General features: G+C 60.8%; 94 protein-coding genes, 3 tRNA genes and 2 riboswitches (1 of these 99 running past the window's edge). Of the genes, 34 read left to right on the top strand and 63 right to left on the bottom strand.

Going from position 1 to position 115,343, the window contains the following annotated elements:
• Nucleotides 1-220, top strand: partial view of a TrmH family RNA methyltransferase gene (locus ACGG9J_RS00485; protein ID WP_390132627.1) — the final stretch only. The gene continues 647 nt to the left of window position 1, outside the view; 220 of the gene's 867 nt are visible here — the last part of the coding sequence; its start codon lies off the left edge, out of view; it ends in the stop codon at nucleotides 218-220.
• 202 nt (nucleotides 221-422) lie between these two features.
• On the opposite strand, the gene ACGG9J_RS00480 is transcribed toward ACGG9J_RS00485, so the two are convergent.
• The 12 genes from ACGG9J_RS00480 to aroC form a co-directional block, all read right to left on the bottom strand.
• Nucleotides 423-1,739: a uracil-xanthine permease family protein gene (locus tag ACGG9J_RS00480; protein WP_390132625.1), complete on the bottom strand. Its 1,317-nt coding sequence runs from the start codon at nucleotides 1,737-1,739 to the stop codon at nucleotides 423-425.
• A 103-nt stretch (nucleotides 1,740-1,842) separates the two neighbouring features.
• Complete coding sequence (locus ACGG9J_RS00475; protein ID WP_390132623.1) at nucleotides 1,843-2,565, bottom strand: metal-sulfur cluster assembly factor; 723 nt, start codon at nucleotides 2,563-2,565, stop codon at nucleotides 1,843-1,845.
• The gene (sufU, locus tag ACGG9J_RS00470) at nucleotides 2,562-3,149 is read right to left on the bottom strand and encodes a Fe-S cluster assembly sulfur transfer protein SufU (protein ID WP_390132621.1); all 588 of its coding nucleotides are present in this window, start codon (nucleotides 3,147-3,149) and stop codon (nucleotides 2,562-2,564) included. Before sufU ends, ACGG9J_RS00475 begins: the two co-directional genes overlap by 4 nt.
• A gap of 60 nt (nucleotides 3,150-3,209) precedes the next feature.
• Nucleotides 3,210-4,484 carry a SufS family cysteine desulfurase gene (locus ACGG9J_RS00465; protein WP_390132619.1) on the bottom strand — a complete coding sequence of 425 codons (1,275 nt, stop codon included), beginning with the start codon at nucleotides 4,482-4,484 and terminating at the stop codon, nucleotides 3,210-3,212.
• Nucleotides 4,485-4,505: 21 nt separating this feature from the next.
• Entirely contained in the window at nucleotides 4,506-5,285 is a 780-nt protein-coding gene (gene sufC, locus ACGG9J_RS00460) for a Fe-S cluster assembly ATPase SufC (RefSeq protein WP_390132617.1), read from the bottom strand.
• Between the two features lies 1 nt (nucleotide 5,286).
• Complete coding sequence (gene sufD / locus ACGG9J_RS00455) at nucleotides 5,287-6,513, bottom strand: Fe-S cluster assembly protein SufD (protein ID WP_390132615.1); 1,227 nt, start codon at nucleotides 6,511-6,513, stop codon at nucleotides 5,287-5,289.
• Complete coding sequence (gene sufB, locus ACGG9J_RS00450) at nucleotides 6,513-7,967, bottom strand: Fe-S cluster assembly protein SufB (protein WP_181414468.1); 1,455 nt, start codon at nucleotides 7,965-7,967, stop codon at nucleotides 6,513-6,515. The genes sufD and sufB overlap by 1 nt, the downstream gene beginning before the upstream one ends.
• Nucleotides 7,968-8,228: 261 nt before the next feature.
• Entirely contained in the window at nucleotides 8,229-9,893 is a 1,665-nt protein-coding gene (locus tag ACGG9J_RS00445; protein WP_390132613.1) for a CTP synthase, read from the bottom strand.
• Between the two features lie 65 nt (nucleotides 9,894-9,958).
• Nucleotides 9,959-12,502: an excinuclease ABC subunit UvrA gene (locus tag ACGG9J_RS00440; protein WP_390132611.1), complete on the bottom strand. Its 2,544-nt coding sequence runs from the start codon at nucleotides 12,500-12,502 to the stop codon at nucleotides 9,959-9,961.
• Entirely contained in the window at nucleotides 12,499-12,969 is a 471-nt protein-coding gene (aroQ, locus tag ACGG9J_RS00435) for a type II 3-dehydroquinate dehydratase (RefSeq protein WP_390132609.1), read from the bottom strand. The genes ACGG9J_RS00440 and aroQ overlap by 4 nt, the downstream gene beginning before the upstream one ends.
• 3 nt (nucleotides 12,970-12,972) lie before the next feature.
• A complete protein-coding gene (locus tag ACGG9J_RS00430; RefSeq protein ID WP_390132607.1) occupies nucleotides 12,973-14,604 on the bottom strand; it encodes a bifunctional shikimate kinase/3-dehydroquinate synthase in 1,632 nt (543 codons plus the stop codon).
• Between the two features lie 12 nt (nucleotides 14,605-14,616).
• The gene (gene aroC / locus ACGG9J_RS00425; protein WP_390132605.1) at nucleotides 14,617-15,810 is read right to left on the bottom strand and encodes a chorismate synthase; all 1,194 of its coding nucleotides are present in this window, start codon (nucleotides 15,808-15,810) and stop codon (nucleotides 14,617-14,619) included.
• A gap of 62 nt (nucleotides 15,811-15,872) precedes the next feature.
• Between aroC and ACGG9J_RS00420 the strand changes: the two genes are divergently transcribed.
• Nucleotides 15,873-16,346, top strand: coding sequence for a hypothetical protein (locus ACGG9J_RS00420; protein ID WP_390132603.1), 474 nt, complete (start codon nucleotides 15,873-15,875; stop codon nucleotides 16,344-16,346).
• A gap of 43 nt (nucleotides 16,347-16,389) precedes the next feature.
• Here ACGG9J_RS00420 and mltG read toward each other — a convergent pair whose 3' ends face one another.
• The 7 genes from mltG to rpsD form a co-directional block, all read right to left on the bottom strand.
• Entirely contained in the window at nucleotides 16,390-17,586 is a 1,197-nt protein-coding gene (mltG, locus tag ACGG9J_RS00415) for an endolytic transglycosylase MltG (RefSeq protein ID WP_390132601.1), read from the bottom strand.
• Nucleotides 17,587-18,069, bottom strand: a complete 483-nt coding sequence (gene ruvX / locus ACGG9J_RS00410; protein ID WP_390132599.1) for a Holliday junction resolvase RuvX — start codon at nucleotides 18,067-18,069, stop codon at nucleotides 17,587-17,589. It lies immediately after the preceding gene.
• 7 nt (nucleotides 18,070-18,076) lie between these two features.
• Nucleotides 18,077-20,758 (bottom strand): alanine--tRNA ligase, encoded by a 2,682-nt coding sequence (gene alaS, locus ACGG9J_RS00405; protein ID WP_390132597.1) that lies wholly within the window; start codon nucleotides 20,756-20,758, stop codon nucleotides 18,077-18,079.
• 166 nt (nucleotides 20,759-20,924) lie between these two features.
• Nucleotides 20,925-21,164 (bottom strand): hypothetical protein, encoded by a 240-nt coding sequence (locus ACGG9J_RS00400; protein ID WP_024627396.1) that lies wholly within the window; start codon nucleotides 21,162-21,164, stop codon nucleotides 20,925-20,927.
• Nucleotides 21,164-21,610, bottom strand: a complete 447-nt coding sequence (locus tag ACGG9J_RS00395) for a DUF948 domain-containing protein (protein WP_390132595.1) — start codon at nucleotides 21,608-21,610, stop codon at nucleotides 21,164-21,166. The genes ACGG9J_RS00400 and ACGG9J_RS00395 overlap by 1 nt, the downstream gene beginning before the upstream one ends.
• 92 nt (nucleotides 21,611-21,702) lie before the next feature.
• On the bottom strand, nucleotides 21,703-22,371 hold the full coding sequence (locus ACGG9J_RS00390; protein WP_390132593.1) for a histidine phosphatase family protein: 669 nt from the start codon (nucleotides 22,369-22,371) through the stop codon (nucleotides 21,703-21,705).
• A 92-nt stretch (nucleotides 22,372-22,463) separates the two neighbouring features.
• The gene (gene rpsD, locus ACGG9J_RS00385) at nucleotides 22,464-23,090 is read right to left on the bottom strand and encodes a 30S ribosomal protein S4 (RefSeq protein WP_015021916.1); all 627 of its coding nucleotides are present in this window, start codon (nucleotides 23,088-23,090) and stop codon (nucleotides 22,464-22,466) included.
• A 315-nt stretch (nucleotides 23,091-23,405) separates the two neighbouring features.
• Between rpsD and ACGG9J_RS00380 the strand changes: the two genes are divergently transcribed.
• Nucleotides 23,406-24,092 (top strand): TetR/AcrR family transcriptional regulator, encoded by a 687-nt coding sequence (locus ACGG9J_RS00380; RefSeq protein ID WP_390132590.1) that lies wholly within the window; start codon nucleotides 23,406-23,408, stop codon nucleotides 24,090-24,092.
• A gap of 29 nt (nucleotides 24,093-24,121) precedes the next feature.
• Entirely contained in the window at nucleotides 24,122-25,366 is a 1,245-nt protein-coding gene (locus tag ACGG9J_RS00375) for an MFS transporter (RefSeq protein WP_390132589.1), read from the top strand.
• Between the two features lie 42 nt (nucleotides 25,367-25,408).
• Here the strand turns inward: ACGG9J_RS00375 and ACGG9J_RS00370 are convergent, their stop codons facing one another.
• Genes ACGG9J_RS00370 through ACGG9J_RS00360 form a run of 3 tightly spaced genes read right to left on the bottom strand, consistent with a single transcriptional unit; the run spans nucleotide 25,409 to nucleotide 28,924 of the window.
• Complete coding sequence (locus ACGG9J_RS00370; protein WP_390132587.1) at nucleotides 25,409-26,746, bottom strand: ABC transporter permease; 1,338 nt, start codon at nucleotides 26,744-26,746, stop codon at nucleotides 25,409-25,411.
• Complete coding sequence (locus tag ACGG9J_RS00365) at nucleotides 26,733-27,926, bottom strand: ABC transporter permease (RefSeq protein ID WP_390132585.1); 1,194 nt, start codon at nucleotides 27,924-27,926, stop codon at nucleotides 26,733-26,735. The genes ACGG9J_RS00370 and ACGG9J_RS00365 overlap by 14 nt, the downstream gene beginning before the upstream one ends.
• Nucleotides 27,927-27,967: 41 nt before the next feature.
• The gene (locus ACGG9J_RS00360) at nucleotides 27,968-28,924 is read right to left on the bottom strand and encodes an ABC transporter ATP-binding protein (protein WP_390132583.1); all 957 of its coding nucleotides are present in this window, start codon (nucleotides 28,922-28,924) and stop codon (nucleotides 27,968-27,970) included.
• A 181-nt stretch (nucleotides 28,925-29,105) separates the two neighbouring features.
• Here ACGG9J_RS00360 and ACGG9J_RS00355 point away from each other — a divergent pair, with 181 nt between their 5' ends.
• Nucleotides 29,106-30,368: a sensor histidine kinase gene (locus tag ACGG9J_RS00355; protein WP_390132581.1), complete on the top strand. Its 1,263-nt coding sequence runs from the start codon at nucleotides 29,106-29,108 to the stop codon at nucleotides 30,366-30,368.
• Nucleotides 30,365-31,018, top strand: coding sequence for a response regulator transcription factor (locus tag ACGG9J_RS00350; RefSeq protein WP_390132579.1), 654 nt, complete (start codon nucleotides 30,365-30,367; stop codon nucleotides 31,016-31,018). The genes ACGG9J_RS00355 and ACGG9J_RS00350 overlap by 4 nt, the downstream gene beginning before the upstream one ends.
• 27 nt (nucleotides 31,019-31,045) lie before the next feature.
• On the opposite strand, the gene ACGG9J_RS00345 is transcribed toward ACGG9J_RS00350, so the two are convergent.
• A complete protein-coding gene (locus ACGG9J_RS00345) occupies nucleotides 31,046-33,574 on the bottom strand; it encodes a UvrD-helicase domain-containing protein (protein WP_390132577.1) in 2,529 nt (842 codons plus the stop codon).
• Between the two features lie 190 nt (nucleotides 33,575-33,764).
• Entirely contained in the window at nucleotides 33,765-34,058 is a 294-nt protein-coding gene (locus ACGG9J_RS00340) for a hypothetical protein (RefSeq protein ID WP_390132575.1), read from the bottom strand.
• A 247-nt stretch (nucleotides 34,059-34,305) separates the two neighbouring features.
• Here ACGG9J_RS00340 and ACGG9J_RS00335 point away from each other — a divergent pair, with 247 nt between their 5' ends.
• Nucleotides 34,306-34,896 carry a xanthine phosphoribosyltransferase gene (locus ACGG9J_RS00335; RefSeq protein ID WP_390132573.1) on the top strand — a complete coding sequence of 197 codons (591 nt, stop codon included), beginning with the start codon at nucleotides 34,306-34,308 and terminating at the stop codon, nucleotides 34,894-34,896.
• Between the two features lie 43 nt (nucleotides 34,897-34,939).
• Here the strand turns inward: ACGG9J_RS00335 and ACGG9J_RS00330 are convergent, their stop codons facing one another.
• The 3 genes from ACGG9J_RS00330 to ACGG9J_RS00320 all read right to left on the bottom strand — a co-directional run bounded on the left by ACGG9J_RS00330 (nucleotide 34,940) and on the right by ACGG9J_RS00320 (nucleotide 38,487).
• Complete coding sequence (locus tag ACGG9J_RS00330) at nucleotides 34,940-35,932, bottom strand: D-2-hydroxyacid dehydrogenase (RefSeq protein WP_390132571.1); 993 nt, start codon at nucleotides 35,930-35,932, stop codon at nucleotides 34,940-34,942.
• A 71-nt stretch (nucleotides 35,933-36,003) separates the two neighbouring features.
• On the bottom strand, nucleotides 36,004-37,173 hold the full coding sequence (locus tag ACGG9J_RS00325) for an aminotransferase class I/II-fold pyridoxal phosphate-dependent enzyme (RefSeq protein ID WP_390132569.1): 1,170 nt from the start codon (nucleotides 37,171-37,173) through the stop codon (nucleotides 36,004-36,006).
• A gap of 369 nt (nucleotides 37,174-37,542) precedes the next feature.
• Complete coding sequence (locus ACGG9J_RS00320) at nucleotides 37,543-38,487, bottom strand: sugar-binding transcriptional regulator (RefSeq protein WP_390132567.1); 945 nt, start codon at nucleotides 38,485-38,487, stop codon at nucleotides 37,543-37,545.
• 155 nt (nucleotides 38,488-38,642) lie between these two features.
• Between ACGG9J_RS00320 and deoC the strand changes: the two genes are divergently transcribed.
• From deoC to ACGG9J_RS00295, 5 genes are all read left to right on the top strand, one after another.
• Nucleotides 38,643-39,293 carry a deoxyribose-phosphate aldolase gene (gene deoC / locus ACGG9J_RS00315; RefSeq protein WP_267430489.1) on the top strand — a complete coding sequence of 217 codons (651 nt, stop codon included), beginning with the start codon at nucleotides 38,643-38,645 and terminating at the stop codon, nucleotides 39,291-39,293.
• 93 nt (nucleotides 39,294-39,386) lie between these two features.
• The gene (fucP, locus tag ACGG9J_RS00310) at nucleotides 39,387-40,757 is read left to right on the top strand and encodes an L-fucose:H+ symporter permease (RefSeq protein WP_390132565.1); all 1,371 of its coding nucleotides are present in this window, start codon (nucleotides 39,387-39,389) and stop codon (nucleotides 40,755-40,757) included.
• Between the two features lie 14 nt (nucleotides 40,758-40,771).
• The gene (locus tag ACGG9J_RS00305) at nucleotides 40,772-41,788 is read left to right on the top strand and encodes an aldose 1-epimerase family protein (RefSeq protein WP_390132563.1); all 1,017 of its coding nucleotides are present in this window, start codon (nucleotides 40,772-40,774) and stop codon (nucleotides 41,786-41,788) included.
• Between the two features lie 8 nt (nucleotides 41,789-41,796).
• Nucleotides 41,797-42,723: a ribokinase gene (rbsK, locus tag ACGG9J_RS00300; protein WP_390132561.1), complete on the top strand. Its 927-nt coding sequence runs from the start codon at nucleotides 41,797-41,799 to the stop codon at nucleotides 42,721-42,723.
• A gap of 154 nt (nucleotides 42,724-42,877) precedes the next feature.
• Nucleotides 42,878-43,702 (top strand): oxidoreductase, encoded by an 825-nt coding sequence (locus tag ACGG9J_RS00295; protein ID WP_390132559.1) that lies wholly within the window; start codon nucleotides 42,878-42,880, stop codon nucleotides 43,700-43,702.
• Nucleotides 43,703-44,652: 950 nt separating this feature from the next.
• On the opposite strand, the gene guaA is transcribed toward ACGG9J_RS00295, so the two are convergent.
• Nucleotides 44,653-46,215, bottom strand: coding sequence for a glutamine-hydrolyzing GMP synthase (gene guaA / locus ACGG9J_RS00290; protein ID WP_390132557.1), 1,563 nt, complete (start codon nucleotides 46,213-46,215; stop codon nucleotides 44,653-44,655).
• A 338-nt stretch (nucleotides 46,216-46,553) separates the two neighbouring features.
• Between guaA and ACGG9J_RS00285 the strand changes: the two genes are divergently transcribed.
• From ACGG9J_RS00285 to ACGG9J_RS00275, 3 genes are all read left to right on the top strand, one after another.
• Nucleotides 46,554-49,028: a phosphoketolase gene (locus ACGG9J_RS00285; protein ID WP_390132555.1), complete on the top strand. Its 2,475-nt coding sequence runs from the start codon at nucleotides 46,554-46,556 to the stop codon at nucleotides 49,026-49,028.
• A 156-nt stretch (nucleotides 49,029-49,184) separates the two neighbouring features.
• Nucleotides 49,185-50,873: a phosphate acetyltransferase gene (pta, locus tag ACGG9J_RS00280; RefSeq protein ID WP_390132553.1), complete on the top strand. Its 1,689-nt coding sequence runs from the start codon at nucleotides 49,185-49,187 to the stop codon at nucleotides 50,871-50,873.
• Nucleotides 50,874-51,053: 180 nt separating this feature from the next.
• On the top strand, nucleotides 51,054-52,280 hold the full coding sequence (locus ACGG9J_RS00275; protein ID WP_390132551.1) for an acetate/propionate family kinase: 1,227 nt from the start codon (nucleotides 51,054-51,056) through the stop codon (nucleotides 52,278-52,280).
• Nucleotides 52,281-52,438: 158 nt separating this feature from the next.
• On the opposite strand, the gene hisN is transcribed toward ACGG9J_RS00275, so the two are convergent.
• Nucleotides 52,439-53,239 (bottom strand): histidinol-phosphatase, encoded by an 801-nt coding sequence (gene hisN, locus ACGG9J_RS00270; protein WP_390132549.1) that lies wholly within the window; start codon nucleotides 53,237-53,239, stop codon nucleotides 52,439-52,441.
• 32 nt (nucleotides 53,240-53,271) lie between these two features.
• On the bottom strand, nucleotides 53,272-54,627 hold the full coding sequence (aroA, locus tag ACGG9J_RS00265; RefSeq protein WP_390135267.1) for a 3-phosphoshikimate 1-carboxyvinyltransferase: 1,356 nt from the start codon (nucleotides 54,625-54,627) through the stop codon (nucleotides 53,272-53,274).
• 117 nt (nucleotides 54,628-54,744) lie between these two features.
• On the opposite strand from aroA, the gene ACGG9J_RS00260 reads away from it, so the two are divergent.
• Nucleotides 54,745-54,818 (top strand) — tRNA-Pro (locus tag ACGG9J_RS00260).
• A 2-nt stretch (nucleotides 54,819-54,820) separates the two neighbouring features.
• Here the strand turns inward: ACGG9J_RS00260 and ACGG9J_RS00255 are convergent.
• From ACGG9J_RS00255 to ACGG9J_RS00235, 5 genes are all read right to left on the bottom strand, one after another.
• Entirely contained in the window at nucleotides 54,821-55,504 is a 684-nt protein-coding gene (locus ACGG9J_RS00255; RefSeq protein WP_390132547.1) for an NUDIX hydrolase, read from the bottom strand.
• Between the two features lie 35 nt (nucleotides 55,505-55,539).
• Nucleotides 55,540-56,457: a Nif3-like dinuclear metal center hexameric protein gene (locus ACGG9J_RS00250; RefSeq protein WP_390132545.1), complete on the bottom strand. Its 918-nt coding sequence runs from the start codon at nucleotides 56,455-56,457 to the stop codon at nucleotides 55,540-55,542.
• A 48-nt stretch (nucleotides 56,458-56,505) separates the two neighbouring features.
• Nucleotides 56,506-59,400, bottom strand: coding sequence for a DNA polymerase I (gene polA, locus ACGG9J_RS00245; protein WP_390132543.1), 2,895 nt, complete (start codon nucleotides 59,398-59,400; stop codon nucleotides 56,506-56,508).
• Between the two features lie 7 nt (nucleotides 59,401-59,407).
• Nucleotides 59,408-60,055, bottom strand: a complete 648-nt coding sequence (locus ACGG9J_RS00240; protein WP_110452193.1) for an ANTAR domain-containing response regulator — start codon at nucleotides 60,053-60,055, stop codon at nucleotides 59,408-59,410.
• 50 nt (nucleotides 60,056-60,105) lie between these two features.
• A tRNA-Leu gene (locus tag ACGG9J_RS00235) sits at nucleotides 60,106-60,179 on the bottom strand.
• A 121-nt stretch (nucleotides 60,180-60,300) separates the two neighbouring features.
• Between ACGG9J_RS00235 and ACGG9J_RS00230 the strand changes: the two genes are divergently transcribed.
• Nucleotides 60,301-60,894 (top strand): NUDIX domain-containing protein, encoded by a 594-nt coding sequence (locus tag ACGG9J_RS00230; RefSeq protein ID WP_390135266.1) that lies wholly within the window; start codon nucleotides 60,301-60,303, stop codon nucleotides 60,892-60,894.
• Between the two features lie 231 nt (nucleotides 60,895-61,125).
• Here ACGG9J_RS00230 and pyk read toward each other — a convergent pair whose 3' ends face one another.
• From pyk to ACGG9J_RS00200, 6 genes are all read right to left on the bottom strand, one after another.
• Complete coding sequence (gene pyk / locus ACGG9J_RS00225; RefSeq protein WP_390132541.1) at nucleotides 61,126-62,568, bottom strand: pyruvate kinase; 1,443 nt, start codon at nucleotides 62,566-62,568, stop codon at nucleotides 61,126-61,128.
• 111 nt (nucleotides 62,569-62,679) lie between these two features.
• Complete coding sequence (locus tag ACGG9J_RS00220; protein ID WP_390132539.1) at nucleotides 62,680-63,681, bottom strand: TerC family protein; 1,002 nt, start codon at nucleotides 63,679-63,681, stop codon at nucleotides 62,680-62,682.
• A gap of 170 nt (nucleotides 63,682-63,851) precedes the next feature.
• Nucleotides 63,852-65,963 carry an excinuclease ABC subunit UvrB gene (gene uvrB, locus ACGG9J_RS00215; RefSeq protein ID WP_390132537.1) on the bottom strand — a complete coding sequence of 704 codons (2,112 nt, stop codon included), beginning with the start codon at nucleotides 65,961-65,963 and terminating at the stop codon, nucleotides 63,852-63,854.
• Nucleotides 65,964-66,013: 50 nt separating this feature from the next.
• A complete protein-coding gene (gene coaE / locus ACGG9J_RS00210) occupies nucleotides 66,014-66,646 on the bottom strand; it encodes a dephospho-CoA kinase (RefSeq protein ID WP_390132535.1) in 633 nt (210 codons plus the stop codon).
• Nucleotides 66,647-66,732: 86 nt separating this feature from the next.
• Entirely contained in the window at nucleotides 66,733-68,238 is a 1,506-nt protein-coding gene (gene rpsA / locus ACGG9J_RS00205) for a 30S ribosomal protein S1 (protein WP_390132534.1), read from the bottom strand.
• Between the two features lie 103 nt (nucleotides 68,239-68,341).
• Nucleotides 68,342-69,307 carry a bifunctional methylenetetrahydrofolate dehydrogenase/methenyltetrahydrofolate cyclohydrolase gene (locus ACGG9J_RS00200; RefSeq protein ID WP_390132532.1) on the bottom strand — a complete coding sequence of 322 codons (966 nt, stop codon included), beginning with the start codon at nucleotides 69,305-69,307 and terminating at the stop codon, nucleotides 68,342-68,344.
• 304 nt (nucleotides 69,308-69,611) lie between these two features.
• Between ACGG9J_RS00200 and ACGG9J_RS00195 the strand changes: the two genes are divergently transcribed.
• Nucleotides 69,612-70,487, top strand: coding sequence for an ABC transporter ATP-binding protein (locus tag ACGG9J_RS00195; RefSeq protein WP_390132529.1), 876 nt, complete (start codon nucleotides 69,612-69,614; stop codon nucleotides 70,485-70,487).
• Entirely contained in the window at nucleotides 70,484-71,311 is an 828-nt protein-coding gene (locus ACGG9J_RS00190) for a metal ABC transporter permease (protein WP_390132527.1), read from the top strand. Before ACGG9J_RS00195 ends, ACGG9J_RS00190 begins: the two co-directional genes overlap by 4 nt.
• Before the next feature lie 6 nt (nucleotides 71,312-71,317).
• On the opposite strand, the gene ACGG9J_RS00185 is transcribed toward ACGG9J_RS00190, so the two are convergent.
• Entirely contained in the window at nucleotides 71,318-71,797 is a 480-nt protein-coding gene (locus ACGG9J_RS00185) for a 2-C-methyl-D-erythritol 2,4-cyclodiphosphate synthase (RefSeq protein WP_390132525.1), read from the bottom strand.
• Between the two features lie 14 nt (nucleotides 71,798-71,811).
• Nucleotides 71,812-72,432 carry a CarD family transcriptional regulator gene (locus ACGG9J_RS00180; RefSeq protein ID WP_390132523.1) on the bottom strand — a complete coding sequence of 207 codons (621 nt, stop codon included), beginning with the start codon at nucleotides 72,430-72,432 and terminating at the stop codon, nucleotides 71,812-71,814.
• A 223-nt stretch (nucleotides 72,433-72,655) separates the two neighbouring features.
• On the opposite strand from ACGG9J_RS00180, the gene ACGG9J_RS00175 reads away from it, so the two are divergent.
• The 4 genes from ACGG9J_RS00175 (at nucleotide 72,656) to ACGG9J_RS00160 (ending at nucleotide 76,585) form a co-directional block, all read left to right on the top strand.
• Nucleotides 72,656-73,399: a response regulator transcription factor gene (locus ACGG9J_RS00175; protein ID WP_390132521.1), complete on the top strand. Its 744-nt coding sequence runs from the start codon at nucleotides 72,656-72,658 to the stop codon at nucleotides 73,397-73,399.
• An 18-nt stretch (nucleotides 73,400-73,417) separates the two neighbouring features.
• Nucleotides 73,418-74,548 carry a sensor histidine kinase gene (locus tag ACGG9J_RS00170; RefSeq protein WP_390132519.1) on the top strand — a complete coding sequence of 377 codons (1,131 nt, stop codon included), beginning with the start codon at nucleotides 73,418-73,420 and terminating at the stop codon, nucleotides 74,546-74,548.
• A 70-nt stretch (nucleotides 74,549-74,618) separates the two neighbouring features.
• Nucleotides 74,619-75,236 (top strand): LexA family protein, encoded by a 618-nt coding sequence (locus ACGG9J_RS00165; RefSeq protein ID WP_390132517.1) that lies wholly within the window; start codon nucleotides 74,619-74,621, stop codon nucleotides 75,234-75,236.
• Nucleotides 75,233-76,585 (top strand): Y-family DNA polymerase, encoded by a 1,353-nt coding sequence (locus ACGG9J_RS00160; RefSeq protein WP_390132515.1) that lies wholly within the window; start codon nucleotides 75,233-75,235, stop codon nucleotides 76,583-76,585. The genes ACGG9J_RS00165 and ACGG9J_RS00160 overlap by 4 nt, the downstream gene beginning before the upstream one ends.
• Here the strand turns inward: ACGG9J_RS00160 and ACGG9J_RS00155 are convergent.
• Nucleotides 76,582-77,337, bottom strand: a complete 756-nt coding sequence (locus ACGG9J_RS00155) for a ComF family protein (protein WP_390132513.1) — start codon at nucleotides 77,335-77,337, stop codon at nucleotides 76,582-76,584. The two genes, ACGG9J_RS00160 and ACGG9J_RS00155, sit on opposite strands and share 4 nt — an antisense overlap.
• Nucleotides 77,338-77,410: 73 nt before the next feature.
• The gene (locus ACGG9J_RS00150) at nucleotides 77,411-78,247 is read right to left on the bottom strand and encodes an HAD-IIB family hydrolase (protein WP_390132511.1); all 837 of its coding nucleotides are present in this window, start codon (nucleotides 78,245-78,247) and stop codon (nucleotides 77,411-77,413) included.
• A 92-nt stretch (nucleotides 78,248-78,339) separates the two neighbouring features.
• On the opposite strand from ACGG9J_RS00150, the gene ACGG9J_RS00145 reads away from it, so the two are divergent.
• Nucleotides 78,340-78,774 carry a metallopeptidase family protein gene (locus ACGG9J_RS00145; RefSeq protein ID WP_390132509.1) on the top strand — a complete coding sequence of 145 codons (435 nt, stop codon included), beginning with the start codon at nucleotides 78,340-78,342 and terminating at the stop codon, nucleotides 78,772-78,774.
• A gap of 9 nt (nucleotides 78,775-78,783) precedes the next feature.
• On the opposite strand, the gene ACGG9J_RS00140 is transcribed toward ACGG9J_RS00145, so the two are convergent.
• From ACGG9J_RS00140 to ACGG9J_RS00130, 3 genes are read right to left on the bottom strand one after another with little or no spacing between them, the layout of a single operon-like run.
• Complete coding sequence (locus ACGG9J_RS00140) at nucleotides 78,784-80,307, bottom strand: DUF5719 family protein (RefSeq protein WP_390132507.1); 1,524 nt, start codon at nucleotides 80,305-80,307, stop codon at nucleotides 78,784-78,786.
• Entirely contained in the window at nucleotides 80,304-83,441 is a 3,138-nt protein-coding gene (locus ACGG9J_RS00135) for a glycosyltransferase (RefSeq protein ID WP_390132505.1), read from the bottom strand. Before ACGG9J_RS00135 ends, ACGG9J_RS00140 begins: the two co-directional genes overlap by 4 nt.
• A gap of 58 nt (nucleotides 83,442-83,499) precedes the next feature.
• Nucleotides 83,500-83,757: a WhiB family transcriptional regulator gene (locus tag ACGG9J_RS00130; RefSeq protein ID WP_390132503.1), complete on the bottom strand. Its 258-nt coding sequence runs from the start codon at nucleotides 83,755-83,757 to the stop codon at nucleotides 83,500-83,502.
• 304 nt (nucleotides 83,758-84,061) lie between these two features.
• Between ACGG9J_RS00130 and ACGG9J_RS00125 the strand changes: the two genes are divergently transcribed.
• The 4 genes from ACGG9J_RS00125 to ACGG9J_RS00110 all read left to right on the top strand — a co-directional run bounded on the left by ACGG9J_RS00125 (nucleotide 84,062) and on the right by ACGG9J_RS00110 (nucleotide 89,277).
• Nucleotides 84,062-85,510, top strand: coding sequence for an LCP family protein (locus ACGG9J_RS00125; RefSeq protein ID WP_390132501.1), 1,449 nt, complete (start codon nucleotides 84,062-84,064; stop codon nucleotides 85,508-85,510).
• 235 nt (nucleotides 85,511-85,745) lie between these two features.
• Entirely contained in the window at nucleotides 85,746-86,858 is a 1,113-nt protein-coding gene (locus ACGG9J_RS00120; protein ID WP_390132499.1) for an LCP family protein, read from the top strand.
• 107 nt (nucleotides 86,859-86,965) lie between these two features.
• Nucleotides 86,966-88,921: an FtsK/SpoIIIE domain-containing protein gene (locus ACGG9J_RS00115; protein ID WP_390132497.1), complete on the top strand. Its 1,956-nt coding sequence runs from the start codon at nucleotides 86,966-86,968 to the stop codon at nucleotides 88,919-88,921.
• Nucleotides 88,922-88,998: 77 nt separating this feature from the next.
• Nucleotides 88,999-89,277 carry a WhiB family transcriptional regulator gene (locus tag ACGG9J_RS00110; protein ID WP_015021978.1) on the top strand — a complete coding sequence of 93 codons (279 nt, stop codon included), beginning with the start codon at nucleotides 88,999-89,001 and terminating at the stop codon, nucleotides 89,275-89,277.
• Between the two features lie 111 nt (nucleotides 89,278-89,388).
• Here ACGG9J_RS00110 and ACGG9J_RS00105 read toward each other — a convergent pair whose 3' ends face one another.
• Entirely contained in the window at nucleotides 89,389-90,876 is a 1,488-nt protein-coding gene (locus ACGG9J_RS00105) for a sensor histidine kinase (RefSeq protein WP_390132494.1), read from the bottom strand.
• Nucleotides 90,877-91,044: 168 nt separating this feature from the next.
• Between ACGG9J_RS00105 and trhA the strand changes: the two genes are divergently transcribed.
• On the top strand, nucleotides 91,045-91,965 hold the full coding sequence (gene trhA / locus ACGG9J_RS00100) for a PAQR family membrane homeostasis protein TrhA (protein ID WP_390132492.1): 921 nt from the start codon (nucleotides 91,045-91,047) through the stop codon (nucleotides 91,963-91,965).
• 163 nt (nucleotides 91,966-92,128) lie between these two features.
• Here trhA and ACGG9J_RS00095 read toward each other — a convergent pair whose 3' ends face one another.
• The 13 genes from ACGG9J_RS00095 to ACGG9J_RS00035 all read right to left on the bottom strand — a co-directional run bounded on the left by ACGG9J_RS00095 (nucleotide 92,129) and on the right by ACGG9J_RS00035 (nucleotide 106,842).
• Nucleotides 92,129-92,608: a GreA/GreB family elongation factor gene (locus tag ACGG9J_RS00095; protein WP_390132490.1), complete on the bottom strand. Its 480-nt coding sequence runs from the start codon at nucleotides 92,606-92,608 to the stop codon at nucleotides 92,129-92,131.
• Nucleotides 92,609-92,713: 105 nt separating this feature from the next.
• Nucleotides 92,714-93,121 (bottom strand): FKBP-type peptidyl-prolyl cis-trans isomerase, encoded by a 408-nt coding sequence (locus ACGG9J_RS00090; RefSeq protein WP_390132488.1) that lies wholly within the window; start codon nucleotides 93,119-93,121, stop codon nucleotides 92,714-92,716.
• Between the two features lie 90 nt (nucleotides 93,122-93,211).
• Nucleotides 93,212-93,297, bottom strand: a tRNA-Leu gene (locus tag ACGG9J_RS00085).
• A gap of 24 nt (nucleotides 93,298-93,321) precedes the next feature.
• Nucleotides 93,322-94,323 (bottom strand): Ppx/GppA phosphatase family protein, encoded by a 1,002-nt coding sequence (locus ACGG9J_RS00080; protein ID WP_390132486.1) that lies wholly within the window; start codon nucleotides 94,321-94,323, stop codon nucleotides 93,322-93,324.
• Between the two features lie 11 nt (nucleotides 94,324-94,334).
• Nucleotides 94,335-95,027 (bottom strand): DUF501 domain-containing protein, encoded by a 693-nt coding sequence (locus tag ACGG9J_RS00075; RefSeq protein ID WP_390132484.1) that lies wholly within the window; start codon nucleotides 95,025-95,027, stop codon nucleotides 94,335-94,337.
• Nucleotides 95,028-95,079: 52 nt separating this feature from the next.
• Nucleotides 95,080-95,634 carry an FtsB family cell division protein gene (locus tag ACGG9J_RS00070; protein ID WP_390132482.1) on the bottom strand — a complete coding sequence of 185 codons (555 nt, stop codon included), beginning with the start codon at nucleotides 95,632-95,634 and terminating at the stop codon, nucleotides 95,080-95,082.
• A 101-nt stretch (nucleotides 95,635-95,735) separates the two neighbouring features.
• Nucleotides 95,736-97,031, bottom strand: a complete 1,296-nt coding sequence (gene eno / locus ACGG9J_RS00065; protein WP_144085704.1) for a phosphopyruvate hydratase — start codon at nucleotides 97,029-97,031, stop codon at nucleotides 95,736-95,738.
• A gap of 43 nt (nucleotides 97,032-97,074) precedes the next feature.
• Nucleotides 97,075-100,677 carry a transcription-repair coupling factor gene (gene mfd / locus ACGG9J_RS00060; RefSeq protein WP_390132480.1) on the bottom strand — a complete coding sequence of 1,201 codons (3,603 nt, stop codon included), beginning with the start codon at nucleotides 100,675-100,677 and terminating at the stop codon, nucleotides 97,075-97,077.
• On the bottom strand, nucleotides 100,667-101,266 hold the full coding sequence (pth, locus tag ACGG9J_RS00055) for an aminoacyl-tRNA hydrolase (RefSeq protein ID WP_390132478.1): 600 nt from the start codon (nucleotides 101,264-101,266) through the stop codon (nucleotides 100,667-100,669). The genes mfd and pth overlap by 11 nt, the downstream gene beginning before the upstream one ends.
• Before the next feature lie 40 nt (nucleotides 101,267-101,306).
• On the bottom strand, nucleotides 101,307-101,837 hold the full coding sequence (locus ACGG9J_RS00050) for a GNAT family N-acetyltransferase (RefSeq protein ID WP_390132476.1): 531 nt from the start codon (nucleotides 101,835-101,837) through the stop codon (nucleotides 101,307-101,309).
• On the bottom strand, nucleotides 101,834-105,040 hold the full coding sequence (locus tag ACGG9J_RS00045) for a UPF0182 family membrane protein (protein WP_390132474.1): 3,207 nt from the start codon (nucleotides 105,038-105,040) through the stop codon (nucleotides 101,834-101,836). Before ACGG9J_RS00045 ends, ACGG9J_RS00050 begins: the two co-directional genes overlap by 4 nt.
• Before the next feature lie 9 nt (nucleotides 105,041-105,049).
• Entirely contained in the window at nucleotides 105,050-106,213 is a 1,164-nt protein-coding gene (locus ACGG9J_RS00040; RefSeq protein WP_390132472.1) for a glycosyltransferase family 4 protein, read from the bottom strand.
• The gene (locus ACGG9J_RS00035) at nucleotides 106,210-106,842 is read right to left on the bottom strand and encodes an NAD(P)H-dependent oxidoreductase (protein ID WP_390132470.1); all 633 of its coding nucleotides are present in this window, start codon (nucleotides 106,840-106,842) and stop codon (nucleotides 106,210-106,212) included. Before ACGG9J_RS00035 ends, ACGG9J_RS00040 begins: the two co-directional genes overlap by 4 nt.
• A 142-nt stretch (nucleotides 106,843-106,984) precedes the next feature.
• Nucleotides 106,985-107,143: riboswitch (M-box (ykoK) riboswitch) on the top strand.
• Between the two features lie 97 nt (nucleotides 107,144-107,240).
• Here ACGG9J_RS00035 and ACGG9J_RS00030 point away from each other — a divergent pair.
• From ACGG9J_RS00030 to ACGG9J_RS00015, 4 genes are all read left to right on the top strand, one after another.
• On the top strand, nucleotides 107,241-108,980 hold the full coding sequence (locus ACGG9J_RS00030) for an ABC transporter permease (protein WP_390135265.1): 1,740 nt from the start codon (nucleotides 107,241-107,243) through the stop codon (nucleotides 108,978-108,980).
• 20 nt (nucleotides 108,981-109,000) lie between these two features.
• A complete protein-coding gene (locus ACGG9J_RS00025) occupies nucleotides 109,001-110,353 on the top strand; it encodes an ABC transporter ATP-binding protein (protein WP_390132468.1) in 1,353 nt (450 codons plus the stop codon).
• A gap of 46 nt (nucleotides 110,354-110,399) precedes the next feature.
• Nucleotides 110,400-110,472, top strand: a riboswitch (Fluoride riboswitch).
• 88 nt (nucleotides 110,473-110,560) lie between these two features.
• Nucleotides 110,561-110,998 carry a FluC/FEX family fluoride channel gene (locus tag ACGG9J_RS00020; RefSeq protein ID WP_390132466.1) on the top strand — a complete coding sequence of 146 codons (438 nt, stop codon included), beginning with the start codon at nucleotides 110,561-110,563 and terminating at the stop codon, nucleotides 110,996-110,998.
• Nucleotides 110,995-111,375 (top strand): fluoride efflux transporter FluC, encoded by a 381-nt coding sequence (locus ACGG9J_RS00015; protein ID WP_390132464.1) that lies wholly within the window; start codon nucleotides 110,995-110,997, stop codon nucleotides 111,373-111,375. The genes ACGG9J_RS00020 and ACGG9J_RS00015 overlap by 4 nt, the downstream gene beginning before the upstream one ends.
• Nucleotides 111,376-111,426: 51 nt before the next feature.
• On the opposite strand, the gene ACGG9J_RS00010 is transcribed toward ACGG9J_RS00015, so the two are convergent.
• A complete protein-coding gene (locus ACGG9J_RS00010) occupies nucleotides 111,427-112,434 on the bottom strand; it encodes a bile acid:sodium symporter family protein (RefSeq protein WP_390132461.1) in 1,008 nt (335 codons plus the stop codon).
• A gap of 378 nt (nucleotides 112,435-112,812) precedes the next feature.
• On the opposite strand from ACGG9J_RS00010, the gene ACGG9J_RS00005 reads away from it, so the two are divergent.
• Nucleotides 112,813-115,182 (top strand): KAP family P-loop NTPase fold protein, encoded by a 2,370-nt coding sequence (locus ACGG9J_RS00005; protein WP_390132459.1) that lies wholly within the window; start codon nucleotides 112,813-112,815, stop codon nucleotides 115,180-115,182.
• The last annotated feature ends 161 nt before the right edge of the window (nucleotides 115,183-115,343 follow it).

The following is a 115,343-nucleotide window of genomic DNA, read 5'->3' as shown; positions in this document are numbered from 1 at the left end:
CAGCCTGGATGAGCTGGCGAAGCGTCTAGGACCTGGGCCCAACCATATCGATCGCCTGGCCCTGATATTCGGCACTGAAGGCGACGGGCTGAGCCACAGGACCATCGCCAGGGCGGACCTGACTGTACGCATTCCCATGAGCCACGACGTGGACAGCCTGAATGTGGCCGCCTCAAGCGCCGTGGCCTTCTACGCGACCAGACCCAAACATGCTAGCTGAGCCTTGCCAGCCGGTCCAGCCAGTTAGCTGAACAAGCCTAGCCAACCGACCAAACCAGGCAACTGAGTCCTCTACTCAGTACAAAGTCCGACTGCCCTCCGTCGCCTCATTCCATGGCCGAGTACTTGATATCGGATAACTATTAACATCAGTCAATCCTCAGCATCAGGCAACCACGGAAAGTCGGACGACACCGGGGGAATCATCTCTCTTGGGAAACGGCCTGCGAATCCTCATGAATGTAATCGTCCGGGTCGATGGTCCCCCGCCAGCGGCCGATGGCCTTGAGGCCGTGGTACATGACCAGCGTAGCCACCGAGCCGATGGCGATGCCGTTGAAGCTGACCCCGGCCACAGCGAAGGTGAAGTCCGCGATGCCCACGATCATGACGACGGCGCCCACGGTCATGTTGACGGACTTGCCGAAGTCCACCTTGTTCTCCACCCAGATGCGAATGCCCAGCATGCCTATCATGCCGTAGAGCATGGTGGTGACCCCGCCCAGAACGCCAGTGGGAATGGTGTTGATGATGGCCCCGAACTTGGGGCAGAGGGAAAGCAGGAAAGCGAAGATTGCGGCGCACCAGTAAGCTGCTGTGGAGTAGACCTTGGTGGCGGCCATGACGCCTATGTTCTCTGCGTAGGTGGTAGTGCCCGAGCCTCCGCCCAGACCGGCCAGGGTGGTGCCCAGCCCGTCGGCCATCAGGGCAGTCCCGATCTGATTGTCATAATCGCGGCCGGTCATCAGGGCCACAGACTTGACGTGACCGATGTTCTCTGCCACCAGAACCAGCACCACGGGGATGAACATGGCCAGGACGGAGGAATCGGCCTGAGGAGTGTGGAAGTGAGGCAGACCGAACCAGGCGGCCTTTTCCACAGCAGCGAAGTCGACCTGCCCCTGGGTGACCGCGAAGATATAACCGACGATGACGCCCAAAAGAATGTTGAGACGGCCAATCAGGCCCCTGAAAAGGACAGCTATCAGCATGACGGCCAACAGGGTCACCAAGGCAGTCAGTGGGGCCGATTTGAAGTTCTTCCAGGCCGAGGGAGCCAGATTGAAACCGATGATGGCCACGATAGCGCCGTTGACCACCGGAGGCATGATCATATCGATCCAACGTGAACCAGCGAAGTGGACGATCAGGCCGATCAGGAAGAGCAGAGCACCGGTGACCATGATCCCGAAGGAGGCCACAGCCAAACCCTTGTGGGCAGTGGTCACTGCCAGGACCGGAGCTATGAAACCAAAGGAGCTGCCCAGGTAGGAGGGCAGACGATTGCGGTTGATCAGCAGGAATAGGGCCGTGGACATGGCCGTGAAAAAGAGGGTTGTAGAGGAGTCGAATCCGGTCAGAATAGGGACCAGGAATGTGGAGCCGAACATGGCGATGACATGCTGGGCACCGATACCTGCCGTACGTGGCCATGTGAGTCGCTCATCGGGTTCCACTACTTCGCCCGGAGCCAATGTTTTCCCGTCCCCATGCAGTTTCCAGCCCATGGACAATGCCATTTCACTGTGCTTTCTCTCATGCGCCGTGCCGGTCACGGCGGACCGGAAACATCAGTATATTCGCATGGGAGGACCCGGATCGGTCTACCGGGGGCGGATGCCCTCACTGATAGGTGGGCATGTTCTCGAAGTTGAAGCCGATGGCGGCCAACTGCTCACGACCCCCAGGGGTGATCATATCCAGGGTCCAGCGCGGCGACCAGGTCCAGTCGATGCGGAACTCCTCGACTAAGCCCGCTAAGACGCTGGCGCACTGGTCCTCGATCAGGTCAGTCAGCGGGCAGGCCGGCGTGGTCAGGGTCATGGTGATGATAGCCCTTCCCAGTTCGTCGATTTCGATGCCATAGACCAGCCCCAGATCAACCACGTCAATGCCCAGTTCAGGGTCGATGACCTGGTGAAGGGCCTCCCTGACATCTTCAGCAGTGGCCCGACCGATATCGTCGACAGCTTTCAAAGGAATGGCTTCCTCAGCAGCGGCCTCGGCATCGGCGGCATTCTGGTCCACGGTCTTGGCACTGTTGTCGGCTGGCGCGCTGGCCGAGGATTTGTCGCTCGAGTCCCGGTCCACTGACGCGTCATCAGGGGAAGCTCCTGATGTAGCTTCTTCTGCACTCTGATCATCAGACTGGGTCAAATTGGACTTCTTGTCCGCCTGACTATCGACCTGGCGCATGGAACCACCTTCTGCCGACTTCAAAACCGTTTCGGCACCCAAGGGATTGCTGGCCAGCGCCTGTGCCGTACCGGGATCGCTGATGGCTCTGCCCACCGAGGCCAGGATGGAGTCCTGGGGCTCGGGCACCAGATTCGTATTGCCGCTCATGCCTGCTCCTCCTTCACACTCTCGTCGCCCTCTTGCCTGGCTGACAGGGCTTGGGCCACCGAGGCCTTCATACCCTCCCAGCCCAGCAGGGCGCATTTGATTCGCATGGGGTACTTAGACACGCCCTGGAAAACCATGGCATCGCCAAGGGCATCCTGAGACTTCTCATCCTCAAGTCCAGCTCCGCGAGATTCCATCAGTTTGCGGAAGTCAGCAGCCAGGTCCATGGCATGATCAACGGTCTGCCCCTGGACCAGATCCACCATGATGGACAGGCTGGCCTGGCTGATGGAACAGCCCGAACCCTTCCAGACGATTCGCTGGATGAGATCGGGACCGCCCTGTTCACCGGGTGCGACCTCCACGTGGATGGTGGCCTGATCCCCGCAGGTGGGATTGAACTGATGGGACTCGGCAGCCAGGCAGGCCTCATGCTCAACCCGGATGGTTACGCCGTCTCCATCCGGGTCTTCCCCAGCATCAGCCTGATCCCCTACACGCCCGTGAGGATTTCGGGCCGCGTCCAGGATCACCTCCTGGTACATCTGCTCCAGTTCCTCGTCGTCCATACCGAAATCCGCCATGTCCTTAAACCTACCAGTATGTCTTGGTCAAAACCGTCTATGCGCTGCCGGTGAAGGCCCTCAGGCCACTCGGAAGAAGCTGCGGACCCCGGAGACGGCATCCAGCAGGGCATCCGTGTCGGCAACGGTATTGTAAACGCCGGTTGAAGCCCGGTTGGATGCCATCAGGCCGAAATGGCGGTGCACCGGCTGGGCACAGTGATGTCCGACGCGGATAGCAATACCGCGTGAATCCACATACTGGCCCACGTCGTGGGGATGAACCCCTTGAACGTCGAAAGCAACCGTGCCGATCCGATCCTCTGGTGTGGTCGGCCCCAGAATGCGCACACCATCCAAATCTCCCAATCTCAACAGACCAGCGGTGATGGTCCTCTCGTGTTCAGCCACGTTATCCATGCCCAAATCCATCAGCCAATCGGCGGCTACTCCGGCGCCGATCATCTGTGCCACCGGCTGTGTGCCAGCCTCAAACCGGGCAGGAGGATCCATGTAGCTGGCTGGACGGTCCAGATAGGCCAATTCCACCATGGATCCGCCGAATGATGCCGGAGGCAGGGCCTCCAGGAACTCACGACGGCCGTAGAGGAAGCCTACGCCGGTGGGGCCATACATCTTGTGAGCACTCCAAGCAGCGAAGTCAACATCCATGGCATGCAGATCCACAGGCAGATGAGGCACCGACTGGCAAACGTCAAGCACTACCAGGGCGCCCACCTGGTGGGCACGGCGGACGATGGGCTTGATGTCGGTGATGGCGCCGGTCACATTGCTGACGTGGGTGACCGCGACCACCTTGGTCCGCTCGGTAATGACCTGGTCGGCAGTATCGGCCAGGACGCGGCCCTCCGGATCCAGATCGAAGTACTTGAGGACCGCCCCGGTCCGGTAGCAAAGCTCCTGGAAGGGCAGGAGGACCGAGTGGTGCTCAGCCTTGCTGACTACGACCTCATCCCCCGGTTTGAGAGCGAAACGACGTGCCGCCTTGCCTCCGCGACCTAGGCTGGCGTTGCTGAAGGCGGTGGCCAGCAGGTTCAGAGCGGCCGTGGCACCGGCGGTGACCACAATCTCCTCGCCACCCTCCTGGCCTTCTGCCCCGACCAGGGCGGCCACGCGGGAGCGAGCATGTTCGAAGGCCATGGTGCTGCGGGCGGCCAGCTCATGGGCACCCCGGTGTACCCCGGCGTTGTCCCTCAAGTAGAAATCCCGAACGGCATCGATGACCGCCAGAGGCTTCTGAGCTGTTGCGGCCGAATCCAGATAGACCAAGGGGTGACCATGCACCTGCTGGTCCAGAATCGGAAACTGCTGACGAATACTGTCATCGATGACCATTGCGGGCCTCTTCTCTTATCCTCAGGCCAGGGCCGATTCCGAGTCGGCGCCCTCGGGCAGGTACTGGTCGTACCCGGTATCCTCCAGGGTGTCGGCCAGCTCAGGGCCACCGGTCTTCACAAAACGGCCGTCGGCGAAGACATGGACGATGTCAGGCTTGATGTACTTGAGGATCCTGGTGTAATGGGTAACCATGAGCACACCCATGCCTGTGCTCTCCTTGGCCCTGTTGACTCCTTCGGAAACAATGCGCAGGGCGTCCACGTCCAGACCGGAGTCGGTTTCGTCCAGGACAGCGAACTTGGGTTTGAGCAGCTCCAGCTGCAGAACCTCGGCCCGCTTCTTCTCACCGCCTGAGAAGCCCTCATTGACCGAGCGCTGGGCGAACTTGGGATCCATACGCAGCCTCTTCATGGCATCATTCAGATCCTTGGCCCACTGGCGGATGGCCGGAGCCTTGCCGTCGACCTCGGTCTTGGCAGTACGCAGGAAGTTGGTCATGGATACACCGGGCACCTCGACCGGGTACTGCATGGCCAGGAAGAGACCGGCCTTGGCCCGCTCGTCCGGGGTCATCTTAAGCAAGTCCTGCCCATCCAACAGAGCCTGGCCCGAGTCCACCTCATACTTGGGATGCCCAGCCAAGGTGTAAGCCAGCGTGGACTTGCCCGACCCGTTGGGCCCCATGATGGCATGGGTCTCGCCAGAGTGAACGGTCAGCGTGGCTCCCTTGAGGATCTGCTTGCGACCCTCCTTGGTCTCCACCGAGACGTGCAGATCCTTGATTTCCAATGTGGACATGTCAGTTCTCCTCCAAAACGTGCTGCATCTCTTGATCCTCGCCGGCCGCCAGCCTGCGGTCGATGACCCCCATCAGGTGCCCGGAGACGCTGGGGACGTCAATCTCCTCCACCAGTTCACCGAAGAAGCCTCGAACCACCAGCTTGCGGGCCTCCTGCTCGGGAATGCCGCGAGACTGCAGGTAGAAGAGCTCCTCGTCGTCAAAGCGTCCGACCGAGCTGGCATGGCCGGCCCCGATGATGTCGCCGTTCTCGATCTCCAAGTTGGGCTCGGAATCGGCGATGGCTCCAGGTGTGAGCACCAGATTCCGGTTGAGCTCATAGGAGTCGGTTCCAGGCGCGGTGGGCTGAATGAGCGCGTTGCCCACCCATGTGGTGTGCGCGCCTATTCCGTCAAGGGCCCCCTTGTAGACCACACGGGACTTGCAATTGGGGTGGTTGTGGACCACCATGGTCCGGTGCTCCATGTGCTGGCCGGGATCGACAAAGTAGATGCCCAGCATGTTGAGGTCGCCCTGCTCGCCGCCAAAGTCCTGGTCCATGCGCAGCCGCACGACGTCTCCACCCAAACTGACGACGGAGTGGCGCAGAGAGGCTTCCGCACCCAGGTGAATGCGGTGATTGCCGACATGCTTGCTGCCCTTGTCCCATTCTTGAATAAAGGTGGTCGACACCTGCGAATTGTCGCCAATGTCGATTTCAACCCCTTCTGCAAGACGTGCCTGGCCCTGGTGCTCAACCACCAGATCGGCCTTGGTACCAGCCTCTGCCTTGATGACCAGATGGAAGGCATCAAGCTCAGGACCGCCGCCATCGACACGGACCAGCACTGGCTGATCCAAGGTGCCTTTGAGGGTGACTACAGTCGCCTGCTTGCCGCTGGCCCATTCTACAGCGGCCGCTCGGTCACTGGGCTTGAGGACGGTGCCGCAGGGAGCCTGATCCATAAGAATCTGGCTGGAACTGACCTGATCTGCGGGCGGTTCAGACCCGTCGATCATGGTGACCGAAACCTTGGTCAGACCGCTGGGCTTGAAAACAGTGAAGAACTCCTCCATCCGGTCTATGGGCGTGAACCGCCAGTCATCCTGCTTGCGGGTGGGCATGGGGAAGTCGTCAGGATCGAAGGATCGGGGCTCCTTATCGGCGCTGGACGGCATGGTGGCCGGGAAAGCATAGGGGTCTTTGGGATCCGCATGCGGAATGGTTATTTCGCTTTTCTGTGACATCAGCCTACCGAACCCTCCATCTGCAATTCGACCAAGCGGTTGAGCTCCAACGCGTACTCCATGGGCAGCTGCCTGGAGATGGGCTCCACGAACCCGCGCACGATCATGCCCATGGCCTCCTTCTCCTCCAGGCCGCGGCTCATCAGGTAGAAGAGCTGGTCTTCAGAGACCTTGGAGACCGTGGCCTCGTGGGCCATGGAAACGTCGTCTTCGCGAACGTCCACATGCGGGTAGGTGTCAGAACGGGAGTAGTCGTCCACCAGCAGAGCATCACAGACAACCGAGGAAGAGGACTTCTCGGCCCCCTTGATGATCTTGACCAGACCTCGGTATGCGGCCCTTCCCCCGTTGCGGGAGATGGACTTGGAAACGATGGTGGAGGAGGTATGGGGCGCCAGATGGATCATCTTGGCGCCCGTGTCCTGGTACTGTCCCTTGCCGGCGAAGCCCAGGGAAAGAGTCTCAGCCTTGGCATAGGGCTCGGCCAGAATGCATGCCGGGTACTTCATGGTGGCTTTGGACCCGATGTTGCCGTCAACCCACTCCATAGTGCCGCCCTCGCGTACATAGGCACGCTGGGTGACCAGGTTGTAGACGTTGTTGGACCAGTTCTGGACCGTGGTGTAGCGCACTCGGGCATGGGGCTCGACCACGATCTCCACGTTGGCCGCATGCAGGGAGTCAGTGGAGTAGATGGGAGCCGTGCAGCCCTCCACATAGTGAACGTAGGAGCCCTCGTCGGCGATGATCAGCGTGCGCTCGAACTGGCCCATGTTAGGTGTGTTGATACGGAAGTAGGCCTGCAGCGGGATGTCCACATGGACACCCTTGGGCACATAGACGAAGGAGCCGCCCGACCAGGCCGCAGTGTTCAGGGCGGCAAACTTGTTGTCATCCGGGGGGATGACCGTAGCGAAGTACTTACGGAAGAGGTCCGGGTACTCTTTCAGGGCTGTGTCCGTATCCAGAAAGATGACCCCCTGCTTGCGCAGGTCTTCACGAATGGAGTTGTAAATGACCTCGGACTCATACTGAGCGGCCACGCCGGAGACCAGCCGCTTCTTCTCAGCTTCGGGAATGCCCAACCTGTCATAGGTGGTGCGGATGTCGTCGGGCAGGTCCTTCCAGTCCTTGGCCTGCTCCTTCAAGGGCTTGACGTAGTACTTGAAGTCGTCGGCATCAAACCCGCTGAGATCCACTCCCCACTTGGGCATGGGCTTCTCCATAAAGGCCCTGTAGCCCTTGAGCCGCATCTGCAGCATCCAGTCGGGCTCGCCCTTGTCGGCCGAGATGGCCCGGACCACGTCCTCATCGATGCCCTTGTGAGCATCACGCCCGGCATCGTCGGAATCATGCCATCCATAGGTATAGTCGCCGAATTCGGAAATGATCTGGTCGTCTTGTTTAATTTTTTCTTCGTTGACGCGGGAGCGGTCGGCCACGTACTGGCTCATTTCCACATCCCGCGATGTGTCTGTCCGCTGCGAGGTGCTATCCACGAGCTGAGACCTCCTAACACACGCACGACCGCCATATGCGGCCGATCACACCATTACAGGATAACCGGGACAGTAGTGAACCGCCAGAGCTGGGCTTACGCTCTCTAAGGAATCCGGCCGGCCCTCTTGACAAAGGCCCCAATACGGGCAATCGCCCACTCCCCTATAAGAGGGGAACGGGCGATCACACAAGAAATGTCCGAAAACCTATCGATCTCAGGCCGCCTCCTGGCCTCCGTGCTCCAAACTGGCCTTGACCAGGCCGGCGAAGAGAGGGTGCGGCTTGGTGGGCCGGGACTTGAACTCCGGGTGGGCCTGAGTGCCCACATAGAAGGGGTGCTGGTCCTGGGAGAGTTCCACGAACTCGGTCAGCTGCCCGTCCGGGCTGGTGCCCGAGATATGCAGGCCGGCCTCGTCGAGCCGCTCCTTGTAGGCCACGTTGACCTCATAGCGGTGGCGGTGGCGCTCGGAGATCTCAGTAGAACCGTAGAGCCTGGCCACCAGGGAGTCGGGCTTGAGCACTGCAGGGTAGGCACCCAAGCGCATGGTATGGCCCATATCGCCATGGCCTGCCACAATATCCTTCTGCTCTTCCATAGTGGCAATGACCGGGTTTTCACAGTCAGGCTCGAACTCCGAGGAGTTGGCATCCTCCAGCCCTAGGACGTGGCGGGCGAATTCGATGACCATGGACTGCAGACCCAGGCAGAGTCCCAGGGCAGGCAGGCCGGTCTCACGAGCGTAGCGCAGGGCACCGATCTTGCCTTCGATGCCGCGGATGCCGAAGCCGCCGGGGACCACGATGCCGTCGACACCTTCCAAAGCCTTGCGGGCTCCGTCCATGGTCTCGCAGGTGTCGGCAGCAACCAGCTTGACCTGCACCTGGGACCGATTGGCGAAGCCGCCGGCCTTCAGGGCCTCGATGACCGACAGATAGGCATCGGGCAGGTCGATGTACTTGCCCACAATGGCAATAGCCACCTGGGTGCGGGGATTGTGGACCCTGTCCAGCAGATCCTCCCACTCGTTCCAATCGACATCGTGGAAGGGCAGACCCAGCTTGCGCACCACGTAGGTGTCCAGACCCTCCTTGTAGAGGATCTTTGGCACGTCGTAGATGCTGGGCGCATCCACACAGTTGACCACGCCCTCGGCATCCACATCGCACATGAGTGAGATCTTGTCCTTGATGGCCTGATTGAGCGGCCGATCCGAGCGCAGCACCAGTGCATCGGGGGCAATACCCAGCTGGCGCAGGGCCATGACCGAGTGCTGTGTGGGCTTGGTCTTGAGCTCGTGTGCGGCGGCCACGTAGGGAACCAAGGAGACATGGACGAACATGCAGTTGTCCGGGCCGATGTCCCGACGAACCTCACGGGCAGCCTCCATGAAGGGCTGGGACTCGATGTCGCCCACCGTGCCGCCGATCTCGGTGATGATCACATCCACGTCGTCGCTGGCCTGAGCCCGCATACGGCTCTTGATCTCGTTGGTCACGTGGGGAATGACCTGGACGCACTGGCCCAGGTACTCCCCCGCCCGCTCCTTGCGCAGAACGGACTGGTAGATCTGGCCGGTGGTTACGTTGGCCTTCTGGGAGAGGAAGACGTCAGTGAAACGCTCATAGTGGCCGATGTCCAGATCGGTCTCGGCCCCATCCTCGGTCACGTAGACCTCGCCGTGTTGGAAGGGGTTCATGGTCCCCGGATCGACGTTGATGTAGGGATCGAGCTTCTGTTGAAGAACGCGAATTCCGCGGCTTCTCAGCAGTCGGCCCAGAGAGGATGCGGTCAGCCCCTTGCCCAGTGAAGAGACCACGCCGCCGGTGACGAAAATGTGTTTGGTGATATGCCCTTGCGAATTTCCATGTTCTCTGACCATGGAACTTCAGCCTATCAGGTAGGAGCGACCAGAAACCGGCCAACACACGAGGAGGACAGACCGATTCAGGGACGGCTCAGATGCAGATGGTCGGCCAGGTAGCGGCCGGTCACCGAATCAGGGTTACGGGCCACTGATTCAGGGTCGCCCTGGGCCACGATCCTTCCGCCTCGGTCACCACCCCCCGGCCCCATGTCGACCACATGGTCGGCGTTGGCGATCATGTCCAGATCGTGCTCGATGAAGACCACCGTGGCCCCCTTGCTGACCAGGCGCTCCAGCACCCCGATCAGGACACGCACATCCAAGGGATGCAGGCCGGTGGTGGGTTCGTCCAGGACGAACATGGAGCCATTCTGCCTGCGGCCCAATTCGTTGGATAGCTTCAGCCGCTGGGCCTCCCCGCCAGACAGGGATGGGGTGTCCTCCCCCAGGGTCAGGTAGTCCAGGCCCAGGTCCTTCAAGGTCTGCAGACCTCGGCGGATGGCCGTGTACTCCCGGCCCTGCGCGAAGACCTCCAGGGCACGACCCACCTCCATGGCCAGCAGATCGGGTAGGCTCAGCGGCTCCGGGTCTGCCGGCGTGGACAGGCGGTACTGCTCGGCCTCTGGGCGGTATCGACGACCCTGGCAGCTGGGGCAGGTGATGGGAATGTCGGGCAGGAACTGTACGTCCAAGCTGATCTGCCCGGTGCCGTCGCATTGGGGGCAGCGTAGGGATCCGGTGTTATAGGAGAATGCGGAGATGCCCAGCTTGTCTTTTTTCGCCTGGTCAGTGGCCGCGAAGAGACGGCGCAGCCGGTCCATCAGCCCCGAGTAGGTGGCCACTGTGGAACGCACGTTGATGCCTATGGGCGAGGAGTCCACCAGGCGAACCCTGTCGATGCCCGTCGGGTCCAGACTGTGCACATGCTTGGGCATGGGGTCGCCTTGGATTCGGGCCTGCAGGGCCGGGACCAGGGACTCCAGGATCATGGTGGTCTTTCCCGAGCCGGATACGCCGGTCACCGCCGTCATGCAACCCCGAGGAATGGCCAGATCCAGCGGATGGACCGTGTGAATGGGCCCTGACTGCATGCGGATCCATTCATCCTCTGCAGGCATAGGGTGACGATCTCGTACCAGAACAGGCTCGCGTCCATCGAGAAAACCTGCGATGCGCGAGTCCGGGTCTGCAGCGATCCGCTCAGGGGCTCCCTGGGCCAGAATCCTGCCGCCACGCTCCCCTGCTCCGGGACCCATTTCGATCAGGTAATCAGCTGATTCCAGAACCTTTACGTCGTGGTCGACGAAGACCACGGAATTGCCGTCGGCCAGCAGGTCGCGCATGACCCCTATCAACCCCTCCAGGTTGGCGGGATGCAGACCGGTCGAGGGCTCGTCCAGCACATAGAGCACGCCTGTGGTCTCATTGCGGACAGCCCTGGCCAACTGGGCCCGCTGCCGCTCTCCTGTGGACAGAGAGGCACTGGAACGATCCAGGGTCAGGTAGCTCAGTCCCAGTTGGATCAACCGCCTACCCATTTCGTCCAAAGTCTTGCAGAGGGCCGAGGCCATGGGCTGCATGGGTTCAGGCAGCGTGGGTGGCAGCTTCCGGCCCCAGTCCAGCACCTTATCCAGGGGCCAGGAGGTGACCTCGGCCAGATTGTCCCCGTTGATTCGGGGCAGACGGGCTCGTTGGTTGAGCCGGGTACCCTTGCAGTCCGGGCAGGTCCGCTCGGTCAGGAACTTGGCCACCTTGGCCAGACGCTTGTCGTCGTTGGCCCTCTTGAGCTCCTCGGTCACGGTCAGCCGTGCGTTGCGGAAGGTGAAGTCCAGCTCGTGGACACCCTTGATCGAAGTAATGGTGATGTGCTTCTTCTCGGCAGGCCCCTCGAAGACGATCTTCCGCTCCCGATCGGTCAGATCCCGCCAGGGTACGTCGGTGCGGACTCCGAACTCGCGAGCGATGTCGGGCTGGACGTTAAAGCCGAAGGTCCGCCAGGGCACCACGGCCCCTTGGTCGATGGTCAGGCTGTCATCGGGAACCAGGGTGGCATCGTCCACCTCGCGCACGGTCCCGGTCCCCTGGCAGGCGGGGCAGGCTCCCAGGGAGTTGAAGGCCAGCTCCTCGGCGCTGGGAGGCTCGACTTTAGCACCGCAGATAGGGCAGGTGATGGGCATCTCGGCTGCGACGGCCAGAGTGGGCTCCTGGCGATGGCCATTGGGACAGACATGGCTGGACAGCCTGGAGAACATCAGCCTGAGCACATTGAGCAGCTCAGTGGCAGTGCCGAAAGTAGAGCGCATGCCGCCAACGCCTGGCCGTTGACGCAGAGCCAAGGCTGGCGGCAGGAAGCGTACCGAGTCAACTTGGGGACGCTGGGCCTGGGTCATCCGTCTCCTGGTGTAGGTGGACAGGGATTCCAGGTAACGGCGGGAACCCTCGGCATAGAGGACTCCCAAAGCCAGGGAGGACTTGCCGGAGCCCGAGACTCCAGCGATGCCTACCAAGCGATTGAGAGGAATATCTACATCCAGGCTGCGCAGGTTGTGGACTCTTGCGCCACGGACAAGGATGGCCTTAGGCGGCTCGGAGAGTTTCTTGCTGGTCTCCCCGCTGTCGCTCATGCGTTCTCCAGCAGGTGGGCCACGGCTTCCAAGGCCAGCCGGTATCCGTAGAAGCCCATGCCGGTGATGGTGCCGGTGGCCACCGGCGAGATGACGCTGCGCCGGCGGAAGGCTTCTCTGGCTGAGGGATTGGAAATATGGACCTCCATCAAGGGAAGCCCTGCCTGGCTGACCTGGACAGCAGCATCGGCAAGCCCGTAACTGTAGTGGGTGAAAGCGGCCGGGTTGAGCACCACTGCGCTGCCCTGGTCCACGGCCTGGTGCATCCAACGGATGACCTGGCCCTCGTCGTCCGATTGCAGTACCTTAACAACCAAGCCCAGCTGCTGACCCCAATGTTCGCAGTCCCGGGCGAGAGTCGCCAGATCCTGACGACCATAGACATCAGGATCGCGCACGCCCAGCCGACCCAGGTTGGGCCCGTTGACTACCAGAACCTTCTGCCTGTCCTTATTGGCATCCGCCATCTGTCATTCCTCCTTGCGTATGGCCCGGAAGGCCTCCTTGAGCGCCGAGACCGGCGGGTCGTCCAGGTGGGTGGGTTTGCCCAAGCCATCAAGGATGATAAACCGCAACTTGTTGCCTCGGGCCTTTTTATCCCTATGCATGAGGGCCAGCACCTGGTCGAAATCTCCCCCATCCCACCATGTCCTAAGACCCAGAGAAGAGAGAAGCTGCCGATGATAGTCGACCGCCTCCTGATCCAGATGGCCGGTGATCCTTGCCAGCTCGGCTGCGAAGACCATGCCCACGGATACGGCCTGGCCATGCCGCCAAGTGAAGTGTTCGATCTTCTCGATGGCGTGGCCCAAGGTGTGGCCGTAGTTGAGAAACTCCCGCAAGCCGGACTCCTTGAGGTCCACCGAGACGTGCCGGGCCTTGACCTCGACCGTACGCTCGATCAGATCCTGGACCACCGTGCCCAACCACTGGTCGGACTCCTGTCCGTCGAAGGCACGCAGGGAGACGGCCCGCTCCTCCAGCTCACGCAGGATGCCCCCATCCATGATGAAACCGGACTTGGCCACCTCGCCCAAGCCCTCTACAAAGATATCGTTGGGCAGGGTACGCAGGGTGCGCAGATCTGCGAGGACGCCGACAGGGGTATAGAAGCTGCCGACCAGATTCTTGCCCTGCTCCAGGTTGATGCCGGTTTTGCCTCCGGTGGACGCATCGACCATGGCCAGCAGGGAGGTAGGGCAGTTCACATAGTGAATGCCCCGCATCCAGGTAGCGGCAATGAACCCGGCCTGATCTGTGGCTGCTCCCCCGCCCAGTCCCACGACCGCATCGGAACGGGTAAAACCCTCGGTGGCCAGGCGCTCCCAAATGCTCTGGCTGACCTGAATGGTCTTGCCGGCCTCCGCGTCGGGTATGGTCAGATCCACCACCTGGTAACCAGCCTGGCGAAGCAGAGCCCGGGCATGGTCGGAATGCCGCTGGACCGGCTGGGTATGAATCAGGGCCACCCTCATGGCTTGGTCTCCGAGCAACTCATGCAGTCGCCCGGTCACCCCTGCACCGATCCTCACATCGTATGGGTCAGGCCCGCTGACGTGAACCACCCGCTCGGTCAAGGCGTCGGCCAACCGTCTGGCCAAGGCGCGGGGGGTGGTGTTCCTGGATTTGAGGGTAATGGTTGCCAGATCCTGGTAGACGCTGCGACGTTCACGATAGAGAGCCATCCAGCGTTCTGACGCACCACCGCGAAGAAGGGGACGATGATCCGACCGAGCCGCTCGGCTGACCCCCTCCTCCGGGTCGATCTGCAAGTAGACCACAGCGCCGCCAGCCCGCCGATAATCCTGCAGTGCCTGGAAGACCTCGGTGCTCATGGGAGCGCCTCCTCCCAGGGACAGGATGCCACCGGAAAAGTCCTTCAGTAGCTTCAGAACCGCTCGGGTTTCCATATCTCGAAAAGCCTGTTCGCCCTGAGTGTCGAAAATCTCGCTGACCGACCGGTCTGCCTCCTCCTCGATGCACTGGTCAGTATCCCTGAAAGGCGCCTTGATCAGAGCGGCCGTCTCCTTGCCCAGACGGGTCTTGCCCGCACCGGGCATGCCAATGACGACAGCCTTGGGCATGCTGCTGCTTTCAATCATGCGATTCGCCCCTCACCGAAGATGTTCGGGCCAGGATTGGAGATAAGCCCGGGCGTTGCGCTGAACCTCGTCGAGCGAGTCGCCGCCGAACTTCTCCAAGGCGAATCGCGCCAGAGTCAGGTTCATCATGGCTTCACCAATCACGGCGGCGGCAGGCACGGCAGTCACGTCTGAGCGCTGATGGATGGCCTGGGCAGGCAGTCCGGTGGCGACATCCACTGTGCGCAGGGCCCGAGGCACCGAAGAAATGGGCTTCATGGCGGCCCTTACCCTGATTGGCTGGCCGTTGGACGTGCCGCCCTCCAGACCGCCTGCATGGTTGCTGAGTCTGCGGATGCTGCCGTCAGGACCGGGTTCCATTTCGTCATGGGCCTGTGATCCGGGACGATCAGCCTCGCTGAATCCGTCGCCAATCTCCACGCCCTTGATGGCTTGGATACTCATGAAGGCACTGGCCAGAGCAGCATCCAGACGTCTGTCATCCTCCACATAGGTGCCCAAGCCTGCAGGCACGCCATAAGCGATGACCTCGAAAACCCCTCCGGCAGTGTCGCCGTCCTTCTTGATCTGGTCGATCCTGGCCATCATCCGCTTCTCGGCGTCCTTGTCCAGGGTCCTGACCGGCGAGGCATCCAGAGCCGGTCCGTCCTCAGGACCAGGCGTGACTTCATGCCCCTCCCGGCCGACCCCGGCTATGGAGATGACATGGGAGACGGTTCTTATGCCCAGAGCCTGCTGCAGAAAGTCGGCAGCCACCGATCCCAAGGCCACCCTGGAGGCGGTCTCCCTGGCCGAAGAGCGCTCAAGGACCGGACGCGCATCCGTAAACCCGTATTTACGCATGCCGGTCAGATCAGCATGGCCGGGCCTTGGCCTGGTAAGCGGGGCGTTGCGACCAGTCGTCGGAGGCTCCTGATCAGCAGGCAGCTCGTCAACGCTCATGATTCGCTCCCACTTGGGCCATTCCGTATTGCCGATCTCGATGGCGATCGGCGAACCGAGCGTCCGCCCATGCCTGACCCCAGTCAGCAGCCGCACACGGTCCTGTTCAAAGCCCATCCTGGCCCCGCGGCCATAGCCCAGTCGACGGCGGGCCAGAGCCGATTCAATATCCTTGGTGGACACGGCAACCCCGGCGGGCAGACCCTCCATCATGGCCACCAAAGCCTCTCCGTGGGATTCCCCTGCCGTCTGCCAGCGCAACATATTCAAGCTCCTCGTTCGTTTCTCGTTTGCCAGGTTAGGGCTACCTATGATTATCTTAGAAGATGGTCTACCTCATCCCAGCGCCGGGACTGCTGACGGCCCTCCTCCTGGCCTTGATCGACATCCGCTCCCGGCGAGTCCCTCGCCTTCTGGTGATCTTCGGACTAGTAATACAGGCCGTGACCCTGCTGGTCTTTTCGCTGATTCGGGCTCAACCAATGTTGCTTGCGCAGTGTCTGTTGCTGGCTCTGGCCTCTGCAGGTCTTCAGCTCTTGCTGGCCTTGGTCCGACCTGGCGCCCTGGGACTAGGCGACGTGACGGCCACGAGTCTGGTGGCTTTGAGCTTGGCAGTCTTTGGATGGACGACCATCCTTGTCTGGTGGCTCATGATGGGGTTGATGGGGCTGATTGCCCTCGCTTTGGTCTGGATGACTCGTCGCCACGGACCAGCAAGAACAAACAACCCTCTTTCGCTGGCCTACGTCCCAGTCATCCTCGCCGCAGCTGTAGCGGCCTTGATCATTGATGCCGTATAAGACCGCCTGGCGCCTGACTGACTATGAGGCTCAAGGAGAAGCGCTATTGGCTTTGCTGGTTGTGTTGAGATTCCCAGGCTTTGTACTCCTTGACATCGCGGTTGAACTGATCCGGGTCGTCGCTGAATCTGGTCTCTCCGGTATCCATGTTGACAGTTACGAAATAGAGCCAATCGCCCGACTCAGGGTGCATGACCGCCTGGATGGCTTCATCGCCCGGGCTGCCGATGGGCCCTGGGGGCAGACCTTGGCGGACCCTGGTGTTGTATGGATCATCGGCGTTCTTCAGCATGGCATCAGTCAGCTTTAAGGCAGAGACATTGTTGGAGTATGCCACGGTGCTGTCCATACCTAGGGGCATTCCTCTGGACAATCGATTGTCAATGACCTGGGCAACCTTGCTGTAGTATTCAGACTTGTTGACCTCGGCCTCGACGATGGAGGCCTTATTAAGGGTGGTCTGCCGATCCTGGCCTTTTGGAACGCCGAGCTGATCCAGCCTCTCTATTCGCTTGGACACCAGATTAGTCAATATGGCCTTGGCTGATCCAGCCTTGCGCACGTCGTACTCGCCAGGCTGCAGCCACCCTTCGAAGTTACCCTGGGCCTCCTGGGGAAGGATGCCCTCACCGTTGGCTTGGATCAGGGCATCGAATTCGCTCTGTGGAACCCCGGAAAGCTGGGCTGCACGTGCAGTAACATCGCGGACACGTTCCCCGGCCCGCACCTGCAGGAAGCCTCCGGCCTTGTTTCGGTCGGTCAGAATGGCCACCACGTCAGAGGCTTTCATCCGTAAACGCAGATCGAAGGTGCCGGGCATCAACCTGGATTCAGACTGAGTGCTGGCAATGGCATGCAGGAAAGCCGCAGTGGACTTGACCACTCCAGCCTTGACTAGATTGGCACCCACCTGATCAGCCCCCTGGCCGCTCTCGACCGTAAACTCCAAAGGCTGCCCACCCGGGCCTGGATAGTCAGGGGCCACCTCCTTGGTGGCTACGATCCTAGGGGTGCCATGGCGCAGCCCTCCTACCAGAATCACCATACAGGAGGCAGCCAGCACAACAGCCAAGGCAATGATCACGGTCATGATCCGCTTGTGACGCTTGCGGCTTTCGCGTCGACGGCGCATCTCTCGCCTCGAGCGAGGAGGACGCGGCGGTTTAGCGGAGACCGGGGCTTGCCCATCGGCCACCCACTGAACCTTGTCCCGGAAGAAGTCCTGCATATCGTCGGCCAATTACCACTCCTTGTCGGCACGTTGGTCGTCCAGAGCCGACTGCAGCAGCACGACAGCGGACTGCTGATCGACCACGGGACGATGTCTTCGCCCGTCCACGCGGGCATCATAGAGCTGACGATGGGCGCTGACAGTCGTCAGTCGTTCGTCTCGCAATACTACACTGGGCAGCTGCTCATGGGCAACGTCGGCATTCTCCGCTGCCTCCTGAAGGCGTCCGGTCAGAGCGCGCACCCAACGGGACGCTTTTTTGGCGCTGCGTCCAGCCTGACCGCTCAAGAGCAGAGGATATCCGACCACGACTCGGGACACGCATTTATCCATAATCAGGTCTTCAACCTGGTCCAGGGCCTGAAAGTAGTCGCCCTGAACCCTGATGTTGCCAGCGGGAAAGGCCAGGGTCAGCTCCGGGTCCGACAGGGCCAGACCCACCCTGGCTTCGCCAAGATCAACCCCCAGCCATACGGCCGTATGTGATCGCACGGACAGCTCAGCCCTCTCGGACCTGGTCACTCAGGGCTTTCAAAGCACGATCAATGGCCGATGCATCCTGGCCGCCGCCCTGGGCAAAGTCAGGCTTGCCTCCACCGCCGCCACCCAGAACCTTGGAAGCGGTCCTGACCAGGTCGCCAGCCCTGAGACCACGGTCACGGGCTGCTTGGTTAGTGGCCACGAAGATGACAGGTTTGTCGTCCTCACTGACACCGGCCAGAGCGACCACAACCGGGTATTCCTCGCCCATGCGGGCACGCAGGTCGGTCACCGTCTTGCGCAGTGCATCGACCGAGCCGAAATGCCCCATATTCTGAGAGGCGATCTTGATTTCGCCTGGGGCATGCAGGGCCTGGTTGGCCAGTTCGGGCACAGCCTGTGCCATCTGCTGCTCATAGGTGGCCGCCAGCCTACGGTCGGACTCCTTGAGCTTGGCCAGCAGAGCAGAGATCCTGGATTCAAGCTCGTCAGGACGGGCGTTGAGCTTGTCTGAGAGCTGGGAGACCAGAGCATGCTCACGAGCGTTGTACTCGTAAGCCCCTTGGCCCACCACGGCATCAACTCTACGAACGCCGGTGCCCACCGAGGCCTCGGACATGATGGAGACTGCGCCGATCTTGCCTACGTGGTCCACATGGGTTCCTCCGCAGAGCTCCCGGCTCCAGCCGTCCTCGCCGATGGAGACCACTCGGACCACGTCGCCGTACTTCTCTCCGAACAGATGCATGGCGCCCAGGGCGATGGCATCGTCGTACTTCATCTCCTGCGTGGTCACGGCCAGGTTGTCACGCAGGCGGTCGTTGACACGCGCCTCCACCGCATCCATGGCCTGGCGGCTGGGTGCCTGCGACCACTGGAAGTCAAAGCGCAGCCTGTTGGGCGCATCCTCGGAGCCGCGCTGTGTAGCCTGGGGACCCAGCTCCTCGCGCAGGGCCTTGTGGACCATGTGCGTGGCGGTGTGCGAGCGGGCAATGGCCCCGCGCCGGTTCCTGTCAATGGTGGCCGTGGCCGTGGCCTGCAAGGTCAGCGTCCCCTCGGTCAGCCGGCAGCGGTGGATGGTCAGCCCCTTGATGGGCTTCTGCACGTCGTCCACCTCCAGAACGGCCCCGTCGTCGGTCAATATCTCGCCCTGGTCGGCCAGCTGGCCGCCTGCCTCAGCGTAGAAGGGCGAGCGGTCCAAAATCACCTCAACCTGGGCAGGGGCCTTGACGGCCGGAACCGCACCCTTGCCCTCCTGGATGATGCCCAGGACCGTCGAGCGGCTGGAGAAGTCGGTGTAACCCAGAAAAACCTGAGGCTCGTCCAGGCTCTTGCGCATATCGTCGTAAACGCTCAGATCCACGTTGTGCCGCTTCTTCATGGCATCGGCACGGGCTCTGGACTTCTGCTCGTTCATGAGCTTTCGGAACTCGTCCTGGTCCACCTTGACGCCCTGCTCAGCAGCCATCTCCAGGGTCAGTTCGATGGGGAACCCATAAGTGTCATGCAGGGTGAAGGCATCCTTGCCGGAGACCTCGGGTTCGCCCTTCCCGCTCTTGGCCTTCTTGACGGCCGTATCCAGAATGGTGGTTCCCTTGTCCAGGGTCCGGCGGAAGGCCAGCTCCTCGCCATAGGCCGATTCGGCCACCTCGGAAAAGGTGTCGTTGAGCTCTGGGTAGCTGGGGGCCATGGCTTCCTTGGAGACCGGGAAGAGCTGGGGCAGAACCTCCTGGTCCACGCCCAGCATCTTCATGGAGCGGATGGTCCGGCGCAGCAGACGACGCAGCACATAGCCACGGCCGACGTTGCTGGGACGGACACCATCGCTCATGATCATCAAAGCCGAACGAACGTGGTCGGCTACCACACGGAAGCGCACGTCATCCTGCTCATCGTCGCCGTAATGTCGGCCCGACAGGCCTTCGGCAGCCTGGATGACGGGGTAGACCTCGTCCGTCTCATAGATGTTCTGCTTGCCCTGGAGCAGATAGGCCAGCCGCTCCAGTCCTGCGCCGGTGTCGATGTTTTTATGTTCGAGCTCGCCTACGATGTGCAGGTCGGTCTTGGAACGGACGTTGTCCACCTCATAGTTCTCGAAGACCAGATCCCAGATCTCGATGTACCGGTTCTCGTCTGCCGAAGGGCCGCCCTCCTTGCCATAGGCAGGGCCGCGGTCCACATAGATCTCGGAGCAGGGGCCTCCGGGGCCAGGGCCGCCGGTGGTCCAGAAGTTGTCCTCCATGCCGAGGATCTCCATATGCTCCGGGTCGAAGCCCTCGTCCTTCCACAGGGAGCGTGCCTCGTCATCATCGGTGTAGGTGGTCACCCAGAGAGTATCGGGGTCGAAGCCGTAGCCGCCCTGGTCCTGGGGTTTGGTCAACAGATCCCAGGCATAGTGGATGGCCTCCTCCTTGAAGTAGTCCCCGAAGGAGAAATTGCCCAGCATTTGGAAAAAGGTGCCGTGACGCGTGGTCTTGCCTACTTCGTCGATGTCCAAGGTGCGCACGCACTTCTGATTGCTGGCCATGCGGCTCTTGGGCGGGGTCTGCTCCCCCAGCAGGTAGGGAATGAAAGGAACCATGCCGGCGATGGTGAAGAGCGTGGTTGGATTGGGCGAGATCAGGGAGGCGGAGGGAACCACCAGATGATCCTTGTCCTGGAAATAATCGAGGAAACGCTTGGCGATTTCCGATGTGCGCATGCTGCTTCTGCTCCTTCAGACCCGGTGAACGCCGACGGGATTACGGGTTGTCCAAATGACTCGGTTGTCCGGGGTGCGAACAGGACGCCCGCACTCCGAACTCTTAGCTGAATATGGTGATTTTACACCGGCCAGGCGCATCTGTCCTGGCCTGTCCGCCCCAGGCTCAGCCCTGGAAGCGGTCCAGATAGCGGCGGTCCAGCTCGTCCTGCCGCTGATGCATTGTTTGGGTGAACTGGCGAACCAGGCCGGACAGGGTCCGTGAAGCCACCTGGTCCTGGTCCTCGCCCAGCACGAATTCCCTTGCACGCTTGGGGGTATTGGCCCTCACATAGGCCTCGGCCTTGGTCACCAGGACCACGCCTGCCGTGACGCCCAGCCCCATCCAGAAGATCCGTTTGAACATCAGCGGGTCCTCCCCTCGTTCCCTTGGCCCTCATTGGCCTTTTGTGCGGTGGTCTTTGGTGCGGTGGAGGGCTTGGATTCGGCGCTGTTGCGGCCTCCTGAAAGGAATGACGAGATCGTCTTGCGCAGGGCGTAGAAGAAGGCTGCTGCTTTGATGACCGGCTTGCCAAGCATTGATCCGTACAGATCGGTCAGAGCACCGACGTTGCCTGCCGTGGTCGAAGCCGCTGCAGAGATGCGATTGACATCAGTCAGGGTCTGATTGAGCTGGGTGACCGTGCTGGCGGACTCGTCCAGGGTGGGCACGACATGCTCGCCCGTCTGCTTGATGGTCTGCGCCAGCTGATCGAAGAGCTTCCCCAGACGAATCAGGGGATAGATCAGAAACCCCGCCAGGATAGCGAAGGCAATGGCCGCTATCAAGCCGGCAATCTGTCCTACGTCCATCTGCTACCTCTCTTCCATTGGTACGATACTGGGGACCACGCTAGCACGCGCCGTCTATCAGTCCAGGCCATGACTGGCCTGTTGAAGCCGATTCATTGATTGAAGGACCGGACCTTGAGGGCCCGCTCAAAGGGAGCATCCGTATCGAAGTCGAATGTGGTGACGCTTCCGTTGCTTGGGCGGCTGCTAGTGTCGTAACGCCCGCCGCCGAAGCGGTTGACCAGACTGAGCAGGGTGTTGCCGTGCGAGATCAGCAGGACGCGATCCTCGTTCTTCAGGTGCGGGTCGGCTGCGATCAGGGCAAATCCTCCGGCAATCCGAGTCCAGTACTCGCTGTCGGACTCGGCATCACCAAAGGGGTCGGCCTCCTTGAGGAAGTCCCTGGTGGCGGCCAGACCGAAACGATCCACGATCTGCTGGTAGGTGCCTGCTCCATGGGGCGCGCCTGCAGCCCACCAGGCCATGGCCATGTCCTGCCCCTCGAAGTAGCCGTAGAACTGCTCACGGAAGTGGCTGTCGCTGACCGGTTCAGGCTTGTTCTCTGACTGGTTCTGGGCCAGGATCCTGCGGACTGTCTCCTGTGCCCGTGTGGTGTCCGAGCAGTAGGCTGCCGCAAAGCTCACCTTGCTCAATTTACGACCCGCACGGTCGGCATCTTCCAGCCCCGATGAAGTCAATGGCGAGTTGGACCAGCCCTGGAGACGGTTGTAGCGATTGAAATAGGTCTGCCCATGGCGGACGGCATACAGATGGAGCAACATGTCCCTATTATCCCACCCATACTCCAGCAGGGTCGGCAGATCCTGGCATGCAAAGAGCCCCGGACGAACCGGGGCCCCAAAGTCGCAGGCGATCAGCGAGCGTAGAACTCGACCACGTACTGGATGTTGATCTGAACCGGGATTTCCTCCGGCTCGGGCTTGCGAACCAGGCTGGCCTTCAGAGAGGCCAGGTCCACGTCCAGGTAGCCGGGAACTGCCGGCAGCACATCCCGGTGGACGCCTTCGGCGGCAATCTGGAAGGGCACCATGGTCTGGCTCTTGGGCTTGACCTGGATGGTCTGGCCAGGCTTGACCCTGTAGGAGGGACGATCCACGATGTTGCCGTCGACCAGGATGTGGCGGTGGACCACGTACTGGCGGGCCTGGGCGGTGGTGCGGGCGATGCCTGCGCGCAGGACCAGGTTGTCCAGGCGGCACTCCAGCTCGCGAAGCATGGCGGCACCGGTCTGGCCGGACTCGTGGGTGCCCCGCTCATAGGCGGCGCGCAGCTGCTTCTCGGAGACGCCGTACTGGGCGCGCAGCCTCTGCTTCTCGCGCAGACGGACGGCGTAGTCGGACTCGGTGCGACGGCGGCTGCGGCCGTGCTCACCGGGGCCGTAGGGGCGCTTCTCGAACAGGCGCTGGGCCTTGGGAGTCAGGGCGATGCCCAGAGCGCGGGACAGGCGGACCTGGCGACGCGCACGCTGAATGTTAGTCATTGATGCAATCCTTACTTGCTTCTGTCGTTATCTGAACGAAGACGGCCGAAACCGTCGAGTCAGGCCTCTCCAATGCTTCACCGTGCCAAGCACGAACGACCTTGCGGCCGCCGACCCATTGATGGGCTGAGACTCCAGATAGGTTCGCGCACAAATACGCAAACCAAGTGTTTATTAAACCACACAAGCCCGACCTGCGAGCGCATGAATGTCGTGATATATTCATACCAACGGTCGGTATCATATTGAGCCAAGGCTTAGGCTCCTCGACCGATCAATGAAGATTCAACTCAGCATCCTGAAAGGAGGACGACCATGGCCCGCAACGCACACCCTGAGCTGACTCAGGAGAGAATCATCAAAGCCGCCACTGAGCTCTTCAGCAGCCAAGGCTACGACAAAACCAGCATGCAGGACATCATCGAGGCGACCGGAGGCTTGAGCAAAGGGGCCGTCTACCACCATTTTCGGTCAAAGGAGGACCTCTTCGATTCCGTGACCGACAGGTTGATGAACACCATGAGCGAGACGACCAGCAAGACCCTTGTCCAGGCAAAGCAGGGCACGGCATTGGAGCAGCTGCAGTCGCTCTTCTCTCCTAAGCAAGCGCGCAAAAGGTTGGAGGCTGCGGATCTGATGTTCCATAAATTCAACCCAAAGGCCAATCCCAAGATGATCGGCATGGAATTCACCGCCTTGGTGGATGAGCGGGACGACTTTGTCGACCTATTCAAACAGGGCAATCAGGACGGTTCACTGCATGTAGACCATGTCGAACAAACTGCAGAGACCTTCCGTCTGCTGGCCAACATGTGGCTGCTGCCCTTCTTTCACCGGGGCACGCAGGCGGAACTGCGAACCAGAGCCGCGTGCTTTTTCTCGATCATGCAGGGCCTGGGCATCCCCCTGCAAGATCAGGGATTCTCCGACCTGCTGGCCTACTTCGGCACCGACGCCAAAACCAACAACGAGGAAAAGACTGAAAGCGAAGTAGGTATATGAACCCGCCCGCTCACGATCAAACATCCAACATGGAACGCTCTAAGGGCAAGGGGCTGCTGACACCTCCATTCATTGCTCTTCTGACAACCGAGATTCTCTCCAATCTAGGGCAGACATGCTTGGTCTTCGCCCTTCCGCTTCACCTGCTCAACATCTCAGGATCGGCATCCCTCTATGGCATGGCCTCCGCTATGGCCGTCCTTCCATCCATACTCCTGACACCTCTGGGCGGAGCTCTGGCCGACCGGCTGCACAAGCAGTCCACCATGGCGGTGCTGGACATTCTGTCAGCATTGACCTCCTTCTTGTACATCCTGATCAGCCGCAAGCTCGACCCTGTTTTTTTGACCGTGGCCTGTATGATGCTGGTCAATGCCTACAGGGCCTGCTACAGCCCAACGGTGCAAGCAGCGCTTCACTGCCTGGTAGACAGCAAAGACCTGACACGTGCATCAGCCCTGGTTTCCCAGGCGATCTCCCTCGTTGGAATGATCGGACCAGTATTGGCCGGCATGGTCATGGGATTCTTCGGAATCATGCAGGTAGTCGGGGTTTCAGCCTCGGTCTGCCTTCTGTCGGCTGCCTGGATCAGGATCGCCGTCAGAATTCCCGAACCAGCACAAAGCCACTCCCAAGGCCCAAGAGCACTCGTAAGCCATCTGGTCGCGGACACGAAAACAGCTGCACAATTTCTGGTCAGGAATAGCAACCTCAAAGTGGTCATAGGACTCAGTCTGGCGGCCAACCTGATCTTTGCCTCCTACATCAACGTGGCCCTGCCTTATATGGTCACTCGCACGCTGGGCCTGAGCAACGCCATGCAGGGGCTGGCCGAAGGAATACTGGCCTGCGGGAGCCTGCTTGGAGCCATCTTGGTGTCCATCCGTCCAGCCTGGTTCTATCTGCAGCGGATACCTCTGCTGCTCTCGGGCAGCGCCTTGGTCCTCCTGCCCATTGTCGCAGGACTGCTTCTGCATTCGCCCACTCATGTCCTCTTCGCCCTGGTAACCGGGTGCATGGCTCTGGCTGCAGGCATGGTGCAGACGGTCAACATCACTTCCCTGTCCTATGAACAGATTCACACCCCCGCAAGGCTGATAGGCAAGGTAATAGGACTGACCAACAGCTTGTGCATGTGCGCGATCCCGCTGGGACAGGCCGCCTTTGGCCCGCTGATCGACCACAGCCCTATGACCCTGATCATCACTGGTGTGGTCATGGTGACATTGCTGACATGTCTAATCGCCAGGCTGGCCATGAAACCGGACAAATAACTGGCATGACAGATCTATTTGGGATGGTCCAGGAATCTGGCATTATTCGATCATACTGGGGTCGGAGCTGACAGGAGCGACCAGGGTGGCCCGTGTGCGTGTCAGGCGTGAGACCATAAGGCCGACACAGGCATAAGCCAGCGCGAACAAGGCAACCACGGTCAGCGGAAGGCCCCAAGAGACTAGACCTGCTGCGCTTGAATCCATTATTGATTGGACTGCAGTGTTGTACCACCAGCCCGGAGTCAGTTTGCCGATGGTCTGCATGACCGGCGGCAGGGGGCCGCCGGAACTCGACCCGGATGTGAACATAACCACCAGACCGAAGGTGACCCCGACGGAGTTTATGAGTGAAGAAGAAGGATTGAACTGAGCAAGCATGAATCCAAAGGATGCCGCCGATACAGCGAATATCAGCATGACGAAAAAGCTCAGCAGCACTCTCCCCCAGCCAAGTGAAGCCAAGGACACCCCCGATGCCGCCATACCGAAAGCAACGAGTGCCACGTAGTATGCCCAGGAGATGCCTGCCACAATGAGGGCTGCTGTGATTTCCTGTCCATTCAGGCTGCTTGATCGCATTGGAGAGGCAAGCAGGCGTCGATGTCGGTCAGGAGAACTGAAAGCTCCGAAGAGCGTAGCAACGCAGACTGTCAATGCCGTCATCAAGGGAAAGGCAGCCAAGCCGACTGTCGTAGCAAAGCCTTTCAACAGGGCTCCATGGTCATCGGTCTTCGGGCTGGCATGGATGTCCACATGTGGCTGGTTGCCGGCATAGTGGGCTACTGCGTAGGCAGCCGCATCCTTGACCGCTGCATATGAATGCAGCTCCATCGAACCGTTTTGGCCTAGACCCGTCAGCAAAGCAGTACGAAGAGCATCAAAATAACTATCCACCTGCAATTGTGCCAGACTGCCGCGGCTGGAATTATAGGAGGCAGCAGTTTCAACTTTCGGGAAACCAGGTGTCTGATCACCACTACGAGCTTGAACAGAAGTGTCTTCAAGTGCATCAAGGAACCGTTGGCCATATCCGTCTGGGATGATGACGATCAAATCGCTTTTGCCGGATACATTGGCGTCCTGCAGGGCTTGAGGCTTATCTTCGACTGCCACCAATCGGGCCGATTTGCCCAGATACTTCTTCAGACCCTGGCCCAGCTCGCAACCAACCTGGTTACCGCAGTCCCGGTTGATGACGACTACCTTCGCACGTGCGGGTTCAAAGCGCCCAACCGCGCTTGAGGCATTGGCACGTACCGCGGCCTGCATGTTCGCAGAGCCGACGACAATCATGATCAGGCTCATACCCACTAGATACAGGAGAAAGTAGAACTTATGCGCCCAGATGACGCGCAGCGCTGTTTTACAAGTATTCATACCGTTGTTTCCTTAGGAGCAGGCCACAGATAGTCAGGAAGATGGCGGCCATAATGGCCAGGATGCCGCAGGTGCGGGCGAAGGGTGCCAGGCTGTCGTAGTAGACGATGTCGTAGAAGAGGTTGGAGACCTGCTTGACTGGGTTGAGCAGGTGAAGAATAGGAGCATGCTCCTGAATGGCGTTGTTGAGGTCCATAGTCATGCTGCCGTAGAGGCCGATAAAGGTACTCAGGGTGCAATCGATGCCTATGACCAGACCAACCTTCGTTTCGGTGGGGAGTTTTGGAATCGCGCCCATCATAGAGCCGAAAGCGGTGGCCATAAAGGTGCCCACGGCGATAGCTATGAGTGCTATCGGGTCACGGCCATCGTTTTGCACGCCGCAGACTGTGCGGACAAAGATGTAGGCGACCAGGAGGCTGACTGCGGAAACGAGCCAGGAGGCCAGGAAGGCGCCCGCTGCCTGCCGCCACTTCGGGCTGGGAGAGCTGGCCCGTCGGGCTCCCAGGGCTGAAAGGTTGGGCTGAGTCCTGGCAATCATCTCGGCAGCGGTGCTGGCACCGATAAGGCAGGCCATAGCGAGCACAGCAAAGAAGTAGGGCGCGGTCATAGAAGGGTGGATGTGCGTCAGTCGGATTTGCTTGGTGAAGGTCTGTCCGCCGGATTGCAGCAGAATTTGGTTGCTTGGTGAGGCAATGGCTGCCCTTGCGGAGTTGGCCTGGTTGAAGCTGCCCAGCGAGGCGGACAGAATGGAGACCGCTATGCCTTCGGAGGCGGTTGCATCGGATTGGATGCTGGCGGCTTCGTGGTCGGACAGGACCATGTTGACCCGTCCGCCAGAACCCGCGTACAGGTAGCCGATATCCTTCCGGCTATCCAGACGCGTGTTCGCCTCGTCCCTGGAAGCCACTGCCGTCGGGATAAGCAGCTGAGTGTCATTGGATCCAGCCTTGGGCTTCTTCGATAGTGATGAGACCAATTCGTCAGCACCTGGGCTGGCTTTCCAATTGGCATCTGAGACTATGGCGAAGTGCTGTGCCTCGGCGGTGTAACTGTCTTGCAGATTGCCCATGATCCCCATCACCAGAGCGGCCAGAATGACTGGGAAGGCCAGGACCCAGAAGAGGGAGGAGGTGTTGCGTATCGAGGTCTTGACGTTGATCAGGAATGAGTTCCACATAGATAGGTGCTCCTTACGGCAATTGAGCCTGGGGACCGCGCTCAGTCGCGCAGTTCCTTGCCGGTCAGTTCCAGGAACACGTCGTTCAGGGATGGCGGACGGCTGGTCAGGTGGCCGTAGCTGGTTTGGGTGGACTCCAGAACCGTCAGCACGTCCTGGAGGTTGTGCTCGCCCTGGCGACAATGGATAACCAGTTCCTTTCCGTCATAGTCGACGGATTGGGCCAGGGGCAGGGCACGGATCTGGGCCAGGGTGGAGTCCTGCAGATCCAAAGTCTCGACGGTGACCTGCTCGCCGGCCTGGACCATGCCCTTGAGCTCCTCGGCAGTGCCTAAGGCGATCTGACGACCGTGATCCATGATCATGATCCGTGTACAGATCTGCTCCACCTCCTCCATGTAATGGCTGGTGTAAACCACCGTGGCTCCCTGGGCGTTCAGCCGTTCGATGCCCTCAAGAATGGCGTTGCGGCTCTGAGGATCAACGGCAACGGTGGGTTCATCGAAAAAGATGAGGTCGGGCTGATGAGCGATGCCACAGGCGATGTTGAGCCTGCGCAGCAGACCGCCCGAAAGTTTACCGGGTCGGAACTTGCGGAAGTCACCCAGCCCCACAAAATCGATTGCCTGCTCGACTAAATTCTTACGTTCGGCCTTCTTGGGCACATAGAGGGAGCAAAAATAGTCGATGTTCTCCTGCACGCTCAGTTCGTTGAAGACGGCTACATTCTGTGGAACCACGCCAATATGACTTTTAATGTCGTAGGAGGTCGGGGTCATCTCCTGTCCGAATATCCGAACCGTCCCCGCTTCAAAGCTGAGCAGGGCCAGTATGCAGTTGATGGCGGTTGACTTGCCTGAACCATTGGGGCCAAGCAGTCCGAATACTTCACCTCGGCTGACATCCATGTCGAAGTGGTCCAAGGCCACCATGTCACCGTAGCGCTTCACCAATGCGCTGACCTGCAAGGCCGGCTCTTGCTCAAGTGAACTGTTCATAACTCCATCATCCCAGCTACGGCTGGCCCAACACCATGACAGCCGTCATCAATGTTGTGGATGCTCAAATCACAACTCATGACATTTGTCATAGGCAGTCCTGCCTGCGCTTAGGCTCAGGAACGGGTAGCCTGACAATTACTATTTGAGGCAATAGGACGGACAGGGCGAGGAGACATTCATGGGCAGGATAGCTGGCTGGCTGGTCCTGCTTGGCCTGGGAACCTCATGCGGATCATGGTATGGTTCAGGAGTTTCAGGAATTCTGATTGCCGGCCTCTTAGCATCTGTAGCTGCAGGAGCCCTGTGCGAATGGCTGCTGCCAGCGCCAGGTTCCATCTGGGGCGGCGCTCTGGTATCGCTTTTGGCAACGTTCATTCCCGACTGGCTTTTCTTCTTGCCAGCCCTGGCCTTCGAGGCGGGGGTCGGACTCGGAGCTATGATTACGGCTACCAGATCAGCCGGCAAGAAAGACTACCAGGCCAAGGACTCCGGGCTGGTCCGGCCCAGGCTGATCTTGGCCTTGCTGCCGGCATTTTTTTGGCTGATACCTGCTGTGGCCGACCTCATACTGTTCAGAGGCCTCATCCAACGCCATGCCCTGCTGGCTTTGTTGACCTCAGCACTGGCACAAGGCAGCGGACTGGCATGTGCGCACTTGGCGGTGGCTAAGGAGCATGTCTGGCAGATTGAAGACACCGAGCGCTACCGGATTCGCCAACTGCACGGCCGCATCAATGACCTTGACGAGGAAAGGGCCCAAGCGACCCGAATGGCACACTTATCCGAGCGGACCCGGATCGCCCGAGATATTCATGACAATGTGGGCCACCAGCTCACCCGCGCCATCATGCAGATCCAGGCTGGCAGAGTGGTTGCGCAGGGCAAGGGCGATCAGAGTACCGAGCAGATACTGGATGATGTCGGCAAGACCCTGGATGAGGCCATGACCACAATCCGTCGTTCGGTGCATGACTTGGAGGATAAGGGCACTGACTTCGCCTCCCAGATGGAGAATGCCAGCTCCGAGGCTTCTATGGGGCGGCTAAAGGTCGATCTGAACAACGGCATCGAGACAGCTCCTGCGCCAGTGTGCCGTTGCCTGGCCACCATCGTCCGCGAGGCCCTTACTAATACGGTCCGCCATTCTTCAGCCAGGTCAGCGCAGGTCATTCTGCGCGACCTCCCAGCCTTCTGGCAGATGGTGGTGCAGGATGACGGCGGGATTCAGCAATCGCAGCCTGACAGCTCGCACCTAAAAGAGCCGGAGCTTCAGCGGGGCATGGGACTGGCCGATATGGAAGCCAGGGCCAGAGCCTTGGGCGGCACGGCCAACAGCGGTCCCAACCGACAGGGATGGAAGGTTTTCGTATCCTTGCCCAAAGAGCCCTGGTCCGACCACAGCAAAGCTGAGCGTGCAGAGGATAAGAAGGTCATGGCATGAAAGTCGCTATCGCTGATGACGATCCGATCGTCTGCTCGTCACTATCAACGATTTTGACGGCAACCGGTACTGCAGACGTGCTCTGGACCGCCAATGACGGTCAGTCAGCCCTCGAGAGTTTTCAGGCTGCTGGCGGCAGGCCTGACGTGCTGCTTCTTGATGTGCAGATGCCTGGCATGAATGGCCTGGAGGCGGCGGAGCGCATCATCGCCATGGATTCGACTGCCCGGGTGCTCTTTCTGACTACCTTTGCAGACAAAGAGTATATTTCCCGCGCCTTGGCCTTGGGTGCCAAGGGCTATGTGATCAAGCAGGACGTGGCCTCAGTGGTGCCGGCCCTCCAAGCCGTCATGGCCGGTCAGACGGTTCTTGGCGCCGAGGCAGTGGCTAACCTGTCCCTTGGCAAGCAGGAGGAGCAGGCACGAAAGGATCCAGCCGAGCCTGTTCCCACGCGCTTCCAAACCTTGACCGACCGTGAGCGTGAAATAGCCGCTCTGGTAGCCGATGGCCTCGATAACCAGGCTATCGCCAGGCAGCTCTACCTCAGCGAGGGCACCATCCGCAATCACATCTCAGCCATCCTGGCCAAGACCAACCTGGCCAACCGCACCCAGCTAGCTGTGGAATGGCTGTCCTCACAAGAGTCATGAGCATACAGCTTTTGGAGCCTCGATCGTTCAGAGCTTTTCGATCGGTGCCAAGCGCAGCATCAGCCTTTTGGTCCCTTCGGAACCGAAGTCCACGGTCAGGACTGAGTTATGCCCCTTGTCCTGAATATCGATCACCTTGCCCAGGCCATACTGGTCATGGGCAACCCTGTCACCCAAGGAGAAGTCCTGAATGGAAAGTCCGTTCGACTTGGGCTGGGCTGAGACTCTGCCAGCTTGTGGGGTTGACGACGAGCCTGCTGTGCTGCGCCTGGTCGTAACCCTTCCATTTCTGGAGGAGAAGTTGCGAGAGCCATGCCCGGATGATCCGAACGAGCGCTGCGAGGAAGTCCGCGAGCGCTCGTACCCATTGCGGGAAGAGCCAAAGCTGGAGCCGAACCCGCCAAATGAACGATGACCGAATGCACGGCCGTCGCTTTCATCCTCGAAGCCGCCGAATTCGTCCTCGTCGTCACCTAGGTCCCAGCCTGCGCGCATCCGCTCATTGCCGGCCTGCCGACGCTTCCAGTCGATCAGATCGTCAGGGATGTCGTCAAGGAATTGGCTGGGCAGCATCTCATTGACCTGCCCCCACTGGGAGCGGACGGCCGCCCGGGTCAGATAAAGACGCCTCTTGGCACGGGTCACGCCCACATAGGCCAGTCGGCGCTCCTCCTGCATCTCGTCGGCATCCTCAAGGCAGCGAGAGTGAGGGAAGGTTCCTTGCTCCATGCCGGTCAGGAAGACCACCGGATACTCCAGGCCCTTGGCCGTATGCAGGGTCATCAGCGTCACCTTGCCCGAGTCGTCGCCCAGGCCCGGCAGCTGGTCCGAATCGGCCACCAGTGCCGTGGTCTCCAGGAAACCGGTCAGCGTAGCGTCGGGAGTCTTCTGCTCGAACTCGGCTGCCACGGACTGCAGCTGACCGAGGTTCTCAAGCCGGGAGGCATCCTGCGGATCCACCGACTTGCGAAGCTCGTCCAGCATGCCGGACTCCTCCAGAACCTTTTCAACGATCTGCGATGGCTTGGTGTCGTGCTCTGCGGCAAAGTCGGTCAGGGCGGTAATCAGATCCCTGAAGGCCTTCATCCGCTTGACCATCAGCGTGGAAGCCCCGGGCACCTCCTCGATATGCTGCACCCCCTCCCAGAAGGAGACCTGATGCAGATCCGCATAGGAGGTCGCCGCCGCCTCGGCACGTGCGGCCAGGCCCCGCTTGGGCACGTTGAGTATCCGCCGCATGTTCACGTCGTCCTGGGGATTGGCGATGGCGTGCAGGTAGGCCAGGGCGTCCTTGATTTCCTTGCGCTCGTAGAAGCGGGTTCCGCCCACCAGCTGATAAGGCAGGCCAGCATTGATGAGCCCCTCCTCCAAAGCCCTGGACTGGGCGTTGGCCCGGTACATGATGGCCATGTCGGAGTAGGGAATGCCCTCCTCGCTGCGCAGCCTGGCAATCTCGGTGGCGATCCAAGCAGCCTCCTGCTGGGCATTGTCGGCTGCATAACCCACGATGGGCTCCCCCTTGCCCAATGCAGTCCAGAGCTTCTTGGGCTTGCGGCCCTCGTTCTTGACGATGATGGCGTTGGCTGCGTCAAGTATGGTCTGGGTGGAACGGTAGTTCTGCTCCAGGAGGATGGTCCGGGCTCCGGGGAAGTCCTTCTCAAAGTCTCTGATGTTGCTGATATCGGCCCCTCGGAAGGCATAGATGGACTGGTCTGAATCCCCCACCACGGTAATCCAGGCCTGGTCCTGCTTGCCCGCATCGGCACCAGCCAGCTCACGCATGAGCACATACTGGGCATGGTTGGTGTCCTGGTACTCGTCCACCAGCACGTAACGGAAGCGATGGTGGTAATACTGCGCCACCATCGGGGATTGCTGGAGCAGCTGGACCGTGCGCACGATCAGATCGTCGAAGTCGACCGCGTTGGCCTGAGCCAGCCGGTGCTCGTACTCGGCGTAGATCACGGAGTAGAGCTCCTCCTCGTTGCCGAAGCGGGCGGTGATCTGCTGGCCGCGCTGCCCAGGCCGGTAGTCGGGAGCATACTCCTGAAGCTGTGTGCGCCAATCCTGCAGGTTGTTCTTGTAGTCAGATATGTGGCTCAGAATGTTCCTGGGGGTGTAGCGCTTCAGATCAATGTTGAGATCCTTGCCGATCAGTTTGATCAGACGCTCGGAATCGGCTGCGTCATAGATGGTGAAGCCCGATCGCAGGCCGATCTCTTTGCCGTCCCGCCTCAAAATACGCACGCAGGCCGAGTGGAAGGTAGACACCCACATGCGGTCGGCCACAGGCCCGATCAGCCTGCGCAGACGTTCGCGCATCTCGGATGCCGCCTTGTTGGTGAAGGTGATGGCCAGGATCTGGCTGGGCCAGGCGCCAAACTGGCTGAGGATCCAGGCAATCCTGCGGGTCAGCACCCTAGTCTTGCCTGAGCCCGCGCCTGCCCCTATCAGCAGGGCCGGCCCTTGGTATTGAACTGCCTCGGCTTGCCGATCGTTGAGCCCCTTGAGCAGCTCCTTGGCGCTGCGCTGGATCAAGTCCGGTTCCTCGTTCACAAGCCACCTCTTGCCATCTGGTCTCGGTCACCGTCACAGGCCGGATGGCGCACACCCGGCAAACAATTATTTCTACCACAAAGCGGTGTCATCGGCCCAGACTCAGGGGTTAGCAAGCATATATAAAACCCCCGTCCGCCTGAATATGGAAAGCGAACGGGGTTTAGTCGGGGAAGTCGAGATGACCCAGTCAGTTGCGCATTTGGTCCTTGGCATTGTTGACAGCCTCGGTGGCGCCCTGCTCAGCCTTGGCCTTGCCGACCTTGGCATCGGCCTTGGCCTGGTCCATCTTGTCAGAGGCGGCGTCCTTCGCGTCGCCCATCTTGTCCTGGGCAGCGTCCTTGGCGTCGCCCAGCTTGTCGGCAACGGCGTCCTTGGCATCGGATGCCTTGTCCATAACCGTGTCCTTTACATCGCCTGCGACGTCGGAAATCTTCTCGCCGGCAGACTTCATGGCATCCTTTGCATCATCCAGAATCCCCATATGGTCCTCCTTAGGTCCTTTAACGCACCGCGACGATGCGTGACCATTGCGGTCGATTTTCACTGTAACAGTCAGGACCTTGAATCCGCGGATTGACGGGCTGACACGCCAAGAAGACACTCCAATCCGCTGGAGGTGAAACCTAGCGGATCCAGGCAGCCGGACCACAGTCCCAGAACCGGGTTATCTTGGTGTTTATCCGTCGGGACCATAGGGGCCCCGCTTTCATGACGACAAGGAAGATGACATGCAGGAACTTGAGGAGCGAATCCGCCGCCAGGGCACGGTCAAGCCTGGCAATGTACTCAAGGTGGACGCATTCCTCAACCATCAGTGCGACGTGCGGCTCTTCGACCACATGGGCGCTGAATGGGCCCGCCTGTTCGCTGGGCACCGGGTCGACAAGATTCTGACCATCGAAGCGTCAGGCATCGGCATCGCCTGTATGGCCGCCCGCCACTTCGGCGACGTTCCGGTGGTCTTCGCCAAGAAGACCCAGTCCATCAACCTTGACGGCGACCAGTACACGGCCAGGATCTACTCCTTCACCAAGCAACGGGAGTATCCCGTCATCGTGGCCAAGCGCTTCCTCGATGAGGACGAACACGTGCTTATTCTTGACGACTTCCTTGCCAAGGGAAACGCCCTGCACGGTCTGATCGACATCTGCCACGACGCCAAGGTCGTCATTGAGGGCATCGGCATCGCCGTGGAGAAGGGCTTCCAGGAGGGCGGCCGTACCCTGCGCAAAGAGGGATACAACCTCAAGTCCCTGGCCATCGTGGAAAGCATGGACCCGGATACCGGGACCGTCACCTTTGCTCAGAATCCAGCCTGAGCAGGTCGGCGCCCGGTCCGGGTCGCGAAAACAATAACGTCAGTCAGTCAACCTGATGCTCGCTGGTGCCGCCCTCCAGAATGGTCTTCACGTCGTTCAGGGAGATGTCGACCATAGCAGTCACTGCAGCATCGGTATAAAAGCCAATGTGGGGCGAGACCTCCACATTGGGCATAGCCTTGAGGGTTTCCAGGGCCTGGTTGCCGACCTTGGTCCCACTCAGATCCTTTTCGAAGATGCCCGCCTCACCCTCAATGGTGTCGATGGCGGCACCGGCGATGGACTTGGACTGCAGGGCCTCGATCAGGGCCGGGGTGTCCACAATAGGGCCGCGGGCGGCGTTGATCAGGAAGGCTGAGGGCTTCATGGCATCCAGGGCCTGTGCGTTGATCAGATGGTGGGTGGTTTCGTCCAGCGGCGTATGAACGGTGACGATGTCGGCCCGCTTCAAAAGGGTGGGCAGATCCACATAGTCCAGGGTGTCCGCCAGTTCGGGGCGATGAACCGGGTCGTTGGCGATGACGGTGGAGCCCAGGGCACGGAAGATCCTGGCCACAGCCGATCCGATCTTGCCGGCTCCGATGATCCCCACGGTCAGGTTATGAATCTCGTGAGCCTGGAGCCCATCCCAGGTATAGTCGTCCTTGGCCTCGCGAGCGCTGGCCTCCCCCAGATGCCGAACCAGACGCATGACCTGGGCCAGAACCAGTTCGGAGACCGACCGGGGCGAGTAGGCAGGCACGTTGGTGACGACCAGCCCGTTCTCCCGAGCGGCCTGCAGGTTGACGATGTCATACCCGGTGATCCGCAGGGTCAGCTGCTTGAGGCCATACTCCTTGAGGCGCTGGTAGAGCTCTGGTTCGGGCAGAGCGGCATGCTGCTGGATGACGATGCCGTCGTATCCTTTGATCATGTCCACGGTCTTCATGTCCAGATCGCGCTGGGTGGTATCCACCTGAATGTCATTGGCTTGGGCCCAGGCCCGAATGGCCTCCTGCTCGTCCGGACGTACTGAATACATGAGAATGCTGGTCATTTTCTTGTCCTTGATGACTGTCTTCATTGATGGTTGTTAGATGATAATTGTCGAATGAATAGCCGGAGGAATCAGCCGCGATGTTCACGCATATAGTGGCCGATCCGCTCCACGGCGGTGTGCAGATCCTCCATAGAGGCCGCATAGGAGATGCGGACATAGCCTTCTCCTCCCGGTCCAAAGCTTGCTCCGGGGATCACCGCCACCTTGGCCTTTCGAGCCAGGTCGTAGACGAAGCTCCAGCTGTCGCGCATGCCCTCGGGCAGCCGGGCGAAGATATAGAAAGCGCCCTTGGGATCAATGACGTCCAAACCAACCTCGGGCAGGGCCTTAACCAGATAATCCCGCCGCATGCGGTAGGCCTCGCGCATCGGGTCCGTGTCGTTCATGCCCTTGGTCAGAGCTTCCTGGGCCGCATACTGGGCATTGGTGGTCACTGAAGTGACCGTGAACTCATTGACCTTGCCGATCTGGTCAATGACATCTGCGGGGCCGGCGGCGATGCCGACCCGCCATCCCGTCATGGCATGGGACTTGGAAACCCCGCCCAGAACGACCGTTTGCTCGGGCAGGATGGTGCCCATGGATACATGGGTGCCCTGGTAGGTCAGCTCGGCGTAGATCTCATCACTGAGCACGAAGAAGCCGTGCTTGCGCGCCACTTGGGCCAGAGCCTCCAGATCCTCGCGAGCATAGGTCACGCCGGTGGGATTGGTCGGATAGTTGAGCACCAGGGCCTTGACAGGACCATCACTATTTTCGATGGCAGCCTCCAGCTTGTCAGGTTTGAGAATGAATCCGTCATCAGAGGTGTCGACGAAGACGGTCTTGGCTCCGCTCAGCTGAGCAATAGGAATGTAGAGCGGAAAGATGGGCGTGGGCAGGATGACCGTATCACCCGGGTTGATCATGGCGGTAAGGCCCGAGAAGATGCCCCCAGTAGCCCCGGCCGTAATCACAATCTGCCTGTCAGGGTCGCAGTCCAGCCCATACTTGTCGTGAAGATAGTCCGCCGCCGCCTTACGCAGACTGGGCATGCCACGACTCTCAGTGTAATGACTGTGGTTGTCTTGGATGGCCTGGATGCCCGCTTGCTTGACATGCTCGGGGGTGAAGAAGTCCGGCTCCCCAAGAGTCAGCTTCACGATGCCGTCAATACCAGCGATCTCCCTGTTGAATCCGAGAATGTCGCTCGGCGCCAGAGCTTTAACTCTGGCATTCATATGATCCGCCAATGTCATTGGCTTGTCCTTTCCCATGCGGTTACTGCAACCATTGTCGCTGGTGCTGTCCTACCGACTATGGGGTGACGATGCACGGGAAATGCTGTCGACGACTGCAGGGCCGGTGGATTCCGATCCGTGCAACCGTTCCAGCAAGGCACCCGGCGTCACAGATCGAATCCGTGCCACCAATAGGTAAATCGTGTGCCCTGCATACTGAAACCTCCTGCGGAATCTGCAATCAGCATTGACAATAAGCGTACAGCGAAGTTTCATCAATCCCAAAAGGCGACCATTATTTGACCAAGCACTTGCGCAATTATGGACGCGACAGGCATCTGAAGATCCATACCAGACGGCGTAATTCCCTTGATTGCATAGGCTCGCTCATTCCTCAAGCAGACGCATGGCAGCCTGCGAATCCGTGATCAGCACGTTGGCATAGCCGCCAAGAAGAGCCGCCCGCATGGATGCTATCTTGAAAGGACCTCCCGCCACCAGTATGGAGCAGGGCTTCTTGCGCAGCTGATTCAGCTGTATCCCTACCGTTCTCGCGTCAATGCCGTCATCCGCAATGGAGCCATCGGCAGCGATGAATCGTGAAAGCACATCGCCGACAGCCTTGTGCTGCAGCATGGCAATCTCCCTACGGGAGAGATATCCCAGCTTGAAGAGCATGGCATCGTCACGAACGGTTCCGCAGGTAAACAAGGCGATATCGGTCCGATCGCCCTGACGAACAATCCTGTCTATAAAACGGTCCTTGAGCACAATATCCCGAGTCAATGCGTTGTCGAAGATGACCGGCAGGGGCAGCACTGTAGTGGTGGTGCCGAAGGCCATGCCGAATTTCAAGGCGATATCCGCGGCATAGTTGTTGAAGTCAGATGCGGAGACACTTCCCTTCAGCTGCACCACCGATACATCCTTGTGCTCATTAGGTCGCAGATGATCGGCTACAGCCTTGAGGGTCCTCCCCCAGCTGATCCCCAAACGGTCGTGATCGCCGACAATCTCCGCCAGATAATCCGCTGTAACCGCGCCTAGTCTATCTCTGATGGCCTCTTCGTCACCGGTCGAATCATATGACAGCCTGACATCTCGCAGGCCGAAAGTCACTTTGAGTTTTCTGGCCAGGGATTGCAAATCAGCATGAGGGTCCGCGATGATAACCCGAACAAGCCCTTCTTGCCTGGCGTAGGCCAGAAGACGCGAAACCGTCGGGCGAGAAACGCCCAGTCTGCGGGCGATGGCGTTTTGACCCAAGCCCTCCTCGTAATACCAGTGACAGACTGTGACAGCTTGATTCCTATGCTGTTCATCGTCGATCATGAAACTTCCTCTTCTCCTAGTCGTGCGGAAACAGCAGCCAATGACAGCGTCACGTCATGTGATGTTCGAGCTTCAGTTTTTGAACATATGTTCATTTTAGCATTTTACTTCCGTGCATTGACTGTTACAGTGATGCCCACAAGGAGGTAACAATCATGCAGATCAATCGCCTAATCGATCACACGCTGCTCAAGCCGGAGGCAACACTCGCTCAGATCGACCAGGTCATCGACGAAGCCCTGAACAATCATTTCTATTCGGTCATGGTCAACCCCTACTGGGTTTCCCACGTCCATGAGCGGGTCAAAGGTTCGGATGTCCTGACTGCCTGCGTCATCGGCTTCCCCCTGGGTGCCAACACCACAGCCAGCAAGGTCGCCGAAAGCCGGGAAGCCATCGCAAACGGAGCCGATGAGCTGGATATGGTAATCAACATCGGCGAAATGACGGGCGGTCGAGAGGAGCTCGTTGCCAAGGATATTCGTGCAGTCGTCGAGACCGTGCATCAGGCAGGAAAAGTCATCAAGGTCATCATCGAGACAGCTCTGCTTGACGATAAGCAGATCGCGCGGGCCAGCAGGCTGGTGGCCGACGCAGGCGCTGATTTCGTCAAAACATCCACTGGATTCGCCAGCCGTGGGGCCAGTGTGCACGACATCGAAGTCATCAAACAAGCAGTCGGCGACAGAATTCACATCAAGGCCGCCGGCGGCATCCACACCAGGCAAGAGGCTGAGGCCCTGATCAAGGCAGGTGTGGAACGGCTGGGCACCAGCTCCAGCATGGCCATCATCGGCAAGGCCTGACCTCGGCGTCCGGGGGCCGGCCCCCGGACCGACTCTTATATTCTCGGCATACGCAATGCGGCGGCCACCGAATGCAAACCCAAGGAGGGGTTCATGCAATCAACAACCTTACAGAAGCGTCCAAAAGCATCCTTTCATCCATTCAGACTGCGCGCGCAGGAATTGGATGATGGATACCTGGACAGGACGCCGATGCTCCAGTACATCCTGCTCTCCTGTCTATTCCCCCTTTGGGGAGCGGCCGCCAGTCTCAATGACATACTCATAACCCAGTTCAAGACCATCTTCACCCTGTCCAATGTCGCCAGCGCCTTTGTACAGACAGCCTTTTATCTGGGCTACTTTCTGATCGCCATACCGGCTTCGCTCATCATCAAGAAGACCTCATACAAGGTCGCCATCATGATCGGCCTTTCGCTGTACACCATCGGCTGTTCGATTTTCTTCCCAGCCTCGCGCATGGCCACCTACGGCTTCTTCCTGATCGCCCTGTTCGCCTTGGCCTGCGGCTTAAGCTTCCTGGAGACCTCGGCCAACACCTTCAGCTCCCTCATGGGACCTAAGAAGTATGCCACTCTGCGGCTTAACATCTCTGAGACTTTTTACCCGCTTGGCGCCATAGCAGGCATATTGCTGGGCAAATACCTGATCTTCGGTGCAGGCCAGAGCCTGGAAAAGCAGATGGAAGGGCTTCACGGACAGGCCCGCATCACCTTCGGCGAGCGCGCCCTTCAACATACGCTGTTGCCTTACAAATACATCATCTTCGTCCTGCTGGTCGCCCTAGTGCTTTTCGCATTGACGCAGTTCCCTTCAGGCAAGCCCAGGGTGGATTCCACCAAGCAGCAGCCTCAGGCGCGCATCGGCGAGACACTGGCCTATCTTGCGCACAATCGCCGCTTCCTTTGGGGAATTTTCACCGAATTCATGTATATAGGAATGCAGACGGCTGTATGGTCCTTCACCATCAGATTGGCCATGGAGCTCAATTCCTCGATCAATGAACGTTCGGCATCAACTTTCATGATCTACAGCTATGTCGCCTTCTTCGTAGGCAAGGTTATTGCCAACTTCATGATGAAGTCCATCCAGCCCGCCCGGGTTCTGCAGTGGTTCTCAGCCTTCGGACTAGCAGCCTTGGTCTACGTCATCCTGGTGCGCAACATGAGCGCCGTCTATGCGGCCATCATCGTCTCGGGTTTGTTCGGACCCTGCTGGGCCACCATCTACTCCCAGACCTTGGAGACGGTAACCGATAAGCGCCACACGGAAACAGCGGGCGCCATCATCGTCATGTCCATCATGGGCGGGGCTTTCATCCCTGTTGTGCAGGGATTCCTTGCAGACATCTCGAACATGTCCCTGTCCTTCCTCATTGATGTGGTCTGCTTCGCGGTCGTCGCCGTCTATTCCACGGCGAAGATGCGCGCCTTCAAGGCTGAAGACGCCCGGAAAAGCCAATGAAAGGAAAATCAACTATGCAACAGCTCCATCTCAATCATGACATGTTCGGCTCGGCCGAATTCACCCTCTATCAGGACGATGATTTCAAAGCCGTCACCTTCACCTACCCATCAGGAGTTGAAGCGATCCGTCTGGAGAACTCACGCGGCCAGCTCACCCTCCTGCCCTACATGGGCCTGATCATTTGGGATGCGGTCTTCGACTCCATCAGCCTGAAGATGAAGGACATGTTCTCTCAGCCTCTGCCCGGCACCGGCATCGCTGATACCTACGGCTGCTTCCAGTTCACGTCAGGTCTCCTCGGCGGCGGAACGCCCGCCCCCGAGGATGACTATCAGCTCCACGGCGAAGCTGCGACCAGCCGCATGGACAGCGCCTGGCTGGAATCCGAAGAAGAAGCCATGTCAATACATGGACAATTCGAATATGTCAAAGGGTTCGGCGACCACTACCTGAGTCGGCCATTCGTAACGCTGCACGCGGATTCCGGACTCTTCGACATCGGCCTGGAAGTCACCAACCTCTCCCACTGCCAAACCATGCCTCTGCAATACATGTGCCATATGAACTACGCCTATGTGCATGGCGGGCGCATGGAACAGAACGTGCCTGACGAGGCTTTCCGCCTGCGCCAGACCGTTCCGGCTCACGTCCATCCCACTGCGCAATGGTTGGCCTACAACGAAGAGCTCAAGACAAGCGGCGAGCTGATCAATGACCTGAACGATGAGAGCCATTACGACCCTGAGATCGTCTTCTTCTCCCAGAACCTGACCAAGTTCACGGATATAGCCGAATTCCGACTCCATCTGAATGCCGAGCACAACTTCCTGACACGGTTCAGCACAGAGCAATTCCCCATCGCCACCCGCTGGATCCTGTACAACGCCGATCAGCAGGTGGCGGCCTTTGCTCTGCCCGGCACCAGCACGCCCGAGGGCCGCGCCGCCGCTGAGAAAGCGGGCACCCTGATCCATCTGAAGCCCCAGGAAAAGCGTTCATTCCTGGTAACCACCGGCCTGGAAAGGTAAAGAAGAATATGGCTGACATCACTGTCATCGGTTCCAATATGTATGAGCTGACCACCTTTGTCGATCGCATGCCGGTCGAGGGAGAGACTGTGGAAGCTCCTGAATTCGAGATGGGGTTCGGCGGCAAGGGGGCCAACCAGGCCATCGCTGCCGCCCGTCTGGGTTCAGATGTCAATTTCATCACCATGGTCGGCAAGGACGAATTCGGCAGACAGCAGCTGGAGAACTACCGCAGCAATGGCATCAGAGCCGAGGGAATCGGTATCGCTGGTGGAAGCAGCGGCGTGGCGCCGATCTTTGTGGACACCAGCGGCGATAATCGAATCCTGATCGTCAAAGGCGCCAACAAGCAGCTGACCCCCGCTGCCTTGGATGACAAAAAAGACCTGATCAAGGGGTCGAAACTGATCGTTCTCCAACAAGAGATCGCCCTGGAGACGAACTACCATGCAATCGAACTGGCAGAGAATTACGGCGTCCCGGTCCTGCTGAACCCTGCGCCAGCCAATGACGATCTGAACATCGACTATGTATCCAGAGTGGCCTTCTTTGCGCCGAATGAGACCGAGCTGGCAACGCTCACTGGAATGCCCACAGGGACATTGGACGAGATCAAGGCCGCAGCACGGAACTTGATTAAGCGTGGGGTAGGCAACCTGATTGTCACCATGGGCGGCAAGGGCGCCCTATGGGTCAGCGCCGACCAGGAGCTGCTGGTGCCTGCGGTCACGGTTGAAGCCGTGGATACCACTGGCGCCGGCGATGCCTTCATCGGCTCGTTCGCCCACTACTACACGCAGGGCGAGGATGTGCCAACAGCTCTGGGCCACGCCAACAGATATGCGGCAATCAGCGTCACGCATCGAGGCACCCAGAAAGCTTATCCAACGGCCGCCGAACTGAACAACCTCCTGCTGGAAATGGTGCAGGCATAAGGTCTTCGTTATAGTCGCATTGCCAGACGTGGACGAGCAGACCGCCCTCGTCTGGCTTTTTATGTCTTCACTGCGAAATGCTGTCATATACTGTGCCTCAAAGACAGGCAAGAGACAGAGTTCTTGGAAATGTCGGTCAAAAAGGGGTGAGGAAATGACCAATCGAGTGGCGCTGGTCACTGGAGCCACCAGCGGCATAGGGTATGAAACCGCTCGAATGCTCGCCGATCATGGATACCGCGTATATGCTGCAGGACGACGAGTCGAACGACTGAAGCCACTGGCCGACAAGGGAGTGACAGCCGTGCAGATGGACCTGACCGATTCTGCATCCATTCAAAAGGCTGTGGCCCGAATTCTGCAGAAGGAAAAGCGGGTCGACCTGCTGGTCAACAACGCCGGCTACGGCTCCTATGGCCCGGTCGAGCAGGTCTCCATTGACGAGGTCCGTCGACAATTCGAAGTCAACCTCTTCGGCCTCGCCCGATTGACCCAGCTGGTGCTGCCTGCCATGCGCCAAGCCAGACGCGGCCGCATCGTGAACACCTCATCCATGGCAGGCCGAATGGTCACCTATATGGGTGCCTGGTACCATGCCACCAAGTATGCCCTTGAAGCCTTCAGCGACGCTCTGCGTATGGAAATGCGTCCCTTCGGCATCGACGTAGTCCTGATCGAACCCGGAGCCATTGCCACCAACTGGGGCGCAATAGCCGCCGATCATCTCCAGACAGCCACCCGCAAAAGCGCATATCAACAATCAGGATCCCGAGCTGCTAACGGACTGCGCAAGCTGTACTCCAGCAGGCATCTGACCCAACCATCAACCATTGCCAAAGCCATCGTCCGTGCATCGACGGTACGCCATCCCCGCCCACGCTACCTTTTGGGCTTCGGCGCCAAACCCCTGGTCGCTCTTCATGCCCTCCTCCCCACCCGCGCCTGGGACTATCTGATGATCCATGCCAAGGACCTGTAAGCGATAAGACAAGGTATCCAAACGATTCGCCCACGGAGCCGAATGCTCGCAATAAGGTTAAGATGTTAGGAATCGAGACTCGACTTGCCCGATGTGTCATACCAAGAGTCCGATATGCCCCTGGCTTCCTTTTTCCTCATTGAAATAAGCAATGGAATCGTTAAATTGAATACTGTCATTGAGTAGATAGTCCGTGCGTTGACTGTGAACATCCTAATGATGGACGCATCCTCGTCCTATTAGCTCCGCGAGCTGCAGAACTCAAAAGCTCCCTCTGAAGAGTTACCAAGCTTTGCAAACGGACAGACAAGACGACTAGGGTCTACCCAAAGTCACGAACTATCAGTCACCCTGATCATGAACCGCTCCTAGGCGAATGGACTAGGGACACGGTCAAATCCAGTTCCAAGCTCGAGAGGGTCAGGCAGGCGCTATCGTGGAGACTGTAATTGACAAGATTAAGGCCCACCTTCTATTTACGCCACCGCCGGTTATAGCTTTCCCCAACTGGGAAGGCGAATGGGGATAGAGCCTCTCTATGGACGAAAATGACATAACTGTAGACACCATAACCGGCATCCAGCATGTGTTCCAACTCTTATCAGTAGCATAATCGCTGAGTCAAAGCTATATCAGCGGCTTCCTGATCGACCATGGGCGACTCACGATGCCCAAATCAGTGGTTTGGGAATACGCAACATGCTAACGGATAGGACGAGATAGCAGTGGGGAGCTGGAAAACAAAAGCCGCGACACTGGAGTTCATCGGCTCCTCTTCGGCAAGAACACTAGCGCTCTCTTAAGGCACATATCAAATGACTGTTGCGGCAGTTGCTTCGTTGGCTTTTGGCACTAAAAGAGATCAGAAACCAACCATATGGGCCGAATAATGCCATATGAGTGCATTGCCACATATGTGTGCATTGCCATATGAGCGTCGGCCCAACCGTTCACTCCCACTCGATGGTTGCCGGCGGCTTGGAAGTGCAGTCCAGGACCACGCGGTTGATGCCCGGGCACTCGTTCGTGATGCGTGTGGAGATTGTGGCCAGCACGTCATAAGGCAGCCGTGTCCAGTCAGCAGTCATAGCATCCTCAGAGGAGACTGGACGTAGCACGATCGGCGAGCCATAGGTGCGCTCGTCACCCTGTACGCCTACTGAATGCACATTGGCCAGCAGCACCACCGGGCATTGCCAGATCTGCCGGTCTAGTCCAGCCTTGGAAAGCTCTTCACGGGCGATGGCGTCGGCCTCGCGCAAGGTCTGCAAACGTTCGCGGGTGATCTCGCCGATGATGCGGATGCCCAGACCTGGGCCCGGGAAGGGCTGACGCCAGACGATCTGGTCAGGCAGTCCCAGTTCGGTGCCGATGGCCCGGACCTCATCCTTGAAGAGGGTGCGCAGCGGTTCGATCAGCTGGAACTTGACGTCCTTGGGCAGACCGCCCACATTGTGGTGGGACTTGATATTGGCCGCTCCGTCTCCACCGCCCGACTCGACCACGTCAGGGTAGAGCGTGCCCTGCACCAGGAACTTGACCTCCTTGCCGGTCTTGCCGGCCTCCTCAATCACCTGTCGCTGGGCCTTTTCAAAGGTGCGGATGAACTTCTCGCCGATGATCTTGCGCTTGCGCTCAGGCTCGGAAACGCCCTTGAGGGCGGTCAGGAAGTCCTGCGAGGCATCCACGGCGATCAGCTTGATGCCAGTGGCGGCCACAAAATCATGCTTGACCTGCTCGGCCTCCCCTTTACGCAGCAGACCGTGATCCACAAAGACGCAGGTCAGCTGGTCGCCGACGGCCCTGTGGACCAAGGCAGCTGCCACTGCTGAGTCGACGCCGCCCGACAGGCCGCAGATGACCTGGTCATCACCCACCGTGCGACGGATCTTCTCCACCTGTTGCTCGATGATGCCCGAGGCGTTCCAGTCCGACGGCAGTCCCGCGCACTGGTGCAGGAAGCGATAGATCAGGTCCTGTCCCAGAGGGGTGTTGGTCACCTCGGGATGCCACTGGACCCCGTACAGCCCCCGGGAAGGATCCTGCATGGCCGCAACTGGAGCACCTTCGGTATGCGCCAGAACCTCAAAGCCTTCGGGCGCGCGGTTGACGGCGACGCCATGGCTCATCCACACATCCTGCCGGGCGGGCGAATCCTGCAGTATCCCTTTGGCGCTGTCGATGAAGGCCTCGGTCTTGCCGTACTCCCCCAGGGCCGCCTTGTCCACCTCGCCGCCAAGCTCATGGGCCATGACCTGGAAGCCGTAGCAGATGCCCAATACGGGCACCCCAGCCTCGAAAATCCGCTTGTCGATAGTAGGCGCCCCGTCCACGTAGACAGAGGCTGGACCGCCTGAGAGGATTACCGCCTTGGGATCCTTGGCCAGCATCTGGTCCAGGCTCATCGAATGAGGCACCAGCTCGGAGTAGACCCCCGCCTCCCTGACTCGACGAGCGATCAGCTGGGCGTACTGCGCACCGAAATCGACCACCAGGACGGGACCCTGTGCCATAAGACTCCTTATATATATGTATGCTGTATCTGCCATGAATATCTGTGAGCGGCGATTCCGCGCCTACAGACATGTCTAGTATGGTTGCTGTTTTCGACAATGCTACCGTCGTTGAGCCCTCATTGGCACTCTCGATGGTCATTCATGTCTGCAAAGCAGACAATTCCATCGCATTTTCTCACAAGAGCGAACACACACTGCAAGAAAACGTTCAGAAAAGTCTGCTCGTTCACGTACCATGAAGTCATTGGGTATGGACTCGACGGGTGCCTGAAACGACACTGTGCGAGCCCGTAACCGAGGTAAATAAACAATCGCACTAAAGTGCAGGAGTACACATGACGAATCCTGTTATCGGCACCCCCTGGGCGAAGCTGGAGACCCCAATCGCCGAGGAGACCCTCGAGGCCGTCGACAAGTATTGGCGGGCGGCCAACTATCTTTCCATCGGACAGATTTACCTTCGCAGCAACCCCCTGATGAAGGAGCCCTTCACTCGGGAGGATGTCAAGCATCGTCTGGTCGGCCACTGGGGCACCACCCCCGGCCTGAACTTCCTGCTGGGCCATATCAACCGACTGATCGCCGACCATCAGCAGAACACCGTGATCATTATGGGCCCCGGCCACGGCGGCCCCGCTGGCACCTCGCAGTCCTACCTGGATGGCACCTACAGCGAGTACTACCCCAAGATCACCAATGATGAGGCTGGCCTGCAGAAGTTCTTCCGCCAGTTCTCCTACCCTGGCGGCATTCCCTCCCACTTCGCGCCTGAGACCCCTGGGTCCATTCACGAAGGCGGCGAGCTGGGCTATGCCCTTTCCCACGCCTACGGCGCCATTATGAACAACCCCAGCCTCTTCGTGCCCTGCATCGTTGGCGATGGCGAGGCCGAGACCGGCCCTCTGGCCACCGGCTGGCAGTCCAACAAGCTGGTCAACCCCCGCACCGACGGCATTGTCCTGCCCATCCTGCACCTGAACGGCTACAAGATCGCCAACCCGACCATTCTCTCGCGCATCTCCGACGAAGAGCTGCATGAGTACTTCCATGGCATGGGCTATGAACCATTCGAGTTCGTTGCAGGATTCGACGACGAGGACCATCTGTCCATCCACCGTCGCTTCGCCGACCTGCTGGAGACCGTCTTCGACAAGATCTGCAATATCAAGGCCCGGGCCGAAACCGACGACATGACCCGTCCATTCTACCCCATGATCATCTTCCGCACTCCCAAGGGCTGGACCTGCCCCAAGTTCATTGACGGCAAGAAGACCGAGGGATCCTGGCGCGCCCACCAGGTGCCGCTGACCTCCGCCCGCGACACCGAGGCCCACTTCCAGGTTCTCAAGAACTGGCTGGCCTCTTACAAGCCCGAGGAGCTCTTTGACGAAAAGGGAGCCCTGCGTCCCGAGGTCACCAGCTTCATGCCCAAGGGCGAGCTGCGCATCGGCGAGAACCCTAACGCCAATGGCGGGCGTCTGCTCAAGCCGCTGGAGCTGCCTGACATCCACGACTACGAGATCGATGTCAAGAAGCATGGCCATGGCTGGGGCGCCACCGAGGCCACCCGCGTCCTGGGCTACTACACCCGCGACGTGCTGGCCAAGAACCCCACCGACTTCCGCATCTTCGGGCCTGATGAGACGGCCTCCAACCGTCTGGCTGCCGCCTACGAAGTGACCAACAAGCAGTGGGATGCCGACTACCTGTCGGAACTGACCGACGAGCACATGGCCCACACCGGCCAGGTCATCGAGCAGCTCTCCGAGCACCAGATGGAAGGCTTCCTGGAAGGCTATCTGCTGACCGGGCGCCACGGCATCTGGAGCTCCTATGAGTCCTTCGTGCACGTCATCGACTCCATGATCAACCAGCATGCCAAGTGGCTGGAGGCCACCGTCCGCGAGATCCCGTGGCGCAAGCCCATCGCCGGCCTGAACCTCCTGGTCACCTCACACGTCTGGCGTCAGGACCACAACGGGTTCTCCCACCAGGATCCGGGCTTCGTCGATATCCTGCTGAACAAGAACTTCAACAACGACCACGTGGCCAACATCTACTTCCCCGCTGATGCCAACATGCTGCTGAACGTTGGTGAGCGTTGCTACAAGTCGACCAACTGCATCAACGCCATCTTCGCCGGCAAGCAGCCTGCCGCCACCTACCAGAGCGTGGACGAGGCCGCTGCCGAGCTGGAGAAGGGGGCTGCCCGCTGGGATTGGGCCTCCAACGCCAAGGACGCAGAGGATGCTGATGTCGTCATCGCCACCGCAGGCGACATCCCCACCCAGGAGGCCCTGGCCGCCGACGATATGCTGCAGAAGCTGGGCGTGAAGGTTCAGTTCGTCAACGTGGTCGACCTGCTGAAGATCCAGGATGCCGAGGAGAACGATCAGGCCCTGTCCGACGAGGAGTTCACCGAGCTCTTCAGCAAGGACAAGCCGGTCCTGTTTGCCTTCCATGCCTATCCCGGCTCCATCTACCGCCTGATCCACGGACGCCCCAACCACGACAACTTCTCCGTGCACGGTTACGAGGAGCAGGGCTCCACCACCACACCATTCGACATGGTGCGCGTCAACAACATGGACCGCTGGTGCCTGGCCGCCTCCGCTCTAAAGCTGGTAGATGCCGACAAGTACGCCGACCAGATCGACAAGTGGACCAAGTTCCGCGACGAGGCCTTCCAGTTCGCCGTGGACAAGGGCTACGACCACCCCGATTACACTGATTGGGTCTGGCCCGATGCCAACCGCGCCGGCCAGGAGACCATCTCCGCCACCGCCGCGACCGCCGGAGACAACGAGTAATACGCTGATCCGATTCTGGAACCGCCCGTCATGCGCAGCCCGTATGACGGGCGGTTCCCTTTTTGCGGCCTGGAAAATCGCCAATGGTCTTATACTGGACAAGGTTGTGAACAAAGCAGTCATCGAGACAACCACGTCCGGACAGGAGAAGACACAGTGAGTCTTGCAAGCATCACCATCATCAGCCCAGAAGCCGCCAACGGCCGCAATGTTGTAGCCTACGGCCTGACCAAGGCCTTGAGCGCCAAAGCGCAGACAGCCGTATTCAGGCCAATCGCCTGCAGGAAGCACCCATTGACCCCGGAACTGGTAGCAGCCAGCTCATTCCCCGCCACAGATCCGGAGATCTGCCGTGGCAAGTGCCCGGGGCACGCCACTGAGGACACCATGCAGACCCGGGCCGATGTCCTCAACGCCTACGACGGGCTGGTAGAGGCGACTCATCCTGAACGTGTCCTGATCGTGGGCAGCGATGCCTCAAAGCTCTTCGACCCCGACCTGTTTGCACTGAATGCACAGATCGCCGCCGACCTGAGGTCCCCGGTCATGCTGGCCGTCTGCACCATCGGCAGAGAACCCGACCAGGTCATGAAAACTGTGGCTGCCTGCCGGCGGACCATCGAGGCCCAGGGAGCCGTGCTTGCCGGCATCTTCATCACCGGATGCCGGCCTGAGCAGAAGGCGCCACTTACCCAGATTTTCCAGGAATACGATCTGCCGACCTGGACCGTCTCCAAGATGGACTTCGACACGGATCCGTCCGCCGACCAGGCTCGCCAGGCCACCAGCCAAACGTTCCAGCAGGAGGTGGATGTCGATCAGGTGCTGAAGGCCGCAGACGCAGCCAGCCCCAAGGCCACCACGCCTGTGGCCTTCCAGAACGATCTGCTGGCCAAGGCCAAGGCCAACAAGAAGACCATCGTCCTGCCCGAAGGCGGGGAGGACCGCATCATCAAGGCGGCCGACTACCTGCTGGCCCGCGACATCGTCGATCTGATCATCGTGGGCGACAAGGATTCCATTCTGGCGCGCGGCAAGGAACTTGGCCTCAACAACCTGGACAAGGCCTCCTTCCAGCCCATGGACGACGAGCAGGTGCTGGCTCCCATGGTCGATCGCCTCTGCCAGCTGCGTGCCAAGAAGGGCATGACCCCGGAGCAGGCGCGCAAGCAGCTGGCTGATCCCTCCTACTTCGGCACCATGCTGGTGGTGTTGGGCAAGGCCGATGGCCTGGTGTCCGGCTCGATCAACTCCACTGCCAACACGGTCCGTCCCGCCCTGCAGGTGATCAAGACCAAGCCAGGCGCTTCACTGGTCTCCGGAGCCTTCCTCATGTGCTTCCCCGACCATGTGGCGGTCTTCGCCGACTGTGCCATCAACCTCAACCCATCCTCGGAGCAACTGGCTGACATCGCCATCCAGTCGGCCCAAACCGCTCGCTCCTTCGGCGTGGATCCGCGAGTGGGCATGCTCTCCTACTCCACCCTGGGCTCGGGCAAGGGCCCGGATGTCGACCTGGTTGAAGAGGCCACCCGTCTGGCCAAGGAGAAGGCGCCGGACCTGCCCATCGTGGGCCCCATCCAGTTCGATGCGGCCTGGTCGCCCACTGTGGCAGCGACCAAGGCCAAGGGCGATCCGGTCGCCGGAAAGGTCAACGTCTTCGTCTTCCCCAGCCTCAGCGCCGGCAACATCGGATACAAGGCCGTACAGCGCACCTCTGGCGCCTTGGCCATCGGACCGGTCCTGCAGGGGCTGAACAAGCCGGTCAACGACCTCTCGCGCGGCGCTCTGGTGGCCGACATCATCAACACCGTGGCCCTGACCGCCGTCGAGGCCCAGGACTGATCGATGACTCTATAAACCTCCGGGGCTGTTGCTGGCTCCCATCTCCCAACATGGATCCAGCAACAGCCCCAAAACTATGTCAGCCCGGCAATATACCGCGCCTTGTAAGGGCCGACGAGTAATCTGGAAGACTGATTGAGGAGCGCAGGCTCTATACAAATACATCAGGAGGATGCCCCAATGGCGAAAACCGTCCTAGTCATCAATTCGGGTTCAAGCTCGATCAAGTATCAGCTGGTCGATCTGGAGACCAGCCAGAGCCTGGCCTCGGGCCTGGTCGAGAAGATCGGCGAGCCCACCGACGGCCATTACAAGCACGAGGTCAATGGCGAGAAGCATGAGCTTGAGGAGCCCATCCACGACCATGAGACCGGACTCAAGCGCGTCCTAGGCTTCTTCAAGGAGTATGGACCGGATCTGGACAAGGCCGGCATCATCGCTGTGGGCCACCGTGTCGTCCAGGGCGGAGCCATCTTCCCCAAGCCTGCTCTCCTGACCAAGAAAACTTTGAGCCAGGTCAAGGATCTGGCTGTGCTGGCCCCCCTGCACAACGGGCCCGAGGCTGAAGGCGCCGAGGTTATGAGCCGGTTGATGCCGCAGACCCCGCAGGTCTTCGTCTTCGACTCATCCTTCTTCTTCGAACTGCCCAAGAAGGCCTCCACCTACGCTCTCAATAAGGACATCGCCAAGCAGTACCACATCCGTCGCTACGGCGCCCACGGAACCAGCCATCAGTATGTGGGCCAGCTGGTTCCCGACCTGCTAGGCAAGCCTGCAGAAGGACTGCGGCAGATCGTCCTGCACATTGGCAACGGGGCTTCCGCTTCGGCGCAGGTCTCCGGACATCCCGTCGAGACATCCATGGGCTTGACCCCCCTGGAGGGACTGGTCATGGGCGGCCGCACCGGCGACATCGACCCTGCCGTTGTCTTCCATCTGATCCGCAACGCCCACATGAGCGTGGATGAGCTGGACACCCTCTTCAACAAGCGTTCCGGCATGACCGGCCTGACCGGCCATGGCGATATGCGCGAGGTCCACAAGCTGATAGCCGAGGGCGATGAGGATGCCAAACTGGCCCTGGACATCTATATCCACCGCATCGTCGGCTACATCGGCAACTACACTGCCCAGATGGGCGGCCTGGACGCCATCACCTTCACCGCCGGAGTGGGCGAAAATGACGAGATCGTGCGCCGCCAGGTCGTCGAGCAGCTGGAGCCCTTCGGCGTGAAGCTGGACCAGGAGAAGAACGACCAGCGCTCCAAGGAGGCCCGGATCATCTCCACCCCCGACAGCACGGTCGCCGTCTGTGTCATCCCCACCAACGAGGAGCTCTCCATCGCCCGCCAGGCAGAGGTTGTCGCCAGCCAGGGCGACGCCTATGGCAACAAGTTCCAAGCCTGAGCGCCGAACTGACCTGTCCGCTCAACCCAACTGATGGTTGAATGGTGGATGGTTAAGGTCCAGATTTGGTTCTATGGACTTGGTATTAAGAACCAAATAGGCCGGTGACCACATACATTGCTGTGGTTGCCGGCCTTCTTATATACGCTTATAATATCTCAGTCGCCCAGGGCCTCCAAGGCTTCCTTGTGCAGAAGACCGTTGCTGGCAAGACCATTGCCGCCCCAGGGCCCCGGGTTTCCCGCCAGATCCGTAAAGCTGCCTCCCGCCTCGGTCACGATGGGCACCAGCGCACCCATGTCATAGAGATCAAGTTCCGGCTCGGCTGCCAGGTCGATGGCTCCCTGAGCCAGGAGCATATACTGCCAGAAGTCCCCGAATCCACGCAGGCGCCAGATCCGATCCGTCAGGTCAAGAAGCTGCTCCCGGCGTTCTATAGCTTTCCATCCAGTCAACGATGAAATGGACATGGAGGCATCTTCCATCCGGTCCACTTTTGATACGCGGATCGCCTTGGGTTCTTCTCCCTGGCGTGCCATGTATGCTCCTTGACCTTGCGCGGCATACCAGCGGGTGCCGAGCATGGGAGCCGATACCGCGCCGACCACCATCTCGTGGTCGGCCTCCAAGCCGATAAGAGTCGCCCATATCGGAACTCCGCGCACATAGTTCTTGGTTCCGTCAATCGGATCGATGATCCACCGCCTGCCGTTTGATTCCTGCTTGCCCAGCTCTTCGGCATAAATGGTATCGTCCGGCCGAGCTTGGGCCAGAACGCGACGAATCACCGCTTCTGCCTCCTTGTCAGCCTGGGTAACTGGGGTATTGTCCGCCTTGCATTCCACCTTGAGATCCGATGACATGAAGTAGCCCATCGTAACCTGATCGGCCTTATCGGCCATGGCTATGGCCAGATCCAGGTCCGCCTGCCAGATCCGCCCGCCAGCCTCGACATTCATAACACGGCTCCTTTCGCTCGAATCGCTCTGGTTCAATCTTGACCGCCGCCTGCCAGCATCCGCTTCCACATATTTGGAAAGTCAGGCAAGGTTTTGGCTGTGGTACCGATGTCGCGCACCCGGATGCCAGGTATTCTAAGTCCGATCATGGCGGCAAAGGTGGCCATGCGGTGGTCGGCATAGGTCTTCATGGCAGCCCCGTGCATATTCTGAGACGGCACAGGTTCGATCTCAAGGCCATCGTCCAACTCAGCCGCATGGCCGCCTACTCTGATGATCTCCGTGACAAGCGCCTTCAGCCGGTTGGTCTCATGACCGCGCAGGTGGGCGATGCCGTGCAAACGACTGGGTCCGTCGGCAAAGACCAGCATGGCTGCGATCGAGGGCACAATCTCCCCTGCTGGGGACAGGTCGAAGTCGCCGAGCCCATGTATGGCTTCCCCGCCGGTCACCTTGCAGGCGGCACTCCCCTGCCCATCAGGAGCCATGTCTACCTTCGCGCCCATAGTCTTCAGATACCTGGGCAGCAAGCCACCGGGCTGGGTGGTGTGGTCCGGCCAATTGGGTACGCTGACTTGCCCTCCTCCTATCAGAGCCGCTCCTAGGAAGGGGGCCGCATTCGACAGATCGGGCTCCACCTGGACTTGATCAGGCAACTGCGTTCCAGCAGATCCCCTGCCTTCAACGCTCCACCTGCAGTGGTCGGGATCAGCCTGGACCTGGACTCCGGCCTGATGCAGGTCCTCAACAGTCATGGCTATGTGCGGAAGGCTGGGAAGATGCTGACCAGAGTGGACGATGGTCATAGTGCCACCAGCCCTAGCAGCCAGCAGCAGGAGACCGGAAATGAACTGTGAAGACGCTGAAGAGTCTATGATCACCTCTCTGCCGACCAGGTGAGCCGGCGGCGTCAGCATAAAGGGCAGGAATCCCTCCTCCCCCAGGTACTCGATTTTGGCTCCCAGCTGGGTCAGTCCGTCCAGCAGAGGCCTCATGGGACGACGATAGGCTTGCTCGTCTCCGTCGAAGCGCGTCGGTCCATCAGCCAGCATGGCCAGACCCGGCACGAACCGCATGACGGTCCCGGCCAGCCCGCAGTCAACTAAGGTGCCGCCTTGAAAGCGTCCGCCTGTCGGCGGGACAACCATTACATTCGTAGGATCACTCGGGTCTATTCGACAGACCACTCCAAGGGCTTCCAGGGCGCGAATCATCAGGTCTGTATCACGCGATCTGAGCAGACCGGCCAACCTGACGGGGCGACTTCCCAGAGCCGCCAGAATCAGATACCTGTTTGAGAGGGACTTGCTTCCCGGAATGGTCACCGTTGCATGCAAGGGGCCACTCGCTTGCGGCGCTGCCCATATCTCTTCCACTGTCATGGTCACCATGGTAACCGTAGGCGCAGAGGTGTTCCCGCTGCTTGCTCGTCCTACTGGACCAGCGGAGATCCCACCCTGTGCTATATTGATAAACTGTGCCCATACGGTGATACCGTTGGGCGCCGGGCTATAGCGCAGCTTGGTAGCGCGCCTGCTTTGGGTGCAGGATGTCGCCGGTTCAAATCCGGCTAGCCCGACTTCAATGCTTTTGCAGACGACGAATGGCCTCATGCTGGATGGCCACCACTGCCTTGGCATCTGCGACTCCCGATGCGCAGAGCTCCTGCCAGGAGACCCAGGCCGACTGGATATGCTCGCCCGGGTCAAAGTCGGTGGGTCCCCGATGCCAGCGACACAGATGCAGGACCACAATGTGTCCAAGCTCGTCGCACATACCCAGGGAGGAGTAGACATCGGGAGCAGCATCGATCCAGCCGTCCTCCGGATCCAGGTGGCTTTCTGAGCCCGGCACACCCTCGGGCCCGGGCACCAGACCGGTCTCCTCACGCAGCTCGCGCAGGACGGCCTTGACGGGGCTCTCCCCCGGGTCGATGAAGCCGGCTGGCAGGCCGAAGACATAGGCCTGGGCCCCCACCCGGTATTCGCGGGTCAGCAGATAGGCATCGGCAGCGCAGTCATGCACCAGCATGACCACACAGGGGTCGTGACGGATGAGCTGCCGGTCGATGGTTTCCTTGGAACCGTCACGCCGGAACATGGCCACCTGCTGCTGGTCGATAACGAATATCGGGCCGTGGAAGACCTCCCTGTCATCCATCAGCTCGGGAGCGCGGGTCATATCGATGCCTTTGGGACCCTGGCCGTCCTGACCGGCCAGTCTGGCAGCCAATCGTGCCTGCAGATCCTGTGCTTCATCGCTCATGAAATCACTCCTCCTCAACCATCAATCCTCAGCCGTCAACGCACCACCATGGTCCAGGGATCGGTGACGATGGACGAAACCTCCACCTGCGGGCGAACACCAGTAGCAGTTTCCAGGGCCCTGGCAATGTCTCCCTTGGCGTAGCGGAACCAGAGGCTCTCAATTGCCGAATGCGGGGTGTTGATCAGCATGGGTCTGGGCTGATTGGGCCGACCGGCCATCCTGGCCTCATAGAGGGCCTGTTGGTAGGCGTCCGTGGCAGGGTGATGGCGCAAATCGCTGGTGATGTAGACATCGGCCCCCGTGGATCGAACCAAGTCGAACTCGGAATCCCCCGAGCCGGGCAGCAGGGCGACTGTAGAGACCATGGCCTGGGACGGACCAACCGCCTGAACACCCAAAGCCGTCCTGGGCAAGAGGCCCGCCACGGTACGGACCAAATCCTCAAATGGCGTGGGCTTAGGAAGCCGTCCCCAACGACCCAGGCCCACCTGGATCCCCTGATCCGCGTGCAGATCGCGGTTTGAGACCGGCTGAGGGGCCAGCGGTTGTGCCTCCTGCAGATCAAGAGCATCGGCAGCGGCTTGGGCCACACCACGGTAAGCGGCATCAGCGTTAGTATGCCCCACCCAAAGCCCACAGTGGCCCTCAATCAGTCTGGTTATCATATCCCCGCGGAAGTCCAGGCCGGAAACCTGGTGGACCGATCTGAAGAAAAGCGGATGGTGAGTGATCAGCAGGTCGGCCTTGTGGTCCAGAGCCTCCTGAACCACATCGGGCCGAGGGTCCACAGCACACCAGATTCGTCTGACTGGCCAGGACGAATCCCCCGCCACCAAACCTGGATGGTCCCAGTCCTCCGCGTAGTCCAGAGGGTAAAGCCCCTCCAGCAGATCCACCACTTGGCCCAGGGGCACCGAAGGCCTCTGAACCTCATCCTGTTCATCAGGCATGATGATCCCTCCTCGGATCCTACTAGGCTCGGGCCACCCCATGTCAGGTCAGTGAGCAGCCAGTTCCCAGTCCTGGCCGATGCCGGTGGACACATCCAGGGGCACGGCCAATTCAACGGCATGTTCCATGGAATCCTTGACCAGCTTGGTGGCCTTTTCGGTCTCGCCGGGAGCGATCTCCACCAGCAATTCATCGTGGATCTGCAGGGAGATGCGGCTTTTCAGCCCCTGATCGGACAAGGCACGGCTGGCCTTGATCATGGCGATCTTCATGATGTCGGCAGCCGACCCCTGGATGGGCGCATTCAGGGCGGCCCTCTCGGAGGCCTCGCGGGTGGGACGACGCTTGGAGCGCAGCCCAGGGAAGTAGCGCCGCCGCCCGAACATGGTCTCGGTGTAACCCTTCTCCCGGGCATCGGCCACTAGGGACTCCAGGTACTCATGAACCTTGCCGAAGGTGGCGAAGTACTTGGCACGCAGCACGTCAGCCGCAGCTGGGCTGATCTTAAGCTGCTGGGCCAGGCCATAGGTGCTCAGCCCATAGGCCAGCCCGTAGCTCATGGCCTTCACGTGGGAGCGCTGGTCTCCGGTGACCTCCTCCATGGGGATGTCATAGACCAGGCTGGCCACATACCGGTGGAAGTCCGCGCCAGACTTGAAGGCGTCGATCAGGGCCTGATCCCCGGAAAGATGGGCCATGATCCGCAGCTCCACCTGGGAGTAGTCCGAAGAGAGCAAGGCCTCGTATCCGTTGCCTGGCACGAAGGCCGAACGGATCTCACGGCCCCGGGCATCCCGGTTGGGGATGTTCTGTAGGTTGGGATCCACCGAGCTCAGCCGCCCGGTGGCGGCCACAGTCTGCTCGTAGGTGGTGTGCAGCCGTCCATCCCGTGGATTGACCGCCTCGCGCAGGGTCTGCACGATCTGCTTGAGCTTGTTGGTCTCCCTGTGCTTGAGCAGGGCGCCCAGGAAGTCGTTGGCACGCTCGTTGTTGACCGACTTGATATAGAGGTCCTGCAGGACCGAGACGTTGGTCGAATAGGAGCCTGTCTTGGTCCTATGGGTGGGCACCAGGCCCATGTCGTCGAAGAGCACCTTGCTCAGCTGCTTGGGACTCTGCAGGTTGACACGGCTGCCGGCCCTATCCCAGGCGATTTCCTGGGCCTGGCGGGCCTCGGCGGCGAACCGGTCGTGCATCTCCTTCAGGCGGGCATCGTCCACCTTGGCGCCCTCGGTCTCCATCTGCGCCAGGACTGCGGAGGTGGGCAGCTCTATGGTGCGCAGCAGACCGTACTGGTGACGCTCGTCCATCAATTCCTGCAGGCGCTCGGAAACCATCATGACGTACTGCGCCTGGCGAAGAATCCGAGTCCCCCGTCGGCGTTCGTCCTCATCCTCTCGCCCGTCCAGGGCCAGAGCCCCCTGGGTGGCCTCAGGCTCCTCCTCCACGGGAATGGCAAGGAAATGGGCAACGGCCTGTTCAAGGTTGTCGGCATGAAAATCAGGTTCAGCCAGGTAGCCTGCCAGCTTGGTGTCGAACAGGGGCAGAGGCATATGCAACCCCTGGCTCTCCAAGAGGTGCAGGTGCTCCTTGTAGCCATGGACCACGCAGGTGCCGATCCGCTGGTCGATCAGCTCCTGGATGGCCCCACGCATATCTTCGTCTATGTCTTCTGCCATCAGGACCAGGCCGTGCCCGTCCATGGAGAGAATGGCCAGCTCCTCCAGGCCATAGTCGCCGTGTTTGGCCCAGCCGATGGCGTGGAGAACCCAGTGCTCCTTCATGGCCTCGCTGCAGCGCATGGCATTCTGGTCGGAGTCGCCGATGTCCTTGATCTTGTCCAAGGATTCGGCCATGGCCTTGACATGGTCCGCCGAACGCTGGCAAAGGGCCTTGTCCGGCAGATGCTTCTCGCACCAATCCCGCAGCTGGTCGCCGGACTCCGCCTTGTCACGCTCGGGCTGGACGAACTCCTCCTGTTTGTTGCTAACATCGACCAGTGCCGAGGCTGGAGAGTAATCGTAATCGGCAACCGTATTGAAGCCCCGCAGAATCTTCTTGCGGGTCTGGGGGCCGAACTGCAATTGCTCGAAGATGGGCAGGACCTGATCCGTGTGGATGGTGCCGAACCGCAGATCTTCCACCTTCACACCCAGGTCAAGATCCCGCACTAAGGCATTGACTTTCCGGTTGAGCCGCACCTGATCGGCGCTCTCCGCCAGAGCCTGGCCCTTCTTGCCGCCTATTTCGTCAGCGTGCTCCAGAATGGAATCCAGCGATCCGTATTTGTTGATCCATTTGGCGGCATAACCGTCGCCCACGCCAGGCACGCCAGGGATGTTGTCGGCGCCTTCGCCGCGCATGGCGGCAAGATCCGGATACTGCTCCGGGGACACCTTGTATCGGTCCTTGATAGCCTGGGGCGTCATGTGCTTGAGATTCTTGAAGTGGTGGCCTGGGTAAAGCACGGTGATGTCGTCGTCCACCAGCTGGAAGGCATCCCTGTCTCCCGACAGGACCAGAGTCTTGAAGCCGGCCTGCTCCCCCATGGTTGCCAGTGTGCCGATGATGTCGTCACCCTCATAGCCGGGCTTTTCGATATAGGTGATGCCCAGACCCTTGAGCAGGTCCTGGATCAGAGGCAGCTGGCTCAGCAGTTCCTCGGGAGCGGCCTCGCGGGTGCCCTTGTACTGAGGCAGCATGTCATTGCGGAAGGTGCCGCCCTTGACATCAAAAGCCACCCCCATGTGGGTGGGCTTTTCCTTGGCCATGACATCCGCCAGCATAGTGGCAAAGCCCCATACCGCGTTGGTGGGCTGCCCTGTAGAGGTGGTGAAGTTCTCGACGGGAAGGGCATAGAAGGCCCGGAAGGCCAGCGAATGTCCATCGACGACCAGCAGGGTGCGGTCGTTCTTGTCCTGCTTCTTCGTCTGGTCTTCCATAAAAGGGCTAACGGTCGTTCTGATTGGCCACGTTGTTGATGACCACGTCAGCCACTTCCTGCATGGTCAGCCTGCGGTCCATGGAGGTCTTCTGGATCCAGCGGAAGGCCTCGGACTCGGTCATGCCCATGCTCTCCATGAGCAGACCCTTGGCCCTGTCCACCCGCTTGCGGGCCTCGAAACGGGCTTTCATGTCGGTGACCTCGTCCTTCAGGGCGTTGATCTGGTCAAAGCGCGAGATAGCCACCTCAAGGGCTGGCAGCAGCTTTTCCGGGGCGAAGGGCTTGACCACGTAGGCCATGGCTCCTGCATCAGCCGCCTTCTCAACCAGGCTCTGCTGGGAGAACGCCGTCAGCATAACCACCGGGGCCAGGTTCTCCTTGCCGATCTCAGTGGCGGCGGTAATGCCGTCAGTGCCGGGCATCTTCACATCCATAACCACCACGTCGGGCCTCAGCTCGCGAGTCAGATCAATGGCTTCCTGGCCGCTGGCCGCCTGGCCGACCACGTCATAGCCGGCATCCTCGAGAGCTTCAACGGTATCGAGCCTGATCAAAGCCTCATCCTCCGCCACAACCACGGTCCGCCCTTCGGGGGACTCGCTGCGGTTCTTACTCTCTGAAGCCACTTTCAACCTCGTTTCCTGAAAGTCCATCTGCCCTTCACCAGATAACCGATGAAAGACGGATGGGGTTCGCTTTATCGTGCCCCCGGTGAGACTCGAACTCACACTGCACGGATTTTGAGGCCGTTTCCTCTACCAATTGGGATACGGGGGCTTTTCATTACCACAGAGAATCTACCATACTTTGACGACGACGCAAGGTTATTCGTGTTGAATCTGCCTTAGAATGAAGACAGTTATGTATACAGGCACATCAGCAGTCGAAGGAGAGCATGATGACCACTCAGATCTATCGACGGTTCGATCCTTGGCGCACCTCCCCCGTCCAGGAGAAGGCCCGCAACCAGATTATGGACAGCCACTATTTCAGCGTCGACAGGGTCACCTATGAATCCAGCGACAATCAGACTTTTGATCGCAGCATAGTCAGCGAAAAGCACGGGGACACCATCGCCGTCCTGGCCATCACCGACGACGGTCGGATACCTTTGGTCGAGCAGTACCGTCTGCCCACCCACCGTTGGACCCTTGAGCTGCCCGCCGGTCATCCGCTCAACGATAAGGAAGCCCCCATTGATGTGGCCACCAGACGACTGCGCGAAGAGGCCGGATACAAGGCAGCCTCCTTCAACCAGTTCGCAAGATTCATCAACACTCCCAGCTTCTCCACGCAGCACACCACGCTTTTCTACGCCGAAGGCCTGACCCCGGTTCAGCCCGCCAGTCTTGCTCCTGAAACCCCACACCAGAATGTGCGACTTTTCACCGTGGATGAGGCCTACGACATGGTGATCGCAGGAACCATACTGGATGCCAAAACCACCATCGCCATCCTGCGAGCCAAAATCGGACTTTCCGACCTGCACTGACAACCCCCCGAGAACAACTGCCCGCTGTCAATGCAGTTAAAGCCTGGGTCAGGGATGACATGCTTGCCTGAGACTGGAACCCTCAAACAGCGAACCGGTGGCCTCTCTCTCCCCTGCATTGAAGATCAGGGGAGAGAGAGGCCACCGGTTCGCTGCTATATCAGTGCGAATAAACCTCACGGTTCACCTGCCGGACTGACTCAATCGACAGTCAGGCAGGTGAAAGGAGAATCACTCGTTGGCACCCACCGTGTGCACATAGATGCAGTCGGTGTTTCCCGGCTCATACTCGCCCTGGGCACTGCTGAGCACCACCAGGCAGTCGCCGTCAGAGACTTTGCCCTGCTTCTTCAAGGTGGAATCCACGAAGGCCATAAGACCTGCGCGGTTGAAGTCGTGGTAGTCCTGCTCGCACATGAAGGCCTCGGTGCCCCAACTCAGAGCCAGCCAATGATAAGTATGCTCATCGGTGGTCAGCGCATAGATGGGGGCGGCCGGACGCTCGCGGGAGACCCGATGCACGGTGTTGCCGGTCTGAGTGAAGGCCACGATGGCCTTGGCGTTGATCTTATCTGCCAGATCCACGGCTGCGGAGGAAACAGCACCGGAGTTGGACATGTCCAGGTTGTGCATATCCGGGATACGGTCAAAACCGTGGGTGGTGGCATACTCAGAGATTCGGGCCATGGTAGAGACGGTAGTGTCGGGATAGTCGCCCACGGCGGTCTCGTTGGAGGTCATGGTGGCGTCAGCGCCGTCCAGGACGGCGTTGGCGCAGTCAGAGGCCTCGGCACGGCTGGGGATGGGCGAGTGAACCATGGAGCCCAAAACCTCAGTGGCGACGATGACTGGCTTGGCGTACTGACGGGCCAGCTCGATGCAACGCTTGGTCACCAGAGGGACCTGCTCGAAAGGCATCTCCACGGCCATATCGCCGCGGGCCACCATGATGCCGTCGAAGGCCCTGACGATCTCCTCCAGGTTCTCAACCGCCTGGGGCTTCTCGATCTTGGCCACGATGGGGATTCGGCGACCTTCTTCGTCCATGATCTCGTGGGCGCGGTCGATGTCGGTGGCGAAGCGAACAAAGGACATGGCGATGATGTCGGCGCCGGTGCGGATGCCCCAGCGCAGGTCCTCCTCGTCCTTGGGAGTCAGCGCCGGCAGGCTCACGGCCACACCGGGCAGGTTGATGCCCTTGTGGGAGGAGACCGGACCAGCCACGACCACCTTGGTGTGGACCTGATTGCCCTCGACCTTGGTGACCTCCAGACGGACCTTGCCATCATCGATCAGAATAGGATCGCCGGGATGGCAGTCCCCGGGCAGACCCTTGAAAGTGGTGGAGGTTATGTGCTCGTCACCCTCGACATCGTCGGTGGTGATGGTGAACTCCTGGCCCTCCTTGAGGATGACCTTGTCTTCGCCCTGCTCGTTCTTCTTGAACCAGCCGCAACGAATCTTGGGACCCTGCAGATCAACCAGAGCAGCTACATTGCGTCCAGTCTCCTTGCTGGCCTGACGCACGTTGTTGTAAACCTTGAGGTGATCTTCGGGGGTACCGTGGGACCGGTTGAGCCTGGCCACATCCATGCCGGCCTTGACCAGCTTGGTGATGTTCTCCAGCGACTCCGAAGCCGGCCCGATAGTATCGACGATCTTGGCTTTGCGCATATGCTACCTGCCTGTTCTTTTTCTTACTTACCGTTCTATTGTACAGACTCAGCCTGATGGGTACCAGTATTTCCCGTTAGCGCTAACAATTCTTGTGGCTCAAGGCTTTATCTACCGTTTTTCTTCCTTTGAGACCGTTCCAGAGGACACCCGGCGGCTCTTGAGCACCGAAGCCAGAGCGGCAATGCCGACAGCCAAAACGATGACCAGAAGGGAGGCCCAGGTGGGGATATCGGGCACGGCTGTCAGAGGCTGTCCGCCGTTGATGAAGGGCAGAGTGTTGCCGTGCAAAGCTTCCATAATCAGCTTGACCCCGATGAAAGCCAGGACCACAGCCAGCCCCAGGGGCAGGTACTCCAGCTTGTCCAGCAGGGAACCCAGCAGGAAGTAGAGCTGCTGAAGGCCCAGCAGCGCGAAGACATTGGAGGTGAAGACGATGAAGGGATCCTTGGTCAGCCCGAATATAGCAGGTATGGAGTCGAAGGCGAACATGACATCAGTGGTGCCAATGGCCAGGAAGACTACCAGCATAGGCGTGAAGTAGCGCTTGCCCTCAAAAGTGGTCCGCAAATGTTCACCGTCGTAGTGGCTGGTAATAGGAATGACACGGCGCAGGACCCTGATCAGTCCGTTTTCATGGTATTCCTCCTGCTTGCCTCGGCTGGACACCATGTTCCAGGCGGTATAGAGCAGGAAGAAGCCGAAGATGAAAAAGACCCAGGTAAAGCGAGTAATCAGCGCCGTTCCAGCTAAAATGAACACCCCGCGCAGCAGCAGAGCGATGGTGATGCCGATGCTGAGCACATAGCGCTGAAGCCGAAGCGGCACAGCGAAATTGGTCATGATGATGACGAAGACAAAAAGGTTGTCGATGCTGAGTGAATACTCGGTCAGCCAGCCTGAGTAGAACTCGATGGCCGGCTTGGAGCCGGCCACCTTCCAGATCAGCGCCCCGAAAATCAGTGCCATGGCCACGAAGAATCCGATGTGCCGCACGCATTCACCGGTCGAGGGCACATGTGGCCGCCGTCCGATCACCAGAAGATCGACCACGAAGAAGAGGGCCAGCACAACCAGGCTCACGACCATAAACGGCAGAGGTGTCTCGGACATATCACCAGACTCTAGCGGCATGATGTGACGTGCTCGTCTCCCCCGCCTGCATATGCCTCACCACGCGCGCCGACGGCGGCCTGTAGGCGGGGCCTGTGATGACCTTGTCTGGCATCACAGGCATGCAATATGGTCGAGGCGGAACGCTGGCCAAGCGCCAAAGGCAAAACCTACTTTTGGGCCTCGGTCATTTGCCGCAGCTCCTTCTTCAGATCCTTGATTTCGTCGCGCAGACGAGCCGCGAGCTCGAACTGCAGCTGTTGCGCAGCCGTGTGCATCTGGTCGCTCAGCTGACGAATCAGGTCGGCAAGATCCTGTGCCGGCAGACCGGCCTGAAGAATCTCCTTATGCCGCTTGTCTGCCTCCTCCTTGTCGTAGAGGGGCACACCCAGGTGTGAATTGCCAGCCTTGTTGGCGTTGCGGTAGCCGCCCGCCAACAGGGTCTGGGTGTCCACGTCCTCCTTGGCCAGCATGTCGTTGACGTCGCTGATCTTCTTGATCAGCGGCTTGGGATCCACACCATGTTCCTTGTTGTAGGCAATCTGCTTGGCCCGGCGACGGTTGGTCTCGCTGATGGCCTTTTCCATGGAGTCAGTGACCTCGTCGGCGTACATAATGACCTTGCCGGACACGTTTCTGGCGGCACGACCGATGGTCTGGATCAGGGAGCGATAGGAGCGCAGGAAGCCCTCTTTGTCAGCATCCAGGATGGCCACCAGGGAGACCTCAGGCAGGTCCAGGCCCTCACGCAGAAGGTTGATGCCCACGATGACGTCGATCTTGCCCTCGCGAAGCTCCCGCAGGAGCTCCACCCGTCGCAGGGTGTCTACGTCAGAGTGCAGGTACTCCACTTTGATGTCGCGCTCCAGCAGGTAGTCGGTCAGGTCCTCGGCCATCTTCTTGGTCAGAGTGGTCACCAATACCCGCTCGTGGCGATCCACCCGCGTCTTGATCTCGTCCAGGAGGTCATCCACCTGGCCCTTGACCGGCCTGACCTCTACCTCGGGGTCCAGCAGACCTGTGGGCCGGATGACCTGCTCCACCACACCGTCGGACAGGCCCATCTCATAGTCGCCAGGGGTAGCCGACAGGTAAACGGTCTGACCGACCTTATCCAGAAACTCAGGCCACTTCAGCGGACGGTTGTCCATGGCGGAAGGCAGACGGAAGCCATGCTCCACCAGAGTCCGCTTGCGGCTGGCATCCCCCTCGTACATGGCTCCGATCTGGGGAACGGTCACATGGGACTCGTCGATCACCAGCAGGAAGTCGTCAGGGAAGAAGTCAAGCAGGGTGTGGGGCGGTGTCCCAGGTTCGCGCCCATCGAAATGCCTGGAGTAGTTCTCCACTCCGGAGCAGGTGCCGATCTGGGTAAGCATCTCCAGATCATAGGTGGTGCGCATAGTCAGCCTCTGGGCCTCCAGCTCCTTGCCCTGCTTGCGCAGCTGGCCCACACGCCAGTCCAGCTCCTCCTTGATGGTCTTCAGGGCGCGTTCCATCCGCTCGGGACCAGCCACATAGTGGGAGGCTGGGAAGATGTGCACGGAGGTCTCATGGGCGATCTCGTCCCCGGTCAGCGGGTGCAGAGTGGAGATACGGTCAATCTCGTCGCCAAAGAATTCGATGCGGACAGCCAGCTCCTCATAGACGGGGATAATCTCGACCGTGTCGCCTCGCACGCGGAAGGTGCCTCGAGTGAAGGCGATGTCATTGCGCTTGTACTGCATGTCCACGAACTTGCGCAACAGGTCATCCCGGTTGATCCGGTCCCCCTCATGCAGAAAGAGCATGCGCCCGGCGTATTCCTCAGGCGTGCCCAGGCCGTAGATGCAGGAGACGGTGGCCACCACCACGCAGTCCCGCCTGGTAAGCAGGTTGGCTGTGGCGGCATGCCGAAGACGCTCCACGTCATCGTTGATGTTGGAGTCCTTCTCGATATAGGTGTCCGTTTGGGGGATGTAGGCCTCAGGCTGGTAGTAGTCGTAGTAGGAGACGAAGTATGAGACCGCATTGTCGGGCATGAGTTCGCGGAACTCAGCGCAGAGCTGGGCTGCCAGGGTCTTGTTGGGCTCCAGAATCAAAGTGGGCCGCTGCAGGCGCTCAATCAGCCAGGCCGTAGTCGCGGTCTTGCCGGTACCTGTGGCGCCCATGAGCACCACGTCGTTCTCGCCGTTCTCGATCCGCGTAGCCAATTCCTCGATGGCCTCTGGCTGGTCGCCGGAGGGCTTGTAGGGAGACTTGACCACGAAGGGCTTGTCGGTCCGCTCAATGTTGAACCCCATGAAACTCCCTTCCAGGATGCGTCGTTTGCCAAGGCCCGTCAATAATTCCTTCAATCACTGTGCGAGGATCCCTTGGCCAAGGCCTTTAACTCTTCATAAATTCTATCAACAGACTCGAACATTTGTTCGATAGGCTGCGACCCGTCCACCAGCAGGTCGGCCTGAGCGCGTCGCGAACTGCTGCTGGTCTGGGATCCGATGCGCTCAACAGCCTGGCTCGGTGTCATATGCCGCTGATTCACCATACGCGCAATCCTCACCTGGCTCGGGGCTTCTACCAGCAGAACCTTGTCGAACTGAAAAGGAATAGCTGAGCCCACTTCGGTCAGCAGGGGCACATCATGGACCACCACCTCGGAACCTTCCAGCCAGGGCTGCTCGGCCTTTGCGGCCAAGTCATAAACCAGCGGATGGATGATGTCGTCCAAATCCCTGCGGTCCCGGTCGGCCGTCGGCCCTCCGAAGACCCGTGCAGCCAAAGCTGACCTGTCCACTCCCCCTTGGCCGTCCCCGCAGTCTGCTCCGAAGCGTTCCAGAACCGGCCTCACGCCTGGTCCACCCGGAGCGATGACCTCATGGGAGAGCCGGTCATAGTCGATGATCCTGGCTCCGTCCTGAGCCAGTCGAGCTGCCACCGTGCTCTTGCCAGCAGCTATCCCGCCGGTCAACCCCACACGTATCATCCCGACCTCCAGCATGTAACTTGTAACAGCACATACAAATGGAGGGGCCCGACCGAGGCCGGACCCCTCCATTCACTGCTTAACGCTCACTTCTTTTCCTTGAGCAGCTGCTCGCGCAAGGCGGCCAGCTGGTCGTCGGAGGCCAGAGTGCCCTCGGAGCTGGACTCCGAGCTGTAGTTGGTGGTCTCCTCGGAGGTCTGACGGTGAGAGTGAGAACCAGAGACAGGCGCCTGAGAGGACCGGTTGTCCTCCGCAGCTGAAGCCTCGGCGTTCTCCAGCTCCTTGGCCACGAAAGCCTTGTGCTGCTCCCAAAGGTCGTGGGCGGCCGCATACTGGGACTCCCACTCCTCCCGCTGCTTCTCGTAGCCAGCGATCCACTCGTTGCTCTCGGGGTCGAAGCCCTCGGGGTACTTGTAGTTGCCGTCCTCATCGTACTCGGCAGGCATGCCGTAGATGGCCGGATCGAAGTCCTCGGAGGTCGGATCGACGGAGTCGTCGGCCTGCTTGAGCGACAGGGAGATACGGCGACGATCCAGATCGACGTCGATGACCTTGACGAAGATCTCCTCGCCCTGCTTGACCACGGTCTCGGGATTCTCCACGTGGCGATTGGCCAGCTCGGAAATGTGGACCAGGCCCTCGATGCCGTCCTCGACGGAGACGAAGACGCCGAACTGCACGATCTTGGTGACCTTGCCCTTAACGATCTGTCCGGGCACGTGGGTCCGGGCGAAGCGCTGCCAAGGATCTTCCTGGGTGGCCTTGAGGGACAGCGAGATGCGCTCGCGGTCCATATCGACATCCAGCACCTCGACGGTGACCTTGTCGCCCACCTTGACGACCTCGCTGGGGTGATCGATGTGCTTCCAAGAGAGCTCGGAAACGTGGATCAGACCGTCCACTCCGCCCAGGTCGACAAATGCGCCGAAGTTGACGATGGAGCTTACCGTGCCCTCGCGGATCTGGCCCTTCTTGAGCTGGGCCATGAAGGTCTCGCGCACCTCGGACTGGGTCTCCTCCAGGTACTGGCGGCGGGACAGGACCACATTGTTGCGGTTCTTGTCCAGCTCCAGGATCTTGGCCTTGATCTTCTGCCCGATGTAGGGAGACAGGTCGCGCACCCGGCGCATCTCGACCAGGGATGCGGGCAGAAAGCCACGCAGACCGATGTCGACGATGAGTCCGCCCTTGACGGCCTCGATGACGGTGCCCTCGACGACTCCGTCGGCATTCTTGATCTTCTCGATGTCGCCCCAGGCACGCTCGTACTGAGCGCGCTTCTTGGACAGGATCAGGCGCCCTTCCTTGTCCTCCTTGGTGACGACCAGAGCCTCGATGGTGTCACCGACCTGGACCACATCGTCGGGATCGACATCCTTCTTGATGGAAAGCTCGCGGGAGGGAATCACGCCCTCGGTCTTGTAGCCGATGTCCAGCAGAACCTCGTCATGGTCGATCTTGACGACCGTCCCCTCGACCAGATCCCCATCGTCGAAGTTCTTGATGGTGGAATCGACTGCCTTGATGAAGTCTTCCTCGGATCCAATGTCGTTGACCGCGACCTGAGGGACTTCCTTCTTGTTCTCTGCCATTAATTAAATTGTTTCTTGTATAGTTGGTGGATATTTTTACCGTATTGAGTTATGCGTTCCCGCCGGTAGGCGCGAACATCCTCCATGATAGGAGACACCACGGTCATTGTCGCCGGGGTGCCTCGGGCGTGTCGCAGGCGAGGATCCCAGAGGCTCGCTCAGCGGAGTCGACCACGTTGGCCAGGAGCATGGCGCGGGTCATCGGTCCTACACCGCCGGGATTGGGCGTATAGGCGGCTGAAGACGGCCTGGCGGCCGGATCGATGTCGCCCTTGATCCGCCAGCGGCCCTCCTGCTTGTCCCAGATTCGGGAGACGCCTACATCCACCAGTACGGCACCCGGGCGAACCTGATCCGAACCGACCAGCCCGGCTCGGCCCACAGCTGCGATGATTACGTCAGCCCTGCGAAGATGGGCATCAATGTCCCTGGTGCCGGTATGACACAGCGTCACGGTGGCGTCCACTCCGCGGTTGGTCAAAAGCAGTCCGATGGTGCGCCCCACAGTCAATCCTCGACCCAGCACGCAGACCTCCTTGCCGACGAGGTCGATTCTGTAATGGTCGAGCAGGTGCAGGATCCCCCGTGGGGTGCAGGGCAGAGGGGTCCGCACACGGCCGTCGGCATGCAGGACCAGCTGGCCCAAATTGTAGGGGTGCATGCCGTCGGCGTCCTTGGCTGGGTCGATGCGCTCGATGATCTCAGTGGGGTCAACTCCATCAGGCAAGGGCAGCTGGACGATGTAGCCGGTGCAGTCAGGATCCTGGTTGAGCTGATCCACTGCAGCAAGAATCCGCTCCTTGCCGGCATCCGCGGGCAGATCCACCCTGATCGATCGGATGCCTACCTGGCTGCAGTCACGATGCTTACCCTCGACATACTTGAGCGAGCCAGGATCCTCCCCTACCAGGATGGTCCCCAGGCCAGGAGTGCGCCCCATGGCTGTCAGCCTTGCCACGCGAGCGCGCAGGTCCTCCTTGAGTTCTGCAGCCGCCGCTTTTCCGTCTAGTTTCACTGCCGTCAATACATCTCCATCATCCAAGCGGGCGCGAACCCTCGTCGAATTCATCTGAGCAAGCCTAGCGCAGATTTCTCCTCGACCGGGACCACATGTCCGAGGGACGGTCCGGACAGCGACCGTATCCATGCTGCGTCCAGGCGCCTGGAAAGACCAGACTTTCGATTTCACTGACTGCTCAAAGCCCAATGCACGTGCAGATTTACGCGGAAACCGGCCGGGTCGCACCGCAGGCCATGATGAGGGGAGAAGACTCGGCTGACGAGGTTGCGCGCTGTCCTTCCCATCACCATAATGAGAATCATGCTCAATAAGAGCAGGATCACCATCTCGATTCCCTGCCGGAAAGGACGCCATGGATACGAACACGGATAGAGCATCCACGCAGGCCTGCATCGTCTTCGACCATGCCGCCATCCGCCGATCTGGACGGCTGATCTGGTCTGAGGGGACCTTCGTTATTCCCCAAGGAACCGTTACGGCCATCGTCGGCACCAACGGCACCGGCAAAACCAGCATGATGCAGGCCGAACTCGGCTTGCTCCCCCTGGATGCAGGCAGTCTGCAGGTCCTGGGACGGCCAGCCGGACAGGCCAACGACCGCATCGGCTACGTGCCTCAAAGCTACACCTCGGATATCGACTCCAACCTTACGGCCGAGCAATCCGTTCTGCTGGGACTGACCGGCACCCGTTTCGGCATTCATCCCGTCACCCGGCAGGACCGCGAGCGCGCTAGAAAGGCCATGCGCTTCGTCGGCGTGGAGGACAGGGCCCACCTGCGCCTGTCCCAGCTCTCGGGAGGCCTGCGTCAGCGGGTGGCCATCGCCCAGGCCCTGGTCTGCGATCCTGATCTGCTTATGCTCGACGAGCCCCTGGCCAATCTGGATCTGGCCGGGCAGCGCGCCACTGTCCACCTGCTGGCACAGCTCAACAGCCGTCTGGGCATGACCATCCAAGTAGTGGCCCATGACCTGAACATGCTGCTGCCTGTGCTGACCGGGGCGGTTTACCTCTTGGATGGGCACCCCCACTACGCCCGCATGGACGACGTGCTGGACTCGGACCTGCTCACCCACCTCTACGGCACCAAGGTGGAGGTGGTCACCACTCCCCAGGGGGACATGTTCGTGGCCCCCGACATGGACGAGCCGGTCGGGCCCGTCCACAATCGCTATCAACCCAGCCAGGTGGCCCGCCTGCACGGGAAGGACCGGGAAAGGACCTCATGACTACACCAGTCTTCGACCCCCATTGGACGGAGATCCTCGCCGCCCCTTTCATGCACAACGCCATGCTGGCAGGATTATGCATCGCCGTGGCTGCCGGAGCCATGGGCTACTTCACCATTGCCAGACATTCCACCTTCGCCGCCCACGCCCTGGCTCACATCGGCCTGCCTGGCGCCACAGGGGCTGTCCTACTGGGACTGCCGGTCTCTGCCGGCATGGGCCTGTTCGCCCTAGGCGGGGCGTTGGTCATCGGAGCCTTGGGCAAACGGGTCTCTCAACGGGAGATCGCCACGGGCACGGTCCTGGCCTTCGCCACCGGCCTGGGACTCTTCTTCGCCAGGATGTCCAGCTCGGCCTCCCAGCAGATGCAGGCCATCCTCTTCGGATCCATCCTGACCATCACCCGGAGCCAGGTCATCGGCTTCATAATCTTCGATGCAATCCTGCTGATCCTGCTGGCCCTGATCTATCGGCCCCTGCTCTTCAGCTCCCTGGATGAGCAAGTGGCCCAGGCCCGCGGCGTGCCCATCGGGCTGATGAACCTGACCTTCATGGCCATCATGGCCGGTGTCATAACCATCGCCGTGCCGGCAGTGGGGACCCTGCTCATCTTCGCCCTGGTCGTCACTCCGGCAGCCACGGCCAACATTCTGGTGGCATCTCCCCTGCGGGCCATGCTCGTATCAGGATTGATCTGCCTGGCCTCCATCTGGGGAGGCCTGGTGATTTCGGCCATGGTGCCTGCCCCTCCAAGCTTCATCATCGTGACCCTGTCCACCCTCTTCTGGGCATTGGCTAAAGGATGGGCGGCACTGCGCGCCTGATGCCGGTCAGTCCACCATTGCGGTGGCCATGACGGCGATGCCCTCGTCGTGTCCGGTGAACCCCATGCCATCAGTCGTGGTGGCGGTCAACCGAACCGGTGCCCCGACGGCCTGGCTCATAGCTTGCTGGGCCAGGTGGCGACGGGAGGAAATTCTGGGGCGCTGGCCGACGATGACCAAGGAGGCGTTGAGCAGCATACGATCGTGGTCATGCAGGCAATCCATGGTCTTCTCCAGCATGGCCGCCCCATGCATGCCCGCCCCGGGAGCCTGTACGCCCAGGCCGAATAAGGTGCCAATATCACCCAGGTCGGCGGCTGACAAAATAGCATCAATCAGAGCATGGGCCGCTGCATCGCCGTCAGAATCGCCCAGCAGGCCAGGGGTTCCATCATTCCAGGACAGGCAGGCCAGCCAGAGAGGACGCTCACCAGTCGGGTCGAAGCGATGGGCATCAAAGCCCAGTCCAATGCTCGGATCACCCATGACCGGCCCCAGCCTCAGCGCTTGGCCTTGGTCTTGCCCTTGCTCTTGGTCTTGGCAGCCTCCTGGGCCACCCGTGCCAGGGTCTTGGAAGCCGGTTCCTTGGGGGACTTGGTATGGTGCTTATCGTCACCAGGAATGGGCTCTGCATAGCCCAGATTGACATCCAACAGACGCTGGGCCTCGTCCTCGTCCAGCTTCTCGGACAGGGCGATCTCGGAGGTCAGAATCTTGCGGGCCTTGATCAGCATCCGCTTCTCGCCCGCCGACAGCCCATGCTCGTCCACATCGCGCTGAGAGAGGTCGCGCACCACCTCAGCGATCTTGTTGACCTCGCCGGTGGCTATCTTCTCCACGTTCAGCTTATAGCGACGGGACCAGTTCATCTCCTTCTCCTCGACCACCGGGGTGCGCAGGATTTCGAAGACCTTGGCCACTGCCTTGGCGTCGACGATGTCCCTGACGCCCACCTTGGCTGCGTTCTCAACGGGAACATTGATGACCAGCCCGTCAGAGGAGAGCACGGACAGCTGCAGGTATTTACGGGTGACGCCCTTGACGGTCCGTTCGGTGATGGCATCCACCCTGGCGGCCCCATGACGCGGATAGACGACCATGTCACCGACCTTGTAACCCATATGTCCTCCAGAACGAGTCGATAAAATACCATATAATAATGTCATTGCGCATGGACTTGCCGACGGGCATCAGGAGGCGACGCGATTCTCCGCGAGCACACTTCCCCTGGAGGCTTTGAAGACTATTCTGGAAGAAACGACGGTGGTGGAACGAACGCCAAAAGGCTCCACCCCGCATGACGACCATCGTTTTGCGGATCAGTGATCGAAGACAGAGGTAGGCATGATCAAAAACACAAGCCGCTACACTACACCCAGCACCATCCTGGTGGTTGAGGACGAACCCACCCTAGCCACTGCCATCGCCCAGCGCATCACTGCCGAGGGGTGGACGGCACGGGTGGCCTCGGACGGTGCCAGCGCCGTGCAGGCTGCATCCCAGATCAAACCCGACCTGGTCATCATGGACATCATGCTGCCCGTCATGGACGGACTGGAGGCCACCAAGCGGATCGTGGCCGAGCGGCCGGTGCCGGTTCTGATTCTGACCGCTCGAGACGATGAAGCCGACAAGGTAACCGGTCTGGGCGCCGGCGCTGACGACTACATGACCAAGCCCTTCTCCATGCGTGAGCTGATCGCCCGCTGCAAAGCCCTTCTGCGCCGGGTGGAGCGGGCCAAGGTCATAGCCAAGAACTCCGAGAACGAGAAAGTGCTGGACTTCGGATCGCTGGTCATCGACCCGGCCCAGCGCATCGTGACCCTGCATGGGGAACAGATCCACCTGACTCCCACCGAATTCGACCTGCTGGCCACACTGGCCCGCCGACCCAAGTCCGTGCTCACCCGCGAGAAGCTGCTGGAAGAGGTCTGGGACTGGGTGGATGCCTCGGGCACCAGGACAGTGGATTCCCATGTCAAGGCCCTGCGCCACAAGCTGGGTTCGCAGATGATTCGCACCGTGCACGGAGTGGGCTACGCCTTCGAACCGCCCGAGGACCAGAGACAGGACCAGGATCAGCGATAGCGGCTGCGGATGCACGCAATGAGCAAGGATGGCAGAAACCAGCACAAGAGACCTAATCTGAGCGCGCGGGTGGATCGCGAACGTCCCATCGGATCCTTCGCCTCATTGAAGGTGGAGCTGAGCGTCCTGATCATCATCTCTACAGCCATCGCTTTCGTGATGGCCTGGTTTCTGCTGAAGATGGGCTGGAGCGGCTGGATTGCCATGCCATTGACCCTGGTGGTGGCCCTGGGGATTACCTACTTCTTCTCTCGAGGGCTCACCGCGCCCCTGCGACAGATGCGGGATGCAGCCGAGGCCATGGCCGACGGTGACTATACGGTTCGGGTCCACGCCACGACAACCAGCCATGACGAGGTGGGACTCCTGGCCCAGTCCTTTAATGAGATGGCCGAGGAGCTCCAGCACGCCGATCAGATGCGCCGTGACATGGTGGCCAATGTCAGCCACGAGCTGCGCACTCCTGTTTCGGCCCTGCAGGCCATGGTGGAGAACATGGCGGACGGTGTGACCGAGCCTACGCCAGCCAACCTGGAGGGGATTCTGGAGCAGACCCACCGCCTGTCTGACCTGATCGCCTTCCTGCTGGACCTGTCGAGGATGGAGGCCGGGGCCGCCAGCCTGCAGATCGAGGACTTCGACTTCGGGGACTTCATTGACGAGACCCTTCAGCCCCTGGCCATAGCCGATGCCGGGCATGCCCACGACATCCAGGTTGATCTGGAGAAGGGCTTGAGGATGGAGGGCGACCAGGACCGGCTGCGCCAGCTCTTCACCAATATCATCAGCAACGCCCTGAAGCACTCGGCCGACGGCACCACGGTGCTGATCCAGGCCCACGAAGACCGGCAGCATGAGGCCATAGTCACTAATGTGGTCAACTTCGGCTCGCAGATACCTCCCGAGGCCCGCACCGACATCTTCCGGCGCTTCGTCAAGGGCAAGGCCGGGCCGGGCACGGAGTCGGGAGGCACCGGGCTGGGACTGTCCATCGCCCGATGGGCGGCTCAGCTGCATGGAGGACAAGTGCAGGTGGTGGATGATCCGCGCGGAGCGGACTTCGAAATCATCCTGCCTAGATACCACCACGATCCCGACGAGGGCGAGATGGACGGGGACCGCTCCGGCGGGTCCGACGCGCCGCATTGACGGGGAGGCGGACTTCGACTCATAATGAAATCGAACATTTGTTCGAATATCATCGAGTTCGAGGTGTGCCATGGTCGCTACCATCCATGGGTCGCCGGAGGCGGCCCCTGTTTCCCTGCCGGAGTGCCGGGTTGATGCCCTGAACCTCTTCCGAGGGCGCCCCATCCCTGTCCCCCAAGCCCTGGAGGCCGTCCACGCCGGTTTCCCCTCAGTGGCCCAGGACTACTTCAGTGGCGACTTCAGCTTCGATCAGAACGTCATCGTCCACCCCGATGCCACTTTCATCATTCATGTGGCCGGCGATTCCATGACCGGCGCTGGCATCTTCGATGGGGACCTGCTGGTGGTCGACCGGTCCTTGGAGCCGCGCGAGGGAGACATCGTCATCGCCATCCTGGACGACGAGCTGTTGGTCAAACGGCTGGCCAAGCGCAAGGGGCGGACCATGCTGCGGGCCGAAAACCCCGCTTACCCTGACTTCCTGCCCCAGGAGGGCGAGGAACTGGTCATCTGGGGGGTCGTCATCGGCAACTACCACTGGCAGCGAGTGGATGCCAGTGGCGAATCCCGGAGCGGCTCTCCACTGCCTCAGGTCACCTACCCCGGACACGCCCCGCATGGACACGGGCCCACGGGAAACCAGGGCCGGAAACCCGTCTACCCTTCCACAGGCTGGGGGTCGGCATGAGCGCGCAGGTCCCGACCGATCCTGCAGTCGGGACCGCTCTGACAGGCCGGGTAGTCCTGGCCGATGCCAATTCTTTCTATGCCTCCTGCGAGGCCGTTTTCAATCCCGCCCTTGCTGACCGTCCGGTAGTCGTGCTGTCCAACAACGACGGCTGCGTAGTGGCCCGCAATCGCCTGGCCAAGGCCTTGGGCATCACCAATGGCACACCCTGGTTCACCATTCGTGACCGAGCCCTGCAGGACGGGGTGGTGGCCCGCAGCTCCAACTATGAGCTCTACGCCAGCCTCTCTCGACGCATGATGGCTATCATGGCCCATTTCCTGCCCAACCAGGAGGTCTACTCCATCGACGAATGCTTCATGGACAGCATATGGAACGACAAGCGCACCGTCGAGATCTGCCGGGATCTGCGCGCCGCGGTCCTACGGTCCACCGGCATTCCCATCAGCGTGGGGGTGGCGCCCACCAAAACCCTGGCCAAGGTGGCCAACCACTGGGCCAAGGATCATCCCTCGACCGAGGGGATCACCCTCTGGAACCAGGTGGAAGCCCAGTATGGCGACCAGGCTCTGGCATCAGTGCCCATCGACCAGGTCTGGGGGGTGGGCCGACGGCTGACCGGCAGGCTCATGGGCATGGGCATCACCACTGCTCTGGATCTGCGCGATGCCGATCCCTCCCTGATCCGGCACCGGTTCTCCGTCATGCTGCAGCGCACCGTCCTTGAGCTGAGAGGACGGCCCTGCATCGAGCCCGAGGCGGATGCCGCCAGAGGCGTGCGCACCGATCAGATTTTGTGCTCGCGCATGTTCTCTCACCCTATCGAGGGCTACGCCACCCTGGCTCAGGCACTGAGCATCTACGCCCAGAAGGCCTGCCGCCGTCTGCGTCGGCAGCACGGCCTCTGCGGAAAAGTGCGGGTCTTCTGCTCCACCAGCCCCTATGCGCCCCAGCAGTTCTGCGCAGCCGGCCAGACCGTCGTCCTGGAGGATCCCAGCGACGACCCGCTGGTCATCGCCGGCGCAGCCAGCCGAGCACTCAAGGGCAGAGTGGATCCGCACGCCCGCTGGATTCGGGCCGGAGTGGTTCTGCTGGACCTGACCGACGCCGACCGCTTCCACACCCTGGAAGGCCTGGACGCAGCCCGGGACGCCCATGGTCTGGGAGATGTCCTGGAGGATGCCACCCGTCGTTTCGGCCCCTTCCGAGTGGGCGTAGGCTATGGAGGCATCCGTGGCAAGGGTCGGGGTGACGAGGATACGGGGGCTGACTGGGCCATGAACCGGGGCATGCTCTCCCTCCGGGCCACCACCCGCTGGGATGAGATGGCTGTAGCGCAGGCCCGCTAGAGGTCCTCATGGCCTGGAGAAACAGCCGCCAGAGCCAAGGCAGCCAGCGGCAGAGCACCTGCGGTTTCCAGAGCCCGAGCGCATTGGCGGATGGTGGATCCCGTGGTAATGATGTCGTCCACCACCAGGATGGGATGGTCGGCCAGGCGTAAGTGATCTGCAACTGCGATCCGGCCCGCCAGCCGACGTGAACGGTTCCGACGGCCGCCCGCCTGGACGGACTTGGTTCTCACGGAGTTCATGATCAGAGCCGGTTCCACCCGTGCAGCCAGACCCTGCCGTTGCAGGGCCGAAACCAGGGACAGAAGGATCGGCTGCAGATGGACTCTCCCCCGCTTCCGCAGGGAGGCGGCCGAAGAGGGGGCGGGAACCACCAGGATTGCCTTAGCAGACTTGGATCGGAGCAAAGGACTGATCAGCCTGGACAGGGCCGGAGCCAGATCGGCCATGACCTGGCCTAAGGGGCCATCCAAGGGCCGGTTATCATGGTCCTTCCAGGCCAGAATGATCCGCCTGACCGGACCGCGATATGGAGCGCAGGCCAGGGCCAGATCCGCGGCATAGGCTGGCGCAGGCACCGAGAAGGGTCGGAAAAGCAGGGATCTGCAACTGGGGCAGAGCAGAAGGTCAGGGCGGTCACAACCGGCGCAGGCTCGAGGAGCCAACAGGTCCAGAGCCGAGCCCGCCAAGGTCGAGCCCACAGCATAAGCGGCTTGTCGGAGTCGGTCAAATGCCGATGAAGAGTTGCTCATATTGCACAGCCAACCCGCAAGCAAAGAGGATCGGCAAGCAGATCAGGACCATGTGCATGAACAGGCTATCTGTTCACAGAATCGTCTGCGAACAGGTTCGGGCCAGATCAGCCTCCATAGCCCGAATCAGGTCCAGTGCATCAGCGGGATTGTGCACACGCAGAGCCATGGCCCCAGCCAAAGCAGCTGGATAATCATTGCCGTCCGGATCCATCCGGTCACCAACGAAGGCAATCTCGCCGACATCCACGCCCAGTATCTTGGCCAGGGAGGTCATGGCATAGGCCTTGTCAATGCCCTTGGCTGAGATATCCACACTGGTGGAACCGCCTGAGCGCACCTGAAGATGGGGCAGATCGGCGGCTACGGCCCGGGCCAGGGCGTCCTTGCGGCTGTTGTCGGGATCCCAGGCCTCCTTGGCTGCCACGGGAGCCTGCTGACCCAGGGCGGAGAAGGTTATCTGGCTACCACGATCCTCAATGCGCGCCCCCCAGACCCGCTCCTCCCAGTCGCCCAGCTGCTTGGCTCTGCGCTCAAGGCTTTCCTCGGCCGCCTGCCGGTCCTGGGCGCTCAGGTCGTGGGCGTAGACGCAATCCCAGCTTCCGTCCTGCCAGCGGTAATAGCGGGTGCCACTGGTAGGCATCAGATGCAGCTGGTCAAAACGGGTATCGTCAGGCAGGGCATCCAACACCTGATCGCGGAACTGACTGAACCGCCCGCCCGATACGATAGCTACGGGCCGAAGCCTGGTCAGAGCGGCGAAATGGACGGCCATGATCTGGTCCATGCGCGTCTTGGACAGCGCCAGGGTGTTGTCCAGATCGAAAGCCAGCACCCGTGCCCGCGTGCAGATGGACCTTATGTCTTGATTGCCCCACCAGGCCACGTTCACTGCACAATCCTTCGCCATGATTGCTCCCATCCGCTTGTGGATCATCGCACCATGCTACAAGACACCCTGAATCAAAACCGACTCAGAGTTGAGGGGCTATGGTGAGTGTCATGATCAGCGATCAGCCGCCTTGGTCCCGCAGCATCTACCGGGACAGTCATGGCCGTGGGATTCGTCGGCCCACTTTCGGCACCCGCCTGCCCCGCTATCGCACCAGATGCGGGGTCTTCGACGATCTGACCGCGGCACAGATCCGCCGGCTGAGCGTCGGCTGGCCCCAGCTGGTCAAGCCCGTCCAATTCGCCGTTGAGGACGTGCCTCCCTCCGACCCAACCCCCTGGGAGGATAGGTCGGACCTCTTCTCACGCAGTTTCCCGGCAAGCCGCGGCATCCCCGCCAGAATTGTCCTCTACCGTCTGCCCATCCAGAGCAAGACCCGGGACCGCATGGAGCTGGAGCTGATCATCCGTGACGAGCTGGTTTTGCAACTGGCCGATCTTTATGGGCGTGATCCCGAGGAGATTGACCCCATGTGGGGACGCTGAAAGCCCATCTCAGGGAAGGACATTGGAGTCGGGGCCTGAGCGAATCAGGGTGGTTACAGGCATGAGCCCGTCAGGAGTCATGACCGCCAGGCCGGCCAGGCCAGCTTGGTTGACGGCATCCACGCTCAGGCGTGCGTTCCAGATCAGCCGGGAGGAGTCATGCCCCGAGTCCTCATTCAACCGAACGGCAGCCACCTTATCACCCAGCTCATGGGCTGAAAGCTCGTGGGCACGATCCGCCTCAACGGTCAGCGAGCGCTCCCCCAGCTTGTTGCCCTTCTCGTCGAATCCAACCAGTTCGGCCTTGATCGGATCGGCCGAGGGGTTGGCAAGGGTCAGCAAGGCCTGGGCAGGCTGCGATATGGTCAGAGCCGAGGAGGCGGCAGCAGTCCCCGCAGGGATCAGAGTCAGGTCGGACTGCGACCGGTCCTGATTGCCCTGGCCGGTCACCTGCAGGACTGCTTGGACAGCCTGGTCGGCATGCACATGCAGAGCCAGCTTGCCATCAGGAACCCCACCCAGATCCACCGCCGTGGCCCGGGAACCCTGCAGGTCCACCCGCCGCAAGGATTGCTGACCGCCTTCATCCATCCAGGACAGGTCCACCGCCGTGGCCCGTGAGCTCTGAAGAAGCAGGGTGGCCTGGTCTGCCCCGCGCAAGCCGGGAATAACCAGATCACGACCGGGAGCCCCCAAGGCAACCACTTGATCCGATCCGCGTGGATCAAGTCCAGCCATGACATTGACAGAGACCGACATGGCCACTGGAGCCTGGGAACTGCGAGCCCGAACATAGATGGCCTGCTGGTCAGGAGCCGCCGCAGACAGGTCGTATGAGGCATGGCCGCCGGGTGCCACAGTCATGGTCTTCCCGGTCTCAAGGGACAGGTTGCCTGAGGAGTGCGAACCCTGGGCCTCAAGACTGATCACCGTGGCTTTGGATGACGGATTGTAGACCACCAGCCGCTGGGTGGTTCCTCGGCCGGTAGCGGGCAGCAGAAAGTCCGCATCCATAACGGCCCGGGGGCAGGCCAGCGCTTGGATCCCGCGCAAATCGCCCTTGGTGGCCCAGGAAACCATACCGACCGCAGCACCCGTGCCCGGCTGGGACTTGAGCATCCGGGCATCGAAAACAGCGGCCGAGGCGCCGGGATCGAGCGAAGCGGCCATGGCCTTCTGCCCGTCCAAGAGATCGGGATCGGTCACCATGATGCGTCGCCCGTCCCCCAGCGGGGTCAAGCTGGCACTGCCGATGGATCCGAAGGCGGCGGCTGTGACACGGGCGGTCAAATCGCCCTCGGATGCTTTGAACTGGTCATCGCCGACCTTATCCTCATCGGCTACCGTCATTCGAGTCGGGCAGTAGGCCGCCACCTCCCGCTGACTGACCCGGCTGGCAACCACTGTCGAACCCTTGGCTCCATCAGCCAAGAATGCCGGAGGCGTCCAGACCAGCAGAGCGGCAATCAGAACCGCCACCAGGGGCGCCGAAACCAGTGCAGCTGCCAGGGATCCCTTGCTTCGTGCACTCATAGTTGCTCCCCTCCAAAATAGCCCGGTCGAGGCAGAGCCACCAGGCAGTATCCCAGCAGCACCAATCCCAGGGCCCACAGCCAGACCCTCCTCCAGGTGCTTGCCTCTGCTTGACGGACCCCGGCCATGTCGACGCCCACATCCTTGCCGGACTGCGAGCTCAAACGGAAATAGGTTCCCTGGGCATTGGCCACCACCTGCTGGGCGCCATCACTGGCGGTGATGTTGGATACCAGGTCATCGTTGGGCGTGGATCCCAGGCCTGCAGCTCCAGAACGGTCAACGGGCACGTAGATACCACCAAAGCCCAGGTCGGTCACAGCGGCTACGGCCTTGGAGTCGGCATTGGCCATCAGAGCCGCCGCCGAATGGGAGAGGACATCCTCGCCTGCCATCCGCCTGCCATTCACCCTTTGGACACGAAGGGCAGGCGAAGCATCGATCAGTTCTCCCCGAGAGGTGTGCAGACCGTTGTATGCCACACGGCCATGGGAGGGTGAAGTCAGCACCAGCACTCGATGGGACGGATCCTTGTCCAGATAATCCACCGCCACTGCCGGAAGCCGCCGGTCATCAGCAGACAGGGGTCCTCCCTCAGGCGCCGCCAGACCGACCACTGCTACACCTGCTGTAACCAGTGCCAGGGCCAAGCCCAACAAGAGCCTCAGAACCCGTCCGCCACCATCGACCACAGCTGCCGAGATTCCGGACTGCGCAGGAGGCAGGGGCGGACGATCGTCATCGCCGTCAGGGGCCTGATCGTGTCCGGGAGCAAGGGGCGAGAAAGGACGGACAGCCTTTCCAGCCAAGAGGCCCAAACAAGCCAGCATCCCCATGAACGCCATCATCATGCCAGGCAGGACCGAACCGGCCACTGAACCGGTCTCGTCCAGGCCGGTGCAGACCGCTTGCGAGACAAGCGCCAGGCCCAGGCCAAGCAAGACCGTGATCCAAAGAATCCTGGCAGCCTTGAGCACCCGAGGCACGACCAAGGCGATGAAAGCAAGCAGGGCTACCGCCAGCAGACAACAGGCCAGCGTGGTCGGACGCCAGAGCTCAGGTCGCCACCTTAGGGGCCATAGGGCCGAAACATCCAAGCCCAGCAGGCGGGTCAGCAACTCTCCCAGGCTCCCAACTCTGGGGCGGCCTGTCAGGTCTGCTGAAGGGATCATCAGATCGGCGAAAAGCTGTCTCCAAAGCCCCTGATTGGCATGATGCAAGGAGTTGGCCAGGGTCGGCGCCAGGGCCAGTGCCGAAGGCAGCGGCATCAGCAGCAGCATGGCCCGATGGGAGGGCACCAGGCAGATCGCCATGATGAAGAGCGGAATCATGGCCAGCATGAGCTGAGGTTCGGCTGCCAGTACCGGCACAAAGCAGATGGAAGCCAGAGCCGCCTGTTGAACCGAAGCCTTAGGGCGCACAGGAGCCTCGGTCTGATACAATCCCACGGCCTTGAAAACGAAAGCGAAAGCGGCAGGCATGAAAGCCATGACCGTCAGCATGGGCAGCTGCAGACCGTCCACAACGCCCAGGGCGAATGCCAGGCCAGTCCAGAGCAACCCCAGCAGGACGCGGATGGGGTTGGACCTGGTGACCACGCCGGCCAGGGCCCAGAAAGACAAGGCGGCCAATCCCGTCTCCGCCAGGAGCATCAGGGGCATGGCCTGGGCCACATGACCGCCGGTCAGCAGAGCGAAAGGCAGGAGCACCAAGAGGAAGGGGGCAGGAACTGCGGACTGCCCTACGCCCCCGGCCCAAGACCAGGAGGTTGTAGTCGCCGCAAGCAAGCGGGACCAGTCGGCTCCTGACGACGGCAGTGAGGGCGCATGGACAGCTTCTCCCGAGAAAACCGCGCGACACAGGGGCCAGTGGGTAGCCACCAAGGCAACCAAGACCGCTAGCGTCATCCCTGATGCCCATGCCAGGCGCCGCAGGAGCTGCTGGCGCAGATGCGCCAGGGCCAGGTGGCTGAGCATGGGATGCTCCTGCTGTTCGCGGAAGGCCTTCCTGCGCTGCTGCCACTGCCGGATCTGCTGGCCATTGGCCTGAAGAATGTCCAATCGGCGGGGACCACCATGACAGGCAGATGTCAGACGGCGGCGCATGGTAAGCAAGGCTGCAGGACGAGCCAGAATCCGCCAGGGCGCGCACAGACGGCAGAGAGCTCGGTAGGGCCGCTTGCCGATAAGATCAACCGCCATGAACCAGCAGGCAGCCAGGATCCGCCAGAGCCAGACCAGAGGCCACCAGGGCAGGGCGAAATCAGTCAGCAGATAGCGTTCCCGAGCCAGCATGGGGCCTATGGAGGCATCCAAGGGGCGGTCAGGCTGCACCGGCCGCCCATTCCGATCACGCAATCCGCTCATCCGAGCACTGGCATGGGCCATTCGAGCGCTGGGCACCACCACCACACGTCCGCCTGACAGGCAGATGCGGCGGCAGAGATCATCGGACTGGCCAAAAGTGCCAGCCCAGGCGCCTGGCCCACCCAGGTCCTTCATGGTCTGCATGGGCACCAGGGCACCAGCCAGGCTCACGGCAAAGACATCCTGACGCGCGTCATACTGCTCTTGGTCGGGCTCGCTGTCCACTACCAGACTCACCGTTCCGTGATGGTAGGCATACCGACCCACGTCTCGCAGCCCCTGGCCCTGCCAGTCATACTGCTTGGAGCCCAGCAGGGAGGCAGTGGGATTGCTGTGCCAGGTGTCGACCAGCTTGTCCAGACAATGCCTATCCAGCGGACGGCAGTCGTCGTGCAGAAGCCAAAGAGCGCGAATCCGGCCAGGCAGACGGGCATAGCCAAGCGCCTTGTCCAGGGCATCGCCGAAAGAGGATGCACCTCGCGCGCGAACCACCTGCACCTCCATCCGCGCTGGCCCATCCACTGGAAACTGCGCATAAAGAGGCTCGGCAGTGGCTCCCGAGCAGTCAGCGATGACCAGGATCCGAGGCAAAAGACTCTGGCGCAAGAGAGCACGCAGGGTATCCGGCAGGTAGGTCAGATCATGCTCGACCGTGATCACCGCAGCCACGGCATCCTCTACATGAGGACTCGCAGCAGGGGAACATTCGTTCATGACAGAAGAGAGGACCTGCCGGACATCCTGGGCTTGAGGCGCGACGAAACTCATGCGTTCCAGTCTACGCAAACCAGGTCACCGGATGTCTCGCTAAGGCACCTGCGGCGATTCAGACTTGACGCTGTGCGCGCATCATCTTCTTGTAGCGGCGGCGCTCCCGTTCACTCATTCCGCCCCAGATGCCAAAGCGCTCGTCATGCTCGACGGCCCAGTCCAGGCATTGCTTTCGGACGGTGCAGTCTGCGCAGACCCGTTTGGCCTCCTGAGTGGAGCCTCCCTTGCCCGGAAAGAATGCTTCCGGGTCAGTCTGTGCACAGAGCGCCTCGCTTCGCCATGATGGTCCGATGTTGACTTCGAACCATTGCATCAGCGGCGTCAGCCTGTTTTTAGTTGTACTGCTGTATCGAGTGTCAATAAAACCACTCATAGCGACCCCCCAGTCCCTAGTGTGTTTACACACTTTTATTACAGCCGCTGCGGGGGTCGTCTGTCAACCCCTAAATGTCTGCAAGCGCAACTCTGCCGCCTATGGACGGATCCGTATCGCCCGAAGAGGAGCTGCGGATGGGGGTCAGACTATACTATGACTGGTTCAAGCACGCGTCATCGCCATACCGGTTCTTCCCGCCGGAATGGCCCCTACAGCGACAGCCGATGAGGAAGGCATACCATTGACGTCCCCAACCAGAAAGATGGGTCTGCCCAACATCAAGGCGGGCAGGAACAGCAAGCCCCAACACAGCGGCGGGTTCCGCAACAGCCACCGCCTGCGTACCGGCATTTGTCTGGCCCTGACCTTCGTCCTATGCTTCGCGGCCTCAATGGCAGCGGCCTTCTGGACAGACATCAATGGGCACATGCATGTGCTCGAGCCTGTCAATCCCCTGGCCCAAGCGCGCAAGGATCCGGAAGACATCTACAAGGGCAAAACCCTGAACGTCCTGGTGCTGGGCCAGGATACCCGCGAAGGCAAGGGCAATGCGGACGTGGGAGGCAGCGGGGACGGCCTGGAGGACAACCACCAGTCAGACACGGCCATGGTGGTCCAAATCGCCGCCGACCGCTCCTTTGTGAACGTGGTCTCCATCCCTAGGGACTCCATCGTAGACGCACCGGCCTGCACCACCAGCAAGGACAAGACCATCCCAGCCCGACGTCAGGTCATGTTCAATTCAATTTTCGCGGAAGGCTACAACCAAGGCGGCGACGTAAATTCAGCCGCCAGCTGTTCCCTGGCTGCAGTCCGCTCCCTGACCGGCCTGGACATCCAGCAGTTCGTGGTGGCCGACTTCAACGGCCTCAAGTCCATCATCGACGCCCTAGGCGGGGTTGACGTGTGCATCCCCAGGGACACCCAGGACAGCTACACCGGCATTGACCTCAAACGCGGTCTGCACCATCTGGACGGGACCCAGGCCACCGAATACGCCCGTATGCGCCACGGAACCAGCGCAGACGGATCGGACATTATGCGCACCACCCGCCAGCAGTACCTGATCAAAAGCCTTGTCAACGAAGCCAAGACCGTTGACATTTATTCGGACCTGCCCAAGGCCTACCGTCTGGCCACCACCTCCATGTCCACCCTGCAGCTGAGCGAGGGTCTGGGCAGCTTCCAAACCCTGCTAGGCCTGGGCAACTCGCTCAAACATATAGACACCGCCCATATCTACGCCCGGACCGTACCTGTCGAGGAATGGCCTTTGGACCGCAACCGGGTGGTATGGACCGACCAGGCCGAAACCATCTGGCACCTGCTGCGCCAAGGCAAGCCGTTGACCCAGGCCAATGAGGAAGCTGACTCGACCTCCTCGTCGGACAATCAGACCGACGGCGAGCAGAAGACCCAAAGCACCCAAGGCGATGCTCAGACCCAGAGCAAGAGCTCTGACACAGGGACCAGCAGCCAGGCCCCCTCTGCATCCGCAACCGCTCTGCCTCAGCCGGATCCTCGCACAGGATTGATCACCATGCCCGACAAGACCCTGATCGATCCGAGCACGGGCGGAATCGTGGATCCGAACGACGGTACCATCAAAGATGCGGGAACCGGACAATACATCGGCATGGCAGACCGCTACCTTTTCGCCACGGTCTGTGCGGTTCCGGCGCAGAGATAGCCGATTAACCCCCTCAAGTCGTTCAAACATGCTATTGCTTGCCTAGTCGGTCAAAGCTATGGAGGTTGAAGGCATGCGGACTGGTTCAGACCAAGGCGGACAAGAGCAGGAGCCACCCAGCTTCATGCCCTCCAGGCATCGCCATCCCGGATCCACCCCCAAATCTCCCGCCAAAACTTCCAGTCACAGCCGAAGGCAGCAGGAACCTCCCAGTTTCTCGCCCTCCTCAAGGAGCGTGAATCAACCGAGGCAGGCCGGCACAACCCGAACAGCCAGGCGCACCAGCGGCTCCTCACGGACCACACCCAGGCCAGCTGGCCCGACTGCTCCCCGCACAAACGGATGGAGCGACAGCGGCAATCAGGGCAACCGGCACCTGCAAACCGGTGCTGCCCTGACCCGCAAGCATCCCCTACGTAGGTTCATGGTCATACTGCTGCTGGTCATCCTGCTGGCTCTGTTCGTACTGGCGGGCGGCGGCTGGTTCTGGATCAATGCCAAACTCACCCGCGAGAAAATGCTGACGGACGCCCCAGGTTCCGGGGCAACTAGCTGGCTTCTGCTGGGGTCAGACCAGCGCGACGGCTCCCCGGGGGCAGGCCAGGATACCAGCATCACCGGTTTCCGGACCGATACCATCCTAGTGCTGACCAAGCCCCGGCACGGAGCTGCTTCCTTGATTTCAGTCCCCCGCGACTCTCTGGTCAAACAGGACGGGGACTACATGAAGATCAACGCCGTGGCATACACATCGGGATACACGGCCCTGACCAGCAAGATCGAGGACATCACGGGCCACAAGATCGACCATGTGGCTCTGATCCGCTTCGGAGGCCTCAGCAAGGTAGTCGATGCCATGGGTGGCATCAATCTCTGCTATGATGCGGACGTCAACGACCCAAATTCAGGCATGGTCTGGTCCAAGGGCTGCCATCAGGCTGACGGCGGCATGGCACTGGCTTTCACCCGCATGCGCTACTCGGATCCCAAGGGTGACTTCGGGCGGGCCGAGCGGCAGCGTCAGGCCATATCGGCCATCACTTCAAAGGCTTTGCAGCCCTCGGTCCTGCTCAACCCCGCTACAGCCAACAAGGTTCTTTCGGCAGGGCTGGATGCCCTCGTAGTGGACGAGCGGACTAACGCCATAGACTTAGTGCGCATGGTCCTGGCCTTCCGCAGCGCCAGTGGCGGGAAAGGCATTACCGGAAGTCTCTATTGGACCGACCCCGACTACTACCCCAACAGATGGATCGGTTCAACCGTTCTTCTGGATCAGGCCCGCAACATCGACCTCTTTAACCAGCTGGTCCAGGGCAGTCACGATCCTGGCACCGTCGGCGGCATCTAACAGCTGCATCCGACACACGCTTCTCGAATCCTGCCAGCCTCATCCACATTCGACCACATGACAGGTTCGCTCTGGCAATCAACAGCCGGGCCTTTCAGACTGGGAGCATGACCAATGCCCATTCGCCAGCAAACGCACTTCCCGCATCGGCAACGATCGGCTCGCAGACTTCGATTGAAACCGAGAATGACCATCCGCGCCCTGCAAATAAGAGCAGAGCCCAGGTCATTCTGACCCTGGTTGCACAGACGGCACCGGCCCTAGCCCAGGCAGGCATGATCTGGTACGTGGTCGGCCAGGGCCGCTGGATGCTCCTCCTCCTGCTGCTGCCAAGTTTGACGGGAACTTTAGCCATGGTGCTTTTGAGCCTGCTGCGAGCGCACCATCGGCCACCGTCCTCTCGCCCTGCCGGTACACAACGGGCATACGGCACAGTACCCAATAGTGCCGCTCTATCGGCAAACACGCTGGACAAGACCCGACAGGACCTGGCTGAGCTAGCTTCTGAACCTGGCCCTCAGCTTGAGTCCCGGCTGTCGGAATCAGCGACTTCAAGAGCACACGGTCTGCTCTGGCAGGGCATCGTCCACGCCTGGCTTGCCGGAACAGGGAAGACGGCACCGGCAGTCATCGGAATCTGCCCTGATCATAATCCGCTGATCATCGATTTGCCGCACGATGGACCCCACGCCCTGGTAGCGGGTACCACAGGATCAGGCAAATCGGTCTTTCTGCAGACCTGGTGCCTGTCCCTGGCCGCCAGCCAACCGCCGGATCGGCTCAACCTGGTCCTGCTGGACTTCAAGGGCGGCGCCGGGTTCAGCCTGCTGGCCCGACTGCCGCACACTGTGGGCTGCGTGACCAATCTGGACCTGGAACGGGCTGTACGCGCGCTGAACGGCCTTCAGCGGGAGTTGGAGCGGCGTCAGCGCTTGGTGGCCGCAGCTGGCGTGGCAGACACTTCACTGATGGCAGATCCACCGGCACGCTTAGTGGTGGTCATCGACGAGTTCCAAGCCTTGCGTCAGCTCCTGCCTGACTATCTGGGCAAGCTGACTTCACTGGCCTCCCAAGGAAGGTCCCTGGGCATGAACCTGGTGGCCTGTACCCAGCAGACCATGGGGCAGGTCAGTGCTCAGATGCGGGCCAATATGAACCTGGGCATCTGTCTGAGGGTACGTGATCCCCTGCAGTCCAGGGAGCTACTGGGCTCCTCCTGCGCCACGGCAATCACTCCGGCATGCCCAGGTTTGGGCTTCCTGGATCGGGGCCAGGGCCCACAGGCCTTTCGCACTTGCCCAGCGGATGACCCACAGGCCTTGGTGGAACAGATCATCAAAGCCAGCCGCTTCTGCGGTAGCTGCCCGCCAGCGCCCCTCTTCTCTACTCCACTGCCAGAGAATGATCCGGTTTGCGGACATGTCCTCTGGCAATCGGGACGGCCTTTGATACCCCTGGGACACATCGACGACGGAGTCCTGCTGCACATCTATCACCTGCCGATCAAAGGTCATACAGCCCTGATTGGACCGCGAGGCCGAGGCAAAAGCACTCTTTTGGCCCTTCTGGCTCGTTCTCTGGTCGCCCTGATGAAGCTGGGAGACCAGCCAAGGCCGAACTTCGATCTGCGCATCACGCGTCGGACAGGTCACGACTACAGCAGCAGAGATTTTCCCGGCTCGGTGCCGCCACCCCCTCAGAGTCATCAGGGTGGCAGACGGGGGCTGGTTTGGATTCTTGATGATGCCCAGGATCTGCTGGATCCGCTCTGTCAGGATCCTCTGGCCCCTCTTCTGCAGGAGGCTTTGGGACAGGAAGACGCCGCTGTGATTCTCGCCGTGGACACACCCAGCGCCCTGCGCAGACCAGAACGTTTCAGTCATCGTCTGGTGTTTCCCTGTGGCGAACGGGGGACCGATCTGGCAGCTGGCATCCCCGCGGATCGATTGGCGACCTTATCGGCCCGTACCAGTGCCATTCCTGGACGGTGCCTGATCCTGGATGCGGGCGCCGGTATTCCGCTACAGGTGTTCTCTTTAGCCGTAAAACAAATGGACCCTTGAAAAAAGTCACTCATCGTGCTTATCTTGCATAGGGTAGTGATAAATCATCGATAAAAACTTCTTGGAGGCTTAGGTAGATGAGTAATGCGTTTGATTGGCGCGCCAAGGCTGCTTGCCGTGACAAGGACCCTGAGCTGTTCTTCCCCGTCGGCAACACAGGTGCGGCCTATCAGCAGATCGAGGAGGCCAAGGCCGTGTGCCGGACCTGCAAGGTCATTGACGCCTGTCTCAAGTGCGCGCTGGACACCAACCAGGATTACGGTGTCTGGGGCGGACTGAGCGAGGACGAACGCAGGGCTTTGAAGCGTCGGGCCATGCGTGCGCGCAGGTCCCAGGCCATGCAGATGCAGTCCTGATTCCTTCTCGATCGCAAAGATCCAGGGGCGATGGCTTAACGCTTTCGCCCCTTTTCTTTTTCCGAAAAGCACCCTTGGTTAAAAGGCTTCCCCGTTAAAAGGCGACCAACCTCACACATCCTGGGCCACGCGCAGCTTAATGTTGATGACCACCCGGGTACCCCCATCCCGACGGGGCTCCCACTTGACCGTGCCGCCGAAGTCGTTGGTGACGAATGTATTGATGATCTGCGTGCCCAGCCCGGAACCGGTGGAACGAGCCTGGCCCTGGTCTGACTCCGTGCTGTAACCGTTGCCATCATCTTCGACCACCACATTGAGGTTGTTGCCGCCACGGCCCACCGATATGGTGATATGCCCCTCGTCACGCCCCTCGAAGCCATGTTCGACGGCGTTGTTAACCAGCTCGGTCAGCACCAGGGACAGGGGCGTGGCATCCTGTGCCGGCATCATCCCGAACTTGCCCACATATGAGATCGTGATGTGCTGGTCGCTGGTCGTGGCCAGGTCCACGCTCATCTTCAGCAGGTTGGCGATCACCTTGTCGAAGTCGACAATCTCGTCTGCAGTCTGGCTGAGGCCCTCATGCACTACTGCAATAGTCTGGACGCGACGCTGGGCCTCCTCCAGCTCCTTGCGGACCTCGTCGGACTTGGTGCGCCTGGCCTGCAGCCGCAGCAGGGCCGAAACGGCCTGAAGGTTGTTCTTGACCCGATGGTGAATCTCCGAGATGGTCGCATCCTTGGTCTGCAGCTCCATCTCCCTGCGGCGCAACTCCGTCACATCCCGGCAGAGCACGATGGCGCCCGTCCTGCCCTGCTTGCCATACAGAGGCAGGGAACGCATAGAGACGGCCGACCCATTGGCATCCAGCTCCGAGTCCACGGCCGCCTTGCCCGACAGGACCAGTGGCAGGGAGTCAGGCACGGGATCGTTCTCCTTGAGCAGGGAAGTGCCGATCTCGCTCAGGTACTGGCCGATCATGGTCTCCACCGAGCCAAGTCTGCGGAAGCAACTGATGGCGTTGGGCGAGGCATAACGCACCACGCCGCCTGCAGTCAGCACGAAGAAACCATCGGCCACCCTGGCATTGTGCCGCTGATTGAGTACTGAATCCGCATAGGGGAACTCACCGCGGGTGATCATCTCGAAGAGCTCCTTGCCCGAGTTGATGCTCTCGCTCTCATAGCGGCCGTTGGACTCGCGGGTGGCCATATTGGTCTCGCGGACCACCAGGCCCAGGGTTCTGCCCTGGTGGCGGATCGGGGCGTAAACGTCGCAGACCGTAGCGCGGCCTATGGTGCGCAGTTTGGTGGATCGCAGCACCCCCTTGGACCGCATGGCCGCCTCCAGCTCATCGCGACGATCAGCAGGGAAGTGCTCCCCCACCACATCTTCAGTGCGCAGAGACATGACCGTGGAAGGTCGGCACTGCTCGGCTACAGTGAACTCCCCTTCGCCGGTGCGCAGCAGGAGCAGCAAGTCCGCAAAGCTCAGATCGGCAATGACCTGCCAGTCGGCCACCAGATGGTGGAGCCACTCGCGGTCTTCCTCATTGCAGTCGTCGCATGATGCCAGAATCTCGGAAAAATCAGCCATGCTCTCCATCATACAAAGGGCTCTCGGAAGCAGACAGGCGGGTCATGCCCAAGGCGATGATGACATGCGCGTCCAATACACAGGTCTGGGGTAGGGTTGTTCACGGATGTTTCGCCCCGGCGACCGGACCCGACAGACCCGGACCAGTCAAGGGGCCAAGGGAGGGCTATGGCAACCAGGACCAGCGAGGACGGCAGACCGCCTGAAGACCAGGAGGTCGACCCCGATCTCGAACGCCGCCGCCAGCAGCGCCGCCAGGAGCTGACTTACCTGCGTCGGGATGCAGAGGTGGCCCATGAGGCCCACCTGCAGGCCAGGGCTGACGCGGTGCGCGCCAAGGCCAAAGCCAAAGCCGCGCGAATCATGACCAAGGCAGAGATCAAGGCATCCCGCATCGAGGGCATCCCCGACATGGAGATCGAGCGCAAGGTCCGTCTGGATGTGCACGGTCGTCCCAAGCCACTCTTGCGTGGCTGGATCCACGCCGTCGCCGCCCCGCTGGCCCTAGCCGCCGGTATCGTGCTGATCTGTCTGGCCCACGGCACTGGCCTCAAGCTGGCCTGCGCCGTCTTCATGATCGCCTCGCTGGCCCTCTTCGGCAACTCCGCCCTTTATCATCTGGGCGACTGGACACCAGGGACCACGGACGTGCTGCGCCGCCTGGACCATGTCAACATCTTCCTGCTCATCGCCGGCACTTACACCCCTATCTCCTTCGCGCTGGACCCCTTCTGGCGGCGGATTATCATCCTGGGTATGTGGGGGGCAAGCCTGGTGGCCATGATCGTCCACGTCTTCTGGATAGAGGCTCCTCGCTGGCTCTACACCTTGGTCTACGTGGTCTTCGGAGTCTCGGGCGTGGGCTTCCTGAAGCTCTTCTGGGACTCCCCCATGGCCGGTCCTCCGGTGGTTTGGCTGATCGTGGCCGGCGGTCTGGCCTACATCCTGGGAGCAGTGGTCTACGGCCTGCGCCGACCGGACCCCTGGCCCCGGGTATTCGGTTTTCACGAGATCTTCCACTGCGGCACGGTCATCGGCTACGCCTGTCATATCGTGGCCATCTACCTGGTGGTCTGCAACCTGCGCTGAGCGGCTCGCCAATCCCATGCATTTTCAATAAAGACAACGGTCTGCCTCAAGAATCAAGCGGTCGCACACAGAGCCGTCATGGCGTAGACAAAGCCGCCCTTCGTCGACCATGGCGAAGGACGGCTTCATTCAGGACAGGCTGGGACAATGAGGGGTCGTCCCGCTACTTGAGGGGCCGGGCATCCGTGACAGTGACCGAGATATCCTTGCCGTTGGGGGCCTTGTAGGTCACGGTCTGGCCCTTCTTGGCGCCCATGAGGGCCGCGCCGATGGGCGACTCGGGGCTGATGACATCGTAGTCGGTGGCCACGGTCAAATCCCTGGAGCCCAATACATAGACCATTTCGTTGCCGGCCATGGTCAGGGTGACCAGGGAACCATTGCCCACCGTGCCAGCCTTAGGAGCCTTGAGGATCTTTGCGTTGCGCAGCTTGACAATCAGCTCGTTGATCCGCCCCTCGTTCTTGCCTTGCTCCTCGCGGGCAGCCTGATAGCCGCCGTTCTCGCTCAGATCGCCCTCAGCCCGAGCCGCCGCGATGCGTTCGGTGATCTCGTCGCGGTACTCGCCCTGACGGTGGTCGAGCTCCTCCTTCAGCTTGTCGTAAGCGGCCTGTGTCAGCAGAATCGTCTTTTCCTCAGCCATGTGATTCCTCCTTGTTTGATGCGCTTGTCTCGTGGCCCGACCTGAACTGCAAAGTCAAGGGTATGAAAAAGGCGCCGGCCCTCACCGGCGCCTGGAGACCCTTGTCTACCGTGTCGATATGATGTCGATCACGAAAACCAGGGTATCGTCGCCGCCGATGCCCGCCTGGGGCATCCCATGACGACCATATCCATACTCCGGCGGAATGGAGACCACCAACCTGGACCCCACGTTGTGACCGGGCACCGTCTGGTCCCAGCCGCGAATGACCTGCCCCACGCCAATGCCGAAGCTGGCCGGCTGATGGCGCTGGAAGCTGGAGTCGAAGACCTGATCCGAACCCCAGACGACGCCGTGATAGTTGACGGTGACGGTATCGCCCTTGCGGACGACCGGCCCGTCCCCCTCGACCAGCTCCACGGCGCGCAGCCCGCTGGGCGCCGGACCATGGAAGGTTATGGTCGGCGTGGCGCCGAATTCGGCGTTCACCTCGGGCATGGATTGGTCACTCATGACAACTCCTTTGGTTTTCTTGCGTACCAGAGTATCGGTTCGTCGGCCGGGTGACAAGTTGCGACACTGCCGTCCAAGCCGATGAGGCCTTGGTGCCCCGGGTGGGAATCGAACCCACAAGCCGGTGAAGGCGGCGGATTTTAAGTCCGATGCGTATACCATTTCGCCACCGGGGCCGTAACCCATAACGCCTTAGTATATCATTCGCGCAGGAGGGTCCGGCCGTAGTCCAGGACCAGGCCATCCAGAAGACCGTGCTCGCTGGCCACATAGGTTCCCGAAGCCAGCGCACTGGGACTGGCCTGGCCCAGACGCTCCAGCAGACAGCTCCAGATCAGAGCACCGCCGCCGATCACATCCACACGGCCGGGATGGATGGCCTTGAGTTCCCTGCGCTCCTGCCGGCTCATATTCAGCACTCGGTCGTCAACCCGGCGGGCGGCATCGACCGCAATGGACCGGCCATCGACGGCATGGCGATCGTAGACCTCGCATCCCAGTGCCAGGGCGCTCATGGTGGTGACCGTGCCGGAGACCCCGATCAGGCTGCCTACCCCGGCTACGGGAACCTGTTCGAAGGCCCGGTCGATCCAGCCGTCAACATCCTCCAGCGCCTGGTCGATCTGCTCCTGGGTGGGCGGATCGCCCAGCAGATGGCGCTCGGTCATCCGCACGGAGCCGATGTTCATGGAGTAGGAGGCCCTGACCTGGTCCACAGGCAGATCGCTCCCGTCCCCGCCCAGGACCAGCTCGGTGGAGCCGCCACCCAGGTCGACCACCAGGTAGGGCGCAGGAGGCATGTCGGCGCTGCCCCGCTGCTCCAGCACGCTGACCGCGCCCAGAAAACTCAGCGAGGCCTCCTGGGAGCCGCTGATGACCTCGGGCGTGACCCCCAGGATGGAGCGCACCCCCTCTTCGAAACTTTCTCGGTTGTCAGCGTCCCTGGTGGCCGAGGTGGCCACAAAGCGCAGGCCGTCCACCGGGTGTTCCCGCAGCTGCTGGGCGAAGAGCCGGCAGGCCTCAAAGGCACGGTCCAGAGCCTGATCGGAAAAGCGGTGGTTGCGGTCCACACCCTCCCCCAGCCTGATGACCCGCATCAGCCTGGGAGCCACCGGGTGGAGCCCCTGTCGGTCCACCTGGGCTATCAGCAGACGTATGGAGTTGGTGCCGCAGTCCACGCCCGCCACCGTAACCTGATCCATGGAAGCCCCCTTCATTGGTTTTCCTGCTGGTTCGCCTGCCGTGATGCCTCAGTCCAAGGCTGCGCGCACCGGCAGACCTGCGGGTCGAATACCCGACGCACCAGACTCAGAACCCGGTCGCCCAGGGGATTGACCCCAGGCCCCATAACCAGGGACTGGGCAGTCAGAGCGTGCAGACACTTGACCCTCTTGGGCATGCCACCGGCCGAGATTCCGGCGATGTGCCCCTCGTCGTCGCCCAGCCGCTGGGCCAGGGCGGAGCGGAAGGCCAGATAGAGCTCGTGGGCCCTGCGATAGGCGCCGGCCAGGTCCGGATCCGAACCAAGCTCGGCATTCCAGTCGGCCATGACGCCGTCGGCCTCCAGCCGGGAGACGGCCTTGACGGCCTCGGGGCTGGTCAGATAGCAGGTGGTCGGAAAGGGCGTGCCGTCTTCCAGCTGGGGCCGGGTGACCACAGCCAGCGGATTGCCGCAGACGCAGCGGGCGCCCACGGCCACCATGCCCCGCGGATAGCGGCCCAGCTGCCGGTTCACGACGGCTGTCTGCTCCGGCGTGGCCGGGGTCGCCAGAAGCTCCTGGATACGGTCTTTGACCGCCGCCAGATCCCGGTCGGTAACCAGGCTGGTGGCTCTAGTCTCGACCCGGCCCTTGTCTGCGGCTTGAGATTCCACTGCTGCCTGGGGCCTTTCCTGGGCCTTGATCACGCTGTCCTCATCTTCCCTGATTGTTTCCTGCTGCTAAGTTCATTGTCGGAGTTCACTGCGCTCCCCCGCCCTCGGATGAAGAGGGGCCATCAGAACCGCCTGGACTGCTTGAACCAGACGGACTAGCAGAGCCGGTCGGACTGGATTCCCCCTTGCTTCTGTCGGCAGCAGGATCCTGGTCGGCCTTGGCGAAGGAATAGGCCATCTCCTGATACCAGGGCAGGGAGTTCTTCCTGGGGGCCCGGACCCCCTTGCTTCCGGCCTGGTCCTTGTCCTTGCCGCCCGTGACCGCCTCCGGGTGCAGGACCCGGATGGCCTCCTCGTCAGGGAAGACAAATCCCAGCCGATCCCGGGCTTGGGCGGTCACATAGGCCTTGTCGTCCCAGCGCCGGATCTGGTTCTCCAGGTCACGCTTGTGCTCGACAAGCTGGGCCTGCTGGTTGCGCAGGCCGTTGAGCTCGGAAAGATTGATGGCGTAGGCGTGAAAGGTGGAAACCAGCTGAATCAGCCCAAGGGCCACGATGATGACCGCCACAAAGAAGGTGATGGGTCCCGACGACCGCCTGCCTGTCCGCCGGTTGGCGCCGTCACGTTTGTTCTTGGCCATACCCATAAAAATACCCGCGGCAGCCGACGCGGACCGCCACGGGTGAAAGACTTCACAGTCGGGTCAAAACCTGCAAGGTGTCCGGCCCGGCTGGCAAGACCTTACTTGGTGTACTTCTTGCAGGCCTTGAAGGCGCTGTAGCCGGCGTACTCGGCGGTGGAGCCCAGCTCCTCCTCGATCTCCAGCAGTCGGTTGTACTTGGCGATGCGCTCGCCACGGGCCGGAGCGCCGGTCTTGATCTGGCGGGTGTTCTTGGCCACGGCCAGGTCGGCGATGGTGGTGTCGGAGGTCTCGCCGGAACGGTGGGAAACCATGGAGGTGAACCCGTTGGCGGTGGCCAGCTCGATGGCGTCCAGGGTCTCGGTCACGGTGCCGATCTGGTTGAGCTTGACCAGCAGGGAGTTGGCGGCCTTCAGGTCGATGCCCTTCTGCAGCCTCTTGGGGTTGGTCACCAGCAGGTCGTCGCCCACGAACTGCAGGCGGTCGCCCATGGCGGCGGTGATCTTCTGCCAGGCGCCCCAGTCCTCCTCAGCGAAGGGATCCTCGATGGAGACCAGCGGGTAGCGCTCGACCAGGCCCTGGTAGTAGTCCAGCATGTAGTCGGCGTCGCGGTCCTCGCCGTCGAAGCGGTACTTGTCGGTGTCCTTGTTGTAGAACTCCGAGGAGGCCACGTCCAGGCAGAGGCCGATCTGCTTGCCGGGCTCGTAGCCGGCAGCTTCAATGGCGTCGACGATGTACTTCAGGGAGTCTTCGTTGGACTTCATCTTGGGGGCAAAGCCGCCCTCGTCGCCCAGGCCGGTCTCGTGGCCGTCCTTCTTCAGAATGCCCTTGAGGGTGTGGTAGACCTCGACGCCGGCGCGCAGGGCCTCCCGGTAGGAGTCGAAGCCGTAGGGGGAGATCATGTACTCCTGGATGTCGGTGGCGAAGTCAGCGTGGGCGCCGCCGTTCATGATGTTCATGTTGGGCACAGGCAGGATGTGGCCGTTGGTGCCGCCCAGGTAACGGTAGAGAGGCAGCTCGGCGGACTCGGCAGCCGCATAGAGCGCAGCCAGGGAGACGCCCAGGATGGCGTTGGCGCCCAGCTTGCCCTTGTTGGGGGTTCCGTCCAGGTCAATCATGGTCTCGTCCAGGGCGCGCTGATCGGTGGCGTCCATGCCGATGACATTGGGAGCGATGGTCTCATTGACCGCCTTGACGGCATCCAGCACACCCTTGCCCTGATAGCGCTTCTTGTCGCCATCCCTACGTTCCCAGGCCTCGGCCTCGCCGGTGGAAGCGCCGGAGGGAACCAGACCACGCCCCTCGGCGCCGTCCTCGGTCTGCAGAACGACCTCGACGGTCGGGTTGCCACGGGAATCAAGAATTTCGCGCGCGAACACGCTTTCAATTGCTGCCACAACTGCTCCTTCAATAAGTTGTTGTGATGTCTCTTACAGGATACTAGTTTTGTTGGACGGGGGCGGGACCCGCTGGCGTGCCATCGTCCGAGGACTTGGGCAGCCCCCAGGCCAGGTCGTCCAGCAGGGTGTCCACCCAGGCGGTCATGGCCGTCGAATCCATGGGGCCCGATCCCAGGGAGCCCGCGAAGGGCGCCGGGATCAGCAGGGTCTGCGTCACCGGGCGGTACTGGCTGCCCTTGTATATTCGTGCGATCCTGGCCTGCAGGGAGTCGGGCATGGTCACGGGCCTGATCCGCACCCGGGAGCCCTGGGAGGCGATCTCCGAAATGCCCAGGGAGCGAGCCTTGGCCCGCAGCCTGGCCACCGCGAAGAGGGTGTCGAACTGGGCGGGCGGACGTCCGTATCGGTCGGTCAGCTCCTCGTGCAGGTCGCGCAGATCCTGCTCGTTGCGGGCCGAGGCCAGCTTGCGGTAGGCCTCCAGACGCAGCTTGTCCGAGTCGATGTAGTCCACCGGAATGGAGGCCTCCAGGGGCAGGTCGATGCTGACGGTGACCGGCTCGGTCCGCCCGGGCTCCTTGTACTCTTCCACCGCCTCGGAGACCATGCGCACGTAAAGGTCGAAGCCGACCCCCTCGATGTGGCCGGACTGCTCGTCGCCCAGCAGATTGCCGGTGCCGCGCAGCTCCAGGTCCTTCATGGCCACGTCGTAGCCGGACCCCAGGGCCGTATTCTGGGCGATGGTGGCCAGCCTGTCGTGGGCGGTCTGGGTCATCGGCTTGCTGGGGTCGTAGAGGAAGTAGGCGTAGGCGCGCTCCCGGCCGCGTCCCACCCGGCCGCGCAGCTGGTGGAGCTGGGAGAGTCCGAAGCGGTCGGCCCGGTCCACGATCAGCGTGTTGGCGTTGGGGATATCTAGTCCGGTCTCGACGATGGTCGTGCAGACCAGCACATCGATGTCCCGGTGCCAGAAGTCGCGGATGACCCCGTCCAGCTGCTTCTCCCCCATCTTGCCGTGGGCCACGCCCACCTTGGCCTCGGGGACCAGGGTCTGCACCTTGGCCGAGACCTTGCCGATGTCCTCCACCCGGTTGTGGATGTAGAAGATCTGCCCCCCGCGCAGGAGCTCACGGCGAATGGCCGCCGTCACCTGGGCGTCCTCATAGGCGCCCACATAGGTCAGCACCGGCAGACGGTCCTCGGGGGGCGTGGCCAGGGTGGACATCTCCCGGATGCCGGTCACCGCCATCTCCAGGGTGCGCGGAATGGGCGTGGCCGACAGGGACAGGACGTCCACATTGGTCCGCATGGCCTTGAGGGTCTCCTTGGCCTCCACGCCGAAGCGCTGCTCCTCGTCCACGATCATCAGGCCCAGATCCTTGAAGCGGATGCGCGGGTTGAGCAGCTTGTGGGTGCCGATGACCACGTCCACGGCCCCCCTGGCCAGGCCCTCCATGGTGGCCTGGTTCTCCCTGGCGGTCTGGAAGCGGCTCATGGCGGCCACGTCCACCGGAAAGCCTTCGAACCGCTCGGTGAAGGTCTGATAGTGCTGCTGGACCAGCAGGGTCGTGGGCACCAGGACCACCACCTGCTTGCCGTCCTGAACGGCCTTGAAGGCGGCGCGGATGGCTATTTCGGTCTTGCCGAAGCCCACATCCCCGCAGATCAGGCGGTCCATGGGCACCGGCTTCTCCATGTCGGCCTTGACCTCGTCGATGGCGGTCAGCTGGTCGGGGGTCTCCTGGTAGGGGAAGGCATCCTCCAGCTCCTTCTGCCATGGGGTGTCGGGGCTGAAGGCGAAGCCCTTGGTGCGCTGCCGGGCCGAGTAGAGCTTGACCAGGCCCTGGGCGATCTTGTGGACGTGCTTGCGGGCCTTGGCCTTGGTGGCCGACCAGTCGGATCCGCCCAGCTTGTTGAGCCTGGGGATCTCGGCGCCGATGTAGCGGCTGACCTGGTCCAGCTGGTCGGCCGGCACGAAGAGCTTGTCTGGCGGGGCGTTGCGTTTGGAGGGTGCGTACTCCAGAACCAGGTACTCCCGGCTGCCCTTGCTGGGGCCCACGCCCACGCTGCGCTGGCGCATGCCCAGGAAGCGGCCGATGCCGTGCTGGTCGTGGACCACGTAGTCGCCGGGTTTGAGCTCGTCCAGGTCGATGGCCTTGCGCCGGCGGTTGGAGGTCTTGCTGCCTGCGGCCACGCTGGTGCGCCCGGTCAGGTCCCGCTCGGTCAGCAGGGCCAGATGGGCGGACTGGTCCACGAAGCCGTCCACGGCCAGGGAACGGTGGTACTCCACCCCGACAACACCAGTGGTCTGCACGGCCCGGCGCAGACGGCTCAGGGTTCCCTGGGCCGGAGCGGTCACCACAACCCGGTCGCCGCGCTCCAGCAGGGAGGCGATGCCCGAGGCGGCCCTATCCTCGTCGCCGCGGTACTGGTCCGGTGCCAGGGCATCCAGACGCTCGGCCCCCTCCCGGTCCGGGTCCACCGAAAGGTCGGTCAGCTTCCAGACCTCCCCCTTGCGGTACTCCAGGGATGAGATGACCTCGTCGTAGTCCAGGAAGCTGGCCCTGTCGAAGCTGATGGGCGCGCCCGAGCCCTGCCCGGAGGCGGCCACATGCCAGCTGGCGGCCAGGAACTCGTTGGCGGTCTTGACCAGGTCCTGGGCGGAGCGGGCCAGCAGCTGCGGCTCCGAGAGCAGAATCAGAGCGCCCTCGGGCAGCATGGACCCTACCGGCACCAGGTCCTCGACCAGGGCAGGCAGGAGGGATTCCATACCCTCCACCGGAATGGCCTGGGCGATGGACTCCAGCATGTCGTCAGCGTTGGGGATGCTCCCGATCAGGGAGCGGGCGCGGGCGCGAACCTGATCGGTCAGCTGCAGCTCGCGGCAGGGCGGCGCCCAGATCCGGTCCAGGTCAGGGCCGTAGGTGCGCTGGTCGGAGGCGTGGAAGCTGCGGATGGTGTCCACCTCGTCGCCGAAGAACTCGATGCGCACCGGGTGGGCCATGGTGGGGACGAAAACATCCAGGATGCCGCCTCGGACGGCGAACTGGCCGCGCTCCATGACCAGGTCCACCCGGGTATAGGCGTTGCGGACCAGAGCTTCGACGGCCTGATCCAGGGGCAGGTCCTGGCCGCGCAGAAAGATTAGGGGCTCCACATCCTGCAGACCCTTGACCACCGGCTGCAGCAGGGAGCGCACGGGCATGACCAGGATGCGGACGGGTCCGAAGTCAGGGTCGCCCTGGACCGGATGGGCCAGCCGCCTGAAGACGGCCATCCGTGAGGCCACGGTGTCTGCCCGGGGCGAGAGCCGTTCGTGAGGCAGGGTCTCCCAGGAGCGCAGCAGGGCCACATCACCCGGGTCGCCCTCATACCAGGAGCGGATGGCGCCGGTCATCTCCTGGGCGTCACGCTCGGAGGGGACCACCAGGACGACCGGGGCACGTCCAGCAGCTGCGGCCGCCAGGGCTGGCCTGATGCCCTGGGGAGCCTGGACCATGAGGGAGGTGTCGGTGTCGGCGGCAGGCTGGGAGTCTCCTTGGACCAATCTGGTGAAGGCAGCGTCTGCCTGCAGGTCGTCCAGGAGGGGACGCAGGGATCCATTCAGCGATTCCTGTGACTCCGACTTCTGGGTATGCTCATCGACCATTGAACTGCTCCTGAGCCTGGCTGAGGCCCTTGATGATTACGGTTTCCGCGGCGTCCGCGCCGTCGGCCAAAAACTCAGGCAGACGCTTGCGCTGGTCGCCGGCAAAGGTGCCCAGCACCCAGTCCACAGTGCGCTGGTGGGCGTCAGGACCTCCTCGGGCATGCCCCACGCCCATGCGGACCCGGGCGTAGGCGTTGCTGCCCAGGGAGCGGTCGATGGAACGAATGCCATTGTGCCCGCCCGAGGACCCGCCGGCCTTGACCTTGATCCGGCCGAACTCCAGGTCCATATCGTCATGGATGACCACGACCCGGCCAACAGGTATGTGATAGTACGAGCAGATGGAGGCCAGGGCATCACCGGAGTCGTTCATGAAGGTCAGCGGCTTGGCCAGGAAGAAGGGTGTGCGGCGTCCGTCAAGATCCAGGGTGCCACGGCCCAGCTGGGCCAGACCCTTATGGTCGCGCAGGTTGACCGACCAGCGTTCGGCCAGCAGATCGGCGCACATGAAGCCCATGTTGTGCCTGGTGCCCTTGTACTCGTCACCCGGGTTGCCCAGTCCGGCTATCAGCCAGAAATCGGATGCCATGTAGGTGATACCTCCTGCTCTCAAACGGGACGGTGAGATTCTACACAGGCTCCCCGACCCCGTTTCGCTCAAGGGACAGGTTCCAGTAGGAGACATCATGCAGGACATACCGATCCCAGGCGGCCTGGGGCAGAAGGCCGAAGCGGCTGAATCCGAACCGGTGCAGTAGGGCCTTGGAGGCCGAGTTGTCATCGAAGATGATGGCCACAGCCAGACGCATGCCCACCTGCCGGGCGCGCTCCAGCAGGGAATGGACCATCAGGGCGCTCAGGCCACGCCCACGGCTGCCGCGATCCACGTAGTAGCTCAGCTCGCAGGTCTCCTGGTAGCCGGGCCGATCATAGTAGGCCGACAGGGAGCCGAAGGCCAGCACCTTGCCCTCCTGCTCCAGGACCAGGACCGGATGGCCCTGGTCAGGATCGTGGTCCAGCCACCATTGCAGGCGCTGGTCCAGGCTGACCGGGGCCGTATCCGCCGTGGAACCGCCATCCATGACGGCCTGGTTGTAGATGGCGGTAACCGCCTCCAGGTCCCCGCGGCGGCAGAGCCGGATGCGCGGGGTGGCGCTCACTTGTTGCCGCCCTCCTGGTCGGAGGCCTCCTTGAGGGCTTCGCGCAGACGGTTCTGCGCCTCGCCGTAGGCGCTGAAGTCGCCCTTCTTCAAGGCGGCATCGCCGTCGCTCATGGCCTGGTTGGCCTTGTCCAAGGCCTGTTTCAGGGCCTGTCCTGCCGTGGCCGAAGCCCCGCCAGACCCTGCGGTCTTATCCGGGGCCTTACCGGATTGCTCGCTCTGATCAGCATCAGATTTGGTGCGTCCGGTGTTGTCGGCATCGCCGGCCGATGCGCCCGAGTTGCCCTGGAAGGTCTTGTCAAGAGCCGCATCCAGGGTAGCGGACGACGACACCTTGTCCCCGAAGGCCACCAAAACCCGCTTGAGCAGGGGGAAGCTGGTGGCGCCGCTGGACTGGACGTAGACCGGCTGGATGTAGATCAGCCCGCCGCCTATGGGCAGTGTCAGCAGGTTGCCGCGTTTGACCTTGGTTGACCCGGACTGGAGCAGGTTGAGCTCGGTGGAGACCGCAGCGTCCGAGTTGAAGTTGTTCTGGGCCTGCCCGGGGCCGGGAACATTGGAATTCTTGGGCAGCTCCATCAGCCGGATGGTCCCGTAGTCCGGTCCTATCACCCCCTTGGTGGACCCGGCGTCGGAATCCACGGACAGGAAACCGGTCAGAATCTCCCTGGTGGAGGTGCCGGCGGGGATGAAGGTGGAGGTCAGCGAGAAGGCGGGCTTGTCAGTGCCAGGAGTCTGCAGGGTCAGATAGTAGGGAGGCTGCTTGACCCCGGCCTTCTGCTCCTTGCTGGTTCCGGTCGGATCCACGGGGGTCTGCCAGAAGTCCTCGCCGGAGAAGAACTGGCTGGCCGAGTTGACGTGGTACTGGGAAAGGAGCTGGCGCTGCACCTTGAACAGGCTCTCCGGGTAGCGCATATGGCTCATCAGGTCGCCCGAAATGGACGAGAGGGGCTTGAACTGGCCGGGGAAGACCTTCTGCCAGGCCTTGAGCACCGGATCCTTGGCATCCCAGGCATACAGATCCACCGAGCCGTCGTAGGCATCGACCGTAGCCTTGACGGAGTTGCGGATGTAGTTGGCCTTCTGGGAGCCCAGTCCCTTGACGGCCTCCGAGCTCAGGGTGGTCGTGTCCTGGGTGATGGGACCCAGGTCCACCTTCTGGGAGTAGGGGTAGGCGTCAGAGGTGGTGTAGCCGTCGACGATCCACTTGACCCGGCCATCCACCACAGCCGGGTAGACGCGCCCGTCCAGGGTCAGATAGGGGGCGATCTGGGCCACGCGCTCCTTGGGCGAGCGGTTGTAGAGGATCTGCGAGTCGGGGGTGACGCGGTCCGAGAAGAGGATCTGGTCGGATCCAAAGCGGATGGCGTAGAGGACCCGGGCCAGGAAGTTGCCCACCGAGGGACCGCCGTTGCCCTTGAAGGTGTTGGTGGCTCCCTTGGAGCCGGTGGGATAGTCGAACTCCCAGCCTGAGGAGCCCTGGGGCGCGCCGACGATGGAGTACTCGGGCGCGTTGGGCGAGAAGTAGATCCTCGGCTCGTAGTGCTGGCTGTCGGTCAGTTTGCCCTTCGTGGGGATGTCCTGTTCGAAGAACTCGGGCTGCCCGTCCGGGGTGACCTTGTTGCCGTATGCGGCCACGATGCCGTAGCCGTGGGTGAAGACCGTGTGGTCATTGACCCAGTTGCGGTTGTCATTGCCCTCCAGGTCCAGTTCGCGGGCCCCGATGACCGTGTCTTGGCTGACTCCGTCAATATCGTACTTATCGACGGCCAGGGTGTCCTCAAAGGTGTAGTACTGCTTGGACTGCTGCAGCTGACGGAATGTGGGGGAAACCACCTGGGGATCCAGCAGACGAATCTGTGCAGTGGTCTCCGCATCCCGGGAGAGGGCACCCGACTGGACCTCGGTGGTAGCGTCATAGGACTCAGTCTTGAGCTTATCCAGCCCATAGGCCTTGGTGGTGGCGGCGATGTTGCGCTGGATGTAGGCGGACTCCATCTCCTGGGCGTTGGGATTGACCCGGAAGCGCTGGACCAAGGCCGGCCAGAAAACAGTCAGCAACAGGGACAGCACAATGGTGACGGCCACAGCAAGGACAGGAACACGCCACTGCTTGACAGCCGACCCCAGCGATCCCGCATGGACACGGCCGGGTTCCAGGGTGGGCGACCTCAGAATCCAGACAGCCAGGATGATGCCTAGCAAAGCCATGACCACAGCCATGATCAGGGTGACGGGAATGGCCGCCTTGACTGAAGTGTAGGAGGCACCGGTGATCCGGTCGCCCTCCTCGGTCAGCCTGCCGAAGACGCCCAGGGCCGTGTCGCCGGCCCAGACCAGCATGAACAGGACCAGCCAGACGGCCACCTGGCGACGGGCGGAACGGGTCATCTCCAGAATGCCGCGGCCCTGCACGGGCATGGTCAGCCGAATGCCGCCCATGAGGAAGTTGGTGACCAGGCTGAAGACCGTGGCCGCCAGCAGCATCATCAGCAAGGAGGAGACCAGCAGCCGCAGCCCGGGCAGGATGAAGACATAGAAGCCGTTATCCAAGCCGAACTGGGGATCGCGCACCCCGAAGGACTGGGCGTTGAAGAGCAGGAGCACCTGCTTCCAGTCGGCGTTGAACTGGAAGCCGAAGAAAACACCGACGACCAGGGAGACCACCGCGGCCACCTTGAGCGCCTTGCGTGAAGAGACCCCCTTGCCGACCTCGATCAGATCGCCCCTGACCCTGATGGTGGACCCGTCAGGCGAATCGGGACGGCTGCGGATGGCCAGGAAGGCCGAGAGCAGGGTCACTGCGGCCAGCAGCAGGGCGTAGGCCAGCCACAGGCCCACCTTGATGCCCAGCTGTGTCCAGACAATCCGTGCCGCCCCCAGCTGGGAGAACCACATGACATCGGTGATGAAACGGCTGAGCCCGAACAAGAGCAGGAGGACGACCAGGACGACAGCGACAACCACGGCCAGAATCCGCATGCCCCGGGAAGGTCCGTTATTGTCCTTCTTGCGGGAGGTCAGCCGGGGGTCACCTGGTCCGGCGAAGCGGAAACGGGGCGTGCCGCCGCCCCCTTGGCCGGGACCCTCCCCATCGGTCTGCACATGCAGGATGACCGGGTCGTCGTCATTGCGACGCCGGCCTGGTCCGCCTGGACCGTCCTCAGGGTCGAACATGGAACCGAAGAAATCGAAGAATGACATGTACCTAGCCTACATGAGACGGCGGTCCTGGATGGCTTGCCGGTAGACCTCCTCCACCTGATCGGCCACCGTGGTCACGTCGTAGCGATCCAAGAGCGCCAGCTGGTCATGGCGCACGTTCCGCCTCCAGGAGGGGTCCCCCAAGGCCTGGGCGATTCGCCGGGCCAGCAGATCGGGTGTGTTGGGCGAGTCGACAGGGACCAGAGCCCGCTCGTCGCCCATCAGGGTGGACCGGTAGCCGGGATTGTCCCCGGCCAGCACAGGGGCCGTGCCCGAGGCGATGGCCTCCAGCAGGACGATGCCAAAGGACTCGCCCCCGGTGGAGGGAAAGACGGTCAGGTCGGAGGATGCCAGCAGGGCGGGCTTGTCCTTCTCGTCCACGAAGCCAGGGAAAGCCACCGGGATGCGCAGGGCGGCGGCCTTCCGACGGCAGTCCTCCAGCAGCGGGCCCTTGCCGGCCATGGTCACATGCAAGCCTTCGGGAAGGACGCCGGCCCGCTCCCCCGCCTGGAGGGCCGAAAGCAGGGTCCCCGCCCCCTTGCGGGCCACGAACCGCCCCAGGAAGACCAGATGCGGCCCCTGGCCGTGCAGCCGCGCCACCTTCTGGTCGCCAGCGGCCTGTCGGGCCCGGCGCAGGGCATCCACATCCACGGGGTTGGCCACCACCCTGCTGGGCGCGCCGGCAGTCTGCCGGGCATAGCTGGCCGCCACAGGCGAGACTGCGATGATCCTGTCGATGCGCCTATGGGTCCTGCGGTTGATCATCCCCAGCAGCCGGCCGCCCAGCAGCTGCAGGCTCCCTGTGGGGGCGATGTGATAGGTGGCCACCAGGGCTGTTGCCGGGTCCGCGGCGCGGATGACCCGCCCGGCCAGGAAGGGGCTGTAGGGGGCCTGGACGTGCAGCAGGTCGAAGTGCCCGGCCTCAAGGACCCGGCGGATGGGCGCCTTGGGCGCCGGCAGCGGTATGCGCATCCTGTTGCCGTTGAAGGAGACCATGACGTTGCGGGACAGGGAGTGAACCCCGTCAACCGGCGGATGGGCGGTCTGACCGACCAGATACTGGACCCTGTGGCCCCGCCTGCCCAGCTCCCGTCCCAGGGTCAGAATGTGCTGCTGGACTCCGTCAAAGACGTCCAGGGTGTCATCGAAGACGAATCCGATGCTGAGCGTCACTGAGCGTCCTGGCCAGCTCCGGGCTCGTTCCCTGCGGCCAGCTGACGACCCTTCAAGGCCAGGGCCACCAGGTGCCGGTCGGCGGCCTCCCGCGCCTGCTGGTCATCGTTGCCCGAATCCAGATTGTCCACATAGATGGTCTCCACCTGGGCGACCTGGCAGTACTTGAGGAAGGTCTGCCTGCCCAGCTGGTTGTCCAAGGCCTCACCGATGCCACTGGACCGGTACCATTCCTTGTCTCCGCCGGTCAGCATGACGAGCTCCACCCGGCGTCCTGCCAGGGCACCCGGGGTGCCATCAGCGTGGTAAGCGAAGCCCCTGCAGATGACCCGGTCGATGAAGCCCTTCATGATGGCCGGCATGCTGTACCAATATATAGGGAAGACCAGGGCCAGCACGTCCGCATCCTTGATCCGCTCCTGCATGGCCTGGACATCCTCGGGCATGGGTCCCTGGCCCAGGTAGTGGGTCCTGTCCTCCATGCCGAAGACGGGATTGAACCCCTCGGCGCAAAGGTCGATCAACTCGGTGCGAGCCCCGCCCTCGGCCGCACCGTCCAGCAGGGCGTTGCCCGCCGCATCGGTCAGACTCTTGGGTTCGGGGTTGGCCGTGACTGCCACGATCTTCATAGGGATTCACTCCTTACATTCCATTTCGCGCCTACACCGACTGCGTGCAGACCCTTGTCATTGTCAGCCCTGGCAAGGACGGCAACGCTGGCAACGCTGGTTTGGCAAATGCTTGACACTGCTCTTGGGCCCATCTATGTTATTGGGTGGTCGGTAGGTGAAGCTACCGCATGGACAAGGCATGCTGCCGCAAAGTGGTGGAGACACCCCGCGCAGGTCAACAGTCCCCGTCGGATCAAGGCAGGGACTAATGCAGGGCCAAATACCATGCGAAGCCGAAGCTTGAACGATGACAATGGTCGGCTCATGGCCGATCGCCACGCCGTCTTCGAGGCTGCCGATAGGGATGTTCCGCACCTTGGAGGGAGGCCATCGTGAATACTGTCGCACTGCCAGGAATGCTCCGTTCTCCACTGAACGACGACCGCAGCCAGGCATCGCGCTCCACCCGCATATGGACGGGTCTGGCCGTAGCCATTGGCGCTCTGGTCCTGCTGGGGGCCCTGGCCTATCTGCTGCCGACCCTGGGCGCGCCCATCGGCCCCGCCGGGGTACCCTCGCACGTCTCCACCGACCCGGCCAACCTGCCCTACTACGCGCTGCGCTCCCTCTTCCGCATGTTCACGGCCCTGATCATCTCCCTGGTCTTCGCCTTCCTCTACGGCCTGGCCGCCGCGCGCTCCCGCCGCCTGGGCGCCGTGCTCATCCCCCTGCTGGACATCCTGCAGTCGGTGCCCGTCCTGGGCTTCCTGTCGGCCACCATCTCCATCTGGCTGGTCCTCTTCCCCGGATCCATCATGGGCGTGGAGGCGGCCTCCATCTTCGCCATCTTCACCAGCCAGGCCTGGAACATGGCCTTCTCCTTCTATAACTCCCTGACCAGCGAGCCCTCCGACCTGGACGAGGCGGTGAGGCTGATGCGCCTGACCCGCTGGCAGCGCTTCTGGAAGCTGGACGTGCCCAACTCCATGATCCCCCTGCTCTGGAACTGCATGATGAGCATGGGCGGCGGCTGGTTCTTCCTGACCGCCTCCGAGATGATCTCGGTCAACAACAGGACCCTGGCCCTGCCCGGCATCGGCTCCTTCGTGGAGGAGGCCACCGCCGAGCAGGACCTGGGCAAGGTGGGCCTGGCCATCCTGACCATGATCGTGGTGGTGCTGCTGATTGACTTCCTGCTCTGGAAGCCGCTGACCGCCTGGGCCGAGAAGTTCCGCTACACCAGCAGCCAGTCCACCGAGCCCCGGCGCAGCCTGGTGCTGACGATCATCCGCCTGTCCGGGGTCAAGGACCTCTTGGGCCTGGTGGGCCATCCCCTGGCCGACCTGCTGGACCGGATCACCCGCCCCCTGGGCCGCACCGGGGCGCGCTGGAGCCGTGGCGGCGGACGCAGGCGGGCAAGCGACCTGGTCTGGTGGGCCTGCCTGGCCCTGATCGGCCTGTGGGGTCTCTGGCAGCTGGACCGCCTGGTCATCCGCCCGCTGGGCCTGGGCGAGGTCGGCCACGTCTTCCAGCTGGGCCTGCTGACCTTCCTGCGGGTGCTGATCCTGATGGTGGTCTGCACCATCGTCTGGGTGCCCATAGGCGCCCTGATCGGCATGAATCCGCGCATCTCCCGTTACCTGCAGCCCCTGGTGCAGATCCTGGCCTCCTTCCCGGCCAACTTCATCTTCCCCTTCGTCACCATGGTCTTCATCATCTGGCGGATCGACATCAACTGGGGCAGCATCCTGCTCATGGCCCTGGGCACCCAGTGGTACATCCTCTTCAACGTCATCGCCGGGGCCTCGGCCATCCCCGACGACCTGCTGGAGATGTCGCGCAGCCTGGGCCAGAACCGCTGGCAGCGATGGAAGACCCTTATCCTGCCGGCCCTGTTCGGCTCCTGGTGCACCGGCGGTATCACCGCGGCCGGCGGGGCCTGGAACGCCTCAATCGTTTCCGAGGTGGTCTCCTACGGCAAGACCGAGCTGACGGCCAAGGGCCTGGGTGCCTACATCGCCCAGGTGACCGCCACCGGCGACACCCCCCGCATCATCCTGGGGGTGGCCGTCATGAGCATCTTCGTGGTCCTGGCCGACCGGTTCTTCTGGTCTCCCCTGCAATCACTGGCACAACGGCGCTATTCCCTGACATGAGAAGTCTGAGAGGTTCGACAATGACCAAGATCAATTCCAATGGGATCATCACGGCCGAGCACGTGACCAAGACCTACCAGTCCGACAAGGGCGCGGAGCTGACCGTCCTGGACAGCATCGACTTCACCCTGCACGAGGGCGAGGTGGTGGCCATCCTGGGCCGCTCGGGCGCCGGCAAGTCCACCCTGCTGCGCATCCTGGCCGGCCTGGTCCCGGCCAGCAAGGGCAGCGTCGAATACCGGGGCAAGCAGCTGGACGGGCCCAACCCCGGCGTGGCCCTGGTCTTCCAGAGCTTCGCCCTGATGCCCTGGCTGACCGTCAAGGACAACGTGGAGCTGGGCCTGCAGGCCCGTGGCGTGCCCAAGAAGGAGCGCGAGAAACTCTCCCTGGCCGCCATCGACGCCATCGGCCTGGACGGCTTCGAAAGCGCCTACCCCAAGGAGCTCTCCGGCGGCATGCGCCAGCGCGTGGGCATCGCCCGTGCCCTGGTCCTCAAGCCGGATGCCCTCTTCATGGACGAGCCCTTCTCGGCCCTGGACGTGCTGACTGCCGAGAACCTTCGCCAGGAGGTCCTCAAGGTCTGGTCCGAGGAGGCTGGCAGCGTCAAGTCGGTCCTGATCGTCACCCACAACATCGAGGAGGCCGTGGAGATGGCCGACCGGGTCCTGGTCCTGGACTCGCATCCCGGCCGGGTCATCGCCAACGTGCCAATCAACCTGGACAGGCCTCGGGACAAGCAGTCCGACCTCTTCCAGTCCTGCGTGGACTACCTCTACTCCATCCTGACCGGCCAGCGTGACAGCGAGGACATCCGCCGCCGTCTGCAGACCAAGGTGCGCAACCGTCAGGCCGTGCGGGACTCGGTTCGGGACGAGGACACCGCCGAACGCAACCTGCCCGACGCCACCCCCGGCGGCCTGGCCGGTCTGGCCGATGTCATGGTCAACCAGCCCAACGGCATGGACCTGGCCGACCTGGCCGCCAAACTCTCCTTCGAGGTGGACGACCTCTTCCCCCTGATCGACGCCGGACTCATGCTGGGCATCTTCCAGGCGGACAACGGGCACGTCAGGCTGACCGACCAGGGCCGGGCCTGGCACGACGCGGACATCCTGGAGAGCAAGGAGATGTTCTCACGGATGCTGATGGACCACGTTCCGCTGATCCGCATCATCGACCGGGCCCTGAAGAACAGCGACGACAAGAGCCTGCATGGCTCCCTGATCCTGGACCTGCTGCGGGCCCACCACTCGGACAAGGAGGCCGTCCAGCAGTTCGACACCGCCATCACCTGGGGCCGCTACGGCGAGCTCTTCGACTACGACGCCGACGACGACCGGCTGACCCTGGACCCGGAGAACCACACCGAGTGAACAGTCTCGCAGCTGCGACGGCTGCGGTCCCCTTGGGCTCCTAGAATGGGCTCCGGGCGATGGAACCCGCCCGGGGCTTGAGCCCCGAACCGCAAACTGCTGATAGTTCCTGCACCACGATTCGACGACCCGTCTGTGGGCCGGGTGCAGGCACATGCCATCCAGCCTGACCCTGCGGACGCTGATCCGTCGGGAACCGAGACCTCAATGACCAAACCCCCTACCGGACCTGATATGGCCACGGCCCTGGTGGTGATACTGGGCGGAACACTGGGCACCGGCTGCCGGTACGCCCTGAGCCTGCTGCCGAGCCAGAGCGGCCCACTGCATCCAGGAACCCTCCTGGCCAACCTAATCGCCTGCGCAGGTTACGCCCTGCTGACCGCCTTCCTGGCCGGGCTTCCCAAAAGCGCACATGCACGCCGAAGGCAGATGACCAACAAGGGTCTGGGCATGGGCCTGTGCGGAGGGCTGTCGACCATGTCCACGCTCTCGCTGGAACTGGTCCAAGGACTGTCGGGCGACCAAGTCCGGGCAACGCTTGCCTACCTGCTGGTCTCCTTTGCCGGAGGCCTCTTGGTCTCCTGGGCCATGGCAGGGCTGGGAGCGCGTTTGGCCGCACGCATCCAGGCGGGTGTGCGATGACCATTACGTTTACGTTGCTGATTTGCCTGTGTGGCGGCATGGGGGCCGGACTGCGCTACCTGCTGGATACCCTGGTCAAAGCCCGCTGGCAGGTGGACCTGCCCCTATCGACCATGATCATCAACTTGTTGGCCGGATTGGCTGCAGGGCTGGTGGCCGCCCTGGCCACCTTCCACGGACTGCCTAACTGGGGACGGCTACTGCTGGCCACAGGACTGCTGGGTGGCTTCTCCACTTTCTCGACAGCGGTCAACGAAGTGTTGGCCCTGGCTCGACAGAGACGGCACCTGGCAGCCCTGGGCTATCTAGCAGCTTCAATCTTCCTGCCGCCTCTGCTGACGGCCCTGGGCTTTCTGCTGGCCGGACCCGGCATGTAGAGATTAGATTTTGTCCGGGCCGGTTCGCTCGCAGGCAAGGGGCTGCAGAAACTAGGCGCGAGCCGGTTCCGGACGACCCTGGGCGGAGTCTGCGGCAATCCCCAGCCGGTCGTCATGCCGGCGCCACCAGGCGGACAGGACCGAACCGGAGATGTTGTGCCAGACGCTGAAGAAGGTGGAGGGGATGGCCACAATCGGGTCGGTTGCGAAAGCCTGCAAGGCCAGGGTCGCACCCAGTCCGGAATCCTGCATGCCCACCTCGAAGGTGATGGCCTTCTGCTGGGCGTAGCGGAATCCCTTCGGGTAGATGCGGTACATGAGCCGGCTGAAGAGGAAGCCCAGACCGTATCCGCACAGGTTGTGGAGCATGACCACCGGCAGGACCAGGGCGGTGGCGGCGGTGAAGAGCTTGGCATGGTTGACCGAGACGACCACACCGATGATGAACAGGATGGCGATCTGCGAGACGGCTGGCAGGGCCACGGTCACCTTCTGCACCTTCTCCTTGAAGATGGCGTGGACGGCCAGACCCAGGGCGATGGGGATCAGCACCACCTCAAGGGCGGTCAGGAAGAGCTGCTTGGTGGGGATGGCCACATACTGGCTGGCCAGCAGGTTCATCAGCATGGGAATCATGAAGGGCGCACACAGGGTGGAAAGCAGACCGATGGACACATCCAGGGCCACGTCTCCTCGTGACAGGTAGGACATGACGTTGGAGGAGGTCCCCGAGGGGCAGCAGCCCACCAGGATGACGCCCACAGCGATCATGCCGTCCAGCCGGAAGATGCGGCAGAGCAGCACGGCCAGCAGGGGCATGATCAGGTAATGGGCTATGGTGCCCACGATGACCATGAGCGGCATCTTGACGATTCGCTTGAAGTCGTCCAGGCTCAGGGTCAGTCCCATGCCGAAGAGAATAATGCTCAGGAAGTAGTTGGTGTAGCTGCGGGCCCAAATGCTAATCTGCGGGACAAAGAAGTTGATGGCGGCCCAAACCAGGACCACCAGGATGAACCACTTAGTCAACCAGTCACTGAACCGCTGCACCTTTTGCATGATTCCTGACCACTTCCTCTCGATAGTTCTCTCTGTGGTAGAGCAAAATTAGAAAACCGAGGGCAGGCACGACCGAGAATGGTCACATTTTGGACGAGGTTATTGCGACTTCCTGACGTCAATACTGTCCATACAGTTCACAGACTTTTCAACATTGGAAATTCTCGTAGCAAAACTCGAAGCGAAGAAAATAATAAAAGTTGAGGTTCGATTCGCGCATCAAGTACGAACACAGATAAATCTGACCCTTAGTGAATTCACACAGATAGAGAGATCAATGTCCAAACCAACATGGATCGAATCCGTAATACAAACACAAGAGGCTACTAAACATCAAAGCTTCAGTAAGCGCCTGTCTTTAGATTGTATCCTTGTAGCATGAAAAGGGATTCAAAGCAGCCTTCTTCTTGGCTTTTCGATGAACCAATTACAGACAAGTCCGAAGATAAATATCAACGAGCAGAATATACACAAAATCTTGCAGATGCTCTTCTTAACAGCACTGACCCGCACGGACTCATCATTGGTATTCATGGGCCATGGGGATCAGGCAAAACATCGTTAAAAAATTTGCTTATTAATGCACTCAAAGCATCTGAGGACACGAACGAATGCCATATCATTGAATTCGAACCCTGGATGTACTCGGGCAGCGGTCAGGTAGTTTCTCTTTTATTCAAACAAATAGCACAAACACTGTCCAACAAAACCAATTCTGTTTCTCGAACAGTTTTAAAGTTATCTACGTTTTCAAATCGTTGGAGTTCTTTGTTGTCTGCTGCAAGTAATTTTTTGGTTCCAGGCTCCTCTTATACAATTAATCAAATCGCGACATTTTTTAACAATATCGGAGTCTGTCTCAACCCCTATAACCCGGATATGCTGCTGCTCGCCGAACAACGAAGAAAACTCAAGGAAAAGCTAAATAAAACTAAAACTAGAATTATCGTATTTATTGACGACCTAGATCGTTTGATAGATAGCGAAATATCCGAAATGCTCCGAGCTGTTAAAGCAGTAGGCGATCTTCCTTATGTGACATATGTACTCCTATATGATAGGGATGTTGTCACTAAGTCATTAGACAAAAATTGTCACAACAAAGGTGATGAGTACCTGGAAAAAATAATCCAGGTCCCTATAGGATTACCGGAGCCACCCAAAGAAGTCATAGAAACGATGCTCACGTCAGAGATAGAAAGCATCATACACTTAAAAAGACGCGAGCATACGGCCTTGACAGGTTCGGATTTAAGTTCAAACTCATTCATAGATATCTACCGAGCCTGCATTGATCCGTTTGTCAATAACATCCGAGATGCAATCCGCCTAACAAATGATTTCAAAATACGATATGAGGTTTTAAAAGACGATGTTGAACCAGGGGATCTATTGGGCATTACAAGCATTGAGGTATTTCGACCGAGCCTCTACAGATGGATCATCGAGCACAAGAACCTCATATGCAGTCATAATATGCCGTTAATGTTCACATCTCGATCTTCTGCAGAAACTGCTATTGAGCAGTCTTCAGATAGTCTTGAAGAATTGTTGCAAAATATGGATTCCCACAATGGTGAAACAGGTAGACAGGATAGCGCAGCCGTCAAAGCTCTATTCCCTTTTGCTAAAGTGTCAACGTTACGTTTCAACGGTCAGAAAAATATTTCTTTTTCATATCTCAACCCCAGTGGAGCAGATCGTCATATATATAGACTTGAACATTTTGATGCATATTTCCGCTTATCAATTGAACAAAATAGTCTCCATGAAGATGAATACAAGGAATTCCTGCTATATGATCCACTAAACTCTGCAAATATGGATAAGCACCACTGGAATATCTTCCAAAACGCTCTATTCGCGAGTAAGGCAGGTAAGTATCTCGGAAATAGCAATAATGATCGAGCTGCAAAAGTGATAGACTTTTGCCTCAATCTCGAAGAAACGTTCAGCAATATAAATCAAGGATACATGACTCTGAATGTGGCTCTCAGCATTTTGAATGCGGGCTATAGATATCAGAATTATGAGACTCTATTTGATACGCTGACTCAACAAATCATGGATTCAGACTCTCCACTGTCGCTTGTATCGTGCGCTTATCTCGCATATAAAATCCATGCTGAACTTTCGCCAAAATCACGCACTGAGAAATCCTACGAGAACATTGAATATTTGTCATCAAATTTACCTTATATTTCTATATTAGATCTCCCCATCCGATCTGCAGGTTGGGAAAATAACCTCAACGTACTTTGCACTAAACTCGGTAATCGACTCAAACAATGGGAGTCCAAGTCCCCAATAAAACCGTTGTCAGGCGAAAGCATGCGATTATATGCAAATTGCATTCCAGCTTTATTTGATAAAGACCTTGACAAGTATAAAGCGTTCATTGTTTTCTCCCACATTGTGAATGAGTCGCATTTCATCATATTTACACTTGATGCACTTGTACAAAAAACCGATGATAAATATGTCATGAATTTGCCGCTTATACAGCAATTAATCAATGTAGACACTTATAAAGCTACCGTCACAAAACTTATAAATGATGCTTCCTTTAGAGCTAAGGTCTACTCAATAATCAATATTTATTCAGTTGCAGCTTACGAGGCCGTACTTGAATACGATACCTCTACCAACTCAGTCTCCAAAGAGCAGGTAGATACAATCCTCAAAGAATGGGAAATACAGATTAAAACTCAGTCCAGCCCCGGTTCATCAATTACCGTTTACGCATAGAACTCACTTACCTATCACAATAGTTGCTCTTGGCCTATAGGAACTAAACGCGTTGTTTTAGGTTCTGTGTGTGGGTTTGGTTGTGTGTTGGTCAGAGTGTGGTGTTGGGGTATCTGACTGGTGTGTGGAACTCGTTCCAGTTGATGGCGGTGCCGTAGTGT

It is taken from the genome of Bifidobacterium apicola, assembly GCF_042846865.1.
In the GTDB taxonomy this organism is placed as follows: Bacteria; Actinomycetota; Actinomycetes; order Actinomycetales; family Bifidobacteriaceae; genus Bombiscardovia; species Bombiscardovia apicola.
The sequence above is the reverse complement of the archived record's forward strand: the minus strand, read 5'-3'. Positions and strand labels throughout refer to the sequence as shown.

Bases quoted from the DNA above. Each gene is read 5' to 3' on its own strand.
- ACGG9J_RS00480 (WP_390132625.1), bottom strand. From the start codon at position 1,739: ATGGCATTGTCCATGGGCTGGAAACTGCATGGGGACGGGAAAACATTG.
- ACGG9J_RS00475 (WP_390132623.1), bottom strand. From the start codon at position 2,565: ATGAGCGGCAATACGAATCTGGTGCCCGAGCCCCAGGACTCCATCCTG.
- sufU (WP_390132621.1), bottom strand. From the start codon at position 3,149: ATGGCGGATTTCGGTATGGACGACGAGGAACTGGAGCAGATGTACCAG.
- ACGG9J_RS00465 (WP_390132619.1), bottom strand. From the start codon at position 4,484: ATGGTCATCGATGACAGTATTCGTCAGCAGTTTCCGATTCTGGACCAG.
- sufC (WP_390132617.1), bottom strand. From the start codon at position 5,285: ATGTCCACATTGGAAATCAAGGATCTGCACGTCTCGGTGGAGACCAAG.
- sufD (WP_390132615.1), bottom strand. From the start codon at position 6,513: ATGTCACAGAAAAGCGAAATAACCATTCCGCATGCGGATCCCAAAGAC.
- sufB (WP_181414468.1), bottom strand. From the start codon at position 7,967: ATGAGCCAGTACGTGGCCGACCGCTCCCGCGTCAACGAAGAAAAAATT.
- ACGG9J_RS00445 (WP_390132613.1), bottom strand. From the start codon at position 9,893: ATGGTCAGAGAACATGGAAATTCGCAAGGGCATATCACCAAACACATT.
- ACGG9J_RS00440 (WP_390132611.1), bottom strand. From the start codon at position 12,502: ATGAGCGACAGCGGGGAGACCAGCAAGAAACTCTCCGAGCCGCCTAAG.
- aroQ (WP_390132609.1), bottom strand. From the start codon at position 12,969: ATGGCGGATGCCAATAAGGACAGGCAGAAGGTTCTGGTAGTCAACGGG.
- ACGG9J_RS00430 (WP_390132607.1), bottom strand. From the start codon at position 14,604: ATGATTGAAAGCAGCAGCATGCCCAAGGCTGTCGTCATTGGCATGCCC.
- aroC (WP_390132605.1), bottom strand. From the start codon at position 15,810: ATGTTGCGCTGGCAGACGGCAGGGGAATCCCACGGAGAGGCTTTGGTG.
- ACGG9J_RS00420 (WP_390132603.1), top strand. From the start codon at position 15,873: ATGGTCTACCTCATCCCAGCGCCGGGACTGCTGACGGCCCTCCTCCTG.
- alaS (WP_390132597.1), bottom strand. From the start codon at position 20,758: ATGCGCACATCGGAAATCGCCAAGCGTTTCCTCGATTATTTCCAGGAC.
- ACGG9J_RS00400 (WP_024627396.1), bottom strand. From the start codon at position 21,164: ATGTTCAAACGGATCTTCTGGATGGGGCTGGGCGTCACGGCAGGCGTG.
- ACGG9J_RS00395 (WP_390132595.1), bottom strand. From the start codon at position 21,610: ATGGACGTAGGACAGATTGCCGGCTTGATAGCGGCCATTGCCTTCGCT.
- ACGG9J_RS00390 (WP_390132593.1), bottom strand. From the start codon at position 22,371: ATGTTGCTCCATCTGTATGCCGTCCGCCATGGGCAGACCTATTTCAAT.
- rpsD (WP_015021916.1), bottom strand. From the start codon at position 23,090: ATGACTAACATTCAGCGTGCGCGTCGCCAGGTCCGCCTGTCCCGCGCT.
- ACGG9J_RS00380 (WP_390132590.1), top strand. From the start codon at position 23,406: ATGGCCCGCAACGCACACCCTGAGCTGACTCAGGAGAGAATCATCAAA.
- ACGG9J_RS00375 (WP_390132589.1), top strand. From the start codon at position 24,122: ATGGAACGCTCTAAGGGCAAGGGGCTGCTGACACCTCCATTCATTGCT.
- ACGG9J_RS00370 (WP_390132587.1), bottom strand. From the start codon at position 26,746: ATGAATACTTGTAAAACAGCGCTGCGCGTCATCTGGGCGCATAAGTTC.
- ACGG9J_RS00365 (WP_390132585.1), bottom strand. From the start codon at position 27,926: ATGTGGAACTCATTCCTGATCAACGTCAAGACCTCGATACGCAACACC.
- ACGG9J_RS00360 (WP_390132583.1), bottom strand. From the start codon at position 28,924: ATGAACAGTTCACTTGAGCAAGAGCCGGCCTTGCAGGTCAGCGCATTG.
- ACGG9J_RS00355 (WP_390132581.1), top strand. From the start codon at position 29,106: ATGGGCAGGATAGCTGGCTGGCTGGTCCTGCTTGGCCTGGGAACCTCA.
- ACGG9J_RS00350 (WP_390132579.1), top strand. From the start codon at position 30,365: ATGAAAGTCGCTATCGCTGATGACGATCCGATCGTCTGCTCGTCACTA.
- ACGG9J_RS00340 (WP_390132575.1), bottom strand. From the start codon at position 34,058: ATGGGGATTCTGGATGATGCAAAGGATGCCATGAAGTCTGCCGGCGAG.
- ACGG9J_RS00335 (WP_390132573.1), top strand. From the start codon at position 34,306: ATGCAGGAACTTGAGGAGCGAATCCGCCGCCAGGGCACGGTCAAGCCT.
- ACGG9J_RS00330 (WP_390132571.1), bottom strand. From the start codon at position 35,932: ATGACCAGCATTCTCATGTATTCAGTACGTCCGGACGAGCAGGAGGCC.
- ACGG9J_RS00325 (WP_390132569.1), bottom strand. From the start codon at position 37,173: ATGACATTGGCGGATCATATGAATGCCAGAGTTAAAGCTCTGGCGCCG.
- ACGG9J_RS00320 (WP_390132567.1), bottom strand. From the start codon at position 38,487: ATGATCGACGATGAACAGCATAGGAATCAAGCTGTCACAGTCTGTCAC.
- deoC (WP_267430489.1), top strand. From the start codon at position 38,643: ATGCAGATCAATCGCCTAATCGATCACACGCTGCTCAAGCCGGAGGCA.
- fucP (WP_390132565.1), top strand. From the start codon at position 39,387: ATGCAATCAACAACCTTACAGAAGCGTCCAAAAGCATCCTTTCATCCA.
- ACGG9J_RS00305 (WP_390132563.1), top strand. From the start codon at position 40,772: ATGCAACAGCTCCATCTCAATCATGACATGTTCGGCTCGGCCGAATTC.
- rbsK (WP_390132561.1), top strand. From the start codon at position 41,797: ATGGCTGACATCACTGTCATCGGTTCCAATATGTATGAGCTGACCACC.
- ACGG9J_RS00295 (WP_390132559.1), top strand. From the start codon at position 42,878: ATGACCAATCGAGTGGCGCTGGTCACTGGAGCCACCAGCGGCATAGGG.
- guaA (WP_390132557.1), bottom strand. From the start codon at position 46,215: ATGGCACAGGGTCCCGTCCTGGTGGTCGATTTCGGTGCGCAGTACGCC.
- ACGG9J_RS00285 (WP_390132555.1), top strand. From the start codon at position 46,554: ATGACGAATCCTGTTATCGGCACCCCCTGGGCGAAGCTGGAGACCCCA.
- ACGG9J_RS00275 (WP_390132551.1), top strand. From the start codon at position 51,054: ATGGCGAAAACCGTCCTAGTCATCAATTCGGGTTCAAGCTCGATCAAG.
- hisN (WP_390132549.1), bottom strand. From the start codon at position 53,239: ATGAATGTCGAGGCTGGCGGGCGGATCTGGCAGGCGGACCTGGATCTG.
- ACGG9J_RS00255 (WP_390132547.1), bottom strand. From the start codon at position 55,504: ATGAGCGATGAAGCACAGGATCTGCAGGCACGATTGGCTGCCAGACTG.
- ACGG9J_RS00250 (WP_390132545.1), bottom strand. From the start codon at position 56,457: ATGCCTGATGAACAGGATGAGGTTCAGAGGCCTTCGGTGCCCCTGGGC.
- polA (WP_390132543.1), bottom strand. From the start codon at position 59,400: ATGGAAGACCAGACGAAGAAGCAGGACAAGAACGACCGCACCCTGCTG.
- ACGG9J_RS00240 (WP_110452193.1), bottom strand. From the start codon at position 60,055: ATGGACTTTCAGGAAACGAGGTTGAAAGTGGCTTCAGAGAGTAAGAAC.
- ACGG9J_RS00230 (WP_390135266.1), top strand. From the start codon at position 60,301: ATGACCACTCAGATCTATCGACGGTTCGATCCTTGGCGCACCTCCCCC.
- pyk (WP_390132541.1), bottom strand. From the start codon at position 62,568: ATGCGCAAAGCCAAGATCGTCGATACTATCGGGCCGGCTTCGGAGTCG.
- ACGG9J_RS00220 (WP_390132539.1), bottom strand. From the start codon at position 63,681: ATGTCCGAGACACCTCTGCCGTTTATGGTCGTGAGCCTGGTTGTGCTG.
- uvrB (WP_390132537.1), bottom strand. From the start codon at position 65,963: ATGGGGTTCAACATTGAGCGGACCGACAAGCCCTTCGTGGTCAAGTCT.
- coaE (WP_390132535.1), bottom strand. From the start codon at position 66,646: ATGATACGTGTGGGGTTGACCGGCGGGATAGCTGCTGGCAAGAGCACG.
- rpsA (WP_390132534.1), bottom strand. From the start codon at position 68,238: ATGGCAGAGAACAAGAAGGAAGTCCCTCAGGTCGCGGTCAACGACATT.
- ACGG9J_RS00200 (WP_390132532.1), bottom strand. From the start codon at position 69,307: ATGAATTCGACGAGGGTTCGCGCCCGCTTGGATGATGGAGATGTATTG.
- ACGG9J_RS00195 (WP_390132529.1), top strand. From the start codon at position 69,612: ATGGATACGAACACGGATAGAGCATCCACGCAGGCCTGCATCGTCTTC.
- ACGG9J_RS00190 (WP_390132527.1), top strand. From the start codon at position 70,484: ATGACTACACCAGTCTTCGACCCCCATTGGACGGAGATCCTCGCCGCC.
- ACGG9J_RS00185 (WP_390132525.1), bottom strand. From the start codon at position 71,797: ATGGGTGATCCGAGCATTGGACTGGGCTTTGATGCCCATCGCTTCGAC.
- ACGG9J_RS00180 (WP_390132523.1), bottom strand. From the start codon at position 72,432: ATGGGTTACAAGGTCGGTGACATGGTCGTCTATCCGCGTCATGGGGCC.
- ACGG9J_RS00175 (WP_390132521.1), top strand. From the start codon at position 72,656: ATGATCAAAAACACAAGCCGCTACACTACACCCAGCACCATCCTGGTG.
- ACGG9J_RS00170 (WP_390132519.1), top strand. From the start codon at position 73,418: ATGAGCAAGGATGGCAGAAACCAGCACAAGAGACCTAATCTGAGCGCG.
- ACGG9J_RS00165 (WP_390132517.1), top strand. From the start codon at position 74,619: ATGGTCGCTACCATCCATGGGTCGCCGGAGGCGGCCCCTGTTTCCCTG.
- ACGG9J_RS00160 (WP_390132515.1), top strand. From the start codon at position 75,233: ATGAGCGCGCAGGTCCCGACCGATCCTGCAGTCGGGACCGCTCTGACA.
- ACGG9J_RS00155 (WP_390132513.1), bottom strand. From the start codon at position 77,337: ATGAGCAACTCTTCATCGGCATTTGACCGACTCCGACAAGCCGCTTAT.
- ACGG9J_RS00150 (WP_390132511.1), bottom strand. From the start codon at position 78,247: ATGGCGAAGGATTGTGCAGTGAACGTGGCCTGGTGGGGCAATCAAGAC.
- ACGG9J_RS00145 (WP_390132509.1), top strand. From the start codon at position 78,340: ATGATCAGCGATCAGCCGCCTTGGTCCCGCAGCATCTACCGGGACAGT.
- ACGG9J_RS00140 (WP_390132507.1), bottom strand. From the start codon at position 80,307: ATGAGTGCACGAAGCAAGGGATCCCTGGCAGCTGCACTGGTTTCGGCG.
- ACGG9J_RS00135 (WP_390132505.1), bottom strand. From the start codon at position 83,441: ATGAGTTTCGTCGCGCCTCAAGCCCAGGATGTCCGGCAGGTCCTCTCT.
- ACGG9J_RS00130 (WP_390132503.1), bottom strand. From the start codon at position 83,757: ATGCAATGGTTCGAAGTCAACATCGGACCATCATGGCGAAGCGAGGCG.
- ACGG9J_RS00115 (WP_390132497.1), top strand. From the start codon at position 86,966: ATGACCAATGCCCATTCGCCAGCAAACGCACTTCCCGCATCGGCAACG.
- ACGG9J_RS00110 (WP_015021978.1), top strand. From the start codon at position 88,999: ATGAGTAATGCGTTTGATTGGCGCGCCAAGGCTGCTTGCCGTGACAAG.
- ACGG9J_RS00105 (WP_390132494.1), bottom strand. From the start codon at position 90,876: ATGGCTGATTTTTCCGAGATTCTGGCATCATGCGACGACTGCAATGAG.
- trhA (WP_390132492.1), top strand. From the start codon at position 91,045: ATGGCAACCAGGACCAGCGAGGACGGCAGACCGCCTGAAGACCAGGAG.
- ACGG9J_RS00095 (WP_390132490.1), bottom strand. From the start codon at position 92,608: ATGGCTGAGGAAAAGACGATTCTGCTGACACAGGCCGCTTACGACAAG.
- ACGG9J_RS00090 (WP_390132488.1), bottom strand. From the start codon at position 93,121: ATGAGTGACCAATCCATGCCCGAGGTGAACGCCGAATTCGGCGCCACG.
- ACGG9J_RS00080 (WP_390132486.1), bottom strand. From the start codon at position 94,323: ATGGATCAGGTTACGGTGGCGGGCGTGGACTGCGGCACCAACTCCATA.
- ACGG9J_RS00070 (WP_390132482.1), bottom strand. From the start codon at position 95,634: ATGGCCAAGAACAAACGTGACGGCGCCAACCGGCGGACAGGCAGGCGG.
- mfd (WP_390132480.1), bottom strand. From the start codon at position 100,677: ATGGTCGATGAGCATACCCAGAAGTCGGAGTCACAGGAATCGCTGAAT.
- pth (WP_390132478.1), bottom strand. From the start codon at position 101,266: ATGGCATCCGATTTCTGGCTGATAGCCGGACTGGGCAACCCGGGTGAC.
- ACGG9J_RS00045 (WP_390132474.1), bottom strand. From the start codon at position 105,040: ATGTCATTCTTCGATTTCTTCGGTTCCATGTTCGACCCTGAGGACGGT.
- ACGG9J_RS00035 (WP_390132470.1), bottom strand. From the start codon at position 106,842: ATGAAGATCGTGGCAGTCACGGCCAACCCCGAACCCAAGAGTCTGACC.
- ACGG9J_RS00030 (WP_390135265.1), top strand. From the start codon at position 107,241: ATGCTCCGTTCTCCACTGAACGACGACCGCAGCCAGGCATCGCGCTCC.
- ACGG9J_RS00025 (WP_390132468.1), top strand. From the start codon at position 109,001: ATGACCAAGATCAATTCCAATGGGATCATCACGGCCGAGCACGTGACC.
- ACGG9J_RS00020 (WP_390132466.1), top strand. From the start codon at position 110,561: ATGACCAAACCCCCTACCGGACCTGATATGGCCACGGCCCTGGTGGTG.
- ACGG9J_RS00015 (WP_390132464.1), top strand. From the start codon at position 110,995: ATGACCATTACGTTTACGTTGCTGATTTGCCTGTGTGGCGGCATGGGG.
- ACGG9J_RS00010 (WP_390132461.1), bottom strand. From the start codon at position 112,434: ATGCAAAAGGTGCAGCGGTTCAGTGACTGGTTGACTAAGTGGTTCATC.
- ACGG9J_RS00005 (WP_390132459.1), top strand. From the start codon at position 112,813: ATGAAAAGGGATTCAAAGCAGCCTTCTTCTTGGCTTTTCGATGAACCA.